This window comes from Pseudomonas sp. LBUM1652, assembly GCF_059716105.1.
Genome location: NZ_CP166804.1, coordinates 4,858,860 through 4,974,202, shown reverse-complemented (window position 1 = coordinate 4,974,202; position 115,343 = coordinate 4,858,860). Strand labels below are relative to the sequence as shown.

The following is a 115,343-nucleotide window of genomic DNA, read 5'->3' as shown; positions in this document are numbered from 1 at the left end:
AGCGCAGCGGTACGTTCCGTGTCGGCAAGGATCATTTGCTGGTGAGTGGAGAAGGGCGCAGCTGGATCACTTTTGCCGATTACGCGATTGCGTTGATCGACGAAGTGGAAGCGCCGAAACATTCGCGGCAGCGGTTTACGGTCGGGTACTGACAGCCCCCCTCACCCCAGCCCTCTCCCGGAGGGAGAGGGAGCCGACCGAGGTGTCTTGCGGGATACATCGACCTGAAAGATCGAGCTGATTATGGATTCGTCAGAGCGGAGCCGACCGAAGTGTCATGCGGGATACATCGAACTGAAAGATCGAGTCGATTATGGATTCGGCAGAGCGGAGCCGACCGAGGTGTCTTGCGGGATACATCGACCTGAGGGATCGAGCCGATTATGGATTCGGCAGAGCACGTTCAGGTCGGCGTACTTCTTGAGCATCCCCCGATCGGTCCCCTCTCCTTCGGGAGAGGGCTAGGGTGAGGGGAAAGGCCTCAACGCAAATGCGCCTGCTCCACCAGCCAGATCATCAACTCCTCCAGCAGCGGCGAGGGTTCTCCGCCCTGCGGCACCACCACGTAATACGCCAATCCCGTCTTCACCTTCAGCTCGAACGGCATCACCAGTCTTTCGGCGCGCAGGTCGTCGCCGATCAGCGACCAGTCCCCGATCGCCACCCCCGTCCCGTGCGACGCCATCGACATTGCCTGATCCAGCGTCTCGAAATGCTGGCCCGTGTTGACGTTGTTCAATTGCTGCTCGGCGGCGGTCAGCCACGCCGTCCAGTCCTGGGTATCGCGGGTTGGATGCAGCAGCAGATGGTGTTGCAGATCCGCCGGTGTGGCTAACGCCGGTGGGCCTTGCAATAGCGCGGGCGAACAGACCGGTGTCAGTTGCTCATCGAACAGATGCAGGGCGGTCGATGAGTTGTCCGGTGGCGTGCCATAAATGACGGCGGCATCGAATGGCTCGCGCGCAAAATCCACGCCGTGGGCCAGGGTGGTGGTCAGTTTGACCGGTACATCCGGGCGCTCTTTCTGCCATTGCAACAGGCGCGGCACCAGCCAGCGCATCACACAGCTTGGGGCCTTGATTTGCAGGGTTTCACGCTTGAGACCGATCTGCTCGGTGGCTTCGCTGATCAAGCCGAACACCTTTTCCACGCGCGGCAGCCATTCGCGACCCTCGGCCGTCAGTTCCAGACCACGGGCCTGGCGGATAAACAATTCATAACCCAGATGATCCTCAAGCCCGGCGATCTGCCGGCTCACCGCACCCTGGGTGATGTGCAACTGCTCGGCCGCCCGGGTGAAGTTGCAGCACTGCGCGGTAATCAGAAAGGTATGCAGCGCGGGCAAGGGTGGCATTCGTTTCATGGCGATCCGAGGTATGACGTGAGGACATGGCTAGTATGATTTTTTATCCATTGTTGCGGCTAGGTGTCGCCCGTTCCAATGAGGCCATCCCTGGGCTTGCCCGCGCATCATAAACACAGCGCAGGCCCGGCGTCTCAAACGAACAAGAAGGGCAATGACATGGCGACGTGTGGCGAAGTACTGGTCAAGTTACTCGAAGGTTACGGGGTCGAGCAGGTGTTCGGCATTCCCGGGGTGCATACCGTGGAGCTGTATCGCGGGCTGGCCCGTTCGAGCATCAACCATGTCACGCCACGGCATGAGCAGGGCGCCGGGTTTATGGCCGACGGCTACGCGCGCACCAGTGGCAAGCCGGGCGTGTGCTTCATCATCACCGGCCCGGGCATGACCAACATCACCACGGCGATGGGCCAGGCTTACGCCGACTCGATCCCGATGCTGGTGATCTCCAGTGTGCAGTCGCGCAGTCAGTTGGGCGGCGGTCGCGGCAAGCTCCACGAATTGCCGAACCAGAGCGCGCTGGTCGCTGGCGTCGCGGCGTTCTCCCATACCTTGATGTCGGCGGCGGAATTGCCGGTTGTGTTGGCTCGCGCCTTCGCCCTGTTCCAGGCCGGTCGTCCGCGTCCGGTGCACATTGAAATTCCGCTGGACGTGCTGGTGGAAAACGCCGATGAGCTGCTCGCCAGCATCCCGGTCAATATCGATCGCGCCGGTGCCGCTCCAGCCGCTGTGAGCCGCATGACCGAGCTGCTCGCCGGCGCACAGCGTCCGCTGATCCTCGCCGGTGGCGGTGCTATCGATGCCGCCGCCGAGCTGACTGAACTGGCCGAACTGCTCGACGCCCCGGTCGCGCTGACCATCAACGCCAAAGGCATGTTGCCGTCCAGCCATCCGCTGTTGATCGGCTCGACGCAGAGTCTGGTTGCGACCCGCGCACTGGTCGCCGATGCCGACGTGGTGTTGGCGATCGGCACCGAACTGGCCGAGACCGATTACGACGTCACTTTCGCCGGCGGTTTCGAGATTCCCGGCAAGCTGCTGCGCATCGACATCGACGCCGATCAGACCGTGCGCAACTATCCGCCGCATGTGGCGCTGGTCGCCGATTCGCGCAACGCCGCACAAGCGCTGCTCAGCGCGTTGTCGCACAAGTCCTTGGCCGAGCGGCGCAACGATTGGGGGCAGGTGCGTGCTGCACGTCTGCGCGATGAGCTGGCCGCCACTTGGGATGCACCGACGCTGGCCCAGACCCGGCTCCTCGAAACCGTTCTGCACGAATTGCCGGACGCCGTGTTCGTCGGCGATTCCACGCAACCGGTGTACACCGGCAACCTCACCTTCAACCCGGAGCGCCCGCGCCGCTGGTTCAACTCATCCACCGGTTACGGCACCCTCGGCTACGCCTTGCCGGCGGCCATCGGTGCATGGCTCGGCGGCCAATCCGACAAAGGTGCGCGCCCGCCAGTGGTGTGCCTGATCGGCGACGGTGGTTTGCAATTCACCCTGCCGGAACTGGCCAGCGCCGTCGAAGCGCGCACGCCGGTGATCGTCCTGCTGTGGAATAACCAGGGTTACGAAGAGATCAAGAAGTACATGGTCAACCGCGCCATTGAACCGGTCGGTGTCGACATCTACACACCGGACTTCATCGGTGTGGCCAAGGCCCTGGGTTGCGCGGCTGAAGCGATCAGCTCGGTAGAACAACTGCGCGCTGCGCTGCGTGCCGCAACCGACCGCCAAGGCCCGACCGTGATTGAAATCGATCAGAACCACTGGATGCAGGCGGTGGCCAAATGATCAGTTTCCCTACCACACTCGACGGCCTCTACATCAACGGCCAATGGTCCGCCGGCCGCGAGCATTTGCGGGTGATCAACCCGGCCACTGAAGCGCTGCTGACCACGGTCAATGGCGGTGATGAGCTGGCGGTCGAACACGCGGTGACCGCCGCCGTCGAAGCGTTCAAGGATTGGTCGAAAACCAGCGGCGCGGAGCGTGGCGCGATCCTGCGCAACATCGCCAATGGCGTGCGCAACGGTCGTGACCAACTGATGAAGTTGCAGTCGAGCAACAACGGCAAACCGCAATTCGAAGCGGCCATCGACGTCGACGATGTGATCGCCACGTTCGAGTATTACGCCGAGTTGGCCGAAGGACTCGATGGCAAACAGGACAGCAATGTGCCGCTGCCCAGCGATGATTTCAGCGCACGTCTGCGCCGCGAACCCTGCGGCGTGGTCGGGCTGATCGTGCCGTGGAATTTCCCGATGGTCACCACTGCCTGGAAGCTCGCGCCAGCCCTGGCTGCCGGTTGCTGCGTGGTGCTCAAGCCGTCGGAAGTCACGCCGCTGCCGGAGCTGGAACTGGCGGCGATCATTGCCGAGTCCGGCCTGCCCAAAGGCGTGTTCAACGTGGTTTGCGGCACCGGGCTGGCGGTCGGTGCGCCGCTGTCGGCGGATCCGCGTATCGCCAAGATTTCCTTCACCGGCAGCAACGCCGTCGGTGTGCAGGTGATGCAACGGGCCGCCGAAACCGTGAAAGGCGTGAGCCTGGAGCTGGGCGGTAAATCCTCGCTGTTGGTGCTCGAAGATGCCGATCTCGATCTGGCGGTGGAGCTGGCGTGCGGTGGCGGGTTCTTCAACGCCGGGCAGATGTGTTCAGCCACCAGCCGCGTATTGGTCGCCGATGAACTGGCGGATGAGTTCCTCCTGCGTCTGAAGGCCCGTGCGGAAAAAATCCGTGTGGCCGAACCGTTTGATCCGGACGTGGAAATGGGCGCTTTGGTCAATCAGGCGCAGTACCAGCGCGTGCTGGGCCACATCGACCGTGGGTTGAGTGCCGGGGCAAAGCTGATTTGCGGCGGCAATCGTCCCGCCGATCTACCGCGCGGATATTTTTTGCAGCCGACGATCTTCACCGACGTGCCCCTCGACAGTGCGTTGTGGTGTGAAGAGATTTTCGGCCCGGTGTTGTGCGTGCGCAGTTTCAGCAGTGAAGCCGAGGCAATCGCGCTGGCCAACGACAGTCAGTTCGGTCTGGTCGCCAGTGTGGTAACGCGTAACACCGAGACCGCTGACCGGGTCGCCAACGCCCTGCAGGCGGGGCTGGTGTGGCTCAACGCGCCGCAAGTGATCTTCCCGCAAACGGCGTGGGGCGGTTACAAGCAGAGCAGCATCGGCCGCGAATTGGGCCCATGGGGGCTGGCGGCGTTTCAGGAAATCAAACACGTGATCCGGGCGCTCTGAACGCCCGAAAAAGGTGAGCGCATGCCTCGCAACGAGGCATGCGTCGGCGTCATGGCTTCAATGAGTTTTTATCGATAGTCAGGTGTTTTGCACGACCTCAGGATGAACCCGTCGGCAGCGCTCAAGCCCTTTGAAAACGGGGCTTTGAGCCGGACCGGCCGCGCGGATGCAACGGTTGCGACCAACCTCATACTTAAAAGAACAAAGGGAGTCCTTCATGGGCGAGCACGATCTGAACAGGCGTCAATTCATTAAAACCGTCGGCGTGGCGTCCGTGGCCGCAGCGGCCATGAGCATGCCCTTCATCCGGGCCAGCGCCAGCGACACGCGTTTTGCCGGCAAGACCCTGCGTTTGCTGACCTGGTCGGATGACACCGGCCTCGCCGCACTGCGCAATATTGCCGCGACCTTCGAGGCCAAGACCGGCGCCAAGGTGATCGCCGACCGCACCGGCAGCACCTCGGAAATGGTCGCCAAACTCAAGGCCGGTGGTGACCGTCCGCAATACGACATCATCACCTTGGCCGGCGTCGGCGCCGAAGGCCTGGCCGCCGCCGGGCTGCTGGAAAAACCCGACCTCAATCGCATTCCCAATCTGGTCGACGTACCGGAAAAATACCGCACCGGGGCCAACGGTCACGGCATCGGTTATCTGTTGTGGTGCAACAGTCTGGTCTATAGCACCCGCACGTTGAAAGAAGCGCCGGACAGTTACGCTGCGTTGTGGGACGCCGATCTGGCGCCTAACATTTTCCTCCCGCCACCGAACTGGACCGAGGCGATGGACCTGATCATCATCGCCGCCAAACTGGCCGGTGGTGACGAGCACAACATCGAGCCGGGCTTCAAGAAACTCGCCGAACTCAAGGACCGCGTGATCACCCTGGGCGAGAACCCCAACCAGATTGCCGAGCTGTTCCGTACCGGTTCGCTGGACATGGGCGGCCTCTACGCCCCGGCGTTTTTCCCCAAGCAGATCCGCGATCCGAACTATGGTCTGGGCGCCACGTTCGGCATGAAGGAAGGTTTCTACACCGACCTGATGCTCTCGGTGATGCCGAAGAATCGTCCGGGTGATACCGATCTGGCCTACGCCTTTATCAACCACTCTCTCGACCCGCTGGTGCAGGGCAAGATGGCCGAAGACATCTTCAACGGCCCGGTCAACGCCAAGGCGATCATCTCTGCCGAAGCGCGCAAGAGCCCGTACATCCTGACGCCGGAGCAGATTGCCGAGAAGGCGATCATGCACGACAACGCCTTCCTGGCCACCGTGCATGACCAATGGATTCGTCGCTATACGGAAATCTTTTCTTCCTGACGCCGTCCTCCCAAACACCGCAATCTCTGTGGGAGCGGGCCCTGTGGCGAGGGGATTTATCCCCGATGGGTAGCTCAGCTGCCCCAAGATCAGCAAATACGGTGCATCAAATGTCCGCATACGGTGGTTTTGCGACTGCTTCGCAGCCGGTCGGGGATAAATCCCCTCACCACAGAAGCTCGCTCCCACAGGGAAATGGTGGAGCTTGGGATATTCGCTTTCCATTGACGAGATCATTGCTATGGAACATCAATCCCTGACCCAACCGGTTGGCGCCGGCGACGTGCGTCCGGCGCGCGGTATTTCGCCGACTGCCCGGGCGTGGTTTTTCCTCACCCCGTCGATGCTGTTTCTTGGTGTGCTGATTGCCGCGAGCCTGCTGGTGCTGCGCATGAGCGTTGGCACCAAAGGCGCGGAGTGGTCGGGTTTCAGCCTGGCCAGTTACGCGCAATTGCTCGAACCCTATTACCTCAAATCCTTGCTGCTGACCCTGCGGCTGGCGCTGATCAGCGCGGTGATCGCCGTGGTGTTGGCGATCCCGGTGGCGTACACCATGTCGCGGCTGACTTCGCCCTTTCTGCGGCGGATTTTTCTCGCGGCGGTGCTGCTGCCATTGCTGGTCAATCTGTTGCTGCAAAGCTACGGCTGGCTGGTGATTCTCGGCCCCGGCGGCATGTTGAACCAGGCGCTGATGGGCCTGGGTCTGATCAAACGGCCGATCATGCTGCTGTACAACCAGAACGGTGTGTTGATGGGCCTGGTGCAGACGGCGTTTCCCCTCGCGGTGTTGCCGATTGCCAGCGCCATGCGCGGCGTCGCCCGCAGCTACGAAGAGGCCGCCGCCACCCTCGGTGCCAGCCGCTTCCAGGTGTTCCGCCAAGTGGTGTTACCGATGAGCCTGCCGGGCATCATCACCGGCGCGACACTGGTGTTCGCCTACAACGCCAGCAGCTTTGTCGTGCCGTTACTGCTCGGTGGTCGGCGCGTGCCGATGCTCGCGGTGATGGTGCATGACCAGATCGCCCCGCTGATGAACTGGCCTGCCGCCTCCGCCGCCGGGGTGGTGCTGATCATCACCACACTGGCGATCATGACCTTGTCCGAATACATCACCGGCCGTCGTCGGCGTTTGCTGGAGGCTTCGCAATGAGTGTCCTGTTCAAGAAGCGTCAGTCGCTGTTGCCCGGCGACACGGGCAAGTTCGCCGGCATCCTTTCCGGGTTCATTCTGCTGCTGGCGGTGTTGCCGATCCTGACCATGATCGTGATGTCGTTCAGCGGTGCGTCGAACCTCGACTTCCCGCCGAGCAGCTACAGCCTGCAATGGTACAAAGCGGCCTGGCACACCTTTGTCTCGCCGGACGCCAGCGATGTGCTGAGCCTCGGCCAGGCCATGGGCACCAGCCTGCTGGTGGCGTGCCTGACCATGATCTTCGCCACGCTGATCGCGGTGCCGGCCGCTTATGCACTGACCCGTTGCGAATTCCGCGGCAAAGCCGTGGCGCTGCAACTGATGTCGCTACCGCTGGTGTTTCCGATGGTGGTGTTGGGGCTGGCGTTGCTGTTGGTGTTCGACAGCCTGCCGTTCCACATGACCACCTCGCGTCTGGTGATTGCCCACGTGATTTTGGCGTTGCCGTTCGTGGTGAAAAACTGCACCGCCGCGATGCTTTCCATCGGCAGCGAAGTCGAAGAAGCGGCGCAGATGCTCGGCGCCTCACCGTTGCGGGCGATTGTCGATGTGGTGGTGCCGTTGATGAAGTCGGGGATTCTGGCGGGCATGCTGCTGGCGTTCATCGTTTCGTTCAACGAATTCACCGTGACCTATTTCCTCTACACCATCGACGTCATGACCGTGCCGATCTGGATGTACAGCCGCACCGTGTCATCGCTCGACCCTACCGTGTTCTCGTTTGCCGTGCTGATCGTGCTGATCGACTTCGTCCTGATCTGGGCGTTGGAGAAGCTGGTGGGCGAGGGCGGCGTTTCCTTTTGATTTGAGGTGCAACATGACTGGTCTGATTCTGGAAAACGTCGAGAAATTCTACGGCTCGGCTTGCGCGGTCAAAGACGTCAATCTGCATTTGCCGGAAGGCAAACTGGTGTGTTTTCTCGGCCCTTCGGGCTGCGGCAAAACCACTTTGCTGCGGATGATCGCCGGGCTGGAAACCCTCACCAGCGGCGAGATTCGCCTGGACGGCGAAAACATCGCCCACACCCCGGCGCACCTGCGCAACTTCGGCATGGTGTTCCAGTCGCTGGCGCTGTTCCCGCACATGACTGTCGGCGAAAACATCGCTTACCCGCTGAAACTGCGCGGCGTCAGCAAGGCCGATCAGCAGGCACGGGTGGTTGAACTGCTTGAGCTGATCCAGTTGCAGGCGATGATCGACCGTCCGGTGGCCAAACTCTCCGGCGGCCAACGCCAACGCGTGGCGATTGCCCGGGCGATTGCCTCGCACCCGAAAATCCTCTTGCTCGACGAACCGCTGTCGGCGCTCGACGCCAAGCTGCGCGAATCGATGCAGGTGGAAATTCGCCAACTGCAACAACGCCTGAACATCACCACGATCATGGTCACCCACGATCAGCGCGAAGCGATGACCATGGCCGACATCGTCGTGGTGCTGGGCGAGCACAAGGTGCAGCAGGTCGGTACGCCGATTGAAATCTACCGGCATCCGGCCAACGAATTCGTTGCCGACTTCATCGGTTCGGGCAACATTTTCCCGGCCACCGCGCTGGGCGACGGCATGGTCAGTTTGCCGGGTGGTGACGCATTGCAAGTGCCGATCTGCAGCAGCATCGTGGTCGGGCAGAAGTTGAAAATGCTGATTCGTCCGGAAGACCTGCAACTGTCGCCAGCGCAGGCAACGGCGGGCAACCGGTTGCTGGGCAAAGTGACGTTTGTGCGCGATATCGGCGCGACCATCGAAACCACGGTGGAGTGTTCGGGGGTGACGTTTACGGCGTTGAGTACACCGTGTCAGGGGATCGGGTTGGGGATCGGGCATCCGGTGTCGGTGACGTTGCCGGTGGAGGCGTGTCGGGTGTTGCGGGCTTGATCCAGTTTTTTTACTGTTTATACCGGCCTCTTCGCGAGCAGGCTCGCTCCCACAGGGGATTTGTGTCGATCACAGATTCAATGTGGGAGCGAGCCTGCTCGCGAAAGCGTCGGTCGATACAGCGCAATGTCTGGATCAGACTGACTGCCGCAACCGCGCCAGATCCCGCAATGGCGGCGCACCAAACAACCGGCTGTACTCACGGCTGAACTGCGACGGACTCTCATACCCCACCCGATACCCCGCCGCCGAAGCCTCCAGCCCTTCTGCCAGCATCAAGCGCCGCGCCTCTTGCAGGCGCAGTTGCTTCTGATACTGCAGCGGACTCATCGCCGTCATCGCCTTGAAGCGGTGATGCAATGTCGACACGCTGAGGTTCACTTCTTTGGCCAGATCATCAATGCGTAGCGGTTGTTCGAAGTTGCCGTTGAGCCATTTGATCGCTTGGCTGATGCGATGGCTCTGGCTGTTGGCAATCGCGATTTCATACAAACGATGGCCCTGCGGACTGCGCAGCAGGCGATAGAGGATCTCCCGGCGAATCAGCGGCGCGAGCATGGCGATGTCTTTTGGCGCATCGAGCAAACGCGCCAGGCGCAGCACAGCGTCGAGCATGGCGCTGTCGATTTTTTCGACGTACAAACCGCGTCCGGTCGGCCGGGTCGGCACGCCCAGGGGACCAGCGTCGGCGATGAGCGCGGTGATTTCCGCCGGGTCGATATCCAGGCGCACGGCGAGGATCGGGTCCTCTGGCGAGACATTGACCACGCGCCCGCTCAACGGCATCGATACCGAGACCACCAGGTAATTCAGTGGGTCGTAATTGAAGAACTCATCCGCCAGCCGCACCTCTTTACGCCCCTGGGCCATGATGCACAGCGCCGGTTGCGCCAGTACCGGGGCGAAGTCGTGGGATCGGGTGTGGCGCGACATGAACAGCGAACCGACAGCGGTGGCGTAACTACCATCGTCCGTGGTGTTACGGCGGATGATCGCCGCGAGTTCCGCGCGCTGCTTTTCCATGTCTGCGGTGGGTTCGGCTTGAAAACGATCGAATGACGTCATGCACGGCATCCTCGGCAAGGGAGGTGGAATGGAGCAGAGCATATGTTTGTGCAATCGAGAGCGGTAGACGCATTCTGCGAAATGCTTGCCTGATTCTGCACGGGGTCGCTGATGTGCCCAGGCATAGCAGGACACAGGCCGCCTAACTTGCTTGAACCTCGTATGACAGCCGTGTGACCGCAATTTACAGGTTGTTACAGGTCTTGCGTGCAGTCTCGCAGGATTGTGCAACGCGACGGCAGGAATCGACTAACGGCGTCTGGCGCGCGGCCCTTAACCTTTGATCCTGTCGCAGCCCGTCCGCTGGCTGCCACGCGACTCCCTGGGAGGGTTGAACAATGTCCAAGCAGATTCCCGTCAGTCATATGGCCTTCGTCCGAGCGCGTGCCGGGCGCTCGGCGGAACTCGGTGTACGCCTGAGCGCGCTGATCGAACCGTCTCGCGCCGCCCCCGGTTGCCTGAGCTTTGCCTTGCAGCATTCGCAGTGTGATCCCGAGTTGTGGCTGGTCTCCGGTTTCTGGAGCAATCAACAGATGATGACCGCGTACTTCAATAGTCCGTCGATGGAAATCTTCGCCGAGCTGGTGCAGGAGCTGGTGGTCAACAGTCTGGATTTCCACACTTTCAAAGAAGTCTCTGCGGCGCAGGCTCTCGGCCAGTGTTCGGCACCGGTACACAAACTCGCCGGTTGAGGGTTTAATATCCGGCTTATTTGTCTGAGCCGGGATGTATGACATGGCACGTAAAGAGTTCGAACACTTCGAAGCAGTCTCCGCAGTCGTCCCCGTCGAGTTGGGTGGCAACAAGGGCTATCACGCGGCAATCGCGGTCAAGGCCCTGGTCGATGGCGGTGCGCCACGCTTTCACAAACTGCTGGGTGACCAAGTGTTTCCCGGCGCCATCGCTGCCGATGAGGCCGCCATCAATGAGCTGGACCGCCTCAAGGGCGTCACTGAAGACGCCGAGCTGATCTGGTAATCAGTTATTTGACGGCACCCGGTCGCCACATTTTGAACAGGGCTTCAGGCCCCAACTGAAAATAGTCCGCCGGCCCACCGCCGCGCAGAATCGGTTCTGCCGCGGCGGTGTCGTAAATCCCATCCTTCAACAGCCACTTGGCGATATGCACGGCGACCACTTCGCCGAGGATCAGCCAGCTCGGCACCGTCTCGCCATCGGCGCGCTGCAACTGAATGATCTGGGTGACCTTGCACTCGAAGGACACCGGGCTTTCGGCGACCCGTGGCACTGAAATCACCTTTGACGCCACCGTCGTCAGTCCTGCCAATTCAAACTCGTTGACCTCAGGCGCGACCATCGCACAGCTCTGATTCATCTGCTCGGCCAGCGGGCGGGTGGCGAGGTTCCAGACGAATTCGCCAGTCTGTTCGATGTTGTTCAGGCTGTCTTTGCGCCCGACGCTGGAAAAACCAATGATCGGTGGAATGTAGTTGAAGGCGTTGAAGAAACTGTACGGCGCCAGGTTCAACTGGCCGTTGGCATCCTGTGAAGAGATCCAGCCGATAGGACGGGGGCCGACGATGGCGTTGAACGGATCGTGGGGCAGGCCGTGGCCGTTGGCGGGTTCGTAGAAGTGGATGTCATCGGGCATGGCTTGGAATCCAGGAAGGGCATTGGTCAGAGAGCAATAGTGCAAGTCCGGCCGTTGAAGATCAATTGTGGGAGCGAGCCTGCTCGCGAAGACAGCTCTTCAGTCGACATCAATGTTGAATGGGCTACCGCCTTCGCGAGCAGGCTCGCTCCCACAGGGGATCGTGTGCATTCCAGACCTTTTCCATTCCCCAGAAATGACTAAGCCCGGCCGAAGCCGGGCTGTGCGCTTTACAACAGCAATCAGCTGATCGAAGCGGATTGGGTGCGGTCGTAGCCGTCAGCGGCGAAAGTGGCGGAACCGGTGCGGTCGTAACCATCTTCAGCGAAGGTAGCGGAGCCGGTGCGATCAAAGCCGTCTTCAGCGACAGTGGCCGAGCCGGTGCGGTCGTAGCCATCAGCGGCGACAGTGGCGGAACCGGTGCGGTCATAACCATCGGCAGCAACGGCCGAGCCAGTGCGATCAAAACCATCGGCGGCAAAAGTGTTGGCAGCCAGTACGGACAGGGTCAGGGCGAGGATCAGTTTGGTTTTCATGTTCGTTACTCCAGATTCGTTGGCGGGTGTGTCTTGCATGGGTTTAATGCTACGCCAACTAAATTGATTAAAAAGCGCAAATTAATGCTAAAAACTATCGATTAACTAGATGTTAAGGGCGACGCATTAATTGGCTTCCATCATCAGGAGCGAACGTCGCGCAGGTAATCGATCAGGTGAGCACAGGATGCAGAGGCAGCATTAACCGGTGATTAATCGGCCATAAAACAAAAATCGCAGCCCCGACAGCCTCCTGTAGGAGCTGCCGAAGGCTGCGATCTTTTGATCTTGCGTAACTGTCAGTCAGTCACGATCCGCGAATGTTTCTGGGTGTCTTTCATGGTGATGTACACCAGCAACGACACTGCGATGCATGCGGTCACGTACCAGTAGTAACCGGTTTCCATGCCAATGCTCTTGAACCACAGCGCGATGTATTCGGCGGTGCCACCGAAGATCGACACGGTCAGTGCGTACGGCAGGCCGACGCCCAGGGCGCGGATTTCGGTCGGGAACAGTTCGGCTTTCACCACTGCGTTGATCGAGGTGTAGCCACTGACAATGATCAGCGCCGCCATGATCAGGAAAAACGCACCCCACCAGGTCTGGATGGTGTGCAGGGTCATCAGGATCGGTACGGTGAAGATCGTCCCCAGCACGCCGAAGGCGATCAGGATCGGACGACGGCCGATTTTATCGGACAGGCCACCGATGATCGGTTGCAGGCACATGAACAGGAACAGCGTGGCCGCAGAAATGGTGGTCGAGTCGGAGATGCTCATGCCGACGGTGTTCACCAGGTATTTCTGCATGTAGGTGGTGTAGGTGTAGAACGCCAGCGTACCGCCCATAGTCAAGCCGACCACGGTCAACAGTTCTTTGGGGTGACGCATCAAGGTGCGCATGGCGCTTTCCTTGGCTTTCTCTTTTTTGGTGAACGATTCGGTCTCTTCCATACCGCGACGCAGGTACAGCGCAACGACTGCGCATAGTGCGCCGATGGCGAACGGGATACGCCAGCCCCACGCATACAGCTCTTCGGTGGTGAGGAAGTTCTGCAGCACGATCAGTACGCCGAGGGCGATGAGCTGGCCGGAGATCAGCGTCACGTACTGGAAGCTGGAGAAAAAGCCGCGACGTTCCTTGGTCGCCATCTCGGACAGGTAAGTCGCCGAGGTGCCGTACTCGCCTCCGACCGACAGGCCTTGCAGCAAGCGAGCGAACACCAGGAGGATCGGCGCGCCGACACCGATGGTTTCATAACCTGGGCTCAGGGCGATGATCAACGAGCCGAAGCACATCAGGTAAACCGAGGCCATCAGCGCTTTCTTGCGTCCGACCTTATCGGCATAAAGCCCCATCAGCCAGCCGCCGATCGGGCGCATCAAAAAGCCCACGGCGAAGATCGCGGCGGTGTTCAGCAGTTGGGCGGTGGTGTCGCCTTTGGGGAAGAAGGCTTTGGCGAAGTACAGCGAGAAGGCGGCATACACGTACCAGTCGTACCACTCGACCATGTTGCCGACGGAACCGCTGAAGATCGATTTGATCCGGCTGGCGGTGGTTCTTTCTTTGGCCGGCACGGCAGCCGACCCAAGTGGCAGGGCGTTGGAGTTATCCATTGAAGGATCCTTCGTATAATTGTTTTTGTGGAGCGCGTCGAAACGCAGCCTGCGAGGGCTATAGCAGGAGCTGTGCCAACGGGGGGAGGCCCGGTTTAGAGGGGCCGGGGATATCGAGTGAGCGGAAATCCGCTTATGGCTGGATTGTGGTGAGCGGAAAATTGCTCATTCAGGCAGATGGATAATGGTTGGCTGTAACGGACCCTTCGCGAGCCTGCCATCAGCGACAACGAAAAACTCAGCTGTCCGGAACAAACATCTCCCGACTCAACCCATGCCGCTGCATCTTTTCATTGAAGGTGCGACGCGGCAGTTGCAGCTCTTCAAGCACCGCTTTCACATCGCCTTTGTGCCGGGTCAGCGCTGCACGCAAGCATTGCGCTTCAAACGCCTCTTGCTGCGCCGCCAGCGACTGGCCCGGATCAATCCCCGGCGCCGGTTCATCCAGCCCCAGCACCTGGCGTTCGGCGACGTTCGCCAGTTCGCGCACATTGCCCGGCCAGTCATGGCTGAGCAGGTGACTCAACTGCGCACCCGTCAACGGTGGGAAGGTGCGGCCAAGACGCTGAGCCGCGCTCTGGGCAAAGTTTTCGAACAGTAACGGAATGTCTTCGCGACGATCACGCAGCGGCGGCAAACGCAGCTCGGCAACGTTCAAGCGATACGCCAGGTCTTCACGAAAACGTCCGGCCCGCGCTTCGTCGAGCAGGTCGGGTTTGGTCGCCGCGACGATGCGCAAATCCACCCGAATACTCTGGTTCGAACCCAGGCGTTCAAGCTTCTGCTCCTGCAACACCCGCAGCAGTTTGACCTGCTGGGCCAGCGGCATGCTTTCGATTTCATCGAGAAACAGCGTGCCGCCATCGGCATATTCCAGCTTGCCGATGCGCTTGCCAGAGGCACCGGTAAACGCGCCGCTTTCATGGCCGAACAGTTCCGCTTCGAACAGCTGCTCAGGGATCGCCGCGCAGTTCAAGGCCACGAACGGCTTGTCCGCACGCGGGCCGAAATCATGCAGGCAACGGGCAACCAGTTCCTTGCCGCTGCCGGTTTCGCCACGGATCAACACGTTGACCGGTAACGTCGCCAGATCCAGCACCTGCCGGCGCAAGGTCTGCAAACCACGGGACACGCCCAGCAGCGTCGCGTCGAGTCTGGCGCGGTGGTCGGCCTGCTCGTGCAGGGCACGGTTTTCCAGAATCAGGCGGCGCTTTTCCAGTGCCCGGCGCAGGCTGCCGAGCAGGGTTTCCGGGCTGAAGGGTTTTTCCAGAAAGTCGTAGGCGCCGTCGCGCATCGCTTCGACCGCCATCGGCACATCGCCGTGACCGGTGAGCAGGATCACCGGCAGATCGGCGTCGCGGCGCTGCACTTCGGCCAGCAGCTCCAGACCACTGAGGCCGGGCATGCGCACGTCGCTGACAATCACCCCGGGAAAGTGTGCGGGCAGGGCGGCGAGGCATTCTTCGGCGCGGCTGAACAGCTGCACTTCGAAGCCCGACAGGCTTAGCCATTGCTCGACTGCATTGCGAATGCTGCTTTCGTCATCGACCACCATCACCGAATTGAGCATCAGATGTGTGCCTCCAGATCGATTGGCAAGGTCAGGGTGAACACCGCGCCGTTCTCGCCATTTTCCACACTCAGGCGTCCACCGGATTCATGGACGATGGCGAACGACACCGCCAGCCCCAGGCCCAGCCCGTCACCCACAGGTTTAGTGGTGAAGAACGGATCGAACACCTGACCCAGATGTTCTTCGGCGATGCCGCCGCCATTGTCGCTGATGCTCAGCCGCCATAGTTGTTCATCGGCTTGCAGACGGATTTCCAGACGTTTGCACGGTTTGCCCTGCATCGCATCAAGGGCATTGCGCAGCAGGTTGATCAGCACTTGTTCCAGGCGGATCGCGTCCCCGCGTACCCACGCCGGACGCGTCAGGTGCAGCACCAGACTGACCTGTTCGTCACGCAGTCGCGCATCAAGCAGTTGCAAGGATTGATCAACCACGGTCGCCAGATCCAGACGCTCGCGCAAACCGCTGGGGCTCTTTCGCGCAAAGGTTTTCAGGTGACCGGTGAGGGCGGCCATGCGCGTGAGCATTTCGTCCACCGGTTTGAGTGCCTTGTAGGCATCATCGACGCGGCCATGGTCGAGCAGCAGGCGCAGGGTCGCCAGTTGCATGCGCTGGGCGGTCAGCGGTTGATTGATCTCGTGGGCGAGCGCGGCGGACATCTGGCCGAGTGCGGCGAGCTTGGCCGACTGCACCAGACCGTCCTGGGCGGTGCGCAGGTCGCGGGTGCGCTCCTCGACCAGTTGCTCCAGTTCTTCGCGGTTGCGTTGGCGGATTTTCGACAGCCGCCAGCGCTGATTGAGGAACAGCAGCAGAAACACCAGCGCCAGCCACACCCCGGCGGCTGCGAGGCCGGCGTTACGCAAGTCTTCGAAGGCCACTTGCGGACGGCGCAACAGGTGCAGCGTCCAGCCTTCGGCCGTCAATGGCAGCGACTCCCAGAGATAGTCCGCCGTGCCTTGCGGGCCTTCGACCCGGCGCAGATCGCTGTTGTCATCGAAGCGGCGCAGTGACAGGTGGGTCAGTGGCTGCAGAGATTGCTTGTCGTACTGGCGCGTGGTTTTGATCTCTGCCAGATCGCTGGCACTCAACGGCCGCAACGCGCGATAGCGCCAGCCAGGCTGGTTGGCGATAAAGATGATGCCGCGCGCGTCGCTGACCAGCAGCGTGTCGCTGCCCTGGCTCCATTCGCGTTCCAGTTCGGGGAATTCCAGCTTGACCACCATCGCCCCGAGGAACTGCTCGTTATCACCGAGCACCGCACTGGACAGGAAATAACCGGGAATCCCGCTGGTCACACCGACCGCGTAGAAACGTCCGGTGCCCTGGGTGCGGGTCTGGCTGAAATAAGGACGAAAACCGTAATTGTGGCCGACATAGCTGCTCGGCAGGCGCCAGTTGCTGGCGGCCACGGCAAGGCCGGTGTGATCGAGCAGTTCAAGGGTCGAGGATTGCGCCGCACCGTTGATCTTTTCCAGCTTCAGATTCAGTGCCCGTTGCTGCTCGGCATCGACAGGGCCGGCCAGCGCCGAGCGTAACTGCGGGTCCAGTGCCAGCACGGCGGGGAGGGCGCGGTAGCGGTCGATCAGGGTGTGCAACGAATTGGCGTAGAGCGCCAATTGCTGGTTGGCGCGAGCGGCGTCCTCTTCCAGCGCCTGACGTTCGGCGTGGCGGATGGCGAGCGTTGCGGCAACAGCTGCGCCGGCGATGATCAGCAGGGTATACAACGACAGACGCAAGGTACGGGAAGTCGGCAGCATGCTGGGCAAACGGATGGCAGTCGGGCGGGCACGATAGCATGGGCGAGCGTGGCCCGGCGCGCTGTTCGGTCAGGCCATGGCGATCACACGTATGTTTCGCCGACCGACACGCGACGAATGAATTTCGTCCGGGGTTTGGGCACGGGCCTTGGCCTCGGTTCTTCAATGATCGAGCGCTCCAGTTGTTGCAACCGGTCGTTGGCCTGTACGGCCTCGCTGACAATGCCTGGCACGTTCTCAATGACACTCTTTGCCTTTTCCATCGCCTGGAACGGCGAGACATTGTCTTCCAGCAGGCTATAGAATTTGAGTTTCTGCTCGTTCGTAAGGGCCTTCAATCCTTCGTTGAAGGTATCTCGAGCGTCCTGAGAGTATTCCTTTAGGGTGTCGGGAAGGTTCTTGAGACCATTAAACACTTGTGCCCCTCCTCGAAGCAGATCTCTTCCTGCCTCCATCGCGCTGGAAACGGCATTGCCCGCCGCGCTCACGCCGTCCTTGAGCTCCTGGGTGTGCAGCGTTTGTGCAAGCTTCAAACCTTTCTTGAAAAAGTAATAACGCAGCAACGGGAAAACGATCGCACCGACGATCGCACCCACGCCTGTACCAATGGCATTGCCAATCCCCGGCACCGCCGTGCCAAGAACGCTGCCGATCGCGGCCCCTTTCCCCGCGCCATAAAACGCGGATTTGATCCCGTGCCTGGACTTGAGAAACTTGCCGAGCGTCATGTTCTTGCGCAGCTCTTCGATATCCGCGCCTTCGGGAATCAGTCCGTCGAATTCGGAAGTCAGATTGTGCAACTGATCTGTCGCGGTTTTGGCTTTGTCGAAGATGCCGACAGCTCTTTTCGCCAGATCGAAAAGGATCCTGGAAGTACCTCTCTGGTCGACATAAACCATCGGGTTGTTGCCGACAAATCCATACAGATTCAACCCGTCTGCATCTCCCGCCGGGTCAGGGCTGACCCAACGCTGCAACCACGGCGCGTAATAGCGTGCGCCGTAGTAATACAGACCGCTGATATCCAACTCCTTGCCCGAATAGTGGATGAACCGGTAATCGACCTCGATTACTGATCTTGCGGCCATCCACGCGGTGGCGCCGAACGGATAATAGCCTTCGCTGCTGATGACCCGGGCGTCTTGATCCAGCTCCATGATGCAGGAACCCAAGTGGTCATCGAGGCTGTAGCGCAGTTGATCGTTTTCGATGTCCTGGGGCGGATTCTTTGCCCAGTGCAGGCAGCGCGCACCGCCAACACTGATCACGTGCAGTTCTTCGCCGTTGTCCTTGTCGCGAATTTCCAGCCCCGGCAGGTAGCGCACCTGATGGAAATGTTCGGCGCTGTCGGTGAAGGTTTCATGGCGTTTGAACACCCGCACGCCCTGGCTGTAGTGGTAATACTCGGCGTCATCGCGACCATCTTCTCGGGCAATCAGCGTTACGCTTTGCAGTTCGTCGCGGGCGCTCCATCGCATGGCCTGTCCCGGTTGCGTCACCTGCTGATTACCGTGACGGTCGAACAGTTTCTCGAACTCCGGTGGCGGATCGCCCGGTTTCCAGCGCACGCCGCGGTTGCTGGTCGAGTCAATGCACATCTGGACAGTTTGACTGGCGCCATCGCGCACGTGGACAAGTTTTTCCAGATTGCCGCCAGCGTCGTAGGTGTAAGTCTGGGTGTAGTTGAGGCGGTTGTTCGGATCGGTCGGTTGAGGCAGGCCCGGAATGTCCGAGAGCGGGCCGTCGTCGTAACCGGTGGCGCTGGCCAGTCGATACAGTGAGTCATAGGTGAAATCACGGTGGCCATCGACGAGCTGATTGGCGAACCAGGCCGGTTGAAAAACGTGGTCTTCAATGCGGATGATGTTGCCGACCGAGTCGTGGAAATATTCCAGACTTTGCAGCAGCGGGCCGGCGTCTTTCTGGTTGGACTGGGTGCGCAGCCGGCCATCGGCCTGATCGTAAGTCCAATGGCTGCGCACTCCATTGCCAGCCTGCTGTTCGATGATCTGGTCGGCAGCGTTGTATTGTGCGTCGAGTAAAACTGCCTGCCAGTCGGACTGTCCACTGACTAGCAGTCGTACATGCTTGAGCTGACCGGCGAGGCCGTAGCGCGATTGCTGCCGATGCCCACCGGCATCGGTCTGTTCCAGCGTCGCGCCGAGGGGGCTTAACATTCGATGACTGGTGAACGCTTCAGCATCACGAAAGGTGCGGGTTTCTGTCAGCGGTTGGCCAGGCAGGGCGAAGCTGTCTGTACGCAGGGTGCCTGAACGGTCTTTCAACTCCCGCAACTGCCCACGCAGATTGTGTCCGGGGTCGGCCAAGCCATCGGCGTAGGTAAACACATCGACGTCGGCCTCGTCGTTTTCCTCAACCGCCACCACGCGCAACTGATTGTCGAAGGTCGTGCGCCAGTGGTTGTCACGTTCATCCCAGCGCTCCAGTGTCTCACCGCCCAGGCCCGGCAAACTCAGGCGCCAGCCGGCATCGACGCTGTCGGACTTCAGCACGGCGCCACCCAAACCGTAAACCGTGGTCAAGCAGGGAACCGGCAAGCGTGGGTCCCACTGGGCGATCAAATGACCGATGGGATCGTGGCGCTGGCGGGTGATCTGGCACTCGACATCGGCGCCGGCGACTTTGCGTAAGTAGGCGACCTGGCTGACCGGCAGATCTCTGGCGTCATGCACTCGCAGGGTCGGCGTGCGCCAGTGGACTGTCTGAGTCATGACCGGATACTTGCGCACGTGATCATTTCAGCCGGCCTTTTTCTTCGCCGCACGCGCCTGCTTGAGCAAAAACTGATTGTCCGTGGTGCCCATTTCTTTGTATTGGGCAACCATGGCCTGGGTGCGTGCAATGTTGCTCAGTGTGGCGCTGTGCAAATCGCGCATGCCTGAGCGAGTGATGGGGGTAAGGGTTTCTCTGGATGTCAGGTTGTTGACGTTGGGCAGTAATCTGGCTGGATTGACGGTGTCTGTACCGTGCGCATCAAAGGCATTTTCGGCCCAGGCGAAACGTTGCTCGACCGCCGCTTTCCAGTCGCTCAGCATTTTTTCGATTTTTTCGATCTTCACCGGATCCAGTCGATTCTTGATGTCCTCAGCCTCAATGGCTCTCGAAAACAGATTCAGGAAGTGGGGGATGATCGATATCCATGAGGCCATGACACGGTTCATGACGAATTCAGGATTGAGTACGGAATTGAGCGCCGGGTGAATCAGTTGCTCTTTCATGTCTGTCCACGAATTGATCTCGTTGACGGCATCACCGATGCCCAATCGCTCGTCAATTGCGCTCACTGACATTTTTGAGGTTTGCGGTATGAGCGGACCGAGCCCCAGTCCGACACCTTCCATCACCGGAGCGATCATGCCGCCGCCGATTTCGCCGCCCAGGTTGCCCCCGATTATCCCTCCACCCGTCAGATAAGGCGTTGGTTGAGGCAAGCCGGGTACTGCGAGGTCGAACGCTTCGGCACCGGCATTGCCTGCCTTGTAGGTCGCGCCAAACCAGTTAATACCTTCGACAACGGTGTTCAGCACCATTGTTTTGAAGTAGCTCTGGGGGGGATGAAGGATGTTATGGAATTGATCCATGGTCTGCTGGGAGTGCCCATTGACGGCTTCCAAGAACTGCGACGTCAACATGATCACGGCTTCCGCTCGGGTATTTCCGTCAGGATCGATAAATCGCATCGGGTTGTTCCCCACAAACCCATAAAGGTTCAAGCCATCGGCCTGCGATGGGTCGGCGCTGATCCAGCGCTGCAGCCAGGGCGCGTAAAAGCGTGCGCCGTAGTAATACAAACCGCTGACATCCATTTCCTTGCCCGAATAGCGGACGAATTTGTAACTCACCTCAATGGCCGATGCTGTGGCCATCCACGCCGTGGCGCCGAATGGGTAATAGCCTTCGTGGCTGATCACCTGTGCGCTCTGATCCAGTTCCATGACGCAGGAACCCAGGTGATCGTCGAGGCTGTAGCGCAGCTGATTGTCGTCGATGCCGCGCGGCGGATTTTTTGCCCAATGCAGGCAGCGTGCGTTGCCGACGCTGATGACGTGCAGTTCTTCGCCGTTGTCTTTGTTGCGAATCTCCAGGCCCGGCAAGTAGCGCACCTGATGAAAGTGTTCGGCGCTATCGGTAAAGAATTCATGCCGTTTGAACACCCGTGCGCCCTGGCTGTAGCGGTAATGTTCGGCATCATCGCGACCGCCTTCGCGGTGTATCAGGGTCACGCCTTGCAGTTCGTCGCGGGCGTTCCATTGCAGGGGCTGGCCGGGTTGTACGGCTAGCCAGTTGCCGTGGCGGTCAAACAAGGTGTCGAACACGGGATCGGGGTCGCCCGGTTTCCAGCGCACCCCGCGATTGCTTTGCGGATCAATGCGCATCTCCCGTGTCTGGTTGGCGCCAGCACGTACGTGGCTCAACTCGATCAGGTTGCCACCGGAGTCGTAGTGGTAAGTCTGGGTGTAGTTGAGGCGGTTGTTCGGGTCGCTCGGCGGCGGCAGTCCCGGAATGTCCGAGAGCGGGCCATCGTCATAACCGCTGGCGCTGGTCAGTCGGTACAGCGAGTCGTAGGTGAAGTCGCGGTGACCATCGACCACCTGGTTGGCGAAGTAAACCGGCTTGAAGGCGTGATCCTCAATACGCAGAAGGTTGCCGACGCGGTCGTAAAAATATTCGAAGTCTTGCAGCACCGGCCCGGCGTCTTGGCGGCTGGACTGCGTGCGCAAGCGGCCATCGGCGGGGTCGTACGCCCAGTAGCTGCGCACATGGTTACCGGCCAGTTGCTCGATGATCTGTCCGCTGGCGTTGTACTGCGCATCGAGCAACGGCGTTTGCCAGTCTGGCTCGCCATTGACCAGCAGCTTCACCTGCTGAAGCTGCCCGGAGCGACCGTGGAACGATTGCTGGCGATGCCCGCCGGCGTCGATCTGTTCCAGCGTTGCGCCGAGGGCATTGAAAGACCGGCGACTGGTGAACGCTGCGCCATCGTGAAAAGTGCGGGTGTCTGCCAGTGGCTGGCCGCCCAGGGCGAAGCTGTCCGTGCGCAGCGTACCGGAGCGATCTTGCTGCTTTAGCAACTGCCCGCGCAGATTGTATTGCTTGTCGGCGGTGGCATCGGCATAGGTAAAAAGATCGACGCCTGCTTCGCCGTTTTCCTCGAGCGCCACCACCCGCAACTGAGCGTCGAAAGTCGTGTGCCAATGGTTGCCGCGCGCGTCCCAGCGCTCCAGCGGTTCACCCGCCAGCCCCGGCAGATTCAGGCGCCAGCCGGCGTCGACACTGTCGACTTTCAGCACCTGGCCAGCCAACCCGTAAACCGTTGATAGGTTCGGCTCGGACAAGCGCGGATCCCATTGCGCCACGCTGCGTCCATTCACGTCGTGACGCTGACGGGTTATCAGCGCAGTCACGGGTTCACCGGCAACGCTGCGCAAATATTCGATCTGACGAACTGCCAGACCCCGTCCCTCACTCACCGTGAGTGAGGGCGTGCGCCAATGCACGGAGGCGTTCAACGCCGTGATGTCCGCTTCGGCGGCACCGGTTCAGCGGTGTCGTTGAAGTCTTCGCTGGCGTGGTACCACGGATGATAGGTCTCACGGGAGAAGTCGCCCTTGGCGTTGAGCAATTTGACCGCACGTCCCAACGGGTCATAGAACAGCTGATCGAAGTACCCCAGATCGTGCAGCGACTGGTCGTTGATGTAACCGTGGGCATTGGCAAAAAACGGCCGGAACTGTCGCACCGCCAAGCCTTTGTTGTTGTATTCGACACGCTCGCTGACGCGCCACCGTGGATTGGCTTGTACTTCAACGAACTTGCCGTCTTCAACGATCAGCGAGCCGTCGGTGTCCACCGCATAGGCCAGGCCGGGTTCAACCAACTGCTGGGATTGCAGCGCTCGACCAAAGCCGTCGACGCAGGCCTTGGTGATGTGGATCTGTGCCGGCACGGCGTCATCGGGGTAGCGGTCGGCGCTGAGGACGACGCTGTGTACCGGCTCGCGTCGGGTTGTTGCGATCGCCTCGCGCAAGTGCTGTTCTGTCGCCGTCAGATTGCCGATTCGCGCGAGTCGCCGGCGGGCGCTGGCACGAATATGGCCGCTGGGCAGGAGGTAACCGTTGGCGATCCATTCGCCACTGGCGCGGTTGTCGGGCGGGATCTGCCCCATCCAGCTGAACAAGTCCTTGCGCAAGGTGCTGGCGGCTTTTTGCAGCGCCTCTTGCGGATCGTCAATCGCGGTATCCGGGCGATGGTCCTCGGGTCGGCGGTATTCGCTCAACGGTTTGAAACCGGCAGGCATCCCGTTTTCCGTACCGTGGAAACTGGTGGCCAGTGGTTGGCCGGAGGGTTCGTAAATCGCCTCCTCGACATTCTCGTTGGCATCGATGATGCGCAGCGGTTGCAGCGCGTGGTAGTCGTATTCGACCTGGGTGGTGCAACCATCCGGCAACTCGACGCGGGTGATCGCCAGCCGATAGTCGTCGTATTCGGCGCGGGTTACGCCATGGCTCGGGGTTTCGTGGTAGCCGTGTACCTGGTGAAACCCTTTGAGGTCGGCGTACTCGGCGTAGCCGAATGTCGATGACCATAGATTTTCTTCGGCATCGTCCGGCTCTACCTCAAACAGCAACGGCATGGCGGTGTAACCGATTTTTTTCAGTTCGACACGGATATCGAACGGCGGCGGCAGCACGTTGTAGGCGTCCAGTGCGGTCTTGTCCAACTGCGCCAATTCCAGTGGCCCGGCCAGTGCTTCGAACTCGGCGACACCGTCGTCCAGCGGCGAGCCGTCCGCCTGCACATAACGCTGCACCGACTGTGTCGTCAGGACTCGTTGAGTGTTCCAGTGCGGCGAATCCTGATGCAAAGCCAGTTGCTCGAAACACACCTCACTCGCGGACAGTCCCTCAGGCAGTGGGCCTTTTGGCAAGACCAGCGCGTTGCCACGCTGTTGCCACGGCAGGCCCAGTCGCCACTGTTGGGGATTACTGTCGAGGTTGATGTATCGCGCGCGGGTTTCGCTGATGTAGAAGGATTGCTGCGCCTCGTCATGAGCGTCGCGCCACCACTGTTGTTCATCGGGATCGCTGAACGGCGGGGTATCCGAGTCGACAAGCCTGCGGGCGTAGCTCACGGCCAACGCATGGGTCGACAGACCGAAGTCGTTCCAGCGCAGATTAATCTCATGACGGCACAGCGGATCGTCGATAAACCGGTCGTACTGGTAGCTGATTTTTTCCAGTACCAGCGGCAGCAACACAGCTGCCGCATATGGCCCTTTGGGCCGGACTTCGCGCACCAGATAACGTAGTTCTTGCACCGCATAAGGCGTGGCAATGCCCGGCTGATCCATATCCGCATCGGCATAGGTTTCGATGCGGGTGATCGAGCCGACCAGCGCTCGGGCTATCTGGTATTCACTGTCGGCGTCATGCGGCGCGATGGGCTCATCGATTTCGTCGCCGGCGTGGTAACGGCTGAACAGTGTGGTGCCCAGTGCGACGGCTTGCGCATCCTCATTGAAATAGCTATCACGCGCCCGATCCATTGACTGCCCGGTGTGGAACCAGGTGCAGACCCGAACCGGTTCGCTGAAGCCGACGTCATCATCGCCCGTGGCGCTTTCACTATCGGTTTGCTGCAACAGTCCGAAACCGCGGAACTCGCGTTCCTGGCCGTCGTAAACCCCTTCGCACCAAGTGAAAGACTGGGTCAGGCAGTTGCCGGTGACTTCATCCAGTTGCAGTTGTTTTTTGACCACCGCCACCGGGAACGGCAAGTGCGAAACCGGCAGACGCTTGAGCTTGAGCATCCGCTGTTTTTCATCCAGCCATTCCTGGGCGGAACTGCGATAGACCACACTGGCGCTGCAACCCATGTTGTTGTTGCTGGCCGTCAGCAAATAGGGTTTGGCCGCGACGAAATCGTAGCGCCAGTGCTGCGGTGCGAGGTGCGGCACCGTCAGTATCAGGCTGGCACAGCCCAAACCTTGCAGGTCGGCGAAGCTCACCTGGCACAGGCGGTCATAACGCACACCTTGCGGCCAGGGCACGATCACCGGGATCTGTTCCAGCCCGTTGCCGCCGCGGTTCAGATAGATCTCGAACACATCGGACTTCAGATAGATCAGCGCCGGTGCCCCACAGCCATCGAGGTCGGCGAGGCGTACCCGCGATGAATCGAATTGCTCGTATGTGAAGGGCAGGTCACTGATCTTGCGACCTTCACCAAACCGGCCGTGGCCCAGGTTCGGCCAGCAGCGGATTTCGTCATGACGAATGCGGCACAGCTCGGGCATGTCGCTGCCCAGCAGATTGCCGAGCAGCACCAGTTCAGTGGGCGAGTCGCTGAATAATGGCAAGCGGTCATCGGGTGGTGAATGCGGCACCTCTTCTGCCCGGGCGAACCCTTGCTCTCGCTGGTTGGCGTACAGGCGCACCGAGTTTGGGCCGATCAGGGCAATCGAGCTGAGGCCGTCACCGCTGAGATCCGCCAGTTGCACCAGCGTGTGGAAAAACTCCAGCGGAAACGCGTTGAACGGCACGAAATCGGCGAAGTTGCGTTGCGCATTCAGCGTGCGAAACCCGCTGGCGCCCGGTTGTGCGGTGATCCAGTCGAGACGTCCGTCACCGGTGAGATCGGTCAGCCATTGCATTACCGGCCGATTGCGATCAGCCAGCGGAATCCTGGCCAGCGCAGTCCATGGTCCATAGCTGATTTCATCACCACCTACTTTTGCGCGTAGCGGTTCGCGGTAGTACCAGCCTTGGTCATAGCGGCAGAGAAACCCCGGCACACCTTCGCCGTAGAGGTCAACGCACTGGTAGAACCCGCCGTCTTCGACGCCCGGTTGCGTGTCTGTTGCCAGCAGGCGTGTCGGGGTTTTATTGATTTCGAAGGCTGAGTAGTCGAACTCCACCGGCGGCGTGTTTTCCACGTAACCGCTGGCATCGAAGGCTTGATAGTGGGCGGCGCTGATCTGACTGAACGCCCACTGCGTCATTCTTTGAAGGTCGTGATATTCCAGCAGCAGACGCCGAACCAGCAGAGGTTTGTCGCCCGAGGCTGTGGGGAAGTGATGAAACATCAGTACTTGCCGACAGAGCCGACGGGTGCCCACTTCAAAGCCCTGGCCATAGGTTGAAAAGGGATCCGGGCGCAGAGGCCATGGCAACAGTGTGGCGCCGTCGTAAACCGGGACTTCAGTCAGCGACGTAGTGCGCTCGCCGTAGTCGAAGATCAGCTGAAAATGCCAATCCGGTTGGGCCGCGTCCTCCGCCTCCCAGGCATACAATTTCTTGCTCGCCGTGAAGTTGCCGTAGCACACCCGCTCCAGATAGCGCTGGGCGCTGTAGTCATGGATCGGGTCGGGATCCTGATCATCGGCCTTGTACCGATAACAGATGTGTTCGCCGCGCGTGTTCATGCTTTCGCAGAGCAGCCAGGCGCCGACACGGCCCTGAGCCTGTGGGTCTTCACGGCGTGAGGCGGCTGTTTTGCCGTAGACGTGCAACGAACCATCGGCACCGTGTATCAGCCAGAAACCAGGCGTTGCGGCCTCCTTCGAAGCAGGCTCTCGTTGCCAGTATTCACGCAGGGAAAAGTCCCCCTCAACCCGTGGCCAGTAGCGCACCACACGGTGTAGGCCGATGTTCTCGCTGTCATAAGTGGATTCATGGCGGGACTTGATTGTGCCGTCGGCTTCCAGCTCCGGCATCCACACTTCGCCGTCATGGCCGATGATCTCGTCGTGTTCGGTATAGCGCGGTACGCCCTTGTTGGTGCGCCGGCTGATCTGACTGAGGGCAAGTCCCCAGCCAATCCCGAACGAGCCATTACCGGTCTGGCTGCTGTAAGTCAGCGACAGTTGCGGATCCCAGCCACGCCCGGCGGACAGTGGCATCGGCAGCTCGAACGACGCTGCGCCGGTCGGCCCGACGGCCCCCCAACTTTTACCGATGGTGGCAATCGACGAACTCTTGGCAATGGAAGGTGTGGTGATGTTCAGTTCCTGATCGGCCATGGTCTTGTCCGTTGCGCACGCGGAGGGCGAGGGTGGATAGACGCTAGCAACAATCAGGCGCGAGGTAACCTGTCAGACCTGACAGGTGCGCAAGACCGATTTGTATGCATGGGCGATGTTTTTATCGCCAAATCATTGAATAAACAAAAAGGCCGGCCCGTCGTATGACGGGCCGGCCTTTTTTTACAGCGTTAAAGCGCTTACTGCACTTCGACCGCCAGGCTTTCGCTGATCTTCTTTTGCCAGATCGCAGGACCGGTGATGTGTACCGACTCACCGTTGCTGTCCACCGCGACGGTGACCGGCATGTCCTTGACCTCAAACTCGTAGATCGCTTCCATGCCCAGTTCGGCGAATGCCAGCACCTTGGACTTCTTGATGGCCTGGGCCACCAGATAAGCGGCGCCGCCAACGGCCATCAGGTACACAGCCTTGTTGTCCTTGATCGCTTCGATTGCGGTCGGGCCGCGCTCGGACTTGCCGATCATGCCCAGCAGGCCGGTTTGTTCAAGGATCTGACGGGTGAACTTGTCCATCCGCGTGGCGGTGGTCGGGCCAGCCGGGCCAACCACTTCGTCACCGACCGGATCAACCGGGCCGACGTAATAGATGAAGCGACCTTTCAGATCGACCGGCAGGGTTTCACCTTTGTTGAGCATCTCGACCATGCGCTTGTGCGCCGCGTCGCGACCGGTGAGCATCTTGCCGTTGAGCAGCACGGTTTCGCCCGGCTTCCAGCTCTGCACGTCTTCCGGGGTCAGCGTGTCGAGGTTGACGCGACGGGCCGACGGGCCGGCTTCCCAGACGATTTCCGGGTAGGCGTCCAGCGGTGGCGCTTCCAGCGAGGCCGGGCCGGAACCGTCGAGCACGAAGTGCGCGTGACGGGTGGCAGCGCAGTTCGGGATCATGCACACCGGCAGCGAAGCGGCGTGGGTCGGGTAATCCATGATCTTCACGTCGAGCACGGTGGTCAGGCCACCGAGGCCCTGGGCGCCGATGCCCAACTGGTTGACCTTCTCGAACAGTTCCAGGCGCATCTCTTCAATGCGGTTCTGTGGGCCACGGGCTTTCAGCTCGTGAATGTCGATGGATTCCATCAACACTTCTTTAGCCATGACAGCGGCTTTCTCGGCGGTGCCGCCGATGCCGATGCCCAGCATGCCCGGTGGGCACCAGCCGGCGCCCATGGTCGGAACGGTCTTGAGCACCCAGTCAACGATCGAGTCGGACGGGTTGAGCATGGCCATTTTCGACTTGTTCTCGGAACCGCCGCCCTTGGCCGCCACGTCCACTTCCACGGTGTTGCCCGGGACGATGGAGTAGTGGATGACCGCCGGAGTGTTGTCCTTGGTGTTTTTACGAGCGCCCGCCGGGTCGGCGAGGATCGAAGCACGCAGGACGTTTTCCGGCAGGTTGTAGGCGCGACGCACGCCTTCGTTGATCATGTCGTCCAGGCCCATGGTGGCGCCATCCCAACGCACGTCCATACCTACGCGGACAAACACGGTAACGATACCGGTGTCCTGGCAGATCGGCCGGTGGCCGGTGGCGCACATGCGCGAGTTGATCAGGATCTGCGCCATCGAGTCACGGGCCGCTGGCGATTCTTCGCGCAGGTAGGCTTCGTGCATCGCCTGGATGAAATCCACGGGGTGGTAATAGGAAATGAACTGTAGGGCGTCGGCAACGCTCTGAATCAGGTCGTCTTGCTTGATCACGGTCATGAGTCGCGCTCCTCTAAAAGACGGGAACATTCAATAAGGTGCCTGCGGCTTGGGTGTATCGGTCGGTCGCAAGCACCTTTCAAGGCACGCCGGGGCTGCTGGCGCGACGCTAAAAAGGCGCGGCAGTATAACGCGCATCAAAGGGGCGTACACGCGCAGGTAGTCATTCGTTGGTCGCATGGTTGGGCGAATATCGGACATCGGGTTTCACGTCTACATCACCCGCTCAGCCCAGCCCTCTCCCTTGGGAGGGGGAGCCGATCCTCATGCTGTTCAAAATCTGAGTCGGGCTCAGACAACTTGGGGGGAAGGGGAGCCGATTTGTGTCGTTGTCAAAACCTCAGTTCGGCTCGGTATTTCAGGTGGATGTAGCTTGTGAGTGAAACGCGGTCAGTCCCCTCTCCCACCGGGAGAGGGCTAGGGTGAGGGGCTTTTGAGGCCACACTTTTGACGTCAAATTTCGAGCCCGAAAATCGGTGGTCATTTATCGACTACGCCACTAAAGTGGCAGCCGGTCTGTAGAGTAGGACACTCGGTCAGCCTCCAATCGCACGGTGAGTCAACGATTGACCCATAACGCCATTCAACGTCTTTTGCTCAAACGCTTTGCCCTCGCTGCAGCCACCTATGGATTGGCTTTGGTGCTGTTGTGGCTGGCGTTTTTCACCGGGCATTACGACCAATCCTTGAGCTCAGTGACCATCGGCAGCGCGCTGGTGGTGATCACTCAGGCCATCCTGTTCGGCCTGTTCTGGTCCGGCCGTAACCTACGTTTTGCCGATCCCAGCCTGACCGAAGCGCAAGTGCTGCTCGGACTCGGCTGGCAGACCTGGCTGATCGCCCATCTGGATGAAGCACGCAGCGCGTTTCTGGTGTTCTACGTGCTGATCCTGTTGTTCGGTCTGTTTCATCTGAGTCGGCGGGCGTTTATTCGCTGTGCGCTGCTGGTGTTCTTCAGTTTCTGCGCAATTACCCTGTGGGACGGCTATCACATGCGCTTGCCGGAACCGGCGCTCGCAGCCTTGCAAGTGTGCGTCCTGGCGATGGTGCTGGCGTGGCTGGTGATTTACGCACGTTTCGTCCAGGTCTCGCGCCAACGCATGCGCCAGCGTCGCTTTGCCTTGCAGGCGCATCAGGACACCCTGCGCGGGATGATGCGCCAGCTTGAAGACCTGGTCGCCACCGACGAACTGACCGGCCTGTTCAATCGCCGGCATTTTCTGCGCCTGGCCTCGCGTGAACTGAATGCGATGGACAGCGACGTGTTGCACGGGCTGGCGCTGATCGACCTCGACCATTTCAAACGCATCAACGACCTGCACGGCCATGCCGCCGGCGATCAGGTGTTGCAAGCCTTTGCCGGCGTTGCTCAAGCATGCCTGCGCGACGGCGACGTGCTGGCGCGTTATGGTGGTGAGGAATTCGTGGTGTTGCTGCCCGACTGCGACGCCGAACGCCTTACGGCTTGTTGTGAACGGCTGCGCATCGCCTTTACCGACGTCGAACTGATCGGTCTGAACGTGCGAGATCTCAGCCTCTCGGCCGGCATGACCTTATTGGCGCTGGACGATGATCTGGACGACGCCTTGCAGCGCGCCGATCAGGCGCTCTATCGAGCCAAGCGTGACGGGCGCAACCGCTGTGCGGCCGCGTGGGAGAACGTCGATGCCTGAACTTCGCGTCGGTGAACGGCACTGGTCGGTGGCGGCGGGCAGCAATCTGCTCGATGCACTCAACCAGAACGGCGTGGCTGTGCCCTACAGTTGTCGCGCCGGCAGTTGCCATGCCTGCCTGGTGCAGTGCGTACAAGGCCTGCCGGCAGATAACCGCCCGGATGCCTTGAGCGCCGAACAGCGTGAGCAGGGTTGGCGGCTGGCCTGCCAGTGTCAGGTGATCGAAGATTTGCAGGTGCACACCTTCGACCCGATCAAGGACGGTCGCCCGGCCGTCGTCGAAGCGCTGGACTGGCTCGGTGACAACGTCCTGCGTCTGCGCCTGACCCCGCAACGGCCCTTGCGCTACAGCGCCGGCCAACATCTGGTGCTGTGGATCGATCACATCGCGCGGCCGTATTCGCTGGCCAGCCTGCCGGAAGAAGACCGCTTTCTTGAGTTTCACCTCGACTGCCGCCAGCCCGGCGAATTCAGCGAAGCGGCGCGGCGCTTGCAGATCGGTGACCCGATCCGCCTCGGCGAACTGCGCGGCGGCGCATTGCATTACGACCCCGACTGGCACGACCGGCCACTGTTATTACTCGCCGCCAGCACCGGCCTTGGCCCGCTGTTCGGCGTACTGCGTGAAGCCTTGCGCCAGGATCACCAAGGCGCAATCCGCGTCATTCACCTAGCCCATGACGCCAGCGAGCACTATCTGGCCAAACCCCTTGCGGCACTGGCCGCGCAGCGGGAAAACCTGACCGTCGAACTCTGGACGGCGGCCGAGTCGCCCGCCGCTTTGGCGCAACTGCGCCTTGTTTCCCGGCAAACCCTGGCCTTAGTCTGCGGCTCACCGACCAGCGTAGACGCCTTTGCCCGGCGGCTGTACCTCGCTGGACTGCCGCGCAATCAACTGCTGGCCGACGTCTTCCTCAGCCGTGGTTGAGCGCTGATCCATCAGACGCGAGACACGCCATGCCCGAAGCCATCCTGCTGGAACGCGAACGCGGTTTACTGACCCTGCGCCTCAACCGCCCTGACAAGAAAAATGCCCTGACCCGGGCGATGTACAGTCGTCTCGCCGAGGCGCTGAAACAGGCTGACAGCGATCCCGAAATCAACGCCGTGCTGATCACCGGCAGCGCCGAGTGCTTCACCGCCGGCAACGACATCGCCGACTTCATCCAGCAACCGCCGAGCGATCTCGACAGCCCGGTGTTCCACTTCATGCTCAACCTGCTCGAGTTCCGCAAACCGGTGATCGCTGCCGTGGCCGGGGCGGCGGTGGGGATTGGCACCACGCTGTTGCTGCACTGTGATCTGGTCTACGTCAGCCGTGATGCGCGCCTGCGCATGCCGTTCGTCAACCTTGGTTTGTGCCCGGAGTTCGGCTCCAGCCTGATCCTGCCGCGCTTGCTCGGCCAGGCCAAAGCAGCGGAGTTGCTGTTGCTCGGTGAAGGCTTCAGCGGTGAACAAGCCGCCGAGTGGGGCATTGCCAGCGAAGCGTTGGGCAGCGGCGAAGCGGCACTGGCCAAGGCGCGGGAAATGGCCCTGCGCTTCGATGAGTTGCCGCCCGAAGCCGTGCGCATCAGCAAGCAACTGATGAAAGCGCCGGATCGCGAGTTGATCCGCAAAGTGATCGAAGCGGAGGGCGCGTTGTTCACCCAAAGGCTGCGATCGCCCGAAGCGCTGGCGGCGTTGACCGGGTTTATCAAACGGCACTGAATCTTCGCGGCCTTGCCAGCGATGAGGGCCGAACAGGCGCCGCACCTGTTGGATCAGAATGCAAAAAGCCCCGCCATTCACATGGCGGGGCTTTCGCTTTTCAGCAACCGGTCACTCAGACCTGCGGGTCGCCCACGTGCAGGATCTTCATGCCGTTGGTGCCGCCGGTGGTGTGGTAGCTGTCGCCCTTGGTCAGGATGACCCAGTCGCCTTTTTCCACAACACCGCGCTTGACCAGTTCGTCGATCGCCTTCTGGCTCACTTCGTGCGGCGGTAGCGATGCCGGGTCGAACGGCACGGTGTACACGCCACGGAACATGGCCGCACGGGCCTGAGTTTCACGGTGCGGAGAGAACGCGTAGATCGGCACCGAAGAACGGATGCGCGACATGATCAGCGGGGTGTAGCCACTTTCAGTCAGGGCGATGATCGCTTTGACGCCCGGGAAGTGGTTGGCGGTGTACATGGCTGCCAGCGCGATGCTCTGGTCGCAGCTTTCGAACACTTTGCCGATGCGGTGGCTGGAGGTTTTACCGGTCGGATGCTTTTCAGCGCCGACGCAGATGCGCGCCATCGCTTGCACGGCTTCCAGCGGGTACAGGCCTGCGGCGGATTCGGCCGAGAGCATCACGGCGTCGGTGTAGTCGAGCACGGCGTTGGCCACGTCGGATACTTCGGCGCGGGTCGGCATCGGGTTCTGGATCATCGACTCCATCATCTGGGTCGCAACGATCACAGCCTTGTTGTGGCGGCGTGCGTGCAGAATGATTTTCTTCTGAATGCCCACCAGTTCGGCGTCGCCGATTTCCACACCGAGGTCACCACGGGCAACCATCACTGCGTCGGACGCCTTGATCAGGCCGTCGAGGGTTTCGTCGTCGGCCACGGCTTCGGCGCGTTCGATCTTCGCCACCAGCCAGGCAGTACCGCCGGCCTCGTCGCGCAGTTGACGGGCGTATTCCATGTCGGCGGCGTCACGCGGGAAGGACACCGCGAGGTAGTCGACTTCCATTTCGGCGGCGAGCTTGATGTCGGCCTTGTCTTTTTCAGTCAGGGCCGGCGCGGTCAGGCCGCCACCGCGACGGTTGATGCCTTTGTGGTCGGACAGCGGGCCGCCGATGGTCACAGTGCAATGCAGTTCAGTGGCAGTGGCGGTATCAACGCGCATCACTACGCGACCGTCGTCGAGCAGCAGCTCGTCGCCCACGCCGCAGTCTTTCACCAGATCCGGGTAGTCGATGCCGACCACTTGCTGGTTGCCTTCGGTCAACGGATGGCTGGTGGAGAAGGTGAACTGGTCACCGATTTTCAGCTCGATCTTTTTGTTGGCGAATTTGGCGATACGGATTTTCGGGCCTTGCAGGTCACCGAGCAGGGCGACGAAGCGGCCGTGCTTGGCAGCGAGGTCACGCACCAGTTTCGCGCGAGCCTTGTGCTCGTCGGGGGTGCCGTGGGAGAAGTTCAGACGGGCAACGTCCAGACCAGCCAGAATCAGCTGTTCGAGAACTTCCGGCGAGTTACTGGCCGGGCCAAGGGTAGCGACGATTTTGGTACGACGGACGGACATGCAAAGACTCCTGAGTTCAAGCGCAAGCGAAGGCTACTATGCTCGAGGGGTGTAGTCATTGTTCGTTTGCACTACTTTCTATTTTCTTTATTGAACGCGGTAACTTTGGGACAAACGCGCCTGAAGATTTCCGACCAGGGGTCGATACAGAGCACAAGACAGGAGAACCCCCATGCGATTGTTGCCCATTGCCGCCCTTGCCCTCAGCGTCCTCGCCGTCACGGGCTGCACCCGTTGGTCGATGAACCATCATTTGAACAACGCCTACAGCGCCTATGATCGCGGCAATTGCGAGCAGGTGATGCTCGAACTGTCCAAGGTCGAACGCGCCAGCCGTGCCCGCCCGTATGTGTGGCCGGAAGTGTCGATGATGCGCGGCCAGTGCCTTGAACGGCAGAAGCTGTTTGTCGATGCCGCGCAGACCTACCAGTTCATCATCGCCTCGTACCCCAACAGCGAATACGCCTACCGCGCCCGCGCGCGCCTGGAAACCTTGCAGAGCCTGGGCCATTACCCGACCCGCAGTGCTGCGGCCGTGGTGCGGCCAACGCGCTTTTGATGGCAGTTGTCATACAAATTCTGGCCGGTTGTACAGCCTGAGCTATAGTCGAATGATCCGGGTTAGAGTCGAGTCTCTAAACTTGGGCAACACCTGCGACTGGCAGTTTTAAGGTGATGGCGTTGTAGCGACCATTACACCGGAAGCGGGGAGAGCGTGCCTGCCATACAGGTGCGTTCCGAAGCAAAGGTGCGGCTCTGTGATGGAGCCTTGCATGGCGAACTGCGCATGTTTACCGACCGCCGGATCGAACGGCATCAACTGCCGTACTTCCTCAGAGTGTTCAACAGCGTCACCGACAAACCCATCGGCTTTCTCGGCAATGTGTCCGAAGACGGGCTGATGCTCATCAGCCAGTTGCCGATGATGATCGGTGCGGATTTCCATTTGCGTCTGAAGATCCCCTGCGGCGATGGCTGCCAGCAGGTGATCGATCTGGCAGCCTGCTGCCTCTGGTGCCACGAAGACGCGACGCCGCTGCACTACGACGCCGGCTTCAGCCTGCAACGACCGCCGGTGGAATACGGGCAACTGGTCGAGGCGCTACGGCAATACTTCAGTTTTCAGCCGTTGCCGGCTTCGGCCTGAGTTCTGCGGCGCCTTCACCATTGCAATCGCTGGCAAGCCAGCTCCCAAAGGGTTTGCGTCGTTCACTGATGTTGTGTCCGCTCGCTGAACCTGTGGGAGCGGGCTTGCCCGCGATGGCGTCAGTTCAGGCGCCGCATGGTTAACGATCAGGTAACGGCAATCGCCCGCTCGTTATCCAGCGCCTGCTCCGCCAGCAACAACCCCATTTCGCTCAATTGATAAATCGCCATCGCCAGATGCCGCGGCTTGTCGTCCAGGCTGTCCGCCAGATCCAGCAGCAGAATGCTCACCGACGAAAACGTCTCGTACGTCTGAATGGCCACGGCTTCGGGGTTGAGGTCGGGGGCGACCCTGAACATCTGCATGCCGCGATCCACGGAGTTGCGCGGGTCGGGTTTCGGTTTGAGGTAGTGGTCGAGGGCTTTTTCGGCGGCCTCGTGGAGTTTTTTTGATTCGGCGGATTTGTAGGGGGAAACCGAGTCGGTTTCGGGGGGATTCGGTGTGTCTTTGAACATGATCGTATTTCCTTTTAATGGAGCTGCCACCGTCTCGCGACTAAACGAGGGGGGTGGCGGCTGGACGCAGGTTAGTCGACCGGGAGGAATACGAAAAAACCGGCGCGCCCGAGGGCGCCCTGCGCACAGCCACCATCGAGTGCGGGGATAGGGATTACCCGACTTGATGACGCTTATGCACCTTCATATACCTACCGGGCGACTAAACCCGACCACTGATTGGCAGCGGCACGGATCAAGTTACGGGGCATCAGCAAGGCGCACAAGCCGGCGGATTCTGAGGGATGTGTAGGCAATGGCGCAACCCGGCGTAGCCGGATGTTGGCGGCTGTAGGACGTCACTGAACGGCAGTGCGGGAAAAATTACCGTCCGTCGGTACTGTCAGATTTTACAGGTGCGAAAGGCAAGGGCGGAGGCGTATTAAAAGGTTTCCTGCAAGCCATCCCGCCCCAGTAACAAGAAGGAACTGATCATGGCGACCTTTGAAGAAGAGGGTACAACGGGTCCATCAGGTGATGCGCAAACCCTTGATTCTCCGCCCTACATTCTGACCCCTTTCGACGGTGGAAAAGTTGGAGCCCTGGTGACGGTCACGGGGGGCGGGCACGCCAGGCGCCATGTGCGAATTGTCACGCCTGGAAAAGAGGACTATTTGAGTTACGAAGAGCAAATGGGAGGTGACGGGAGTTTTTCGTTGCCGCTTATAAATGGTCTGAAACCAGGAAAAAGTGAATTTCAGGTACTGCAATGGGAGTCAAGGCCGGAGTCTCATATGCGCAGTAAGGTGTGGACGGTTTATAACATTACGGCGCCGCTCATCTCTTCGAAACATAACAATCAGTTGGTGGGGAATTCATTCCTGCTGACGGGGACCGGTTGTCCGCCCTATGCGAAGGTGGTGAGCGAACACAGCTCGACTCATGAGGTTATTGGTGAGGGAAATGCCGATGGAAACGGCAATTTTTCGATCATGGTCGCGACCCCACGACAATCGCCAAGCTTGAGTTTGTTTGTTTTTTGGTCTGACAGCGTCAACAGTCGGGCGTCAGACATCATAACGGTGCGGGTTTTGGCCCCGTTGCTTCTTGGTCCTGCAAATGAACTTCTTGTGGGTAAAAAAACAACGTTTTGGGGCGATGGTTTGAGCGGTTCAACCGTCGACCTTTACCGATATAACGGCGCAATTGAGCACTACGGCAGCGCTCCCGTTCTCAATGGCAAATGGACCATAACGTCAAACGATCTGCCTGAAGGCAGGATTCAGATGCATGTCAGGGGGATGTTAGAAAACCTGGCGGCTTGGTCCAGTGTGGTAGTGCTTAATGTCATTCATGCGCCCGTCATTTCTTCCCCAGGTTCGGGTTCATTGGTGGACTCAACCTTTACGATTGAAGGTTCAAAGGGCATGCCTGGGGCTACTGTCGAGATTCTGCGCGATACGGGTGAGCACAATCCGATTGCCACCGGTCCGGTTCCAGAGGGCACGGAGTCATGGCGCGTGACTGTCAGCAACATGCCGCCGGGCCCCCTGAGTCTGGTGGCAGAACAGTTTGTCAGCGGCTTGGCGGAACATTCCAGGCGCAGTCTCCCGCGAGGATTCAAGGTTCGGCCTGCAAAATTTACCGGTGTCACCGTCGAGCTCACCGACACATCAATAAAATTTTCGGGTAGCGCACACCTTGGAGCAACGGTCGTGATCACCGTTCCCGGTTCGACTGTCACGCCACCAGCGCCCGTTGTGGCGAACGGAGGCAATTGGACAACCACGGCTACAGGCTGGCCGTACGGCATTTACACTGCGCACATCATACAAAAGGTCGGCGACGGTGCCAGTGGCTGGATCGAGTCGTTACCGTTTGAGTTTACGGTCGAAAATAGATTGCCTGATGTGAGTGAGTTGGCCTTCACCCCGGAATATCAACCGACCTTCAGCGGCAAGGGCAATGCTCGTGCGACCGTGTGGCTGTGGAAAATCGACAAGGACGAGGCGGTGGCGCCTCATGTGCCGCTGACGGTCAGTGGCAAATGGTCGAGCAAGGCCTCGGAAATCTGGGGGCCAACGTACAATCGACGAGTTCGTATCAAACAGGCGGGAGACGGGCAGGAAACAGAGTGGGTCTATCTGGATGTGACCATCCCGCCCTTGGCCCCCGGCCTGAACGACCCGGTGGAAGATGGTCTTTCCCCAAAGCTCAGCGGTACTTGCTGGCCAGGTGCAGCGGTCAAAATTCGGTACAGCGACGAAGACCAGGTCGAGCATGACGGGATTGTCAGTGGTGGTACCTGGCAGTTCCGGCGGGACAAGGAATTTGCGCCGGATGTGTCACATACCGTCACCGTCACCCAATTCGCCGCCGAGCAAACCTCGCCACCGGTGTCAAAGACCTTCACTGTCAAAATACTCATGCTCCAACCGCTGATTACCCAGCCCGGGGACGGGGCGAAAGTCGGTCGCGTTGTCACGATCCAGGGTAAAAACGGTATGGAGGGCGCCACGATGCAGTTGCGTGACGTGCGTTTCGACCGCCCGCTCGGCAGTCCCAAGGTACTGGATAAGGACGGTGACTGGTCGATTGACCTCAGCGCTCTGGAGTTCAGGCTCTATACCTTCGACGCGCAGCAGACCCTGCTGGGCAGGCCTTCGGCTCGCAGTGACGCGCGCACTTTTGAAGTGGTGTTGCTGCCCCCGGAATTTCTCCAGCCGACGCAAAACGGCAAGCTGCCCCGCATGGCGAAGCTGGAGGGGCGCGGCATGGCGAATGGGTATGTCGAGATTTTTCTCGAAGGCCTCACCGAGCCTCTGCTCACGGATGTTCCGGTGAACCGGGAGGGCCATTGGGAAGCTGAAGTGACGTTGCCGGTAGGACATAAAACCATCTGGGCGCGGCAAACGTTCATGGATGAAACCGGCAAATTGCAGGAATCAGAAGACACGCCACTGCTGCAATTTGACCTCGTGCCGGCGGCGCCGTTTGTAGAGTCCCCAGTTGAAAATGACCAGGTCGGCCAGCAGGTCGTGGTGTCCGGCTTCGGTGTGCCGGGCGATACCGTCACTGTGCAGTTGAACCTTGGCACACAAAGCACCGTCGTGCTGGAGGATCGCACCTGGTCGGTGAAGGTGACCTCGGGTGTGAGGAGCGGCTTTCACGTTTTGCACGCGACGGCAATGTACAACAACTTCGAGTCGGATCCCGCGCAGCGAACGCTCGAACAGAGCACTTATCGACCCGTCATCGACGAGCCGGCAGCCGGGCGCTGGCTCAGTGATCCGGTGACGCTCGCCGGCAAGGGGCGCGCGGGCAGCGTGCATGTGGTGAGCTGGTTCAACCCGGACGTGAAATGGTCGCCGCCACTGGCTGTGTCCGGCGACGCATGGCGCGGCGAATCCGAAGTGCCACTGCCACCCGGAGGCAACTGGTGCCGCGTCGGGCAAACGCTTGTCGACGATCCTACCGGGGTAGAGGCTTCGGACTGGGCGTTGAGCGCGCGCTTTGAGATCAAAAACTCAAAACCGACCTGAGCCAGACCATCCGACGAACGGTCGACAGACCTGTCAGATCTGACAGTAGACGTTGATCTTTTCAAAGCGCCAAATCGTACTCACTCAATACGCAGTCTGCCGGAAACGGCAGGCTGTTCGGGCCAGTTGTCGCCTCAAGGAACCTGATCATGGTCGATTCGCGCCGCCCAGTCCTGCAACTGTTCGATCAGTTGTTTGCTGAGGAGCAACAAGTACAAAACATCGGGCTGGGAAACCTGAAAACCTACCTTGAGGAGGGCGGATCGATTTTTCCTTTGGTGGAGAAGGGCGTTCAAGGCTTGGTCAGGGAACAGCGGGTAACCCCCGATGACGCGCGGCGGTTTCTGCGCTCGGCCAACAGCATGGCCACGTTTTTGCGTCGCCAGTTTATCGAGCAAACCCTGACCGGCGAAAAGACGACTGCAACACGTAGTTCAAGCGGTTTGTTATCAATGGTTGACGGCCCCAGTTATGAATATCTGATCGGTACACGTTTTGCCGCACTGTGTCCGCCGAATGCACTGGAGTCACTGTTGTCGCCAGTGGCTTATCTGATTGAACTGTTGCGCTGGATTCGAGACCGTATCGAGTCTGTAGACAATCCGCCGGCGGAATTTCGACTGCATAACCGCCGTACTGATTTGCTGCCGTTGTCTGTCGACTTCAATGCGGTTTATCAGTCGATATCTTCGGTCGACATCATTGTCTCGGTGCTGGAAGCTTTCATTGTTGCGAACACGGAAAGCGAGAACAGTGCGTCGATTGAAGACGCGTTGATCGAAGCCCGCTATCCCAATGGCCTGCCGTACTACCAGCATTGGGTCACGCTTGATGGCATTGCCCAGTCTCATGGCCTGTCGGTGGGCGATTTCGAGCACAGGGTTGATCTAGCGTACCCGTATTTTCTGCAAGCCAGTGCCCGTGGCCCCAATACCGGTCCCGGTTTTGCTCATGCGTCGCGGCTAGGCCCTTATCAGCGGCAAATATTGACAGAGCCGCGTGCGGGGCTCGATGAGGCCGAGGCTTTCTACGCGCACAATTTCGGTACTGATAATCTCGATAAGTATCAAAACCTTAATCAGTTTGCGTTTTTAGGCCAGCGGACAAAGTTGACCAGTACGCAGATCGAAGCCTTGCTGTCGATTCGCGATTTTGCACCGGTACGTTCAGCCAATGTGACCTACCCGGATGAGGCGCCCGAGATACCGCAAAGCGAGCGTTCAGGATCGGTCTACATCAACAACAACACCTTTCCGCCGGTGCGTATCGACGACGAGTCATTGTTACTCCCTCGCCTGACAGCAAATCCCGACGACGAAACTGGCTTCAACCGCTATGACCGGATGAATCAGATGGTGCGTCTGGCCAATTGGGTCGGATTGCCTTTTGACGAGGTGGATGCAGTGTTGGTGGCAGCCATCAGGGCGGTGCCGCGCGGCAGTGGACCGAAAATCGATTTGCAACAAATGAACATGTCGAGCGGCGTCGTGCATGCACTTGGCCTGTTTCAGACCTTGCGCGAGCGCTACGAATGCACAGCCGCCGACTTTGCTGTGTTTATGGGCGAACTGGCGGTTTATGGCCGTGGCGACGCGCTCTCGCAGTTCGACCGGATTTTCAATAATCAGGTGGGCTATCGCGAACCCTTGAGACTTGACAGCGGTGAGTTTGCACTGGCGCCGGTGCCGGGCGAGGTTGATTTGACGATCAGCCAGTTGTGCAGCGGTCTGGCGATCGACCTGCAGACTTATTACTACCTGGCAATGACGGTGGCCAACGCGCACGGCCTGACGGAAAAACTGACGCGCAGTCCGGCGATTATCAGCGCCTTTTACCGCCTGGTGAGACTGCCCCGACTGTTGAACATTACTCCCGTCGAAGGTGTGCTGATGCTGTCGTTGATGGGTGGGGATTCGTGGGTCAAAGGCGTGGCGGGTGTTCCTTATATCCACACCGTGCCGGCTGGTTCACCGGATGTGCTGGAACTGATCGAAGCCATGCAAAGCTGCGTTCAATGGTGCGCGCAAAGCAATCTGCCGGTGCTGTGGGTGTTGCAACACGCCGTCGCTGCGCAACCGGCGCTGGAACCGACTGAGCAGGATCTGCAGTTTTTCGAGCAGTTGCGCAATTTGCTGCCGACGGCACTGTTGTCCAATAGCGCTTTTCTGATGGCGGGTGTGCCGCCTGCCGGGGCCGCCAACTGGCTGGAATTCCTCGCAATACATGCCAATAACCTGAGTCCGATTGTCGATGCCTATGGTCTGGTATTGCCATATGTCGGAACTGCCGAGCAGTACCTGGTCTTTGTCCACGCAAAAATCGAGTGGGCGGTCGACAGTGCCTTGGGCGTGATCGAACCACTGTTGCGCCAGAACATCATCGACATCATGACCCGAGTGCTATTGCAGGTCCGGGATGCTCAGACGTCGCTGGTGAAAGAGACGCTGGCCGTGTATGCCGGCGTGGGTGTGGAACAGGCAATACCGATCCTTAACTGGGCAAATGCCACGGTTCATCAGTTACTGCAACAAGTGCTTGAGCTAACAGACGCGAGTTCGGAGCAACCCGAACGAACGCGCATCCGCAATGCCAACCCGATGCTCGATCTGTTGGCGGAGGTACGACGCCGCAGCGAGGTAGTGACGACGCTGGGACTGAGTGCCGCGCTGTTGCTCGATTATCTGGATTACGGCTACAGGGATTGGCTCGCTCAGACCAACAAGCATGAGTTGTCGCTGCGCACGCTGTATTACCTGACGACGCTTACCCGGGCCTTCGGCTTGAGCGAACAGCCGGCGCAGAAGCTCTTGGACTACCTGCGCCAGGTGAATGCACTGCCCACCGTCACGGGGGATGCGATGAAGCTTGCCCAACAGGCTGCCGCCATCAAACTGGCCGACTTTTTTGGCTGGAGCGTGCAGGAAGTACGTGAGTGCGTCAGTCGCATTGATCCCACGGACCTCAAGGTGCTGAAAAACCTCAGTCAACTTGATCTGTTGATGCGGATTCGGGTGCTGTCCGCGGAAACCGGAATGGATGCGTTGACGATCTTCCTGATCGGCAGCTTGCCCGAGACCGTCGACAAACAAGCTTATGAAATCGCTGCCGAACTTGCCCTGTTGGGCGAGTCTCATACGCGCGCGCCAACGGTGCATGTGCCGGGCGACCTCAAGGCGCTGGTCACGACCACGTGCGAAGTGCAGGGTGACAACAACGTGGTGGCCAACAAGCCTGGCGAACACGTCATCTATAAGGTGACCCTGTGCGATGCCAAAGGGGCTGCGCTCAGTGGTGTCAACGTTTACTGGCAGACCACCTTGGGCCGCATGGAAACAGGCGCGACCCAGATAGACGGAACGCTGTTGGCCGAGTTCATCCCAGGCAAGGTCATGGGCACCGAAACGCCAATCTTCTGGCTGGACTTGTTTGACCCGGAGTACGCCCCTCCTTTGGTGATCGGGTTCGAAGTCCAATCACTGTCTTTTCCGCTTGCGGAACTGTCGCCAACCCCCTTGGGGGATGTGCCGCAAGGCCAGGAAGTCGAACTCTATGCCCTGCTTGAGGACAGGTACGCAAACCGTGGAAAAAACTCGCTGGTCGAATGGTTTGCAGAGAGCGTCGGCCCCGAAAAAAATGCACTGGCGACGATACGGCCATCGCAGGGGTTCACCGACCAGCAGGGGCTCACACGGGCCTTTGTTTCCAGTTCGACGGGCGGCACCTTCATCTTCTCGGTTCGCACTCAAGGTGGAGATGCCGAAAGAACATTCGTCGACTCCATCACCTTTGCGAGTGGTTCGACACCGGGGTAAGCGATGTTGCTTGGCGAACGTTTGTCCCCGGGTTCTACCCCAAGGAGCTGAATCATGGCACTGAGTAATATTGGCGGGCTGCTGGAAAAGCGCCGTTCGGCGCTGCTCGAATACTGCATCGGCCAGGTTGGCAATGCGAAATACCCTTTTGTGAAAACGCCGACCGATTTGTTCGAACTGCTGCGCATGGATCCGCTGGACACCTATCAGGTGCAGAGCTCCTGGGTGGCCGAAGCAACAAGTTGTGCGCAGCAGTACATTCATGCGGTGTATCGCAAGCTTGAGCCAGGCTTTGAAACACAGCGGTTCGACAAGCGGCATCTGGAGGAGTGGGAGCTTTGCAACAACTACCCAGACTGGGCGGCGGTGCAGATGATTTCGTGCTACCCGGAAAACTTCATCAATCCCTTTGTGCGTCTGCGCAAGACCAGTCTGTTCAAAAACCTGGAAAACAACCTCAACCAGGCGCGTTTGAACAACGATTCCGTTCAGGCTGCCCTGCAGGACTATTTGCAGGACTTCGAAAAGACCTGCGATCTGGACGTGATCAGTTGCTACATGGAGGGCACAACGCCTGCCCGCGCCGATTATTACTTTGTCGGGCGTCAACGTGTGCAGCCGTTCCAGTATTTCTGGCGCAAGGCCGAAATTGAACTAGGCGCCTCCACCGTTGCAGTCAATCCGGCCGCCTGGAGTGAGTGGCAAGCCGTGGAGATTCCGTCCGGCAACCGCGTGCTGGATATTCGCCCGGTGGTGTGGAATGGCCGGTTGTGTCTGGTCTGGGCCGAATGGCGTGACAAGGTCGCCAGCAAAGAAGCGGGCGAATACACCCCGAACAAACTTGAAATCAATCTGGCGTTCATGGCGCAGAACGGCCAATGGTCGGCACCGTTGAACCTGCACAGTTCGGAGTATGACCGTGCGCTTTTGCCGGACACGCGGTTGATTGCGAGCGTGCGCACCGACTATCTGGATCCCAAGGGCAAGCTGGGTGTTTTGATGTCGGGCAAGTTCGTACCGGCAGGGTCTGAACCTGATGATCTGAGGGTTTACGCCGTATATGACGTACTGATGCGCCCCATCAGCGGCGACGGCGGGGGCTGGCTGGATTTGGCGCTGCAACACCGATTCGTCAGCAACGAAACGGTTCAGCACCCGCTGAGCAGTCAGGTGACGGTTGTTCCACGGGTGCAGGTACCGGGCGTCATGACGCCGTATCTGGATGTGCAGGTCATGGCTCTGCGGGTGGATGAAAGCGATCTACTGATGGTGCAGGGTTTTTGCCGGCCCACGGGACGTGACAGTGCCTTGCAAAAAATGACGTTGGGGATAAACCAGGCAGGCGGGGACCCAAGCCCGATAGTCCAGGATGTTGATGAGGCGGGCGGCTGGGTCACGGCGCCGTGGATAAGCAGTCGAGCCAAAGGATCATGGCCGAACCCGACCACGTTCTCATTAGGTTTTCCCAATTGGGCGGGGGGAGAAGTGTTGTTCGACCTGACGATTGTCGACCTCATGGACTTCACCCCGCCGACCCTGCACAAAAATACCGTTGATGCCGCGCAGTTTCTTTCCTTCAACCAGACCGGACTTGCATTGAAGTTCACCCGGCTCAACTCATTGTTTGGGCCGGAACTGGTGCAGCGCTCGAATATTTCCGTGGATGCCGTACTGGACTGGGAAACCCAGTTCTTGCCGGAGCCACCGCCCACCGGTGTGGTGTTTGATGAACCCAACGGTGCGTTCAACGGGGCCAACGGCCTGTTTTTCTGGGAACTGTTTTTTCATCTGCCGCATTTGATGGCCACGCGCTTGCGCGATGAAGAGCGCTTCCGTGAAGCACAAAACTGGCTGCATTACCTGTTCGATCCTCAGGCACCTGCCGATCCTGTCACAGATCCACCCACTGCCAATCCGAAACCGAGGTATTGGCGCTGCCGCCCTTTGGACACCGTTCAAGGCGAGCCGGGTTGCGAAACGCAAGACCCCACAGACCCGGATGCCATTGGCTACGCCGCCCCCGCGCACTTCCAGATTCTGGTGTTCACCGATTATGTGAAAAACCTGATGGCCTGGGGTGACTGGTATTACCGGCAACTGACCCGTGACAGTCTGGTGGCGGCCAAGTTGTGCTACGTCCAGGCCGGGTTTCTGATGGGCGAGGCGCCCTCCGCCAGCACGGCAACCCGTTGGCAAACCAATACAGTCGAAAGCCTCTTGAATCAGAGCGCTTCGCGGCCCAGGCTCGAAGCTTTTGAGCAGACGCTGAATTTCAGCCTGGCGGATTTTCCGCTCGCCTCGGATACCCCGCCCATGCTCGGCCTGTTGGCGTGCGGGCCTTTTGAAATTCCGATCAATCAGTCGTTGCTCGACCTGTTCGAAGCCCCCCATCGACGGATGTATGGCCTGCGCAACAACCAGACCATTGATGGCAAACCGCTGGATATCCCCCTGTTCAGCCCCGCCACTGATCCTAATCAATTGTTGCGTGACCTGGCGTCCGGTGGCGTGGCCGGGCCTAGACCGATGGGCGGGCGGCTGGTGGTCAATGCGTTCCGCTGGCGCGTGACGTTCGAAGTCGCGCTGCGCGCGGTGCAGGCGTTGCAGGATTACGGCAGTCAGGTGCTGAATTTGCTTGAAAGACGCGATCGCGCCGAGCAGGAAGAGTTGCAGCAAAACCATCTGGTGGAGTTGGGCAGCTACGCCGAGACGGTGCAGGAACAGTCCATCGCTCAGTTGGAGGCCAGCGTGACGGCGCTGCAGCATAGCCGGGCAGTGGCGCAGGAACGGGCCGATGCTTACGCAGCGCGCTACAACGACAACGTCTCGGCGATTGAGTATCAGGTCATGGCAAGCCTGAAACAGTCGAAAACATTCACCTTGCAGGCCAAAGTCGTCAAAACCGCAGGCGGGGTCATTGCGGCATTGCCAAAAATCTATGGTATGTCCAATGGTGGTTTCAAGCCCGAAAATGCATTCGATGCAGTCGCTTTCGGCCTGGAGGTTGCCTCTTCGCTATTGCAGATCGACGCCGATAGTCAGGCCACTACCGAAGGTTACCGTCGCCGCCGTGGCGAATGGGGCCTGCAACGCGACCAGGCACTGGCGGAGGTGCGGGCCATCGATGCGCAGATCGTAGCGCAAACCCATTCAGTCACCGCTGCCCGATCCAACCTTGAGCAAACCCTCAGGGGCAACGCTCAGGCATTGACGGTTTACAACTACCTGAAAAAACGCGCCAGCAACGCCGAGTTGTTCGGCTGGATGCTCGGTCAGCTCAAGGCGCTGCATTATCAGGCCTACGATGCGGTGATCAGCCTGTGCCTCAGCGCCCAGGCTTCACTGGCTGCCGAAACCGGCGATTACGATGCGCAGATCCCCTTGCCCCAGGTCTGGCTGGACCACCGCCATGGTCTGACCGCCGGTGAGCAGTTGCGTGGGCATCTGCTGCGTCTGGAACGTGAACACCTGCAACGTCAGGAGCGACGGCTGGAACTGGTCAAAACCATCTCCTTGCGGCACTTGTTCAGTGACGAAGTTGAGCGCCAGGTGGGGGTTGCCGACTGGGCGGATGCCTTGGAGCAATTGAAAGATACTGGCGTGCTGGAGTTCAAGCTGACCCAGTTGCTGTTTGATCGTGATCATCCGGGCCACTTCTGCCGGCAGATCAGTTCGGTGGAAGTCGATCTGCCGGTACTGACCGGACCCTTCGAAGATGTCCGCGCGACCTTGCTCCAGATCAGCAGTATGACGGCAACCCGATCGACCACGCAGTCGGTGCAGTACTTGCACAATCCGATCGGGGTCGCGCCATCGGATGTGGTGATCAATCTGCGTAGCGCTCAGCAAATAGCGTTGTCGCTCGGGGTTGCCGACAACGGCCTGAGCGCCATGAAGCCCGATGAGGGGATGCTTAATCCGTTTGAGAACACCGGTGCGATCTCCAGTTGGCAACTGAAGTGCCCGTGGCCGGAAAAACAGCCGCAGGCAGCAATGCTCGCCTCGTTGACCGACATCATTGTGCGCATCCGCTACACCGCCAAGGCTGGTGAGCAGACCTTCATCCAAAAAGTCATGGATCTGGTCACCGAGGCTGAAAACGCCAGGCTGGACAAACCGTTCAAAGGGGCACGCAGTCATGAATGATCCAGTCATCCAAGCGAATGAAAGTCTGGTGCGTAATGGCGATTTCAATGACCGGCTGAACGAGTGGACTCGAAAAGGCCAAGTAGGTTTGGCAGCGGAAATGTATGAGGGCTGGCTCACCAATTTTATGGATGTCGGGGTTGGAAGCTTGGCCACACAGGCCTTTGCGATCCCTAAAAAACCCGACGCCAATGCCCGGTACGAATTGTCGTTCCTCTGCGAACTGCGGCCCGGAGTGTCTTGGTCAGGCGATTCCGGCTGGTTGCGCATCCTTAAGGGCGACGACGTGCTATTGAGCATCGAGCTCAGGAAAGGGGATTCACGCAACCTTGAACAGGATCAAGCCCGGCTGGCGGCAGGGCAGCCGTTGGAGTTCCTGCCGATTGCCTATAGAGCGTCACTGGATGAGTTGGCGTTTGATAGTGGGGAGGAGCTGAGTGTTCAGGTCAGTGGTGTCGCGGCCAACCCTTTAGATACCCGTTCGTCTGTCTGTATCACCCGCATTGACCTCCAATTGCATCTGGAACCATTGAGGCTGCAAGAGATGCGCCTCGATGATCAGACTCTGGCGCCAGGCGCTGCGTTACACCTGTGCCTGGGAACGACGATCCTTGGCACTCCACATCGGTTGACGTTCTTGCCTGAGCCGGGAAATGCCTGGGAAAACACCGAGGCTTCGTTGAGCAGCGTCGGCAACCCTCGGGAAGCAATCATCGCGACACCTGATTGGGGTGTCGATCAATCGCTGGAATCCGAATGGCTGCTCGATTGCCCGTGGGTGGGGGATGAGGAGCGCTATGAGTTTGCGTTGACCTTGCGCAACCGGTACGCCGCCGAACCTTTCACTATCCCGATTTCACTGGGACATCACCGTCTGGCATTTCGTGATGAGCAGCAAGCCAGTCATTATCCGGTGCTTGAGTATGAAGACCAGGGCGTATGGCTGGGTGTGCGTGTGGTGTCGTATTACACCAGCCAGGCGATTGCAGACCAAACGGTGAACTGGTCGGTTGCAGGGCAAGGCGTCAAAGCCGCTTCGGTTACCAATGAGCAAGGCTGGGCCGAGTTCTATTACCAGCCGGAGGCGGCGGGTGATGTTGTTGTCACCGCAACGGTTGCCAGTCCTTACTACACCGAAGGCGAAGTCAGCATGCCGTTTGAGGTGAAGGTCCTGGCCACGGATCCGTGGAGCGACCTGAAGGAAATCATTGGCGGAGCACCGACAGACTGGGACACCCCCGGGTACCCGAACCGGGGCTCGACTCATGAATTGCAGGTACGCCTGCCCGCCGACAGTCCTTTGCTGAACACCACGATGGCGTTGCGCTGGAGCGGCGATGGGCATGAGCAACTCGGTGTGGTTGTCGAACCGCCCGTCGGGTCCCCGGTGCTTGTTGAAACACCCGACATGGGCTGGACGCTGACCTGCGAGGATCGGCTGGACGGCCGGTTCAAACTGTCACTGGTTTGCTCAATGCTCAAATTGCCGGCTCCCGAAAAAATCATGTCGCTGGCGCGCAACATCGTGCGGATTGCCGACGTGCGCGAGGCCAACAAGTATCCGGTGGTGGCGGATAGGGAAATTGTGGTGTTGCGCCTGCAAGTGGTGCATGTCACAGCAAGCGGCGACGGCGAGGGTGTCATCGACGCTCGGGTCGACTGGGACACCCTCGATGGCCCGTTTTCGACCCGCACCGGCACCGGTGGCTGGGCGAGTCTGTCTTTCGTGCCAAGACAGGTCGGCGAGCAGGTCGTCACCGCCAGCGTCAAGGCCTACGAAGGTGCGGTGGGCATTGAGCGCAAATTCGATGTGAAAGCGATTGCGACCAGTTCCTGGAAAGACAAGGTGGAGATCAAGGTGGATAACCTATCCATCCCCCATATCAAGGGAGTCGTGTGTTACCGAGGGGAGACACACACCTTGCAAGTCGAGGCGTTACCCGGCAGCTCATTGATTGGCCAAAACATTACGCTCGAGTGGCGGGGTAGCGAGCCGGGTATCGGCCTGGTGGCGAGTGACATCGGAACACCCAAGACTTTGCCCGCCGAGGGCGGCCTGAGCTGGACACTGGAGTCTGATCTTACGGGCAGCATCAGCAGCATGTTTGAGATGAGATTGACTTGTGCAGGGCTTGAAGATCGAGAATTTTTCGGGCGCCTGATGAAGCGTGATTTTCAGGATGAATTGTCCGTGGTACTGGATCAGATGACCACGACGAGGGGGCAGCAACTCTACCCATGTCTAGGGGCCAGGCACCGCTACACCCTGAGGCCTCACGCGTTGAGTCCTTTGGTGGGGTTGAATATCGCTCCGTTGTGGGTGAGTGGCGACACACCGGACAAGCTGGGTATCACGATCGAGCCTGCTTTGATAACTGAGCAGTGGCTGGAGGATGGTGGCGCAACCTGGACACTCGATTGTTCAAGCGCTCCGGCACCGGCTGATTTTTCCCTCCTTTTCCAGACGCCTTTGGGTCGAGTCGATGCCAACCAGATGAAGATGGGTCACAACAAATTCAGGATCGAGGCGTCGCACGAGTCAGCGGTGGATCCGGTTGTCGGGCAGGATCCCGCGTGGATGTGGGTGCAGCTGGTGTCTCATTTCACAGACCTTGCCGTGGATCAGGTACCGGTGAACTGGACCGTGGATGAAAAAAACCAAGAGCACAAAACCGCTGCTGACGGTTGGAGTGGCTTCCCCTTTGTGCCCGCCACGGGAGGGGGCAAAACTGTCGAGGCCCGGGTGATCAGTCCGTATGACGGCTTCGAAGAATCCCGTTCGATGACGGTCAATGCGCTGGCGAGTGATCCGTGGGAAGAGGTGACACTCAATTTTGATGGGCAAGTGGAACAGTCATTGGGAACACAGACGTTCTTCCCGCGACGCAATGGGGAACACAGGCTTGACGTGAAAGCCCCGCAGGGCAGTGCCTTGTTTGGCAAGTATCTGACGCTGGGCATGATGGACACCGGGCCAACGGAACTGGGCATACGCTTTGAAGAACCCAGGCTTGGCGAACCCAGGTATTTCAGCGAAGCAGGATTGACCTACCAATTCAGGGTAGGCGATCTCAAGGATGGAAGCTTTGGCCTGGGCCTCTCGTCCTCTCGGCTGGCGCGCCTGTCACCGGTCAACGCATTTTCGGTAGGTCAAGGCTCGCAGGTGGTGAAAATCGCCGAGCGCCAGCGGATCAACAAGACGCTGCTGTGGAGGGAGGTTGTGTCGGAACAGATCACCGTCATCTCGGTGGTCAGCGGCAAGCCGATGGTCGGGGTGACGGTGACGTGGCGCAGTCCTGATCTGGGTGTCGTGACGTCGACCACCAATTTTTACGGCGTGGCGAAAATAGCCTTTGTACCGACCACACCCGGGGCGTTTGCACTGACGGCAACGGTGGGGGATGAGCTGTATTCGGATTCGGTTTCGATGGCGTATTTTCTGAGCGAGCCTCGGCAGATCAGCGCGTTGGTCATTGATGAGCCCGGCGGCTATCCCGGCCAGCAAATGACCGCACAGGCATGGGTTGTTTCGGCAAATACCGGGGAGCCTATGGCAGATGTCGAGGTGATGTGGGAGCACGACAACACATCGATACCGGCAACACTGACGGATGCCGATGGCAAGGCAACGTGTAGTTTTACCTTCGGGTCATCGGGTGAGGCTGCTTTGTGGGCGTCGGTAAAGGGCGGTTTGGCTGGCTGGGATGTGAAAACGCTGTGGTTGACCGTCATTGAACGTCCAGCGGCAGTGGCCTCCGTTGTCGCTTCGCCCAATCCGGTTCCCTTGCAGACCTATGTAACCATGACTGCATTGATCGTGGGTAAGGAGTCTCGAGAGCCGATGCCTGACAGAAAGATCCAGGTCTCAAATAATGGAGCACCATTCTTCGAAACCACTACCGATCACAAGGGGCGATATCAGAGCCATTGGAGACCGATGGCTATAACGGATAACGTTTCCCTCGCCGTCAAGCTCGACAACCCAGATGGCACCTCGGACAGTGGTGCCGTGTATGTCACGGTCGTGAGCTGATCGACAGTTTAAAGCGCGGCACTTCGTTTCCAACTGAGATACCGCGTCACCAGTTCGGCCCCCAACTCCGCAGGCCGAACATCCACCACCGGAACTCCGTGAGCACTCAACCGCTCATGGAGTTCTGCCCGTTCATTCAGATAGCTCACCGCCCCGCAGTAGGCCAGTGCCTCAGGCAATGTTTGCACCGGCGTATTACGCAGCGTATCGAGTGTTTCCTCACGCAAACTCGCCACCAGTACTCGGTGTTGCGTGCTCAAGCGTTTGACGGCGCCGAGCAGTTCTTCATCGTCCTCATCGCGCAGGTTGCTGACCAGCACCACCAGCGCCCGGCGCTTTTGCCGGGCCAACAGCTGATTGGCGGCTGCCTGGTAATCGGCGGGGCGCTGGCTGCTGTCGAGGTCGTAGACACTGTTGAGCAGCGCGTTCAGTTGGCCGGTGCCTTTGACCGGCGCGAGATAGCGAGGTTGATCGCAGGCAAAAGTCATCAAGCCAACGGCATCACCCTGGCGCAAGGCGATGTAACTGAGCAGCAGACAGGCGTTGAGTGCGTGATCGAAGTGCGACAGTTCATCGTCCTGGCTGCGCATGCGCCGGCCGCAGTCGAGCAGGAAGATAATCTGCTGATCGCGTTCGTCCTGATACTCACGGGCAATCGGCGTGCGCTGGCGTGCCGTGGCTTTCCAGTCGATCTGGCGCAGGCTGTCGCCTTCACGGAATTCGCGCAGTTGATGGAACTCCAGACCCTGGCCGCGACGTTGTCTCTGGCGCACGCCGAGTTGGCTGAGCCAGTTGTCCACCGCCAGCAACTGACCGCCGTATAGCCGGGCAAAGTCGGGGTAAACGCGGGTGCTATCGCTAACCTGCAACAGGCGTTTGCCTGACCATAGACCCAGCGGACTTGGCAGGTTGACTTCGCACACATCGACGCTGAAATGACCGCGTTTGAGTGGCCGCAGGCGATAACCGATCTGGCTGGTTTGACCGGGCCGCAACGCGACGCTGAGTGGCAGGTTTTCAAAGCTCAGCCCATCGGGGACATGGTCGAAGATCTGAATGTTCAGGGGTTCGGCAAAGTCATGCTCAACCTCAAGCTGCACGTCTCCCCAACGCCCGAGCGCAAGGCTGCCGGGCATCTGCCGTTTGATCCGCAGTGCCGGCAGGCGCTTGAGGCGCAGCGCGTCGAGCATTGCCAGCGCCAACAATGCCAGCAGCAATCCCCAGTTGATCGATAGCACGCTGGCCGGGATGTCGACCTCCAGTGCCCGCAAAGTGCCCAGCACCATGCCGATGACCAGCAGCATGGCCAGCCAGATCAGCAGCAGGCGTGCGGGTTTCACAGGCGCGGCGCCGGGATCTGGTCGAGGAGTTGCTGCAGCACCTGATCGACTTGCAGGCCTTCGATGTCCAGCTCCGGGGCAATGCGTACGCGATGGCGCAGCACGGCCAGTGCGCAGCCCTTGATGTCATCCGGGATCACGAACTCGCCGCCGCGCAACAACGCCCTTGCGCGGGCACAACGCACCAGTGCGATCGAGGCGCGCGGCCCGGCACCGAGGATCAGGCCTGGCCAGGTGCGCGTGCTGCGCGCCAGACGCACGGCGTAGTCGAGCACCTGATCGTCCAGCGGCAAATCACTGGCAATGCGCTGCAAGGCTTGCACATCCTTGGCTTGCAGCACGGTGCGCAGTGGTTGCACATCGAGCATGTCGGCGCGGGTCGAACGGCTGACCTGTCGCACCATGTTCAATTCCTGATCCGCGTCCGGGTAGTCCATGCGCACCTTGAGCATGAAGCGGTCTAGTTCAGCTTCCGGCAATGGATAAGTGCCTTCCTGTTCGATCGGGTTCTGCGTGGCCAACACCATGAACGGCTGAGCGATTGGCAGTGCGCGGCCTTCAAGGGTGACCTGGCGTTCCTGCATGGCTTCGAGCAGCGCGGCCTGAGTTTTCGCCGGGGCGCGGTTGATCTCGTCGGCCAGCAACAGATGGGTGAACAACGGGCCTTTGCGCAGCTTGAACTGCTCTGTCTGAAGGTCGTAGACCGCGTGGCCGGTGACGTCGCTGGGCATCAGGTCCGGGGTGAACTGAATGCGTGCGAACTCGCCGCCGAAGCACCGCGCCAATGCGCGTACCAACAGGGTTTTACCAAGTCCGGGAACGCCTTCAAGCAACACGTGGCCGCCGGCGATGAGTGCAGTGAGCACGTCGTCGATCACCGCGTTCTGGCCGATCACGGCTTTCTGCAATTCGCCACGCACCGCTTGCGCCAGTTGACTGGCACGCTGGCGTTGCTGGGCGGCGTGGCTGGCGCTGCCGGGCTCGATCTGTTCAGTCATAGCGTGTTCCTCAAGGTTTGCAGGTGGGCGACCTGGCGGCAGAAGTCGGCGCTGGACATCCGCCGGTTCGGCACCGGGCTCAAGGCCTGGCTGATGGCACGGGTGGGTTGCCGTGTCAGGCGCGACAGCGCCAGCCATTGTTCGGCGACGTTCAATTGATCAAAACCGGGATGCCGTCGCCGGGCACGACGCAATACGTCCTGTTGCAACGCCTGCAATAGCGACTGCTGTCCGTTGTGCCGGAGCATGAAATCGGCACTGGCACGCAGGTGTTCCTGCAACTGCCGACGGCCAGTCGAGGCGGGCGCCTGAAGCGGGCCGTGGCGTACGCCGGCTTGCCACAACCACAGGCCAATCAGTGCAAGCAGGGCGACGAAGGCTTGTGGGAAATAGCGCCAGAGTAGCGTCAACAGGCCATCGTGCTCGGTGTTGTAGATCAGCGTGACGTCGGTGTCGGCGCTCAGATACCAGAGCAGCCAGGCGTTGTCGTACTGGGCGATGGCCGGGGTTTTCCACAACTCGGCATCGGTAACCACGGTGATCGAACCGAGGCTGTAGGGCAGTTGCATCATGTGCGTGGCCTTGGCGCTGTTGGCCCAGGCCTGGGCAAGATTTTTCGGATCATCGAGGTGAAAGTCGGTGTCGAACCCCGCATAGGCCGGCGCGTCTTCATCTTCCATATACAGCTTGGTCAATTTCGGAAAAGGGTCTTGTTCCTGATCGGTGGGTGGATCCTTCAGATCCTTGCTCAGGGATTGGTGCAGTTGCACATGATCAAGCAACAGGTCGTTGCTTTGTTTCGCCTGCTCATCCCAGAGCGATTCGGCGACAAACACCAGCCGCCCACCGGCCCGCGTCCAGTTCAACACTTGATCGACCTGACGCGGCGTCATTCGCGAACGGTCGTTGAACAGCAGCAATGTGTGGCCCCGTGGATCGGTGTCCGGCAGCACCGCCAGACTTTCGGCATGGGCGACTTTGATGCCGCGCTCGCGCAAAAACATTTCTGCCGCCAGATAGGGATTGGCCTGCGCGGCTGGTGAGGGGCCGTGATCGATCTGCTCCTGATACGGCTTGGCGTTGAGGTACAGGAATATGCTCAGCGCAGCCAGCAGCGCGACGATCAATGCGCCAATCCACCACAGCGTGCGCCGGTTCAACGGCTGACTCCATGGCCGAACAGGGCGCGCCAGCCATCACACAACTCCTGTTGCAGATGCGCCGCCGGTATCCGATGCCCGTAGGCCATGCTCTGCCAGTGCGTGGTCAGCGTGCGGCTGAAGGCGAGCAATTCCGGACGCTGCAACTGTTCGACACGCGCCAGCACCTGGTTTTCGGTGTCGGCGTCTTTCAGGGTCAGAGCAAAGTCGTGCAGCAAATGGCTGAGCAGGCCCCGATAGAGCAAACTCAAGGCTGCGCGGGGCTGGCTCTGCCAGAGTTGTTCGGCGTGGGCGGCGATATCGTCTGGCAGGGTGTCGCGGTTCAGATCCAGGCCGAAGGCTTGCTGCGGGGTTGGTCGCTTGGCGCGGGCGGGCAGTTTCGGCCGGCTGACGAAGGTTTGCAGAAACTCCCGATAGCGCCAGACCAGCCAGCCGAGTCCCGCAATCAATGTGCCCCACAACACCACTTCGATCAGCGTGGCCAAGGTATTGAAGTGGCGGCCGTCGAGCCAGCCGATCAGGGTCTTCAGCCACTGCGGAGCTTCACCGTCCTTCTCGGATTTGGCCGGGGCCGCCGGGTCGTCGCCAAAGCGGTAGCGGGTGACGGACTCCTTGTTCTTGAATGGCGCTTGTTCAAGCAGGGCCTTGACGCTGTCACGTGAGGCCTGACTGGTCAGCGGCTGATTCAACAAGCGCGGCGCATCCGGGCTGCTGACGGATTCGGCCGCCCAGACCTGGGGCACATTTGGCAGCAGCAGACACACCGCCAGCAGCACGCCGACCACGCTGCTGTTCAGGCGTTGGCGCAAGCGGCGGAACACCAGTTCAATGTCCCATGCCTCCAGTTGTGTGCGCCGATTCAGATAGAGACTAAAACCGCAGGCCACGTAGATCGGCTCCCACACCACCAGCACCAGTGCATAAAAGGCGTTGGTCAGGTGCTCCAGCCAGCGCCAGTCCTGATCCGCCGCGAGGATCAACGACTGCCAGTCCCAGTCGGTTTCGATCTGTTGCGGTAACAGCAGGTAGAACAGTACCATCAGGCCAATCCACAGCGCCGTTTCCAGATGCACGCCGATGATCGTCAGCCACTGCGCGGCGCCGGCGTTGCGTTGCAGCAACACCTGCAAACGCTGCTGACGGGCGTCGCCATCCAGACTTTCGAGTTGCACCACGGGCATGAGGAAACTGCGGCTCAAACTCAGGCGTCGCCAGGTCAGGCTGGCCAGCAGTTGCGGTTTGAGCAGGCGCGGCCACTCACGCAGGGCTTGTCTGAGCGTCGGCGTTTCGCCGAACAGCGCTTTGGACAGGATGTACAGTGGCAGGCGTTCATAGGCCGGTTTCAGCCACCAGAAAATAAACACCGCCAGTGACGGCGAATCCCACAGCAATATGCTGAGCAAGGCGAACAGCGGCAGGGTGACGATGGCCCAACTGGTCATCAACAAGCGTCGATGCTGCTGACTCATGAGCACACCAAGATCCATGGCTTCCCAGGTGGTACGCGGACGGATGACCACGGTCGCGTCACTCAGGCGCATGGCGTGTCCTTCCGGCGAACAGCAAATAGCTCGCCACTAACATCCACAGAGCGGCACCGACCAGATATTTGGTGAGCGGAGCGACGCTGGTTTTCGACGACCAATAGGCTTCTATAAACGCGGCGATCAGCAGGAACAACATGACCCCACAGATCAGCAGCACGCTTTTGCGCGCGGCGCGTTTCAACGCTTCGGCACGGGTCAGGCGCCCCGGTGCGATCAACGCCCAGCCCAGTTGCAGACCTGCCGCGCCGGCCAGGGCAATGGCTGTCAGTTCAAAGGCACCATGGGCGACCACGAATGACCAGAAGGTCTGGCCGTAGCCGATTTCACTCAGATGCCCGGCCACGGCGCCGATGACCAGGCCGTTGTAGAACAGGAAAAACGCACTGCCCACCCCCATCAGCAAACCGCTGGCGAAGGTCTGAAAGGCGATGCCGATGTTGTGCATCACGTAGTAGCCGAACATCACCCAGTCTTCGCTGGCCGCGCGTTCGGCCGGGCGCCCGAGGTGACCGGCCACCGGGTCATACATGCCTTGCATCTCGCGCACCTGATCGGCGGGGAGCAGGTTGTAGACCAGTTCGGGAAACACATAGACCAGCACACCGACGCCGATCAGGCTGCCGAAAAACAACAGGCCGGCGGCCAGCACGAAACGCCATTCGGCACGCACCAGACGCGGGAAGTCGGCGAGGATGAAGCTCAACAGGTTGGCGCCCAAACGACTGCGATGCCGGTAAAGCTGTTGATGACCGCGCAATACCTGTTGTTGCAGCGAGTCGATGAGAAAACTGCTGTAACCGCGTTCCTGCGCCAGTGCCAGATGTTGGCAGAGGTGCCGATACGCTTTGGGGAAGCCTGCCACTTGTGAGGTTTCCTTACCCCGTTCGAGACGTTCAAGGGCCAGCGCAAAACGCTCCCATTCGGCCTTGTGTCGATTTTCGAAAAGGCTTTGCTTCATGTCGGACCCAACAAGCCGCGGGCGATGCCGTTGAGTTCGGTGACTGCCCTGGGCGCAGAAATATGCAGCGGCTGGGCCAGCAACGCCGCCAGTTCATTGACCCGCGCCGGTGTCAGTTCGGCCTGCCGCTCGGCGAATCCGAGCAGCGCGCGCTGTTCGCTGAGGCTGAGGGCAATCGGCGCGCGGCGCGGTTCGGCGGCGGGCAGTTGCGGGCGGGTTAGTGGGCGTTCGCTGTAGACCACCAGCGTGCCGGCGGCGATGTCGCCCAGACGCTTGAAGGTCGGGTGATTAAGGCAACTGAGGGTGCCGAGGAAATAACCGAATGGCAGCAGATCGACAAAGCGCAACAGGTTGCGCAGCAAGGACGCCGACCAGCCAATCGGCGTGCCGTCATCGTGTACCACGCGCAGGCCCATCCATTGCTTACCCGGCGAGCGTCCCTGGCGCAGCACTTCGAACAGCACCATATACCACCAGCTGACCGCAAACAGCAGCAGCGAACCGAGGCCCATGCCGAGCTTGCCGAAAAACGCCAGGACGATGAACAGCACGCCCATGACCGCGCCGCGAATGCTCAGGTCAATCGCGAAGGCGATGGCCCGCACCATCAACCCGGCGGGTCGCAGCGGCAAGTCGATGCCTTCCGGCGTTTCGACCTGATGCCGCGTATCCAGCGGTGCTTTCCTTGGCGGTGCTGTGGGCTCGAGCATGGGCTTCCTGATGTTCGCCTGTTCGGGATGCAAGTGGGGCCGATGCTAGCAGCCTCTCGGGGGGAAACGACATAACTATGTATTGCACATCGTGTGACGCCAGGTGTTTGAATGACGCGAGGCTGGCCGCGACCGCGGTTGAACGCCTAGACTTCGCCGATCTTCAGTTCAGGAACCGCCCGTGACTTCCATCTTTTGGTACGACTACGAAACCACTGGCATCAATCCCCGCAACGACCGCCCGCTGCAGGTTGCCGGGATTCGCACCGATCATGACCTCAACGAAATTGATGAACCGGTCAATCTCTACTGCCAACCCAGCGAAGACATCCTGCCGCATCCGGCGGCATGCGTAATCACTGGCATTACTCCGAGCCAGCTCGCCGACAAGGGCTTGAGCGAGGCCGATTTCATGACCCGGGTGCATGCACAACTGGCGGCTCCCGGTACGTGCGGCGCCGGTTACAACACGTTGCGGTTCGACGACGAGATGACGCGCTACAGTTTGTACCGCAATTTCTTCGACCCATACGCGCGTGAATGGCAGGGTGGCAACAGTCGCTGGGATCTGATCGATGTGGTCCGCGCCGCGTATGCACTGCGTCCGGACGGGCTGGTCTGGCCGACCGATGACCAGGGTCGGGTAACGCTCAAGCTCGAGCGCCTGACGGCCGTGAACAATATTGATCATGGCCACGCCCACGAGGCCTTGTCGGACGTGCGCGCGACCATCGCGCTGGCGCGGCTGATCCGCGAGAAGCAGCCAAAACTGTATGACTGGTTGTTCCAGTTGCGCAGCAAGCAAAAGGTCATGGATCAGATTCGTCTGTTGCAGCCGCTGGTGCACATTTCAGGGCGCTTCTCGGCGGCGCGCAGTTATGTCGGCGTGGTGCTGCCGTTGGCCTGGCATCCGAAGAACCGCAACGCCTTGATCGTCTGCGATCTGCATCTGGATCCTCAGGGCTTGCTCGATCTCGATGCGCAGACCCTGCGCCAGCGCCTGTACACCCGCCGTGACGATTTGCTGGAAGGTGAGTTGCCGGTGCCGCTCAAACTGATTCATATCAATCGTTGCCCGGTGGTGGCGCCACTGTCGGTATTGCGTGCGCAAGATCAGCAGAGACTGGGGCTGGACATGGCGCTTTATCAGGACCGAGCGCTGCGACTAACTGACGCACAAGAAGTTTGGAAAGATAAAGTTGCGGCGATTTATGCCAGCGAAGACTTCACCCCGAGCGAGGATCCGGAACAACAGTTGTACGACGGATTTATCGGTGACCGCGACCGACGTCTATGTGAGCAAGTGAGAACGGCCGATCCTGCGCAATTAGCGCAAGAGCAATGGCCTTTCGATGATGAACGTTTGCCTGAATTACTCTTTCGATATCGAGCGCGTAACTTTCCCGACACCTTGAATTTTGAAGAGCAGGAACGTTGGCGAATATTTTGTCAGCAGCGTTTGTCCGCGCCTGAATGGGGGGCTCCAAATACCCTGACATCTTTTACAGAGGCCGCAGAGAAATGGGCGATTAGTGCGACGCCGGTGCAGAGTGCGGTGCTCAATGAATGGCAGAATTATGTCCAGGCATTACGCAAACGTTTGAATCTTTGAAATCGAACATGACCGGGTTAATTCCGGACATAAAAAAACGCCAGCATTCGCTGGCGTTTCATTTTCACCGCAGATCAGTCTGCGGCAGGCGTTGCGGCTTAGCCCAGCAGGGTAGCCCAGCCTTCAACCACGTCACCGCCCCACTTGGCTTTCCACTCTTTCAGAGTTTTATGGTTGCCACCTTTGGTTTCGATGACTTCGCCGTTGTGCGGGTTTTTGTATTGTTTAACTTTGCGAGCACGCTTGGTGCCGGTAGTTTTTACTGCGCCGCCGCGTGGAGCCTTGGTTTTGGATTCTGGATCCAGCAGGGCGATGATGTCACGCAGGGATTTGGAGTATTCGCCCATCAGGGTGCGCAGTTTGCCTTCGAATTCCAGCTCGGTTTGCAGTTTGTCGTCTTGCGACAGGTTCTTCAAACGGGCTTGCAGCTCTTTGATAGCTTCTTCGGTGGCGCGATATTCGTTGATCAAGGACATGATTACTACCTTAGTAGAGTGCTGAGTGGCAGGGGACAGTGCCGCAATAATAGTCAGGCTGTTTCATCAAGTAAACATTTAACCGGGGTTTTTATTTAAATTAGTTACAAGAATTAGCGGCAAATTGAATGTTCGGTTAAATAGTGTGATGCAGTCATCACAGATACTCACAGTTATCTGATCTAGCAGTACCTCCGAATCGCCGTCCCGTTGACGGTTGTCCCCGTCAAAAAGCTGTACGCCGGGGTGGGGCGAACGCCCCCGAGCTCATCAATACTGCAGTTTTGCTGCGCAGTCGCTAGAATGGCGGCCTTTGCGAAGTTCTGGAGTTTCCCCCTCATGCGCACTTTTCGGCTGGTGATTTCTTGCCCGGACCGCGTTGGCATTGTTGCCAAAGTCAGTAATTTTCTGGCATCCCATAATGGCTGGATCACCGAAGCGAGCCACCACTCGGATAATCAGATCGGTTGGTTCTTCATGCGTCACGAAATTCGTGCCGATTCGCTGCCGTTCGGTATTGAAGTCTTGCGCGAGAAGTTTGCACCGATCGCCGAAGAGTTCTCGATGGACTGGCGCATCACCGACACCGAGCAGAAAAAACGCGTGGTGCTGATGGCCAGCCGCGAATCCCATTGCCTGGCCGATCTGCTGCACCGCTGGCACAGCGATGAACTGGATTGCGAAATCTCCTGCGTGATTTCCAACCACGACGATCTGCGTAGCATGGTCGAGTGGCACGGCATTCCTTATTACCACGTCCCGGTCAATCCGCAGGACAAGGAACCGGCCTTCGCCGAAGTGTCGCGTCTGGTCAAACAACACGATGCCGAAGTGGTGGTGCTGGCGCGCTACATGCAAATCCTGCCGCCGGCGCTGTGCCGCGAATACGCGCACCAGGTCATCAACATTCACCACAGCTTCCTGCCGTCGTTCGTCGGTGCCAAGCCTTACCACCAGGCCTCCCTGCGTGGCGTGAAACTGATCGGTGCGACCTGCCACTACGTGACCGAAGAGCTGGACGCCGGTCCGATCATCGAGCAGGACGTTGTCCGCGTCAGCCACAGCGACAGCATCGAAGACATGGTGCGTTTCGGTCGTGACGTCGAGAAGATGGTGTTGGCGCGTGGCCTTCGCTATCACCTCGAAGATCGTGTGCTGGTACATGGCAACAAGACTGTAGTGTTCTGATCGAACGACTTCATGCTTGAAAAACGAAGGGCTTGGGCGTTGAATCGCCCAAGCCCTTCGCCGTTTCAGAATCAGAGGACATGCAGATGAGCGATCCACTGGACAAAGCCACTTCCAAAGCACCCGCGACATTGGGCGAGGGCTGTTTGAGTCGGTATGACCCGGATGACCTGAGTCCAGACGACGGGACGGAGTTTCCCGGCGCTGCCGAGTTGTGGGAGCAACTCAAGGATGAACAGAGCGAGCCTAAGAAGCCTGCCTGACCTTCAGCAGCTTTCTGAGTAGCGGCCGTCCGAGCATCAGCAGAAACACCGGCCCGCCCACCACCAGATAAAAGTAGAACGTCACCACCCGCCAGATCAGAATCGCCGCCGCGGCAGTGGATTTGCCGACCATCGGTGCCAGTAGCGCCGCCGAGGTCAATTCTGCGGCACCTGCGCCGCCCGGCAGCAGGCTGAACTGGCCGGCGCCCAGCGAGAGCATCTGCACCAGAAAACTCCACGCCCACTGCAAATCCGCCCCCAGCCCACGCAGCGCCAGATACAGCACGCTATAGCGCAGTAGCCAGTGCACGCAGGTCAGGGCGAAGACTTTGCTCAAGGTCTGCCAAGGCAACTTCAGCGTATCGATGAACGCGGCAAGAAAATGCAGCAGCTTGCGTGCCCAGCGGCGACGGGTGCTGGCGCGCACGTTCATTCGAGCCAGCAGCCGTCCGCTCAGGCGAATCAGTTGGCGGTGGTAGCGCGCCAGCAGTACACAACTGCACAAACCGCCGAACAGCGACACCGCGCTGACGATCAGCAGCCATTCCATGCGATCGCTGAGGTGTTGGAACAGTGCGTAAATCAGAATCCCGCTCAGGGCGCAGAGAAAAAACAGCAAATCGCTCAACTGATCCATGGCAAATACTGCGCTGCCCCGGGCCGGGCGCACGCCGCTGCGGGCCAGCAACGCCATGATCGTCAGCGGCCCGCCGCTACCGCCGGGTGTCGCGCAGTAGGCGAATTCGGCGGCCATGACCACGCCGAGGCTTTTCATCGGCGTGACGCGATCCCGTTGATCACCGAGCAACAAACGCAGGCGCAAGGTGTTGATGCCCCAGCACAGCAGGATCATGCCGAACATGATCAGCAGCCATTGCAACGGAAAGCTCTGCAGGCGCGCCCAGATTTCGCTGCCGCCGAGCAGCAGCGGGATCGACACCGCCGCGAGCAGGCCGATCAACAAGACAATGCCGCGACTCATGCGGCGTGTTCCTGTTGACCGCGCTGTTGGGCGAGCCAGTTCACTTTGGTCATCGGTACTCGTCCTTCATTCAGCAATCGTTCGAGAGTGTTCAGCCAGTAATGGCGGGAGAATTCGTGGCGCATGTCCACCGGGTGCAAGCCTAGCCGAATCACCGGCGCCTGGCGCCAGTGCTGTTCACGCTGGTCGCTGATGATCTTCGACAGGCCGCGACGCCATGCACTGCGGGCGCTCCAGACCAGCCCCGGCGCATCGATGGAGGTGAAGTCCGGTAAACGATAAAGATGCTGCGGGTCGCTGGTGTAGCTTAGCGGCAGTTCGCGCAGGGCCTGCCGTGTGCCGTCGCTCATCAGCCAGGCGGGGGCGACGAAACCCTGCAGCGGCCAGTCGTAACGCCGGAACAGGTCAATGCCGGCGCGCAGTCTGGCGAGAGCGGCTTCGCGAGACAAGTGATAAAACTCGCCTTCATGGGTATAAATGCGCCGCATGAACCAATCGCGCGGCGTGGTCGGGCCTGGCTCCTGGTCGTCGTGAAAGTAACCGTGCAGAGCCAACTCATCGCCGCGGGCGACGCGTGCGCTCAGCAGCCGGCGAAAGTCCTTATGAGCATCGAGGTTGTTGTGGCGATGAAAATTCGGCACCACCAGCCAGGTCATTGGCACGTCACCCAAAGCATCGACGGCTTCAACAAAGGGTCGGTAATCCGTCCAGGTCGAGGGGGCCACGTCGTGCAGCACCAGCAACACGGCGGGCCGATTGAGCGAGTCAGCCATTAGCCACCCGTGGAATCCCATGGCCGAGGACAGCGTGATAGTGACTGAGCAGACTGTCGACCACCGTGTCCCAGGCGTAATGCCGTTCGACATGCTGGCGCGCTTGCTGGCCGAGTTTCACGCTGCCGCGACTGAACAATTCCCGCACGGCATTGGCCATGGCCTGGGGATTGTTCGGCGCACACAGCAGACCGCACGACTCAGTGACGATTTCTTCGAACGCACCTGCCGCCACAGCGACCACTGGAATACCGCTGGCCATCGCTTCGAGGATCACCAGACCGAAGGTTTCCTGATCGCCGGCATGCAACAACGCATCGGCACTGGCCATCAGGCGTGCCACGGTCGGTGCCGGGCAGAACTCATCAATGACGCTGACGTTGTCCGGCACTGCGGCGGGCATCGCCGAGCCGACCAGCAACAAGTGATAGCGCGAGCCAAGGCGCTGCATGCACTTGAGCAAGACCGGCAGGTTTTTCTCTTTCGAACCGCGCCCGGCGAAGATCAGCAGGCGGGCGTCTTCGGCAATGCCCAGTTCGGCCCGCAAGTCCGGGTCGCGGGCGCCGGGGTGAAAGGTTTGCAGATCAACGCCCAACGGCTGTACGAAGACGTTGCGCACGCCCAGGCCTGTGAGCTTGTCAGCCATCACCTGACTGGGCGCGAGAACCCGGTCGAAGTTGCCATACAACTTGGTGACATAGGCCTCGACGTTGGGCGTGACCCAATGCCCCATGCGGTTGCTGACCAACAGCGGCAAGTCCGAGTGATAGAAACCGATCACCGGCACGTCCAGCTGCCGCCGGGCATCCAGAGCTGCCCACGCGGTGAGGTACGGATCGCCGACCTCGATCAGATCGGGCTGCAAATCCTGCAAGACATTTCTCCAAGGAGCCAGGCGTACCGGAAAGCGGTAGCCCTTGCCGAAGGGCAGGGCGGGGGCGGGAACCGTGTAAACGCCATCGTGTTCACCGACATGCGCGCCGGGGATCAGCAAACTGTGGCGAATCCCGGGTTTGACGCTCAACCGACGGTGTTTTGCATCCAGATAAGTACGTACGCCACCGCTGGCCGGGGCGTAGAACATGGTGATGTCGGCGATATGCACGGTGATCGTCCCTCCGCAGCGTTGCTCTCCTTTGGTTGACCTTTATCCAGAATAGATGTTCGGTCGGGATTGCGCGGGGTAGGGCCGATGCGAAAAGATCGCAGCGTGCGGCTGCTCCTGCAGGGAAAACACATTCCCACTGCAGGAGCTGCCAAAGGCTGCGATCTTTTGATTTTCAGATGCGGAAACTACCCACCAATTGCTTCAACCGCGAAGCCTGCTGCTCCAGATCCGAACAGGCACGCAATGTCGCGTGCAGGTTCTCCACCCCTTCCTGGTTCAGCGTATTGATCTCGGTGATATCGACGTTGATCGACTCGACCACGGCGGTTTGTTCCTCGGTCGCCGTAGCCACCGACTGGTTCATCCCATCGATCTCGCCAATGCGTTGGGTCACGCTGTTCAAGCGCTCGCCCGCCAGGTTGGCGATTTCCACGCTGTCCTGGCTGTGACGCTGGCTGTCGCTCATGGTGCTCACCGATTCCCGGGCGCCGACTTGCAGCTCCTCGATCATGGTTTGTACCTGCTGCGCCGATTCCTGGGTGCGGTGGGCGAGGTTACGCACTTCGTCCGCCACCACGGCAAATCCGCGCCCGGCCTCACCGGCACGCGCGGCTTCAATCGCCGCGTTGAGCGCCAGCAGGTTGGTTTGCTGGGAAATACTGGTGATCACTTCGAGAATCTGCCCGATGTTCACGGTTTTGCTGTTCAGCGACTCGATATTGCTGCTCGACGCGCTGAGCATGCTCGACAGTTGATTCATCGCCTTGATGCTGCGATCCACCACTTGCTGGCCGTCTTCGGCGAGGCCGCGGGCGTCGCTGGCCTGGTTCGAGGCTTGCGCGGCGTTGCGGGCGATTTCCTGGGCGGCGGCGCCAAGTTGGTTGATCGCGGCGGCGACACTGCTGGTGCGCGACGCCTGCTGATCGGAGTTGTACATCGACGAGTTCGACGCCGCGACCACACGCAGGGCGACTTCGTTAACCTGCCCGGTGGCCGACGACACTTCGCGGATCGAGCCATGAATACGCTCGACGAAACGGTTGAACGCGGTACCGAGTACACCGAATTCATCGTTATTGACGATGGTCAGGCGCTTGGTCAGGTCGCCTTCGCCATCGGCGATGTCCTCCATGGCGCGGGTCATGACGTGCAGCGGCTGGATCAGGATGCGGATCAGCATGCCGAGCAGGGCAATGATGATCGCCACGGCAATCACCGTTGCGATTACTGCCGAGGTGCGGAACTCGCTGAGCATCGCGAACGCCTTGTCTTTGTCCACTGACAGGCCGATGTACCAGTTCACCGACGGCAGACCCTTGATCGGGGCGAAAGTGACGATGCGGGTCTTGCCATCGACAGTGACTTCACTGAAGTCGCTGCTGATGCGCGGGGTGTCCTGCGGATAGGCCTCCTTCAGTGATTTCATCACCAGGGCTTTGTCCGGGTGCACGAGGATCTTGCCGTCGGCGCTGACCAGGAACACATAACCCATGCCGTCGAAATCCCGGGCGGCCAGGGTGTCGACCAGTGATTGCAGGCTCAAGTCACCGCCGACCACGCCAACGCTCTGACCGGCCTTTTTCGAGGCGGTGGCGATGGAGATGATCAACTGGCCGGTCGCGGCGTCGATGTACGGTTCGGTCAGGGTCGGTGTGCTGCTGCTCTCGGCACCTTTGTACCAAGGACGAACGCGTGGATCGAAACCGTCCGGCATCTTCACGTCCGGGCGGATGGTGAAGTGGCCGGTGGCATCGCCCAGATAGGTCGCCATGAATGTCGAGGTCAGGGACTTCTGTTCCAGCAGGCTGGCGACATTGGTCGCTTCCGGGTTGATGGCGATGTTCTGGGCAGCGTTCTCGACCAGCAGAATGCGGCCATTGAGCCAGGTCTGGATATTGTCGGCGGTGACCTCGCCCATCTCGTTGAGATAGTTGTTCAGGTCATCGCGGATTGCGTTGCGCTGTAGCCAGTCGTTGTACAGCGTGAACGAGGCGAAAGCGGCGATGACGATGAGGGCGGCGGCAAGCAAAATTTTATGGCTGAAGCGCAGGTTTTTGTTCATGGCTTGGGGTTCCGCTAAGGTCTTAATGTCCTGGGCGTGCTTTTATAAAGACGCTCAATATGGGCAAGGGTGAAAAAAGCTGATATTTCCGTCTCTCCTTAGGGAAATGTCCGACCCGACTTTTCAGTCAGGTTCACGCCTTTATTTATCGGCCATCGCGAATTAAAGATTAACCATTGGGTGACAAAATGCCTGACTCATCGCAACTCGTAATCGGCGCCGATCTCGCGGGGCAACCGATAGCCCAGGCCATGCGCCTGGCCAACCGACATGGACTGGTTGCCGGCGCGACCGGCACCGGTAAAACCGTGACTTTGCAACGTCTGGCCGAAGCCTTCAGCGACGCGGGCGTCGCGGTGTTTGCCGCTGATATCAAGGGAGATCTGTGCGGCCTCGGTGCTGCCGGCAACCCGCAGGGTAAGGTCGCCGAGCGCATCGCCGGCATGCCATGGCTCAATTACAAACCGCAGGCTTATCCCGTGACCTTGTGGGACATTCACGGTCAGTCCGGTCATCCACTGCGCACCACGTTGAGTGAAATGGGGCCGCTGCTGATTGGCAGCCTGCTCGAGCTGACCGACAGTCAGCAATCGGCGCTCTATGCGGCGTTCAAGGTCGCCGATCGCGAAGGCCTGTTGTTGCTGGATCTGAAGGATCTGAAAGCGCTGCTCAATCACCTCAAGGACAATCCACAGCTGTTGGGCGAAGACGCCGCGCTGATGACCACCGGTTCCAGTCAGGCACTGTTACGCCGCTTGGCAACGCTGGAGCAGCAGGGTGCCGAAGCCTTGTTTGGCGAGCCGGCGCTGCAACTGGAAGACATCCTGCAACCCGCTGCCGATGGCCGTGGGCGCATTCATCTGCTCGATGCCAGCCGTCTGGTACACGAGGCGCCGAAGGTTTATGCGACGTTTCTGTTATGGCTGCTGGCCGAACTGTTCGAGCAGTTGCCGGAGCGCGGCGATGCCGATAAACCGCTGCTGGCGCTGTTTTTCGATGAGGCGCACTTGTTGTTTGGCGATACGCCAAAGGCGTTGCAGGAGCGGCTGGAGCAGGTGGTGCGGTTGATCCGTTCCAAGGGCGTGGGTGTGTATTTCGTCACCCAGTCGCCGACTGACCTGCCGGACGACGTGTTGGCACAGTTGGGGCTGCGCATCCAGCACGGCCTGCGTGCATTCACTGCAAAAGAGCAGAAATCCCTGCGTGCCGTAGCCGATGGGTTTCGGCCTAATCCGGCGTTCGACAGTCTGTCGGTGCTGACCGAGCTTGGGATCGGTGAGGCGTTGGTCGGTACGCTTGCCGAGAAAGGCACGCCGGAAATGGTTCAGCGCGTGTTGGTCGCACCGCCGCAATCGCGGATCGGGCCGTTAACCGAAACCGAGCGAACAATGCTGATTGCCGGATCGCCGTTCAAGGGGCGCTATGACAAACCGATCGATCGGGAGTCGGCTTATGAAATCCTGATGGGGCGTAAAGGGTTGGCCCCGGAGGCTGAAGCGCCGGCAGCTACTCAAGAACCGAGTCTGGCGGACAGGGCTGGCGAGTTCCTGGGGACCGCGGCAGGGCAGGCGCTGAAGTCGGCGATGCGCCAAGCGGCCAACAACCTGGGCAAGCAACTGGTGCGTGGCCTGATGGGTTCGCTGCTCGGAGGCAGCAAACGCCGCTAAAAGCAAAGATCGTCCGATCGCGGCCCGAGCCTGCGGCACCTCCTAGAGGGGATGCATTCCAGCTGTAGAAGCTGCCGCAGGCTGCGATTTTTTCAGGGCTTGGCTTTGGCGTGCGCCGCAAGGCGCTCCAGCGCCGCCCGCAGATTCGGATCACTGATCCCGTCCGCCGTGGCCTGAATGGTCGCCGCTGCATCCGTTGAAAGATCCATCGTATGCCCGGTTGCTCCACGCTGAACCGTCGGTGGTTGAACCTTGAACAGAATCCGCGTCAGGCTGGCGAACTCGTCGAACATCTGCAATTGCCGTTGCAAGCGCTTTTGCTGATAGCGCAGGCGAGTGGCCCAATGACCATCGGTGACAATTAACAGGAGACTGCCCTCACGCCACGACGCCACATGGCAATGTTCGCGGGCGGCGGGTTGCAGTTGGCTTTCGAGCAGGCGTTGCAGATGGCCCAGTCGCTGGGCATGGCCGAGGATGGCTTTGAGCGGCTTGGCTTCGCGTAGCAAAACGGCGGGTGCTTTGGCCGTAAGAGGGCGAAACGCCATGATCGAACACCTGAAAGTACAGAGGCGCCATGGTAGCAGAAAGCACCGAATTCACTCGCCCATTGCTTTTGCCCCTGCTTTGCCCATTAAATCAACGACTAACTTCTTTTGCGTACGACTTGAAGTTGAGCAAAACGCCCCTATTTTAAGTGAGCCCCGTCAAAGCGCAGTGCCAGCATCGTGGAATATCGCCACTTTCCTCACCACCGTTTCCGGGTAGAATGCTCGTTCGCATGCGGCCATGAGGGCTGCACGGGCGACTCACGGGGCCGCCCTCCATCCCTTTAGTGTGGAAGATCCTGCCGATATGTTTGCGCCTTTGTTAAAGAAACTTTTTGGAAGCAAGAACGAGCGTGAAGTCAAACGCATGCTCAAGACGGTGCAGCTCGTCAATGCCTTCGAAGAGCAAATGGTGGCCCTTTCGGACGATCAATTGCGCGCCAAGACCGATGAGTTCAAGGCCCGCATCGCCAAAGGGGAAACCCTCGACAAGCTGTTGCCAGAAGCCTTTGCGGTCGCCCGCGAAGCCGGCAAGCGCATCATGGGTATGCGCCACTTCGACGTGCAACTCGTCGGCGGCATGACCTTGCATGAAGGCAAAATCGCCGAAATGCGCACCGGTGAGGGTAAAACCCTCGTGGCTACGCTGGGTGTTTACCTCAACGCACTGTCCGGCAAGGGCGTGCACGTTGTGACGGTGAACGACTACCTGGCCCGTCGTGACGCCAACTGGATGCGCCCGCTGTATGAGTTCCTCGGCCTGACCGTCGGCGTCGTGACGCCGTTCCAGCCGCCGGAAGAGAAGCGTCTCGCTTACGCTGCCGACATCACCTACGGCACCAACAACGAATTCGGTTTCGACTACCTGCGCGACAACATGGCGTTCAGCATGGAAGAAAAATTCCAGCGCGAACTCAATTTTGCCGTGATCGACGAAGTCGACTCCATCCTCATCGACGAAGCACGTACCCCACTGATCATTTCCGGTCAGGCCGAGGACAGCTCCAAGCTGTACACCGAGATCAACAAACTGATCCCGCAGCTGGAACTGCACGTTGAAGAAGTCGAAGGGGAAGTCACCAAGGCTGGCCACTACACCGTTGACGAGAAGACCCGTCAGGTCGAACTCAACGAAGCCGGTCATCAGTTCATCGAAGACATGCTCTCCCGTGTCGGCCTGCTGGCTGAGGGCGAGAGCCTGTACTCGGCGCATAACCTGGGTCTGCTGACCCACGTTTATGCCGGTCTGCGTGCGCACAAGCTGTTCAATCGCAACATTGAATACATCGTGCAGGACGGTCAGGTCGTACTGGTCGACGAGCACACCGGCCGTACCATGCCGGGCCGTCGTTTGTCCGAAGGTCTGCACCAGGCCATCGAAGCCAAAGAAGGCTTGAACATTCAGGCCGAGAGCCAGACCCTGGCATCGACCACGTTCCAGAACTACTTCCGTCTGTACACCAAGCTGTCCGGCATGACCGGTACCGCTGACACCGAAGCGTTTGAATTCCACCAGATCTATGGTCTGGAAGTGATGGTCATTCCGCCGAACAAGCCGTTGGCGCGTAAAGACTTCAACGACCTGGTGTTCCTGACAGCCGAAGAGAAGTACGCGGCGATCGTGACGGACATCAAGGAAAGCATGGCCGCTGGCCGTCCGGTGCTGGTGGGTACTGCGACCATCGAAACCTCCGAGCACATGTCCGCACTGCTCGTGAAGGAAGGCATCGAACACAAGGTTCTGAACGCCAAGTTCCACGAAAAAGAAGCCGAGATCATCGCGCAAGCCGGTCGTCCGGGCGCACTGACCATCGCCACCAACATGGCCGGTCGTGGTACCGACATCCTGTTGGGCGGTAACTGGGAAGTTGAAGTCGCATCGCTGGAAGACCCGACCCCTGAGCAGATCGCCCAAATCAAGGCCGACTGGCAGAAGCGTCACCAGCAAGTGCTGGAGTCCGGCGGTTTGCAGGTGATTGCATCCGAGCGTCACGAATCCCGTCGTATCGACAACCAGCTGCGTGGCCGTGCCGGCCGTCAGGGTGACGCCGGTTCCAGCCGCTTCTACCTCTCGCTGGAAGACAGCCTGATGCGTATCTTCGCCTCTGACCGGGTGAAGAACTTCATGAAAGCCCTGGGCATGCAGCCGGGCGAAGCGATTGAGCACCGCATGGTGACCAACGCGATCGAGAAGGCGCAGCGCAAGGTTGAAGGCCGCAACTTCGACATTCGTAAGCAACTGCTTGAGTTCGACGACGTTAACAACGAACAGCGTAAAGTGATTTATCACATGCGTAACACGTTGCTGGCCGCCGACAACATCGGTGAAACCATCGCCGACTTCCGTCAGGACGTACTCAACGCGACTGTCAGCGCTCACATTCCGCCGCAATCGCTGCCAGAACAGTGGGACGTCGCCGGTCTGGAAGCCTCGCTGCAGAGCGACTTCGGTGTGGCGTTGCCGATCCAGCAATGGCTCGACGAAGACGATCACCTGTACGAAGAAACCCTGCGCGAGAAGCTCATGACCGAGCTGATGGCCGCGTACAACGAGAAAGAAGATCAGGCCGGTGCCGAAGCACTGCGCTCCTTCGAGAAGCAAATCGTTCTGCGCGTGCTGGACGACCTGTGGAAAGACCACCTGTCGACCATGGATCACCTGCGTCACGGCATCCACCTGCGTGGCTACGCTCAGAAGAACCCGAAGCAGGAATACAAGCGCGAGTCGTTCACGCTGTTCTCCGAGCTGCTGGATTCGATCAAGCGCGACTCCATCCGTGTGCTGTCGCACGTTCAGGTTCGCCGTGAAGATCCGGAAGCCGAAGAGCAACGTCTGCGTCAGGAAGCCGAAGCACTGGCCGCCCGCATGCAGTTCGAACACGCCGAAGCCCCTGGTCTTGATCAGCCGGAAATCCTGGGTGAAGAGGTCGATGTGGCCCTCGCCACCGCCCCGGTTCGCAATGACCAGAAGCTAGGCCGCAACGAACTGTGCTACTGCGGTTCGGGCAAGAAATTCAAGCATTGCCACGGGCAGATTCAGTAACACCCGTTTCAATCGCTGATGTACCCGCGCCGCGACCGGCATAAGCCGTCGCGGCGTTTTGCCATTTAAACCACCGCTTTCAAATGGCGGTGCTGACTTCATTGAGTAAGGAGCGCATTCATGGCTGTTGGTCTTGGTCCTTTGCCAACGTTGCACCCGGTTGCCGGTTTTGAACTCGGTATCGCCTCGGCCGGCATCAAGCGCCCCGGGCGCAAAGATGTCGTGGTGATGCGCTGCGCCGAAGGTTCGACCGTGGCGGGCGTATTCACGTTGAACGCCTTTTGTGCAGCGCCGGTGATCCTCGCGAAAAAACGCGTGCAGAACGCTGTGCGCTACCTGCTGACCAACACCGGTAACGCCAACGCCGGTACCGGCGAACCAGGCCTGGCCGCTGCCGAGCGCACCTGCGCCAAACTGGCCGAGCTGACCGGCGTTGCTGCTGAGCAGATCCTGCCGTACTCAACGGGTGTCATCGGCGAGCCATTGCCGGTCGAGAAAATTGAAGGTGCCTTGCAAGCCGCACTGGACGATCTGTCGGAAAACAACTGGGAAGCGGCCGCCACCGGCATCATGACCACCGACACCCTGCCCAAAGGGGCCAGCCGCCAGTTCCAGCATGACGGCGTGACCATCACCGTTACCGGCATCAGCAAAGGCGCGGGCATGATTCGTCCGAACATGGCGACCATGCTCGGCTACATCGCCACCGACGCCAAAGTCTCCCGCGATGTCCTGCAAAACCTGATGCTCGACGGCGCCAACAAGTCGTTCAACCGCATCACTATCGACGGCGACACTTCGACTAACGACTGCTGCATGCTGATCGCCACCGGCAAGGCTGCACTGCCGGAAATCACCCGCGCGGAAGGCGAACTGTTCGCCAAACTCAAGCAAGCGGTGTTCGAAGTGTGCATGGACGTGGCCCAGGCCATCGTGCGAGACGGCGAAGGCGCAACCAAGTTCGTCACCGTTGAAGTCAACGGTGGCGGCAATCACCAGGAATGCCTGGACGTCGGCTACACCGTGGCGCACTCGCCGCTGATCAAGACCGCGCTGTTCGCCTCCGACCCGAACTGGGGACGCATCCTGGCCGCTGTCGGCCGTGCCGGCGTGCCGGATCTGGACGTGAGCAAGATCGACGTGTTCCTCGGCGATGTGTGTATCGCCAGCCGTGGCGCCCGCGCTGAGACCTACACTGAGGCGCAGGGCTCGGCGGTGATGCAGCAGGAAGAGATCACCATCCGTATCGAGCTGGGTCGCGGCGATTGCAGCGAAACCATCTGGACCACTGACCTGTCGCATGAATACGTGAAGATCAACGCCGAATACCGGACCTGATCCGAGACCGAGTCGCTGCCATCGCCAGCAGTCTGGCTCCCACAGGGTTTGTGTTCACTGAACATCTACCGTGGGAGCTAGCTTGCTAGCGATGGCGTCGGTTCAGGCATCGCAAGTCCCAAAGCTTTTCCACTGACGAAAAGGCGCCAAACCATGTCTCTGCACCTGATCATCGGCGACAAACTGCTTTCCTCCTGGTCCCTGCGCGCCGCCCTGGCGCTCGAATTGACCGGCGCTCCCTACACCGAAGAGTTGATCAAACTCGGCAAGCCCGACACCCGCGAGCGTCTGCTCAAGCATTCGCCGACTGCCAAAGTGCCCCTGCTGAAAACCGCACGCGGCACCGTGGCTGATTCCTTGGCTATCGCTGAGTACCTCGCCGAGCAGTTTGCGTCCGAGCAGCTTTGGCCAACCGACCTCTTCGCCCGCGCCCAGGCGCGATCCGCCTGTGCGCAAATGCACAGTGGCTTCTTCGCCATGCGCAACCACATGCCGTTCAACCTGAGCCACAACGCGCCGCTGAACCCGGTGCCGCCGGAAGTGAAGGTCGATATCGAACGCATGCTCGCCTTGTGGGCTGAATGCCGTGCTGTCGCCACCGAGAGCGGGCCGTACCTGTTTGGTCGTTTGAGCCTGGCCGATGCGTTCTTCGCACCGATTGCCGTGCGTTTGCGCACCTATCAGGTGAAGCTGCCGGCCGCCGACGAAGCCTATGTTGAAACCGTCTACCAATGGCCGGCCTTCAAGGCATGGCAGAAGGCTGGACTGGAGGAGATGAACCCGTGAAACGTGTACACGTCGCGGCTGCCGTCATACGTGACGACAGTGGCAAAATTCTCATCGCCCGCCGTGCCGACACCCAGCATCAGGGTGGTTTGTGGGAGTTTCCCGGCGGCAAGGTCGAGGCTGACGAGTCGGTCGAAACCGCGCTGGCCCGTGAGCTGCACGAAGAGTTGGGCATTGTCGTAGGCAGCGCCCGGCCATTGATCAAGGTGCGTCACGATTACCCGGACAAACAGGTGTTGCTGGATGTCTGGGAAGTCTCGGACTTCAGCGGCGAACCCCACGGTGCCGAAGGTCAGCCATTGGCCTGGGTAACCGCGAAGGAGCTGGCGAACTACGAGTTTCCGGCGGCCAACCAGCCAATCGTCGCAGCGGCACGTTTGCCAGCCGAATACCTGATTACTCCGGAAGATCTGGAAACCCCGGCGTTGTTACGGGGCATCCAGAAGGCGATTGCCGGCGGGATCAAATTGATCCAGCTGCGTGCGCCCAATGGCTACGACCCGAAGTACCGTGATCTGGCGGTGGATGCAGCGGGTCTGTGTGCCGGCAAGGCGCAGTTGATGATCAAGGGGCCGTTCGAATGGCTCGGTGATTTCCCGTCCGCCGGGTGGCACATCACCTCCGCGCAACTGCGCAAGTATGCGGCGGCGGGGCGACCGTTGCCTGCGGAGCGTTGGTTGGCGGCGTCTTGCCATAACGCCGAAGAACTGGCGCTGGCCGAACAGATGGGCGTGGATTTCGTGACCCTGTCGCCGGTGCAGCCGACGTTGACTCATCCGGATGCGCAGCCGTTGGGCTGGGAGCAGGCTTCGACGTTGATCGAGGGCTTCAGCAAACCGGTGTTCGTGTTGGGCGGGGTTGGCCCGGCTGAGCGTGAGAAGGCCTGGAGCTTTGGGGCTCAGGGTGTGGCAGGGATTCGGGCGTTCTGGCCAGAAGCCTGATTCTTTATTTAGGCTAAAGGCCCCATCGCGAGCAGGCTCACTCCTACAGTTGACCGCGTTTTGTCAGTAGACATGCGGTCAACTGTAGGAGTGAGCCTGCTCGCGATAGCGTCATATCTGGCGCTATTGATCTGAAGGCTTCGCCGCCGGCAGCCACAAAATCTCCGCAACCCCCTGCCGCCGCGCAATCACTCGCGCCGCCACAAACAACAGATCCGACAACCGATTGATGTACGCCAAACCAACCCCGGCCAACGGCTCGATCGCATTCAAATGCTGACAGCGCCGCTCGGCACTTCTCGCCAGACTCCGGCACACATGGGCCTGAGCAATCAGCATCGAGCCCCCCGGCAGAATGAAATTCTCCAGCGGCCCCAGCTCCTCATTCCACACATCGATCGCCGCTTCCAATCGTTCGATTTCTGCCTCGTTCAGTGCCTGATATTCCGGCATTGCCAACTCGCCACCCAGATCGAACAGCCGATGCTGACACGGCGCCAACACCTCAATCAGCTCATTCAAGCCAGGCGTAGCTTCACGTTCGGCAAGCAGCCCGGCCAACAACACGCCGACCTGACTGTTTAGCGTATCGACTTCACCAATCGCCTCGATACGCGGGTGATCCTTGGGCACACGGCGGCCATCGCCCAGGCCGGTTTCGCCTTTGTCGCCGGTGCGTGTGTAGATTTTCGACAGGCGAAAGCCCATGGGTTACCTCGATAATTGATTGGTTTCTGGAGCGATGGCAGTGGGTTGGGCCAGCGGCAGGCGCAAGGTGAAACATGTGCCTTGCCCGGGCGCTGACTGCACTTCCATCTGCCCTTTGTGGTTGTTGGTGATAATGAAGTACGACACTGACAAGCCAAGTCCTGTGCCCTGACCGATTTCCTTGGTGGTGAAGAACGGTTCGAAGGTGCGTTTGCGCACGTTCTCGCTCATGCCGATGCCATTGTCCTCGACCTGAATCTCGGCCCACGGCGGATTGAGTCGGGTACGCAGGATGATCCGCCCCGGTTCGCTGTCGTCTTCGCGCTGATGAATGGCCTGTGCGGCGTTTTTCAATAGATTGAGCAGCACTTGTTCCAGCTCGTTGGCGGTGCCCGGCACCGGACCCAGCGCCGGGTCGAATTGGCGGATGATCGCCTGACCCTTGAAATCAAAACCGATGGCCAGATCGAAGTCGTTGCCGGCGATTTCAACCGCTTGATCAATCAGTGCCGGCAAATCGCACGGGGCCATTTGCCGGGTGCTGCGGCGGCTGAAACTGAGCATGTGAGTGACGATTTTTGCTGCCCGCGCTCCGGCCTGTTGAATGCCATCGAGCAGTTTCGGGACTTCCCGGCCTTGCAGATAACGGTTGACCGTGTCCAGTTCGATGCCCAGTTGCTCGGCGGTTTCGAGGTTCTTCGGCAGATCCGCTGACAGGCGCCGGCGGATGTTCTGCACGTTATGCAGGATCGCGCCCAGCGGGTTGTTGATTTCGTGGGCCATGCCCGCTGCGAGGCCGCCGACCGAGAGCATTTTTTCCGACTGCACCATCATTTCTTCCAGCGACAGGCGCTGGGTAATGTCGTCGATACGGATCACCACACCACGCCCGGCGCCGCCCATCAGCGGGTAGAACGTGAGTGCGTAATGCTTGGGCTCGTCGTCCTTGAACCAGGTCACGCGTTCGATTTTCGCCACGGTGTGTTGCTCGACGGTCTGCTTGAGTTGCGGCAGAAACGGTTTGAGCGGCTCGAAGGCGAGAAATATCGGCTGGTTCAGCGCTTCGTCGAGCCGGGTGCCGGAGAGGGCGCTGGCTTCCTGGTTCCATTGGGTGACGTAGAGCTGTTCATCAAGGGCGATCAGCGCCGACGGCATCGAGTCGATGATGCTGTTGAGGTAGTTCTGGAAACCGGTGAGTTTCTTCTCGATCTTGCTGCGTACCTGGACTTCCAGCTCCAGCTTGCGGTTGGTGTGGCGGGTTTCCTCGGCCAGGCCCTGGGCCTGATCGTAAGCCGCTTGTGAGTCGTCGCGGGCACGTTTGAGTTGCTGCTCGCGGGCTTCGATGCGCGACAGCATGGTGTTGAACGCCTCGGCGAGGCTGCCGATTTCGTCGTGGTTGCCGCGTGAAGCGCGCAGTGCGTAGTTCTCTTCACGGGTCACCTGACGCGACAACTCTTCAAGTTGATGAATCGGTCGGGTGATCAGCCGCTTGATCTGCCGGGCAATCACCAGCCACAGCAGCACGCTGAAAATCAGGATGCCAAGACTGGCCGTCAGCGTGCCGGTGTAGAACGCCATGGGCAATTCGCTACTGGCGACCAGTAATAGATGACCCGGCGCGGTGCCGGGGCGGGGCAAGGTGATCAACTGGTTGCTGCGAAACTCGGTGAGTTGCCAAGCCTCAATGTGCCGGTAACGTTCCGGCAGGTCGAGTTTGTCGCCGTGCTGCACTTGCGCGAGCCTTTCGCCCTTGCCGTCATACAGGGCGGCAGCGCGCAGTGGAGAATAGCTGTCGAGCTCCTTGAGCAGACGTTCTGCACTCTGCGGTGATTGCAGGGCTTCGCTGACAAGACTTGGGTTGGAGATCAGTCGGCCGATGGTCTGCAAGGCCTGAGGGGCCATGCTTTCCTGGGAGATGTAATAGGCGGCGCTGATAAAGGTCAGGTTGGCGACCAGCAAGACAGTGGTCAACAGCACCAGCAGGGCGGCCAGCAGTTTCTGGCCGACCGGCAGGTTTTCGAGGCGCTGGCGCAATGGCATCAGGTTTATCGCAGCAAAGGAACAAGTGGCCAGCGTAGCCGCTGCTCAGTCGCTGGGCAATCCGAGGCTGTGCAGATGAGCGACCAGTCGTTGCTGCAATTGACTGAGGTGCGGCAGGTTCAACTGGTGGCGCGCAGCGACTTTGCAGGCGTGGCCCAATAAATAGCTGATCTCGGTGCGGCGCTGGTTGGCCACATCCTGATACATCGATGAGTAATTGGCTGCGGTGGCCTGGATCACTCGCTCGACTTCCTGTTGCAGATTGTCGGCGGCTGACGGTTGGCCGCAGCGCTGCAGCAGTTCGGTCAGTTCGACGCACAGCGTGGCGATTTCGCAATGATGCGCCTGCAATCCGCCGTTGCGGCAGTTATGCAGCACGGTCAGCGGATTGATCGCGCAGTTGAGCGCCAGTTTGCGCCACAGCCGGGTGAGGATGTCGGTGCTCCATTCGTGGGGGATTTTTGCGGCTTGCAGATCATCCAGCCAGATTGGCGCGACCGGATGCGCGACATCGCCGAGCCAGGTGTAACCGTGACCGGCAAACACCACGCGCCAGTCACCGTCGCGGAAGGCGCCTTCGGTACTGGAGGCGCTGATGCAGCGCGCCTGGGGCACTTGCGCGGCGACAGCGTCCTGACTGCCGAGGCCGTTTTGCAGCAGGATCAGTTCGGCATCGGGCGCCAGGCGTGGGGCGAGGCGGGCGACCGCGCTTTCGGCGTCGTAGGCTTTGCAGGCCACCAGCAGGCGTCGGATCGGTTCGGGGTTGTCCGGGGTTTCGCCGGGAACTGCATAGGTGCGGGCTTGTCCCTGTTCCACAAGGGTCAGTCCACCTGCCGCTTCATAGCTGTGCAAGCGCTCGGTATCGCGCACGATCAGCCTGACCGGTAATCCGGCCCGGGCCAGCCGCGTAGCCCAGAGTGTGCCGAGACTGCCGGCGCCGAGAACATGCCAAAGGGTGGACATCAGTTTTTTGCTCGAATGGGTGCAGGCATGTGCGGCTCGCCGTGTCGTCAGGAAAAGACCCGTTATAATGAGCCCGATTTTAACCGCAAGCCAAGCGCGCTCCATCCTCATCGAGCGCGCCTTTTTTATTGGAGAGATTACATGCCGTCGTTCGACGTGGTATCCGAACTGGACAAACACGAACTCACCAACGCGGTCGAGAACGCCGTGAAGGAACTCGATCGTCGTTATGACCTGAAAGGTAAAGGCAGCTTCGAGTTCAAGGAAAAAGACCTGACCGTCAACCTGACCGCTGAAGCCGATTTCCAGCTGGAAGCGATGATCGAGATCCTCAAGCTTGCCCTGGTCAAGCGCAAGATCGACGTGCAGTGCCTTGAAGTCAAAGACGCTTACGCATCGGGCAAGCTGATGAAGCAGGACGCCGTGCTCAAGGAAGGGATCGACAAGGAGCTGGCGAAGAAGATTGTCGGCCATATCAAGGATGCCAAGCTCAAGGTGCAGGCCGCCATTCAGGGCGAGCAGGTACGTGTCACCGGCAAGAAGCGTGACGACCTGCAAGAAGCCATCGCGGCCCTGCGTGCCAAGGAATTCGGCATGCCACTGCAGTTCAACAACTTCCGCGACTAAGCTTTCTCATGCGGAACCTGTGGGAGCGGGCTTGCTCGCGAAAGCGGTGTGTCAGTCAACTTCATTATTGAATGGCACACCATTTTCGCGAGCAAGCTCGCTCCCACTTTTTATTTGTTTATAGCCCGGGTAGCCGGAAATCAGGAGATAGAACATGGATTTGAATGCTGAGGTGGACCACCTGGTCAAGGCATCCCAGGCGTGGATACCGATGATCATGGAATACGGCAGCCGTGTGCTGCTGGCAGTGATTACCCTGGCCATCGGCTGGTGGCTGATCAACAAGGTCACGCAAAAACTCGGCGGTCTGCTGGCCCTGCGTAACGCTGACCTGGCGCTGCAAGGCTTCATCAGCAGTCTCGCCAACATCATTCTCAAGGTGCTGCTGATTGTCAGCGTCGCTTCGATGATCGGTGTTGAAACCACTTCGTTCGTTGCGGCGATCGGTGCTGCCGGCCTGGCCATCGGTCTGGCCTTGCAGGGTAGCCTGGCGAACTTCGCCGGCGGCGTGCTTATTCTGCTGTTCCGTCCGTTCCGCATCGGCGACTGGATCGAAGCCCAAGGTGTGTCAGGTACCGTCGATAGTATCCAGATTTTCCACACCGTGCTGCGTACCGGCGATAACAAGACCATCATCGTGCCGAACGGTAATCTGTCGAACGGCATCATCACCAACACCAACCGTCAGCCAACCCGTAAGGTTGTCTTCGATGTGGGCGTGGATTACGAAGCGGATCTGCAAAAGGCCCGTCAGGTGCTGCTGGATCTGGCCAAGGATGAGCGTGTTCTGCAGGACCCGGCACCGCAAGCCGTAATCTCGACACTGGGCGACAGTTCGATCACGGTTTCCCTGCGTGTTTGGGTTAAAACTGCAGACTATTGGGATGTGATGTTCATGTTTAACGAGCAGTCCCGCGATCGTTTAAAGACCGCAGGCATTGATATTCCGTTTCCGCAGCGGGTTATTCGTGTAGTTCAGGAAACAGCTGCACAGTAACAACATTGATACCTGGCCTCGCGGTCAGTTAATTAATGTCATACCCAAGAGATGTTCACACTCTTGGGTTTTTTTATGTCTGTTGTGAAAGTTTGCTGGCTAATAGATAGCTGGCTAATGTTTTATGTCTGCAAACAAGTTAATGAGTGCATAAAAAAACCGCTCACCTGAATCCAGGTGAGCGGTTCTTGTTAGAGCAGGGCTCTAGTACGTCATCCTTACATCCCTATTAGAGGATGTTCAGAGGGTACTCAACGATCAGACGGGTGTCGTTATTGTCAGACGAGTAGCCGCTGTATGCGCCGTTGGAGCGGTACATGGCATAACGCAGACGGAACGACAGGTCTTTGGCTGGACCTTCCTGGATCACGTATTTGGACTCGGCGTTCCACTCGTTTTCCTTGCCTTCGCCCAAGCCGTTGGTGGTGATGTGGTCACCCATCACGTAACGGGTCATGAAGCTCAGGCCAGGTACGCCGTAAGTCTTCATGTTCAGGTCGTAGCGAGCTTGCCAGGAGCGCTCGTCGCGGCCCACGAAGTCGGAGATCTGAATGGAGTTGGCAACGAAGATGGTGCTGTTACCGTCAACGCCGTAGTAGTAAGCGTTGTCGCCGCTGGAGCGCTGGTGAGCGAGGGTAAACTTGTGAGCACCGATGCTGTACGCAGCAGCCAGGGACCACAGGTTGTTGTCCACACCAGTGGTGCCGTCGCCGATCGCGTCAACCAGGTCACCGCGGCTATCGCCTTTGGTGTGGTAGCCGTTGAAGTCGAAGTTCAGCGACTGCTCGTCGTTGATTGGCAAGGTGTAGTTCAGGTTGACGTAGTACTTCTTGAAGTAGTCGTCAGCGTCGGAAGCAGCCAGGGCACCGGTGAAGTTATCGGTGAAGGAGTAGCTGGCACCGAAGATGTTGATGTTGGTCAGGCCTTTGCCGCCATTGCCATCTTCATCTGGCAGGCCGCCGATGCTGTCACGGCCCATGCCTGTTTGCTTGCTCAGCGCTGTGAAGCGACCTGCGCTCAGTTCCAGACCTTTGATCTCTTTGGAAGTGATCAGGGTACCGGTGGCGACTTCTGGAATCAGACGGCTGTCGTCAGTGGCGAACACTGGGCTTGCAACAAATTGTTGGCCGTATTTCAGCACGGTGTCGGATACGCGGAATTTGACTGCGCCGCCGATTTTACCTTGGGATTTTTCAGGGTTGCCATCGCTGTCGTTGGCGAACAGGCCATTACCACGACGGCCCGAACCGCCGTCCAGTTTGACCGAACCCATGGCCATGGCATCGAGACCGAAACCTACGGTGCCTTGAGTGAAGCCCGACTCGTAAGTCAGCAGTTGGCTTACACCGGTGTCCTGGCGATAGCCACTTTTGAAAGTGCCGTCACCGTTGGAAACGTTACCCGCGCCGTTTTTGTAGTCGCGGTTCATGTATTCCATACGAGTCTTCAGTTTCAGACTCTGGTCTTCCAGGAAGCCTTTGGACTCGTCTTGGGAAGACGCCATTGCGAACTGCGAGGTGCCTGCTGCAACAGCCAGGGCGATCATGCTCCACTTCATCACGCGCATCGTGATTTGCTCCTTTGGTTTTTAGAAGAGTACTGCCGTCCCACCTGTTTTATTATCTGGGCGGCTCTTTCTTTTTGTGTCGGCGCAAACTTATATCACGCCGACATTGTTGGCGATACTTGCGAATCTAACCTTTCACCTTCTTTACGACGCTGTCGCAGATGGCTTGGTAGATGTCGCAAATTCACAGTACCGATGCAATCGGACCGGCAACTTTCTCGCTGTTTTTGTAGCCTTTTGCATCGCTAAAAAAGAGTCCCTGGCAAAACACTTGAATCTCCATCGGGCAACCCTGCCACTGTTTTTGTTGGGCTTAAGGCTCCCACTTCCCGTGGTGCGCTTATAGTCCATATGAGTACGAATGCAACAAACGTGCACAAACCGCGATATCGCTGCGGTTATTTTTCTGTGCACCTGTCTCTACCTGTAAAAACCTCATAAATACGGGGTGCCAAGCCGCTTTCTATCGGGGCTTGACGCGACTGTTCGTATGGTGTTGTCACACCGTGGCTGGCGCGCGACAACCAAAAACGTTACCGGTTCACCCCGCCAGTGAGTATTCGGCGGATGCCTGCCGCACTGAGCGTAGACGCACTGTGCGGTTTTGGTGCAAAAAAATTTACAGGCTGTACCGGATTCATACAGTTGAAGCATTGGGTGATTGTGAGCGGGTCAGGGTTTTTCGGTCATTTGAGCTTGCTGCTCGCTCGTTCTGGTTCTGTGCTGGTGCAGGTTGTCGATAAATGTCACATGTCGGGGCGTTCGCCGGGTGACAAATGGGCGCTGTCGTCGTGAAGGTCGGCGCATTCGCAGGTATGCTGCCGGTCTGTCGCTTGGTTCGCCGCTCGGTATGAGGGCCGCCAAGCTAATTATTCAGATCAGCCGGGAGTGCGCGCGGTGTTTGCTTTAGATTCACGACTTCAACAGGACACGCTGACCATTGGTGACTTCCCGCTCTGCCGTCTGCTGCTGTCCAACGACGCCAACTACCCGTGGTTCATCCTGGTGCCACGTCGGGACGATATCAGCGAGTTGTTTCAGTTGGATGTCGCCGATCAGCAGCAGCTCTGGCTGGAAACCACCGCGCTGGCGGAGTTGCTCAAGGACTTGTTCGATGCTGACAAGATGAACGTTGCGACCTTGGGTAATGTTGTCAGCCAGATGCACATGCATGTGATTGTGCGTAAACGCGATGATGCAGCGTGGCCGGCGCCGGTATGGGGCAAGCACGCGGCCAAACCTTATAGCGACGAACAGGTGGCCGCCATTCGCGAGCAATTGCGCGTGGTGCTGACCGAAGATTTCACATTTGTGGAGGGCTGAATCATGAGCCTTGAAGATCGCGTTACCGATCTGGAGAGCCGTCTGGCGTTTCAGGATGACACCATTCAGGCGTTGAACGACGTTCTGGTGGCGCAGCAGCGCGTGGTTGAGCGCCTGCAATTACAGATGGCTGCGCTGCTCAAGCGTCAGGAAGAGATGGTCGGCCAGTTCGAGTCCTTCGAAGAAGACGCGCCGCCACCGCACTATTGAGGCGAGCGCTTTTCATCGGGCATAAAAAAACCGCGAACAGCACGCTGCTCGCGGTTTTTTTTGGCCTTGGATCAGCGACGCGGCAGAGCGGCGATCACGTCCTCGGCTTGCAAACCCTTGTCCCGGTTCATCACCGAGAACTCGACGCGCTGGCCTTCGACCAGAACACGGTGGCCTTCGCCACGGATCGCACGAAAGTGCACGAAAATATCATCGCCGGAATCCCGGGAGATAAAGCCGAAGCCTTTGGAAGTGTTGAACCACTTGACGGTGCCGGTATCGCGGTTGGTCATGTCGTAGTTGGTCGGCGCGGCAGCCGGTGAAGATCGATAGAAGCTGACGGCCAGGTGCAGGATCACCGCAACCAGGGCAATCACCAGACTGAACAACACGGCGGGCTGGCCGGCGATGACAGGCATCGGTGCGATCAGGGTCAAGGTTTGCAGGACTACAGTCAGCACCAGAAGAGCGCTGACAAGGTTTTGCAGATGCTGGCGCGGGCCTTTGTTCCAGTAAGGAATCACTGGAGCGATCACCAGGTTCAGCAGGCCGAAAAAGGCCAGGTAAAGTGCATCGGGTTGTTGCAGGTAGGGAACGGCTTCGGATTTCAAACTAGGTATGAACGACAGCAGCAAGGCCGCTGCGCCCATTAGCAGGTGGACGATTTTCAACATTTTGATTGGCTCACGTTATGACGGCTCACAAGGAAGAGCTGAAGGCGCACGGTTCGCTTCGGAACAAAATAAGAGGCGGTGGACACGTACACGGCATCAGCCTATGCGCAACACCCCGGAAAATGGGGCATGGCGACACACTGCCTATTTAACAGCAAAGCCTGCAGCTACTCAAATCAGCCCGGCCAGCGGCAGAGAGTCGGTCTTTTTGTCGCAGTCTGTTCAGGCTTTCGGGGCTGCGGGCTGGCGATAGCCTTGCTAGAGTGGGGTTACACCTGTTGGATGAATTCAATCGCCGTTAGGGGGTAAACATGGCAATCGATATCGGTATCAGTGAAGAAGATCGCAAGTCCATCGTCGAAGGGCTGTCGCGGCTGCTGTCGGACACCTACGTGCTGTATCTGAAAACCCATAACTTCCACTGGAACGTCACAGGCCCGATGTTTCGTACGTTGCACTTGATGTTCGAAGAGCAATACAACGAACTGGCGCTGGCCGTGGACTCGATTGCCGAGCGCATTCGCGCGCTGGGCTTTCCGGCGCCGGGCGCTTATGCGACTTACGCACGTCTGTCTTCTATTAAAGAGGAGGTGGGCGTACCAAGCGCCGAGGACATGATCAAGCAATTGGTCGACGGTCAGGAAGCTGTGACCCGCACCGCGCGCGGTATTTTCCCGCTGCTCGACAAGGTCAGTGATGAGCCGACGGCCGACCTGCTGACCCAGCGTATGCAGGTTCATGAGAAAACCGCGTGGATGTTGCGCGCTTTGCTGGAAGCGTAACCCGTAAGCGCGGGCTTGCCTGAGGCCGGCTCGCGCGCTGTCCGCAATCTTACCGCTATCGTTGGCTTATCCTACGGTGATGGTCAAAAAGTCATCTGGATATAACTTTGCGTCTGCGCTTTTATGAAGTCACAGCTTGTGGCTTCCAAAACAGGCAGAGATGACAAAGGAGTGTCACCGATATGGTAGAGGGAGACAGGCGAGGCGACAGGATTGTCGGTTTGCAGCATGAATTGAAATTCGATCCGTTCGTCAACGATTTCGACATGTCACTGGTCCAGCCGCTGTCGCGATCCGTGCGTTTGAACGGATTCGCGACCTGCCTGCGACTGGAACAGGTTTATTGGAACATCCTTGGCAACATGGCAGCAGACAATTGTTGTTCGGTCAGTTCGTTATTGTCCCACGTCGACCGTGAAGTGCATCTGCGTCACGGCGGGGTGAAGAATTTCAGCGCGCTGGTGCGGGTAGTGTGCGTCATGAACAGCACCAAGGAAGCACTCCCATTGAAACAGCGGTTGTAAACGAGGTCGCGGCCTGTGCAGTCTTACGGCTGCACAGGCCGCATTTAATGGATATAATCCCGCTCTTTCGCCGCAAAGCCCTGCGCGCGGTGGCAATCTGATCGCCGAGACACCCCAATGCCGATGTACGATTACCAATGTGCTTCCTGTGGTCATCAGTTGGAAGCCATTCAAAAGATCAGCGAAGCACCGTTGGTCGACTGCCCTGCCTGCCAGGCGCCAGAGCTCAAGAAACAGCTGTCCATGCCGGGCTTTCGCCTCAGCGGCAGCGGTTGGTACGAAACCGATTTCAAGACCGGAACCAAGAAGAATCTGGCCGGTGGCGACAAATCTGACTAGGGTTCAAACCCAGGTCGAACGACACGCGTGAGTTTTCCGCACTGCTTCAGTGCGCCGGGATCTCCACCGAATTTCGAATTACGAGAAGCGAACCACTACCATGATGCGCAGCCACTATTGCGGCCAACTGAACGAAAGCCTGGAAGGCCAGGAAATTACCCTTTGCGGATGGGTTCACCGTCGCCGCGACCACGGCGGGGTGATTTTCCTCGATATCCGTGATCGTGATGGTCTGGCTCAGGTAGTGTTCGATCCGGATCGCGCCGAGAGCTTCGCCGCCGCGGATCGCGTGCGCAGCGAATACGTCGTGAAGATCACCGGCAAGGTTCGCCTGCGTCCGGCCGGTGCCACCAACGCCAACATGGCGTCGGGCATGATCGAAGTGCTGGGCTACGAACTGGAAGTGCTGAACGAGTCGGAAACCCCGCCGTTCCCGCTGAACGAGTTCTCCGACGTCGGCGAAGAAACCCGCCTGCGTTATCGCTTCCTCGACCTGCGTCGTCCGGAAATGGCCGAGAAGCTGCGTCTGCGTTCGCGCATGACCACCAGCATCCGTCGCTTCCTCGACGAGAACGGCTTCCTCGACGTCGAAACGCCGATCCTGACCCGCGCGACCCCGGAAGGTGCCCGTGACTACCTGGTGCCAAGTCGTACCCACGCCGGTTCGTTCTTTGCCTTGCCGCAATCGCCGCAGTTGTTCAAGCAACTGCTGATGGTCGCTGGCTTCGACCGTTACTACCAGATCGCCAAGTGCTTCCGTGACGAAGACCTGCGTGCCGACCGTCAGCCGGAATTCACCCAGATCGACATCGAGACCAGCTTCCTCGATGAAAAAGAGATCATGGGCCTGACCGAGCAAATGATCCGCAACCTGTTCAAGGAAGTGCTGGGTCTGGAATTCGGTGATTTCCCGCACATGACTTTCGAAGAAGCCATGCGCCGCTACGGTTCCGACAAGCCAGACCTGCGTAACCCGCTGGAACTGGTAGACGTTGCCGATCAACTGAAAGAAGTCGACTTCAAGGTGTTCAGCGGCCCGGCCAACGACCCGAAATGCCGCATCGCCGCACTGCGTGTTCCAGGCGGGGCGAGCATGCCGCGCAAGCAGATCGACGACTACACCAAGTTCGTCGGCATCTACGGTGCCAAGGGCCTGGCGTACATCAAGGTCAACGAGCGTGCTGCCGGTGTTGAAGGTCTGCAATCGCCGATCGTGAAAAACATCCCGGAAGCCAACCTGAACGTGATCCTTGATCGCGTCGGCGCGGTTGATGGCGACATCGTGTTCTTCGGCGCCGACAAGGCCAAGATCGTCAGCGAAGCTTTGGGCGCACTGCGCATCAAGCTCGGTCATGACCTTAGCCTGCTGACTTGCGAATGGGCACCGATGTGGGTTGTCGACTTCCCGATGTTCGAAGAGAACGATGACGGCAGCTTCTCTGCGCTGCACCACCCGTTCACCGCGCCGAAGTGCACGCCGCAAGAGCTCGAAGCCAACCCGGCTGGCGCCCTGTCTCGCGCGTACGACATGGTGCTGAACGGTACCGAGCTGGGTGGCGGTTCGATCCGTATCCATCGCAAGGAAATGCAGCAGTCGGTGTTCCGTCTGCTGGGTATCAACGAAGCGGAACAGGAAGAGAAATTCGGCTTCCTGCTCGACGCGCTGAAGTACGGTGCTCCGCCGCACGGTGGTCTGGCCTTCGGTCTGGATCGTCTGGTGATGCTGATGACCGGCGCCCAGTCGATCCGTGAAGTGATCGCCTTCCCGAAAACCCAGAGTGCTGCCGACGTGATGACGCAAGCACCGGGTGTGGTGGACGCCAAGGCACTGCGCGAGCTGCACATTCGTTTGCGCGAAACGCCAAAGGCTGAGTAAGACGGGCCTGAAGGCGCATCTTCGGATGCGCCTTTTTTCTTTCTATAGAGAAGAGAGCAGGTCGAGATTTTTTGGTTGCTGGCCGATGCATGAGCAGGCGGGCAACGTTTCAAAGAGAATTCGGAGCGAGTTATGGCAGGTCATTCCAAGTGGGCGAACATCAAGCACCGCAAAGAACGTCAGGATGCCAAGAGAGGCAAGATCTTCACCAAGTGGATCCGTGAACTGACCGTTGCGGCCCGTCAGGGCGGCGGTGATCCGGGCTCCAATCCGCGTCTGCGTCTGGCCCTGGACAAGGCGCTGAGCGCGAACATGAGTCGCGACATCATCGACCGTGCAGTGGCGCGCGGCGCCGGTGCGACAGAAGCGGACAACGTCGAAGAACTGACCTACGAAGGTTACGGCCCGGGCGGCGTGGCGGTAATGGTCGAGTGCATGACCGACAACCGCAACCGTACCGCAGCCGCTGTGCGCCATGCGTTCAGCAAGTGTGGTGGCAACCTTGGCACCGACGGTTCGGTCGCGTACCTGTTCGAGCGCAAGGGCCAGATCAGCTTCGCCCCGGGCATCAACGAAGACGCTCTGACCGAGGCGGCGCTGGAAGCCGATGCCGATGACGTGGTTACCCACGAAGACGGTTCGATCGATGTGTTCACCTCGTTCACCAGTTTCTACGCCGTGCGTAACGCCCTCGAAGCCGCTGGTTTCAAGGGTGATGATGCTGAGATCGTGATGCAGCCGACCACCAGCGCCGAGCTGGACCTGGAAGGCGCGGAGAAAGTCCTGAAGCTGATCGACATGCTTGAAGACCTGGATGACGTGCAGAACGTCTATTCCAACGCAGACATTCCGGAAGACGTGGCCGCTCAGCTCGGTTAAGAGCGACTACGATTCAATGTGGGAGCTGGCTTGCCAGCGATGGCGTCGGCACATCTGTTGAAGATGTTGCCTGACACACCGTCATCGCTGGCAAGCCAGCTCCCACATTTGTTATTCGTTGTATTGAATTTCGTGCTTTTTCCGAATCCGCAGGCGTTATGACTTTAATTCTTGGTATCGACCCCGGTTCGCGTATCACCGGTTACGGCATTGTTCGCGATACCGGCCGCGGTGGCTGTATCTACGTGGCCTCCGGTTGTATTCGCACTGGCGCGGGCGAGCTTCATGAGCGTCTGCAAATCGTCTATCGCGGCGTACGCGAAATCATTCAGACCTACGGCCCGGTCACCATGGGCATCGAAAAGGTGTTCATGGCGAAAAACGCCGATTCTGCGCTGAAACTGGGGCAGGCCCGCGGAGCCGCCATCGTCGCTGGCGCCGAAGAGAGTCTTGAAATCGCCGAATACACCGCGACCCAGGTCAAGCAGGCCGTGGTCGGTACCGGCGCAGCGAATAAGGAGCAAGTGCAGATGATGGTCATGCACATGCTCAAGCTGACCAGCAAACCGCAAATCGATGCTTCGGACGCTCTGGCGATTGCCATTTGTCACGCGCACACCCGTTCCAGCCTACTGCCGCATGGCTTGGGAACGGCACGCAGTCGTGGCGGGCGCCTGCGTCTCTGATAGCATCAGCAATCAAATTTCCCGGAAGGTGGGTTTTGCGCCTGTGTCGTCGGCCTGAAGCTCGCCTTCCGTCAGTCGCCAGCCCACGGCTGGCCAACGCTCAAGGATCTGAAACGTGATTGGACGCTTGCGCGGCACCCTGGCTGAGAAACAGCCGCCGCACCTGATTCTGGATGTAAACGGCCTCGGATATGAGCTGGAAGTGCCCATGACCACTCTCTATCGGTTGCCGTCGGTCGGTGAGCCGCTGACCCTGCACACCCATTTGGTCGTACGCGAAGACGCGCAATTGCTCTATGGTTTTGCCGGCAAGCGTGAGCGAGACTTTTTTCGCGAGTTGATTCGTCTCAATGGTGTGGGGCCGAAACTGGCTCTGGCATTGATGTCGAGTCTGGAAGTCGACGAGTTGATCCGCTGCGTGCAATCCCAGGACACCTCGGCCCTGACCAAGGTGCCGGGCGTTGGCAAGAAAACCGCCGAGCGTTTACTGGTCGAACTGAAAGATCGCTTCAAGGCCTGGGAAACCTCGCCGGCCATGTTTGCCCTGGTGCCGAACCAGCCGGACGGCCCGGCGCCGGTCAACACCGCCGAGAACGATGCGGTCAGCGCGCTGATTTCCCTGGGTTACAAGCCGCAGGAAGCGAGCAAGGCGATTTCCGCGATCAAGGACAAGAATTTGAGCAGTGAAGACATGATCCGCCGCGCCCTGAAGGGAATGATTTAAGTGATTGAAGCTGATCGTCTGATCGCCGCTGCGCACAGCCCGCGCGAGCGCGAAGAAGTCCAGGACCGGGCCATTCGCCCGGTCAGTCTGGCCGACTATATCGGCCAGCCGACCGTGCGCGAGCAGATGGAACTGTTCATCCAGGCCGCCCGTGGCCGTAGTGAATCCCTCGACCACACGCTGATCTTCGGCCCGCCTGGGCTGGGTAAAACCACGTTGGCCAATATCATCGCTCAGGAAATGGGTGTATCGATCAAGAGCACCTCGGGGCCGGTCCTCGAGCGTCCGGGTGATCTGGCGGCGTTGCTGACCAATCTTGAGCCGCACGATGTGTTGTTCATCGACGAAATCCATCGTCTGTCGCCGATCGTTGAAGAAGTGCTGTACCCGGCGATGGAAGATTTCCAACTCGACATCATGATCGGCGAAGGGCCGGCAGCGCGTTCGATCAAGCTCGATCTGCCGCCGTTCACGCTGGTCGGCGCGACCACTCGCGCCGGCATGCTGACCAACCCGTTGCGTGACCGCTTCGGTATCGTCCAGCGTCTTGAGTTCTACAGCACGGCTGACCTGTCGACGATTGTCAGTCGTTCGGCGAATATCCTCGGTCTGCCGCTGGATCCGGAAGGTGCCTTTGAAATCGCTCGCCGCGCCCGTGGTACGCCGCGGATCGCCAACCGTCTGCTGCGCCGGGTGCGCGATTTCGCCGAAGTTCGCGCCAAGGGGCACATTACCAAGTCGGTTGCCGATCTAGCGTTGAACCTGCTGGACGTCGACGAACACGGCTTCGATCATCAAGATCGGCGTTTGCTGCTGACCATGATCGAGAAGTTCGATGGCGGCCCGGTGGGGATCGACAGCCTCGCCGCTGCGATCAGCGAAGAGCGCCACACCATTGAAGATGTGCTTGAGCCATACCTGATTCAACAGGGCTACATCATGCGCACACCACGGGGCAGGGTGGTGACGCGGCATGCGTATCTGCATTTCGGTTTAAACATTCCGTCACGAATGGGTGAAATGCCCGTGGCAGACGAGTTTCTCGATGCTGTGGACGATTAATACACATTTGTTGTCGATTTATTCAGGGTTTGTACTGTCTGAGGACGGTACTTTTGCGGTAAAGCCTTTGAACAATGAAAAACAGTTGCCTGGCCGGATTGGCAACCTGAGGAGTAAGCACTAGAGTATGCGCGCGCAAAACGGGCTTGAGCCGTTCGCACATCGTTGTCGCGTTTATTACGAGGACACCGATGCGGGCGGCATCGTGTATTACGTTAATTACCTCAAGTTTATGGAACGGGCTCGAACCGAGCGGCTCCGCGAGCTGGGCTTTGCCCAATCGCAGCTGGCAGGGGAGGATCTGTTGTTTGTCGTGCATTCCAGCGAAGCGCGCTATCACGCGCCGGCGCGACTGGACGACGAGCTGCTGGTAAGCGCTGAAGTAATCGAATTGAACCGTGCCAGCCTGCGCTTTAAACAGCAGGTCAGGCGGGCTACGGATAATGTGCTGCTCTGCGAAGGGCAGTTTTTGGTGGCCTGTGTGCGCACTAACAGTTTGAAACCCCGGGCCCTTCCCGAAGACCTGCGTGCGGCCTTCGCCGACGCGGGCGGCCCGGGTACACACTCAAAGCAGGAGATAAAGCGTGGAAGCTAACGTCGTCGACCATTCCTCCATGTGGAGCCTGGTCAGCAATGCCAGCATCGTGGTGCAGTTGGTAATGTTGACTCTGGTGGCCGCATCGGTGACCTCATGGATCATGATCTTTCAGCGCAGCAACCTGCTGCGTGCCGGTCGACGCGCCCTGGAGAGCTTCGAGGAGCGCTTCTGGTCGGGTATCGATCTGTCCAAGCTGTACCGTCAGGCGGGTAGTAACCCGGATCCGGATTCGGGCGTCGAGCAAATCTTCCGCGCCGGTTTCAAAGAGTTCTCCCGTCTGCGTCAGCAGCCAGGCGTCGATCCTGAGGCGGTGATGGAAGGCGTGGCCCGTGCCATGCGTGTGGCCATCTCCCGCGAAGAAGAGAAGCTGGAGCAGAGCCTGCCGTTCCTCGCCACCGTTGGTTCGGTCAGCCCGTACATCGGCCTGTTCGGTACCGTGTGGGGCATCATGAACTCCTTCCGCGGTCTGGCCAGCGCCCAGCAAGCCACCCTGGCCACCGTGGCCCCGGGTATTGCCGAAGCACTGATCGCCACGGCGATCGGCCTGTTCGCGGCAATTCCTGCAGTAATCGCTTACAACCGTTTTGCAGCTCGCAGCGAAACCCTGCTGGGCCGTTACTACACCTTCGCCGATGAATTCCAGGCGATCCTGCACCGCAAAGTGCACACCAGCGAAGAATAAGCAGGTAATTTCCAATGGCTTTAATCGCTCGAGCTCGCAAAAAGCGCAAGCCGGTCGCCGAGATGAACGTGGTGCCTTACATCGACGTGATGTTGGTGCTGCTGGTCATCTTCATGGTAACCGCGCCGATGCTCAATCAGGGCGTGAAAGTTGATCTGCCCAAGGTTTCCAGCGAAGCCTTGCCGCAGGACAACAACACCCAGGTCCTGACCATTTCGATCAAGGCTGACAAGACCTATTACTGGAACCTTGGCAGCGAAGTCGACACCGAAAAGCAACAGGACAGGGCCATGACCCTGCCGCAGATGACCAGCGCGGTGACAAAAATCATCGCTGCCGGCAACGGTAACGGCAAGCGTACCCAGGTCTTCATTCGTGGCGACAAGACTGTCGATTACGGTTCCGTCATGGGCGCCATGGGCGGGTTGCAGAAAGCCGGGGTCGGGAATGTTGGCTTGATTACCGAGGCCCCCTGATGCAGCCACTGCGAGAGCCGTCTGCCTCGGAAAGCTTCTTCTGGCCTAGTGTCTGGGCGATTGTCTTGCACGTGCTGGTGTTCGGCATGCTGTTCGTCAGTTTCGCTTTTACACCTGAGCTGCCGCCGGCCAAGCCGATTGTCCAGGCGACCTTGTATCAACTGAAATCGAAAAGTCAGGCGACCACCCAGACCAATCAGAAGATTGCGGGTGAGGCGAAGAAATCCGCCGCGCGTCAGACCGAAGTCGAGCAGATGGAACAGAAAAAGGTCGAGCAGGAAGAGATCAAGGCCGCTGCGGAACAAAAGAAAGAAGAAGCGGCTCAAAAAGCCGAGGAAGCCAAGAAGGCCGACGAGTCTAAAAAAGCGGACGAGGCGAAAAAGGCTGATGAAGCCAAAAAAGCCGATGAAGCGAAGAAGACCGCCGAAGCCAAGAAGGCAGAAGAGAAACAATTGGCTGATATAGCCAAGAAGAAATCTGAAGAAGAAGCCAAAAAGGCTGCTGAAGAAGAGGCCAAGAAAGCGGCCGCTGAAGAAGCCAAGAAGAAGATTGTCGAAGACGCGAAGAAGAAAGCCGCCGAAGACGCCAAGAAGAAAGCTGAAGCTGAAGAGGCGAAGAAGAAAATCGCCGACGAAGCGAAGAAGAAAGCTGCTGCCGATGCTGCGAAGAAGAAAGCGCAGGATGCGGCACGTAAATCTACCGAAGACAAAAAGGCTCAGGCCCTGGCAGATTTGCTTTCCGACACGCCACAGCGTCAGCAGGCCTTGGCCGATGAGCAGGGTGACGAAGTCGCGGGCAGTTTCGATGACCTGATTCGTGCGCGAGCAGCAGAAGGCTGGGCTCGCCCACCTTCAGCACGCAAAGGCATGACGGTGGTGCTGCAAATCGGCATGTTGCCGGACGGTACGGTGACTTCGGTCAGCGTGGCCAAATCCAGTGGCGACGGTCCGTTCGATGCTTCGGCAGTCGCAGCGGTCAAGAATATTGGACGTTTGACAGAAATGCAGGGAATGAAGCCGAGCGATTTCGCTCCGTATCGTTCATTCAAGATGACATTCACACCTGAGGATCTAGCCTTGTGAGAAACCTTCTTCGAGGAATGCTGGTCGTGATCTGCTGCATGGCAGGGATCGCGATGGCTGATGAAAAGAACATTCTGGTCACCAGCGGCAGCGATCGGGCTACTCCGATCGCCGTTGTACCTTTCGGCATGCAGGGCGGTGCCGTGCTGCCGGACGACATGGCTGAAATCATTGGTAACGATTTACGCAACTCGGGCTATTACTCGCCGATTCCAAAGCAAAACATGATCAGCCAGCCAAGCCAGCCGAGCGAAATCATCTTCCGTGACTGGAAGGCGGTGGGTGCTCAATACATGATGGTCGGCAGCATCGTTCCAGCGGGCGGTCGCCTGCAGGTGCAGTGGGCGCTGTTCAACGTTGCCACCGAACAGAAAGTGGCTGACGGCAGTGTTTCCGGCACTACCGAGCAATTGCGCGATATGGCGCACTTCATCTCGGACCAGTCGTTCGAAAAACTCACCGGTATTCAAGGTGCGTTTTCGACCCGTCTGTTGTACGTAACGGCTGAACGCTTCTCCGAGAAGAACACCCGTTACACCCTGCAGCGTTCGGACTATGACGGTGCGCGCGCCGTGACTCTGTTGCAATCGCGTGAGCCGATCCTGTCGCCGCGTTTCGCGCCTGATGGCAAGCGCATCGCCTACGTGTCGTTTGAACAGAAGCGTCCGCGGATCTTCATGCAGAACATCGACACCGGTCGCCGTGAGCAAATCACCAACTTCGAAGGCCTGAATGGCGCACCCGCCTGGTCCCCGAATGGCGATCGTCTGGCGTTCGTGCTGTCGAAAGACGGTAACCCGGACATCTACGTGATGAACCTGGCTTCGCGTCAGATCAATCGTGTCACTGCGGGCCCGGGCATCAACACCGAACCTTACTGGGGCAAGGATGGTTCGACCATCTACTTCACCTCGGACCGTGGCGGCAAACCACAGATCTACAAAACCAGCGCCAGTGGCGGCGGTGCGGAGCGAGTGACCTTCATCGGTAACTACAACGCGAACCCGAAACTGTCGGCTGATGAAAAGACTTTGGTGATGATCCATCGTCAGGATGGTTTCACCAATTTCAAGGTGGCGGCCCAGGATTTGCAGCGAGGTAGTGTAAAGATCCTCACTGATAGCACTCTGGACGAGTCACCCACTGTTGCGCCCAACGGCACCATGGTAATCTACGCCACCCGCCAACAGGGCCGGGGAGTCTTGATGCTCGTGTCCATTAATGGACGCGTTAGGCTCCCGCTTCCTACCGCTCAAGGCGAAGTCAGAGAACCGTCCTGGTCCCCTTACCTGAAGTGAGCGGGCGCTACACGTTTTACTTAACACACTGGGGTTCATTAGGAGTTTCACGATGGAAATGCTGAAGTTTGGTAAATTTGCTGCGCTGGCTCTGGCCATGGCTGTAGCTGTAGGTTGCTCGTCCAAAGGCGGCGACAACGCCGGTGAAGGCGCTGTTGATCCAAACGCTGGTTACGGCGCAAACACTGGTGCCGTTGACGGTTCCCTGAGCGAAGAAGCTGCTCTGCGCGCAATCACCACCTTCTACTTCGAATACGACAGCTCGGACCTGAAGCCAGAAGCCATGCGCGCTCTGGACGTTCACGCCAAAGACCTGAAAGCAAACGGCGCTCGCGTTGTTCTGGAAGGCAACACCGACGAACGTGGTACTCGTGAGTACAACATGGCACTGGGCGAGCGTCGTGCGAAAGCCGTTCAACGCTACCTGGTACTGCAAGGTGTTTCCCCAGCTCAGCTGGAACTGGTTTCCTACGGCGAAGAGCGTCCAGTTGCTACCGGCAACGACGAGCAGTCCTGGGCTCAAAACCGTCGCGTCGAACTGCGTAAGTAATTCGATATGCGAACGTGCCGTCGTGCTGTAACTGTTCTGGCTCTCAGCCTCGCGCCGCTTGCGGCGTGGGCTGCGGTTCCTGTGGTCGATGACAACTCCGGTTATAACAATAGCGGGAGTAGTTATCCGCCTGCGGGTTACGGTACGAACGGCGCCTATGCCGGGGGAGCGGCTTCGGCCCCTGCCTCGGCACAAGGCATGCTGTTCAACCAACTGCAACAAATGCAGGATCAGATTTCGCGCCAGCAAGGTGTGATTGAAGAACTGCAGAATCAGGTTGCGCGCATGAAGCAAGAATCCCTGGAGCGATACCAGGATCTTGATCGGCGCATAGGATCCGGTGTTGCACCTGCCGCGACTCCTGAGAATTCTTCTACCGGTGGCGATGCAAGTGCTGCTGCCGGTGCTGCCGCTGGCGCCGGGGCTGCTGCCCAGGCACCTGCTGCGAGTAGCGAACCGGGTGATCCGGCCAAGGAAAAGCTGTATTACGATGCCGCTTTCGACCTGATCAAAGCCAAGGATTTCGACAAGGCCAGCCAGGCTTTCGCCGCTTTCCTGCGCAAATACCCGAACAGCCAATATGCGGGCAACGCCCAGTATTGGTTGGGTGAAGTGAACCTGGCCAAAGGTGATCTGCAAGGTGCAGGTCAAGCTTTTGCTAAGGTTTCGCAGCTGTATCCCAAGCACGCCAAAGTGCCGGACTCGCTGTACAAGCTGGCTGATGTAGAGCGCCGCCTCGGTCATAACGACAAGGTAAAAGGCATTCTGCAGCAGGTTGTTGCCCAATATCCGGGCACTTCTGCCGCTCAGTTGGCCCAACGCGATCTGCAACGCATGTAAGTTGCTTGACCCTTTGGAAGAAACCCGCGCCTGTCGCGGGTTTTTTCGTTAGAATTCACGCCCTTTTTCTGAAACACGCTTCTTGTGGTCTGCGCGTTGGCGGGATTGCCTGAAGTGCCTGACGGAGGCGGACAGCCTGTTTAGCTGTTACGCCCGTGGCGACTATGCAAGACACATTGAGAATCACCGAAGTTTTCTACTCTTTGCAGGGGGAAACGCGGACTGCCGGGCTGCCCACTGTTTTTGTGCGTCTGACCGGTTGCCCTTTGCGTTGCCAATACTGCGACAGTGCCTATGCGTTCAGTGGCGGCACCGTCCGCACCCTCGACGATATCCTCGAGCAAGTAGCGGGATTCCGTCCGCGCTATGTATGCGTCACCGGCGGTGAGCCGCTGGCACAGCCTAATGCCATTCCTTTACTCAAGCAGTTGTGTGATGCCGGTTACGAGGTCTCTCTGGAAACCAGCGGTGCTCTTGACGTTTCCGCTGTCGATCCGCGCGTCAGTCGCGTAGTCGACCTGAAAACACCGGGCTCGAAAGAAGCGCATCGCAACCGTTACGAGAATATCGAACTGCTGACTCCCAACGATCAGGTGAAGTTTGTCATCTGCTCGCGGGAAGACTACGACTGGGCCGTTTCCAAGTTGATCCAGTACGGACTCGACCGACGTGCCGGTGAAGTCCTGTTCTCGCCAAGTCACCACGACTTGAATGCGCGGGATCTGGCAGATTGGGTCGTAGCGGATAACCTGCCGGTACGCCTGCAATTGCAGCTGCATAAATATCTTTGGAATGACGAGCCGGGGCGCTGATATGACTGAGCAACTGAACACCACCGACAAACGCGCAGTCATTTTGCTGTCTGGCGGCCTCGACTCTGCGACTGTCGTAGCCATGGCTCGCGCCGAGGGCTATAGCTGCTACACGATGAGCTTCGATTACGGTCAGCGTTCGCACGCCGAATTGCACGCTGCTGCACGTGTTGCCCGCGACCTAGGTGTGATCGAGCACAAGGTGATCGGTCTGAATCTGAACGGCATGGGCGGTTCGGCCCTGACGGACACCAGCATCGAGATTCCTGAAGAGCTGGGCGAGGGCATCCCGGTGACTTACGTGCCGGCGCGCAATACCGTTTTCCTGTCGCTGGCACTGGGTTGGGCTGAAGTGCTTGGCGCCCGTGACATCTTTATTGGTGTGAATGCGGTGGATTATTCCGGTTATCCGGATTGCCGTCCCGAGTTTATCGAATCCTTCGAGCGCATGGCCAATCTGGCGACCAAGGCGGGGGTTGAAGGCAATGGCTTTCGCATTCAGGCGCCATTGCAGAACCTGAGCAAGGCGCAGATCGTCCAGGCGGGCGTGAAGCTCGGCGTCGATTATGGTCTCACCGTTTCCTGCTATCAGGCCGATGATAATGGCCGTGCATGCGGTAAATGCGACAGCTGCCGCCTGCGTGCGGAAGGCTTTGCGGCGGCCGGCGTGAGCGATCCAACACCTTATTTTTGATTATTTTCAAAAAGGTGTTGAATAGTCCTTAAAAATCAGTATTATACGCGCCACCACACAGCGGGTCGTTAGCTCAGTTGGTAGAGCAGTTGGCTTTTAACCAATTGGTCGTAGGTTCGAATCCCACACGACCCACCATATTTGGCGGTTTAGAAAATCCGGAAGGCCCACGAAAGTGAGGATTTCCGGGTTTTTTTTTGCCTGCGATTCGGGTGCGCGTTCGATCGGTGCTGCCGGCGCTGACACAGGTCAGAATCATCTTTTGTATCAACCGGATATTCTGTAGCCTTGCGCAGCTTCAACGCTGTCCGTGCCTGATAAAACTCACTCTCCCGGCGGTACCCACAAGGGGTCCGGAGCCGGGTGTATACTCGACTTTCGCGCGAAAGCGCCTGCAGGTCTTGCGAACATGACGCAGATTTCCGAACGCCTTCTGGTTCAAGCTCACCTCGACGCGAAACAGCCCAAACCGCTGACCGCCGAGGAAGAGGCTTATTACCGTTCTGCCATCGCCGCCGAGCTCAAGGCTCAGGACGCGGTGCTGGTGGCCCACTTTTATTGCGATCCGGTGATTCAGGCTTTGGCCGAAGAAACCGGCGGCTGTGTCTCCGACTCCCTGGAAATGGCCCGCTTTGGCAACGCTCATCCGGCCAAGACCGTGGTGGTCGCCGGCGTGAAGTTCATGGGTGAGACCGCGAAGATTCTCAATCCGGAAAAACGTGTGCTGATGCCGACCCTGGAAGCGACGTGCTCCTTGGATCTGGGTTGTCCGGTAGACGAGTTCTCGGCGTTCTGCGATCAGCATCCGGAACGCACGGTGGTGGTTTACGCCAACACCTCTGCCGCCGTGAAAGCCCGGGCCGACTGGGTGGTGACGTCGAGTTGCGCGCTGGAGATCGTCGAAAGCCTGATGGACAACGGCGAAACCATCATCTGGGGGCCGGACAAACACCTGGGCACCTACATTCAGCGCAAGACCGGTGCCGACATGCTGCTCTGGGACGGTGCCTGCATCGTCCACGAAGAGTTCAAATCCAAACAGCTCGAGGACATGAAGGCGTTGTACCCGGATGCAGCGATTCTAGTGCACCCGGAGTCGCCGACATCGGTAATCGAACTGGCGGACGCCGTTGGTTCCACCAGCCAATTGATCGCCGCTGCGCAGTCTTTGCCGAACAAGACTCTGATCGTCGCCACGGACCGCGGCATTTTCTACAAGATGCAGCAGCTATGCCCGGACAAGGTCTTCATCGAGGCGCCAACCGCCGGTAACGGCGCTGCGTGCCGCAGTTGCGCACATTGCCCGTGGATGGCCATGAACACCCTTGAGCGCACGCTCAAGAGCTTGAAGGAAGGGACGAACGAGATCTTTGTTGACCCGGCGTTGATTCCGCAGGCGATTCGGCCGTTGAAGCGCATGCTGGATTTCACTCAGGCTGCGCGAATGAAGCTGGCCGGTAACGCTTAAGCGCAAAAGCAAAAGATCGCAGCCTGCGGCAGGTCCTACAGAAATCGTTGTAGGCGCTGCTGCAGGCTGCGATCTTTTTTATGGGCGCTACTTTTGTTTCTTCGGAATCCGCACCACGCGAGTATCGGAATAGATGTCATGCCACGTGCGCTTCTGCTTGTCATAGAGCGACCAGAAGAATCCCAGGCCGACGCACAGCCATGAAGCAATCGATACCATAAACCGCAACAGCGCCTGCCACAGGCTGATCGCCGTGCCGTTGGCGTTCTGCACACGAATGCCCCACACCTGCATGCCCAGCGTCTGACCGCCATGGGTCCAGAATTTGGCGAAGAAGGCAAACAGCACCAGGAGCAATACGGTGGAATACAGCGGATCGCCGTCCAGTTGCCCGGCATCTGTCATCACGCGCAGACGTTCTTCGCCGATGATCGCCGCCTGGATGAGCTTGTAGATGAAGCCGGTCACGATCAGCAGGGCGGTGCACAACAGAAAGTCATAGAACATCGCGGCCAGACGACGGCCAAGGCCAGCGGGAGGAAAGTCGCCTTGGGGCGTGAGCAGGTGTTTCGACATGGCGGCCTCTGGACGCGAAATGAAGCGCCATTTTACGGATTCGCGCGCACAAAAAAGCCCCTGATATCAATATCAGGGGCTTTTTCGTTACAGAAGGATCAAGCTTCTGCTTGTACTTCGTCAGCCTGCATGCCTTTCTGGCCTTGCACAGCAACGAAAGTCACTTTCTGGCCTTCTTTCAGGCTTTTGAAGCCGTTGCCCTGAATGGCGCGGAAATGCACGAACAGATCCGGACCGCTTTCTGGAGTGATAAAACCAAAACCTTTCTCGTCGTTAAACCACTTGACGGTACCGCTCTGACGTGTGGACATTTCTTATTTCCTTTGACGCATAAATTGATGACAGTCTCTTTCTCATGAAAGAGTACTGGGGCTGGTTGCAGGAGAGTAAGAAGACGTCGAACGGGATGTAGCTAACTTGTAGGCTACTGCCCAGGTCACGATTCCAAGCTGACCCATGCAAACACAGTGGATAAACTCTACGCCAACTACGGGAGAAAAAACAAGCCCCGTGAGGGCCCCGGTTTTGTTGCGCTTGCTGGCAGTTAGTCAGTTCACTAGTGCGGCTTGGACGATTAGCTTTTTCAAAAGTTTTCGAACGTTATAAGCAAAGTTCATATTCGAATCAGTTGTTAGAAAATGCACTTTTTTGTGGCGATTGCGTTACACATTAGTGCACGCATAACGCAATCGCGTTACTTATAGAAACAGCCAATCAACCACGATAGTAGCGTTGTGGAACAAATGGCATTTTGCTTACAAGCATTTGCACCTTTTTCCCACGAACGATGGCCCAGACTGGCGTGTCGAGAGTGACATAAGCGCTGTCGAGGTAACCCATCGCCAATGGGCCGCCCAGTGTCGGGCCGAAGCCGCCGCTGCACACGCTGCCGATGATCTCGTCGGCTTCGTTGACGATTTCTGCGCCTTCACGCACCGGCGTGCGTTCCTGCGGCAGCAGGCCGACACGTTTGCGCGCGACGCCGTTCTGTTGTTGAGCGAAAACCTGCTCCGCCCCAGGGAAACCGCCGGCCCGCGCGCCGTCTGCACGGCGCGGCTTGGAAATCGCCCACAGCAGGCTGGCTTCGATTGGCGTGGTCTCGGTGTTCATGTCGTGGCCGTAGAGGCACAGACCGGCTTCCAGACGCAGCGAGTCGCGCGCGCCGAGGCCGATGGCCTGGACTTCCGGTTCGGCCAACAGGGCGCGAGCGAGTTTTTCCGCATCGGCGGCCGGCACCGAGATTTCGAAACCGTCTTCACCGGTGTAGCCAGAACGGCTGACAAAGCAGTCCACGCCCAACAGGTTCACGCGGTTGAACTGCATGAAGGTCATCTTCGCCACGTCAGGAGCAAGGCGCGCCAGCACGGTCACTGCGGCCGGACCTTGCAGGGCGAGCAGGGCGCGCTCTTCGAACAGCGCCGTAATGGTGCACTGATCGCCGATGTGTTTTCGCAAGTGAGCCAGATCCTGATCCTTGCACGCAGCGTTCACTACGAGGAACAGCTCATCGTTACCGAGGTTGGCGACCATCAGGTCATCGAGAATGCCACCGCTCTCGTTGGTGAACATCGCGTAACGCTGCATGCCCACTGGCAGGTCGATGATGTCCACCGGCACCAGGGTTTCCAGGGCTTTGGCGGCGTTGGCGCCGGTCAGACGGATCTGGCCCATGTGCGAAACATCAAACAGTCCGGCTTGCTCACGGGTGTGCTGGTGCTCCTTCATCACGCCGAGTGGGTATTGCACCGGCATGTCGTAGCCGGCGAACGGCACCATGCGGGCGCCGAGTTCGATGTGCAGAGCGTGCAGCGGGGTTTTCGACAGTTGTTCGGTGGACATGCGGAACTCCTTGATTCACACCAACCCTCTCCCGGAGGGAGAAGGGGCTAATTAGCATTCGATAATGTTGACCGCCAGACCGCCGCGGGCGGTCTCTTTGTATTTGCTTTTCATGTCGGCGCCGGTCTGGCGCATGGTGCGGATAACTTTGTCGAGGGAGACGAAATGTTGACCGTCGCCACGCATGGCCATGCGCACCGCGTTTATCGCTTTCACCGAGCCCATGGCATTGCGCTCGATGCACGGCACTTGCACCAACCCGCCAATCGGGTCGCAGGTCAGGCCGAGGTTGTGTTCCATGCCGATTTCCGCCGCGTTCTCGACTTGCTGCACGCTGCCGCCGAGCACTTCGCACAACGCCCCGGCGGCCATTGAACACGCCACACCGACCTCGCCCTGACAGCCGACTTCAGCACCGGAAATCGAAGCGTTTTCCTTGTACAGAATGCCTATGGCGGCGGCGGTCAGCAGAAATCGCACGACGCCGTCATCGGTGGAACCGGGGATAAAACGCATGTAGTAATGCAGCACGGCCGGAATGATCCCGGCCGCGCCGTTGGTTGGCGCGGTGACCACGCGTCCGCCATTGGCGTTTTCTTCGTTGACCGCCAGCGCGTAGAGATTGACCCAGTCGAGCACCGACAGCGGATCACGCAACGCCGACTCCGGGTTCTTGCACAGTTGCCGATGCAGCGCTGCCGCGCGACGTTTGACTTTCAAACCGCCCGGCAAGATGCCTTCGTTACGACAACCAGCAGCCACGCAGTCCTGCATCACTTGCCAGATCTTCAGCAGACCGGCACGGGTTTCCGCTTCCGGGCGCCAGGCGCTTTCGTTGGTCAGCATCACCTGGCTGATCGACAGACCGTAAGTGCTGCAATGCGTGAGCAAGTCCTTGGCGCTTTTGAACGGGAGGGTCAGCGCGGTGGCGTCTTCGACGATGCGGTCGGCACCGGCCGCGTCCTCATCGACAACAAAACCACCGCCGACCGAGTAGTACTCGCGGCTGCGGATCTGAATGCCCGCCGCGTCGAACGCGCGGAAAATCATGCCGTTGGGGTGATAGGCCAGCGGCTTGCGGATCATCGCCAGATGTTCTTTTTCGTTGAACGCGATGCTGTGTTCACCGAGCAGATTCAAGCGGCCGCTGCCGCGAATGTCTTGCAGACGGGCAGCGACGGTTTCGGTGTCGACGGTGTCCGGGTGTTCGCCTTCAAGGCCGAGCAATACGGCTTTGTCGCTGCCGTGCCCCTTGCCGGTGGCCCCCAGCGAGCCGTACAGCTCGACTCGAACGCTGGCGGTGGTGGTCAGCAGGTTTTCACGACGCAAGCCTTCGGCGAAGCGCGCGGCTGCGCGCATCGGGCCGACGGTGTGGGAACTGGAGGGGCCGATGCCAATCTTGAACAGGTCGAACACGCTTAACGACATGAGTGGTTCTCCGGTTTCTTGTTATAGGAATTGGCGCAATATCAGGCTGGTTACATCCCCCTGTAGGAGCTGCCGAAGGCTGCGATCTTTTGATCCTGATCTTTCAACAGCAAGATCAAAAGATCGCAGCCTTCGGCAGCTCCTACAGGTGAAGCGGTAGGGGCGAGTGGTTCGCCCCTTTCCGGTTTAAGCGTAGCTTTCGATCGACGGGCAGGCGCAAACCAGGTTGCGGTCGCCGAACACGTTGTCGACGCGACCGACCGGCGGCCAGTATTTGCCTTCGATCAACGAGGCCACCGGATAAACGGCTTGCTCGCGGCTGTACGGGTGAGTCCACTCGCCAACCAGTTCGGCTGCGGTGTGCGGCGCGTTTTTCAACGGGTTGTCGTCCTTGTCCAAGGTGCCGTTTTCCACTGCGCGGATTTCTTCGCGGATGCGGATCATGGCGTCGCAGAAGCGGTCCAGTTCTTCCCTGGATTCGCTTTCGGTCGGCTCGATCATCAGCGTGCCGGCGACCGGGAACGACATGGTCGGGGCGTGGAAGCCAAAGTCGATCAGGCGCTTGGCGACGTCATCAACGCTGATGCCGCTGCTGTCTTTCAGTGGACGCAGATCGAGGATGCACTCGTGTGCCACCAGACCGTTGCTGCCGGTGTACAGCACTGGGTAGCGTTCTTCCAGGCGACGGGAAATGTAGTTGGCGTTGAGGATCGCCAGTTGCGAAGCGCGCTTCAGACCGGCGCCGCCCATCATCCGAATGTACATCCAGGTGATCGGCAGAATGCTCGCGCTGCCGAACGGTGCCGCGCAGACCGCGCCTTCTTTACGCTCCATGGTGCCGTGACCCGGCAGGAACGGCGTCAGGTGCGACTTGACGCCGATCGGGCCGACGCCCGGGCCGCCACCGCCGTGGGGGATGCAGAAAGTTTTGTGCAGGTTCAGGTGCGAGACGTCGCCACCGAACTTGCCCGGGGCGCAGAGACCGACCATCGCGTTCATGTTGGCGCCATCGATGTAAACCTGGCCGCCGTTGTCATGGATGATCCCGCAGATTTCGCGGATGCCTTCTTCGAACACGCCGTGAGTCGACGGGTAGGTGATCATCAGCGCAGCGAGGTGTTCGCGGTGCTCGATGGCTTTGGCGCGCAGGTCTTCGATGTCGACGTTGCCGCGAGCGTCGCACGCGGTCACGACCACACGCATGCCAGCCATGTTGGCGGTGGCCGGGTTGGTGCCGTGGGCGGACGACGGGATCAGGCAGATGTCGCGACGGTCATCGCCACGGCTCTGGTGATAGGCGCGGATGGCCAGCAGGCCCGCGTATTCACCTTGCGAACCGGCGTTCGGTTGCAGCGAGATCGAGTCGTAACCGGTGGCGGCGCAGAGCATCGCTTCCAGTTCATCGGTCAGTTGCTGATAGCCGGCGCTTTGCGCGGCCGGAGCGAACGGGTGCAGGGCACCGAATTCAGCCCAGGTCACCGGGATCATTTCGCTGGCGGCGTTGAGTTTCATGGTGCACGAACCCAGCGGGATCATGGTGCGATCCAGTGCCAGATCCTTGTCCGCCAGTTTGCGCAGGTAGCGCATCAGCTCGGTTTCCGAGTGATAACGGTTGAACACCGGGTGGCTGAGGATCGGCGACTGACGAACCAGCGCAGCTGGGATGGTGCTCTGCACCGAAGCGGCGAGGGCGGCGAAGTCCGGCAGGGTCTTGCCGTCGGCAAACACGCTCCACAGAGTTTCGATGTCAGCCTGCGTGGTGGTTTCGTCGACCGACAGACCGACACGCTGAGCATCGACGACGCGCAGGTTGATCTGCTGGGCGTGAGCCTTGTCGTGCAGCGCAGCGGTTTGCGCGCCGGTGGCCAGCGTCAGGGTGTCGAAGAAGCTTTCCTGCTCGACGTTCAAGCCCAGCGCGGTCAGGCCCTTGGCCAGAATCGCGGTCAGGTGATGCACGCGGTTGGCGATTTGGGTCAGGCCTTTCGGGCCGTGGTAGACGGCGTACATGCTGGCGATGTTGGCCAGCAGCACTTGCGCGGTGCAGATGTTCGACGTGGCCTTCTCGCGACGGATGTGTTGCTCGCGGGTCTGCATCGCCAGACGCAGGGCCGGCTTGCCGAAACGGTCAACCGACACACCGACCAGACGGCCCGGCATGTCGCGCTTGAACGCATCTTTAGTCGAGAAGTAAGCCGCGTGCGGGCCACCGAAGCCCAGCGGCACACCGAAGCGTTGTGCGCTGCCGATGGCGACGTCCGCGCCGAACTCGCCCGGAGCGGTCAGCAGGGTCAGGGCCAGGAGGTCGGCAGCCACGGCGACCAGAGCGTTGGCCGCGTGGAAGCGTTCGGTCAGTTCGCGGTAGTCGAACACATCGCCGTTGCTCGCCGGGTATTGCAGCAGGGCGCCGAAGAACGGGGTGACGTCGGTCAGTTCACGCTCATCGCCCACAACCACGTCGATGCCCAGCGGCTCGGCACGGGTGCGCAGCACGTCGAGGGTTTGCGGGTGGCTGTGGATCGAGGCGAAGAACTGGTGGCTGCCCTTGTTCTTGCTCAGGCGTTTGCAGAAGGTCATGGCTTCGGCAGCGGCGGTGGCTTCGTCGAGCAAGGATGCGTTGGCGATCGGCAGGCCGGTGAGGTCGCTGATCAGGGTCTGGAAGTTCAGCAGCGCTTCGAGACGGCCCTGGGAGATTTCTGGCTGGTACGGCGTGTAAGCGGTGTACCAGGCCGGGTTTTCCAGGAGGTTGCGCAGGATCGGCGACGGCGTATGGCAGTTGTAATAGCCCTGGCCGATGTAGGTCTTGAACAGTTGGTTCTTGCCAGCGATGGATTTGATCATCGCCAGTGCGTCGGCTTCGCTCAGGCCGTCGTCCATGCCGAGTACGCTGGTGCCCTTGATGCTTTCCGGGATGACGCTGGCGCTCAGGGCTTCGAGTGAGTCGAAGCCGAGGCTGTTGAGCATGGCTTGCTCGTCACCGGCGCGCGGGCCGATGTGACGGGCGATGAATTCGTTGGCGGTGCCGAGATTTACTTGGGTCATGTCGCTACTCCTCAGGCTTCGGCTTGGGCTTTGATCAGACGGTCGTAAGCGTCTTGATCCAGCAGTTTGCCGACAGCGGCGGCGTCGGATGGCTGGAAGCGGAAGAACCAGCCTTCGCCCAGCGGATCTTCGTTGACCAGTTCAGGGCTGTCTTCAAGCGCCGGGTTCACTTCCAGCACTTCTCCGTCGAGGGGCATGTACACGCCGCTGGCGGCTTTTACCGATTCCACGGTGGCGGCTTCGGCGCCTTTGTCGTAGGACTGCAGCTCAGGCAGTTGCACGAATACCACGTCGCCCAGGGCGTTCTGCGCAAAAGCGGTGATGCCGACAGTAACGCTGCCGTCAGCTTCAGTGCGCAGCCATTCGTGATCTTCAGTAAAACGCAACTCGCTCATGGAAACTCCTCAGGGGCCGGACTCGTCCGGTGGACGCGGTGGAAGGCTTGGGCAATAAAGCCCTTATTTATGAGTGGTTGATTAGCAAGAACGCGGCCAAGGTTTATTTATCGTTATAAATCAATGGTTTGAGTGTTTATTTAGAAAGGGTGATTGATGCGTGCGTAGCGAAATCGCTACAGCATAGGGCGAGGAAAAAAGCTGAAGCGGATCAAAGCCTTGCACAGCGGTGGCTGGAGGAGAGTGTACCGATATCGTTCCGCTGTAGCGCTTTCAGTACAGATGGAGGTCGCTTTTGAACGGATTTCGAATCCGTTACATACCTTGTGGGAGCGAGCCTGCTCGCGAAAGCGGCGCATCAGGCACATTAATGTCAATTGACACACCGCATTCGCGAGCAGGCTCGCTCCCACAAAGGGACAGTGATGGCTCAGGGTTTGTTGGGAATGCCGTATTTGCGCAATCGGTGGGCGATGGCTGTATGCGACGTTTGCAGGCGGCTGGCCAGTTGGCGGGTCGAGGGGTAGCTGACGTAGAGTTTTTCCAGCAGCGATCTTTCGAAGGACTCGACGGCTTGTTCGAGGCTGTCGACATCGCTGTCGGTCTGTCGGGCCACCGAGGTGCCGGCGATGTCGAGGTCGCCGATGTCGACGAGGCTGCTTTCGCAGATCGCAGCGGCGCGGAAGATCACGTTCTGCAATTGCCGTACGTTGCCCGGCCAGCGGTTGCCGAGCAGCGCCGGATAGGTGCCGGGGGCGAGGCGGCAGACCGGGCGCTGGATCTGCGCGCAGGCCTGCTGCATGAAATAACGCGCCAACAACAGAATGTCCTGACCCCGTTCACGCAGCGGCGGCACTTCGACGTTAAGCACGTTGAGGCGGTAGAACAGGTCTTCGCGGAACAGGCCTTCGCTGACCATTTTCTCCAGATCGCGGTGGGTTGCACTGAGGATTCGTACGTTGACCTTCACTTCTCGATCACCGCCGACCCGGCGGAAGCTGCCGTCATTCAAAAAACGCAGCAGTTTGGCCTGCAAGTACGGCGACATCTCGCCGATCTCGTCGAGAAACACCGTGCCCTGGTTCGCCAGCTCCATCAGCCCCGGTTTGCCACCGCGTGCGGCACCTGTGAAGGCGCCGGGGGCGTAGCCGAACAGTTCGCTCTCGGCGAGGTTCTCCGGCAGGGCCGCGCAGTTCAGGGCCAGAAACGGCGCACTGTGACGCGTACTGATAGCGTGGCAGGCGCGGGCGACCAGTTCTTTACCGGTGCCGGTTTCGCCTTGAATCAGCAGCGGTGCATCGAGTGCGGCAACGCGTTGCGCGCGGGCCTTGAGGGTGCGGATCGCCGGGGATTCGCCGAGCAACGCATCGAAACCTTCGGCGTGGTCATGGTGCAGCGCCGAGAGTTGTTCGCCGATGCGGTTCGGTTGATACAGGGTGAGCAGGGCGCCGGCGTCGGTAATCGGCGTGGCATCGAGCAGCAGGGTCTGGCCGTTGACGGTGATCTCGCGCAGCGGCAGGCGGAAACCTTGCTCAAGCAGGGTGTCGAGCAGGCCGGAGTCATTGAACAGTTCCGCGACACTTTCGCCCGCCGGTTCGCGACCGTACAGCGCGATCAATGCCGGGTTGGCCAATAGCACCTTGCCGGCGCTGTCGAGAGCGAGCACCGGGTCAGTCATCGCCGCGAGCAAGGCGTCGAGCTGCAAGTGCCGACGCTGGCCGGGGAGAATGTCGACCACCGTCACCGCTTCCACGCCGAGCACGCGAAACAGCGCATCCTTGAGTTCTTCGAGCACTTGCGGGCTGAGCGTTGGCGCGTCGATGTAGACGTTCGGCGGGATCATTTCCACCGCATCCAGATTGAGGTTGCGCCCACCGAGGATAGCCAGGACTTCCTGGGTGATGCCGACGCGGTCGATGAAGCTGACGTGGATACGCATGGGGCGGTTCAGTGTTCTGCAGTGCGGAGGGTGGCAAGTATGCCTTAAATCAAAAGCACCCTCACCCCAGCCCTCTCCCAAGGGGAGAGGGAGCTGACCGAGGTGTCTCGGGTTTGACATCGACCTGGAAGAGACAGTCGATTATGGATTCGGTAAAGCAGGATCAGGTCGGCGTAACTCTGCAGCATCCCCCAATCAATCCCCTCTCCCTTTGGGAGAGGGCTAGGGTGAGGGGCTTTTGAGGGTTATTCGAAGTGCTCAAGATTGACCGGGTCGCCGGATTTCATGTCCAGCTGCTTACGGATGTCTTCAAACATCATGTCGTAATGCTTGTGCACCGAACCGATCTGACTGTGAGTCTTGGGAATGCCGTACTGCTCGGCGATTTTCGTCACGTTGTTGGCAAAGTTGTAGGCCTCCTCCTTGGGCAGGAAGAAGGTCTCTTTCATGTCCTTTCCCTGAAGGTTGCCATGCATCGTGAACTGGATGCCTTTGCCTTTTTGCGGATCGGTGAACACTTCATAGTCGAGGTGCACGTTGTAACTGACATCGTCCGGGGTCAACGCATGTCGCTCGATGTGCAAATGACCGGGTTCAAACTGGGCCATGGGTTTCTCCTTTCAAGGCATGGGAGAAGGGCAGACCCTACATCTGCCCTCGGAGTTTCTAATTATCGATAGGTGATACCAGGCTTGGCAGTACTGACCCGTGTGCCGGCAGTACCCTGGACGATCGCTTCGATGTCCGCCAGCGAACCGATCACCGCGACCTTGCCAGTATGGCGCGCGAATTCACAAGCTGCCTGAACCTTCGGCCCCATGGAGCCGGCGGCGAAGCCGAGGCGTTCGAGTTCGTCCGGGTGCGCCTGGGCGATGGCCTTCTGGGTCGGTTTGCCGAAGTCGATGAAGGCGGCGTTGACGTCGGTGGCGATCACCAGCAACTCCGCTTCCAGTTGTTCAGCCAGCAGCGAGGAGCACAGATCCTTGTCGATCACCGCCTCGATGCCCTTGAGGTGGCGGTTCTCGTCGTACATGGTCGGAATGCCGCCGCCACCGGCGCAGATGACGATGCTGCCCTTGTCCAGCAGCCACTTGATCGGGCGGATCTCGAAGATGCGCTTCGGCCTCGGGCTGGCTACTACACGGCGGTACTTGTCGCCGTCAGGAGCGATGGCCCAGCCTTTTTCAGCGGCGAGTTTTTCCGCTTCAGCCTTGTCGTAGACCGGGCCGATGGGTTTGGTCGGGTTCTTGAACGCCGGGTCGTTGGCGTCGACTTCGACCTGGGTGAGCAGGGTGGCGAACGGCACTTCGAAGTCCAGCAGGTTGCCCAGTTCCTGTTCGATGATGTAGCCGATCATGCCTTCGGTTTCGGCGCCGAGCACGTCCAGCGGGTAAGGGGTGACGGAGGTGTAGGCTGCCGCTTGCAGCGACAGCAGGCCGACTTGCGGGCCATTGCCGTGGGCGATGACCAGTTGATTGCCGGGATGGATCTTGGCGATTTGCTCGGTGGCGATGCGGATGTTGGCGCGCTGATTGTCAGCGGTCATCGGTTCACCACGGCGGAGCAGGGCGTTACCGCCCAACGCTACGACGATACGCATGGTGCTTGTCCTTCTGGAAAACAGTGATTTGTTGATCGTTCCCGCGCTCTGCGTGGGAATGCCGCCACTGACGCTCCGCGTCCGCTTTGACGCAGAGCGTCACGGGATGCATTCCCACGCGGGAGCGTGGGAACGATCACAGGTCAGCAGTGGTTAAAGATCAGCCAGCGCCGACACCAGAATTGCCTTGATGGTGTGCATGCGGTTTTCCGCTTGCTCGAAGGCAATGTTGGCCGGGGATTCGAACACGTCTTCTGTCACTTCGACGCCATTGGCCAAGTGTGGATAGCGTGCGGCAATGTCTTTGCCGACCTTGGTTTCGCTGTTATGGAACGCCGGCAGGCAGTGCATGAATTTCACGCGTGGGTTGCCGGAGGCTTTCATCATTTTGCTGTTGACCTGGTACGGCAGCAGTTGCTCGATACGCTCGTCCCACGCTTCGACCGGCTCGCCCATCGATACCCAGATGTCGGTGTGAATGAAGTCGACGCCTTTGACCGCTTCTTTCGGATCTTCGGTAATGGTGATGCGCGCGCCGCTTTCTTCGGCGAATTCTTTGCATTGCGCGATGAAGTCAGCGTGCGGCCACAGGGCTTTCGGTGCAGCGATGCGCACGTCCATACCGAGTTTGGCGCCGATCATCAGCAGCGAGTTACCCATGTTGTAACGGGCGTCGCCGAGGTAGGCGTAGCTGATGTCGTGCATCGGTTTGTCGCTGTGTTCGCGCATGGTCAGCACGTCGGCGATCATTTGTGTCGGATGGAATTCGGCGGTCAGACCGTTGAACACCGGCACTCCGGCGAACTTGGCCAGCTCTTCGACGATTTCCTGTTCGAAGCCACGGTACTCGATGGCATCAAACATCCGGCCGAGTACGCGGGCGGTGTCTTTCATGCTTTCTTTGTGGCCGATCTGCGACGACACCGGGTCAATGTAGGTGACGTGAGCGCCTTGGTCGTGCGCCGCGACTTCGAAGGCGCAACGGGTGCGGGTCGAGGTTTTTTCGAAGATCAGCGCGATGTTCTTGCCTTGCAGGTGTGGACGCTCGGTGCCGGTGTATTTGGCGCGTTTGAGGTCGCGGGACAGATCGATCAGGTAGTTGATCTCGCGAGTGGTGTGGTGCATCAAACTCAGCAAGCTGCGGTTGCGCATATTAAAAGCCATGATGGATCTCCTTGCCCGACACTGTGAAAGCTACTGCAGGCTGTGCGCCTTCGGCGCTACGCTTTCACAGCGTCGGGTCGTCATTAGTCAAAAAATCAGTAATCGATCGGGTCGCGGATGATCGGGCAGGTCATGCAGTGGCCGCCGCCACGGCCACGGCCCAATTCCCCGGCGCTGATGGTGATGACCTCCACGCCAGCCTTGCGCAGCAGGGTGTTGGTGTAGGTGTTGCGGTCGTAGCCGATGACCACGCCCGGCTCCACGGCGACGACGTTGTTACCGTCGTCCCATTGCTCGCGTTCGGCGGCGAAGCTGTTGCCGCCGGTTTCCACCACGCGCAGCTTCGGCAGGTTGAGGGCGGCAGCCACGGTGTCGAGGAAGCTTGATTCTTCGCGGCGGATGTCGATGCCGCCCTGTTTGCTGTCGTCAGGTCGCAGGGTGAAGGCGACGATCTGGTTGACCACTTCCGGGAAAATCGTCACAAGGTCGCGGTCGCAAAAACTGAACACGGTGTCCAGGTGCATCGCTGCGCGGGACTTTGGCAGGCCGGCGACGATGACTTTTTCCACGGCTTTGTTCTTGAACAGGTTCAGCGCCAGTTGGCCGATGGCCTGACGGGATGAGCGCTCGCCCATGCCGATCAACACCACACCGTTGCCGATCGGCATCACGTCGCCGCCTTCAAGGGTGGCGCTGCCGTGATCCTTGTCCGGATCGCCGTACCAGATCTCGAAATCGGCGTTGGTGAACTGCGGGTGGAATTTGTAGATGGCCGTGGCCAACAGGGTTTCCTGACGGCGCGCCGGCCAGTACATCGGGTTCAGCGTCACGCCGCCGTAGATCCAGCATGTGGTGTCGCGGGTGAACTGAGTGTTCGGCAGCGGCGGCAGGATGAAGCTGGAGTGGCCGAGGAAGTCGCGGAACATCTGGATGGTCTTGCCGCCGAAGCTGTCCGGCAGGTCATCGGCGGAGACGCCGCCAATCAGAAACTCGGCGATGTGCCGTGGTTCAAGGCTTTTCAGCCAGGATTTCACCTCGCTGATCAGGCCCAGGCCCACCGAATCGGCGGTGACCTTGCGATCGAGAATCCAGTCCAGTGCTTCGGGGATGGCGACGATGTCGGTCAGCAGGTTGTGCATTTCCAGCACATCGATCCCGCGTTCACGCATCTTGGTGACGAAGTCGAAGTGGTCGCGCTTGGCCTGGGCGACCCACAGCACATCGTCGAACAGCAGTTCATCGCAGTTGTTCGGGGTCAGGCGCTGATGGGCCAGACCAGGGGAGCAGACCATGACTTTGCGCAGTTTGCCGGCTTCGGAATGTACGCCGTACTTAACTTTTTCCGTGGTCATTGCAGTGATCCTCCAGATAACTAATCAATCAGGTGTTACAGAGTCAGGAAGCCGTCATACAGTCCGTAGGCCGCGACCAGCGCGCCCACAACCACTGCGGCGAAAATCAGCTTCTCGACGTTGGTGAAAACCGCTTGCTTGAGTTCGAGCTTGGCCTTGGCGAACAGGAACGCGCCGGGGGCATAGAGCAGGGCCGAGAGCAGCAGGTATTTGATGCCGCCGGCGTACAGCAGCCAGATCGCGTAGATCAGGGCGATCCCGCCGATGATCAGATCCTTGCGCCGCTCGGCCGCGAAGCCTTCGTAGGTTTCGCCGCGCACCGCCAGCAGTACGGCATAGGCCGCCGACCACAGGTACGGCACCAGAATCATCGAGGTGGCGAGGTAGATCAGCGACAGGTAAGTGCTGGCCGAGAACAGGGTGATGATCAGGAAAATCTGCACCATCGCGTTGGTCAGCCAGAGGGCGTTGACCGGTACATGGTTGGCGTTCTCCTTGCGCAGGAACTCCGGCATGGTGTGGTCTTTGGCGGCGGCAAACATGATCTCCGCACACAACAACACCCACGACAACAACGCCCCCAGCAGCGAGATGATCAGACCGACGCTGATCAGCACAGCGCCCCAGTGACCGACCACATGCTCAAGCACGGCGGCCATCGACGGGTTCTGCAGTTTGGCCAACTCTGGCTGAGTCATGATGCCCAGCGACAGCACGTTCACCAGCACCAGAAACAGCAGCACGGTGATGAAGCCGATCACGGTGGCCTTGCCCACGTCGGAGCGTTTTTCCGCCCGGGCCGAGAAGATGCTTGCGCCTTCGATGCCGATGAACACCCACACGGTGACCAGCATCATGTTGCGCACCTGATTCATCACACTGCCCAGATCAGGGTTTTTCACGCCCCAGATGTCAGCGGTGAAGATATCCAGTTTGAACGCGAAGAACGCGATCATCACGAACAGCAGCAGTGGCACCACCTTGGCGACCGTGGTCACCAGGTTGATGAATGCCGCTTCCTTGATTCCGCGCAGCACCAGGAAATGCACGGCCCACAGCAGCACGGAGGCGCCAATCACCGCAGCGACGGTGTTGCCTTCGCCGAAAACCGGAAAGAAATAACCGAGGGTGCTGAACAACAGGACGAAGTAACCGACGTTGCCCAGCCAGGCACTGATCCAGTAACCCCAGGCCGAAGAGAAACCCATGTAATCGCCGAACCCGGCCTTGGCGTAGGCATACACGCCGCCGTCCAGGTCAGGCTTGCGATTGGCGAGGGTTTGAAAGACAAAAGCGAGGGTGAGCATGCCGACAGCGGTGATGGCCCAACCGATCAGTACCGCGCCGACGTCGGCGCTGGCGGCCATGTTTTGTGGCAAAGAGAATATCCCGCCACCGATCATTGATCCGACGACCAAGGCAACCAGTGCACCTAATCGTAGTTTTCCGGGAGCTTCAGACATTGCATGACTCCATTGCAGGAGAGAAGAGTTCACAGCGTAGTTCTGTTGACTGATCAAACTACTGACTTAGATCAGTGCATAGGCACATTCCATTGTTAATGAATGACTTATGAAGCGCCTGATGGCATAAAGCGACTGCCTGAAAGGCCCATTCCAGAGGCTTTCGGCGATGGATTTGGGAATTGCTCCTATTACTTTCGAACTATCACCCTAGTTCTTTTTCAGGTTTTGGCAAATTTCCTCATTTGTTTTCAGTACAGAATCGAATAATCAGGATCAGCAAATAAAGCGACTATCCGTGTAAGGCATTAGCGTCATTGGCTATATATAACGGGCATTAATTGGCGTTATTCAATAAACGTACTTACGCTTTATCCGTTTAGTTAAAAGCAACATCTTTTTGATAATTGCCAGAGCAGGAGAAGGGAGACTGGAATGTCGCAACCGACGCAAAAGCTGCGACTGGGTGCGTTGATCGCCCTGGTGGTGGGGTCGATGATTGGCGGGGGGATTTTCTCCCTGCCGCAAAACATGGCGGCACGGGCCGATGCCGGGGCGATTTTGATCGGTTGGGGCATCACCGCGATCGGCATGTTGACCCTTGCTTTCGTGTTCCAGACCCTGGCCAATCGCAAGCCCGAACTGGACTCGGGGGTCTATGCCTACGCCAAGGCCGGGTTTGGCGACTACATGGGGTTCTCGTCGGCGTGGGGTTACTGGATCAGCGCCTGGCTGGGTAACGTCGGCTATTTCGTCCTGCTCTTCAGCACCCTCGGCTACTTCTTTCCGGTGTTCGGCCAGGGCAACACACCGGTTGCCATCGGCTGCGCCTCGGTGTTGCTGTGGGCCGTGCATTTTCTGGTGATGCGCGGGATCAAGGAGGCGACGTTCATCAACCAGGTGACCACCGTGGCCAAGATCGTGCCGCTGATCATGTTCATCGTCATCGCTGCCGTGGCGTTCAAGGCTGACGTTTTTACCCGCGATATCTGGGGCCGCAGCAACCCGAGTTTCGGCGGGGTGATGGATCAGGTGCGCAACATGATGCTGGTGACAGTGTTTGTGTTCATCGGCATCGAAGGCGCCAGCGTGTACTCGGCACGGGCGCAGAAGCGCAGTGACGTCGGCCGTGCCACGGTGATCGGATTTATCGGCGTGCTGGCGTTGCTGGTGCTGGTCAACGTGCTGTCGCTGGGGATCATGAGCCAGCCGGAACTGGCCAACCTGCAGAACCCGTCGCTGGCGGCGGTGCTGGAACATATCGTCGGGCCGTGGGGCGCGCTGCTGATCAGCCTAGGGCTGGCGGTTTCACTGCTCGGGGCGTTGTTGTCGTGGGCGTTGTTGTGCGCCGAAATCCTTTTCGCCACGGCCCGGGACAACACCATGCCGGCGTTCCTGAAAAAGGAAAACGCCAATCATGTGCCGGTCAATGCGTTGTGGCTGACCAACGTGATGATCCAGATTTTTCTGCTGATCACGCTGTTCTCGGCAGGCACTTACACCAGCCTGATCTACCTCGCCTCGT

92 protein-coding genes, 1 tRNA gene and 1 pseudogene (2 of these 94 cut by a window edge) are annotated in these 115,343 nt (G+C 59.3%); 51 read left to right on the top strand and 43 right to left on the bottom strand.

All coding sequences use genetic code 11. The features are described from left to right. On the top strand, window positions 1-152 hold the end of the coding sequence (locus ACA069_RS22405) for an NAD(P)-dependent oxidoreductase (RefSeq protein WP_497615235.1). The gene continues 463 nt to the left of window position 1, outside the view; 152 of the gene's 615 nt are visible here — the last part of the coding sequence; the start codon falls outside the window, past its left edge; the stop codon is at window positions 150-152. Window positions 153-481: 329 nt separating this feature from the next. Here ACA069_RS22405 and ACA069_RS22400 read toward each other — a convergent pair whose 3' ends face one another. After that, on the bottom strand, window positions 482-1,363 hold the full coding sequence (locus tag ACA069_RS22400) for a LysR substrate-binding domain-containing protein (protein WP_187678132.1): 882 nt from the start codon (window positions 1,361-1,363) through the stop codon (window positions 482-484). A gap of 159 nt (window positions 1,364-1,522) precedes the next feature. Here ACA069_RS22400 and ACA069_RS22395 point away from each other — a divergent pair, with 159 nt between their 5' ends. The 6 genes from ACA069_RS22395 (at window position 1,523) to ACA069_RS22370 (ending at window position 8,993) form a co-directional block, all read left to right on the top strand. Beyond that, complete coding sequence (locus ACA069_RS22395; RefSeq protein WP_497615234.1) at window positions 1,523-3,160, top strand: 5-guanidino-2-oxopentanoate decarboxylase; 1,638 nt, start codon at window positions 1,523-1,525, stop codon at window positions 3,158-3,160. Next, window positions 3,160-4,608, top strand: coding sequence for an aldehyde dehydrogenase family protein (locus ACA069_RS22390; RefSeq protein ID WP_497618286.1), 1,449 nt, complete (start codon window positions 3,160-3,162; stop codon window positions 4,606-4,608). Before ACA069_RS22395 ends, ACA069_RS22390 begins: the two co-directional genes overlap by 1 nt. A gap of 217 nt (window positions 4,609-4,825) precedes the next feature. Next, window positions 4,826-5,929: an ABC transporter substrate-binding protein gene (locus ACA069_RS22385; RefSeq protein ID WP_187678129.1), complete on the top strand. Its 1,104-nt coding sequence runs from the start codon at window positions 4,826-4,828 to the stop codon at window positions 5,927-5,929. Window positions 5,930-6,170: 241 nt separating this feature from the next. Continuing rightward, complete coding sequence (locus tag ACA069_RS22380; RefSeq protein WP_187678128.1) at window positions 6,171-7,079, top strand: ABC transporter permease; 909 nt, start codon at window positions 6,171-6,173, stop codon at window positions 7,077-7,079. Beyond that, complete coding sequence (locus tag ACA069_RS22375) at window positions 7,076-7,924, top strand: ABC transporter permease (RefSeq protein WP_187678127.1); 849 nt, start codon at window positions 7,076-7,078, stop codon at window positions 7,922-7,924. The genes ACA069_RS22380 and ACA069_RS22375 overlap by 4 nt, the downstream gene beginning before the upstream one ends. Before the next feature lie 13 nt (window positions 7,925-7,937). Next, window positions 7,938-8,993, top strand: a complete 1,056-nt coding sequence (locus tag ACA069_RS22370; RefSeq protein WP_497615233.1) for an ABC transporter ATP-binding protein — start codon at window positions 7,938-7,940, stop codon at window positions 8,991-8,993. 135 nt (window positions 8,994-9,128) lie between these two features. On the opposite strand, the gene ACA069_RS22365 is transcribed toward ACA069_RS22370, so the two are convergent. Then, window positions 9,129-10,058 carry an AraC family transcriptional regulator gene (locus ACA069_RS22365; RefSeq protein WP_497615232.1) on the bottom strand — a complete coding sequence of 310 codons (930 nt, stop codon included), beginning with the start codon at window positions 10,056-10,058 and terminating at the stop codon, window positions 9,129-9,131. A gap of 338 nt (window positions 10,059-10,396) precedes the next feature. Between ACA069_RS22365 and ACA069_RS22360 the strand changes: the two genes are divergently transcribed. Next, a complete protein-coding gene (locus tag ACA069_RS22360) occupies window positions 10,397-10,750 on the top strand; it encodes a putative quinol monooxygenase (protein WP_187678124.1) in 354 nt (117 codons plus the stop codon). A 43-nt stretch (window positions 10,751-10,793) separates the two neighbouring features. Next, window positions 10,794-11,036: a hypothetical protein gene (locus ACA069_RS22355; RefSeq protein ID WP_100845234.1), complete on the top strand. Its 243-nt coding sequence runs from the start codon at window positions 10,794-10,796 to the stop codon at window positions 11,034-11,036. A gap of 4 nt (window positions 11,037-11,040) precedes the next feature. Here the strand turns inward: ACA069_RS22355 and ACA069_RS22350 are convergent, their stop codons facing one another. From ACA069_RS22350 to ACA069_RS22310, 9 genes are all read right to left on the bottom strand, one after another. Beyond that, window positions 11,041-11,670, bottom strand: coding sequence for a flavin reductase family protein (locus ACA069_RS22350; protein ID WP_187678122.1), 630 nt, complete (start codon window positions 11,668-11,670; stop codon window positions 11,041-11,043). A 242-nt stretch (window positions 11,671-11,912) separates the two neighbouring features. Further along, window positions 11,913-12,206: a hypothetical protein gene (locus tag ACA069_RS22345; protein WP_489878851.1), complete on the bottom strand. Its 294-nt coding sequence runs from the start codon at window positions 12,204-12,206 to the stop codon at window positions 11,913-11,915. A gap of 299 nt (window positions 12,207-12,505) precedes the next feature. Next, window positions 12,506-13,825: an MFS transporter gene (locus ACA069_RS22340; RefSeq protein WP_401271649.1), complete on the bottom strand. Its 1,320-nt coding sequence runs from the start codon at window positions 13,823-13,825 to the stop codon at window positions 12,506-12,508. A gap of 238 nt (window positions 13,826-14,063) precedes the next feature. After that, on the bottom strand, window positions 14,064-15,395 hold the full coding sequence (locus tag ACA069_RS22335) for a sigma-54-dependent transcriptional regulator (protein ID WP_489878852.1): 1,332 nt from the start codon (window positions 15,393-15,395) through the stop codon (window positions 14,064-14,066). After that, complete coding sequence (locus ACA069_RS22330) at window positions 15,395-17,155, bottom strand: sensor histidine kinase (RefSeq protein ID WP_497615231.1); 1,761 nt, start codon at window positions 17,153-17,155, stop codon at window positions 15,395-15,397. The genes ACA069_RS22335 and ACA069_RS22330 overlap by 1 nt, the downstream gene beginning before the upstream one ends. 83 nt (window positions 17,156-17,238) lie before the next feature. Continuing rightward, the gene (locus ACA069_RS22325) at window positions 17,239-19,887 is read right to left on the bottom strand and encodes an RHS repeat-associated core domain-containing protein (protein WP_497615230.1); all 2,649 of its coding nucleotides are present in this window, start codon (window positions 19,885-19,887) and stop codon (window positions 17,239-17,241) included. Window positions 19,888-19,914: 27 nt separating this feature from the next. After that, a complete protein-coding gene (locus ACA069_RS22320; RefSeq protein ID WP_497615229.1) occupies window positions 19,915-22,581 on the bottom strand; it encodes an RHS repeat domain-containing protein in 2,667 nt (888 codons plus the stop codon). Window positions 22,582-22,682: 101 nt separating this feature from the next. After that, window positions 22,683-27,197 (bottom strand): SpvB/TcaC N-terminal domain-containing protein, encoded by a 4,515-nt coding sequence (locus ACA069_RS22315; RefSeq protein WP_497615228.1) that lies wholly within the window; start codon window positions 27,195-27,197, stop codon window positions 22,683-22,685. A gap of 200 nt (window positions 27,198-27,397) precedes the next feature. Continuing rightward, a complete protein-coding gene (locus ACA069_RS22310) occupies window positions 27,398-28,921 on the bottom strand; it encodes a fumarate hydratase (protein ID WP_187678113.1) in 1,524 nt (507 codons plus the stop codon). Window positions 28,922-29,487: 566 nt separating this feature from the next. On the opposite strand from ACA069_RS22310, the gene ACA069_RS22305 reads away from it, so the two are divergent. Genes ACA069_RS22305 through ACA069_RS22295 form a run of 3 tightly spaced genes read left to right on the top strand, consistent with a single transcriptional unit; the run spans window position 29,488 to window position 32,301 of the window. Continuing rightward, entirely contained in the window at window positions 29,488-30,594 is a 1,107-nt protein-coding gene (locus ACA069_RS22305) for a GGDEF domain-containing protein (protein WP_497615227.1), read from the top strand. Further along, complete coding sequence (locus ACA069_RS22300) at window positions 30,587-31,522, top strand: iron-sulfur-binding ferredoxin reductase (protein WP_497615226.1); 936 nt, start codon at window positions 30,587-30,589, stop codon at window positions 31,520-31,522. Before ACA069_RS22305 ends, ACA069_RS22300 begins: the two co-directional genes overlap by 8 nt. A 29-nt stretch (window positions 31,523-31,551) precedes the next feature. Beyond that, window positions 31,552-32,301, top strand: a complete 750-nt coding sequence (locus ACA069_RS22295) for an enoyl-CoA hydratase-related protein (RefSeq protein WP_497615225.1) — start codon at window positions 31,552-31,554, stop codon at window positions 32,299-32,301. A gap of 115 nt (window positions 32,302-32,416) precedes the next feature. Here ACA069_RS22295 and pyk read toward each other — a convergent pair whose 3' ends face one another. Continuing rightward, window positions 32,417-33,868, bottom strand: a complete 1,452-nt coding sequence (pyk, locus tag ACA069_RS22290) for a pyruvate kinase (protein WP_187678108.1) — start codon at window positions 33,866-33,868, stop codon at window positions 32,417-32,419. A gap of 172 nt (window positions 33,869-34,040) precedes the next feature. Between pyk and ACA069_RS22285 the strand changes: the two genes are divergently transcribed. Both ACA069_RS22285 and ACA069_RS22280 read left to right on the top strand, forming a co-directional pair. Next, complete coding sequence (locus tag ACA069_RS22285) at window positions 34,041-34,427, top strand: tetratricopeptide repeat protein (RefSeq protein ID WP_401268686.1); 387 nt, start codon at window positions 34,041-34,043, stop codon at window positions 34,425-34,427. A gap of 228 nt (window positions 34,428-34,655) precedes the next feature. Beyond that, on the top strand, window positions 34,656-35,015 hold the full coding sequence (locus tag ACA069_RS22280; RefSeq protein WP_187678107.1) for a PilZ domain-containing protein: 360 nt from the start codon (window positions 34,656-34,658) through the stop codon (window positions 35,013-35,015). Between the two features lie 146 nt (window positions 35,016-35,161). Here ACA069_RS22280 and ACA069_RS22275 read toward each other — a convergent pair whose 3' ends face one another. Beyond that, the gene (locus tag ACA069_RS22275) at window positions 35,162-35,530 is read right to left on the bottom strand and encodes a DUF6124 family protein (RefSeq protein WP_401268683.1); all 369 of its coding nucleotides are present in this window, start codon (window positions 35,528-35,530) and stop codon (window positions 35,162-35,164) included. A gap of 473 nt (window positions 35,531-36,003) precedes the next feature. On the opposite strand from ACA069_RS22275, the gene ACA069_RS22270 reads away from it, so the two are divergent. The 4 genes from ACA069_RS22270 to ACA069_RS22255 all read left to right on the top strand — a co-directional run bounded on the left by ACA069_RS22270 (window position 36,004) and on the right by ACA069_RS22255 (window position 51,042). Next, window positions 36,004-39,051, top strand: a complete 3,048-nt coding sequence (locus tag ACA069_RS22270; protein WP_497615224.1) for a hypothetical protein — start codon at window positions 36,004-36,006, stop codon at window positions 39,049-39,051. 149 nt (window positions 39,052-39,200) lie between these two features. Further along, window positions 39,201-42,863 carry a Tc toxin subunit A gene (locus ACA069_RS22265; RefSeq protein WP_497615223.1) on the top strand — a complete coding sequence of 1,221 codons (3,663 nt, stop codon included), beginning with the start codon at window positions 39,201-39,203 and terminating at the stop codon, window positions 42,861-42,863. 54 nt (window positions 42,864-42,917) lie between these two features. Next, the gene (locus ACA069_RS22260; RefSeq protein WP_497615222.1) at window positions 42,918-47,009 is read left to right on the top strand and encodes a Tc toxin subunit A-related protein; all 4,092 of its coding nucleotides are present in this window, start codon (window positions 42,918-42,920) and stop codon (window positions 47,007-47,009) included. Continuing rightward, window positions 47,002-51,042: an Ig-like domain-containing protein gene (locus tag ACA069_RS22255; RefSeq protein ID WP_497615221.1), complete on the top strand. Its 4,041-nt coding sequence runs from the start codon at window positions 47,002-47,004 to the stop codon at window positions 51,040-51,042. The genes ACA069_RS22260 and ACA069_RS22255 overlap by 8 nt, the downstream gene beginning before the upstream one ends. A gap of 8 nt (window positions 51,043-51,050) precedes the next feature. On the opposite strand, the gene ACA069_RS22250 is transcribed toward ACA069_RS22255, so the two are convergent. Genes ACA069_RS22250 through ACA069_RS22225 form a run of 6 tightly spaced genes read right to left on the bottom strand, consistent with a single transcriptional unit; the run spans window position 51,051 to window position 57,755 of the window. Beyond that, a complete protein-coding gene (locus tag ACA069_RS22250; RefSeq protein ID WP_401268673.1) occupies window positions 51,051-52,382 on the bottom strand; it encodes a DUF58 domain-containing protein in 1,332 nt (443 codons plus the stop codon). Further along, window positions 52,379-53,380 carry an AAA family ATPase gene (locus tag ACA069_RS22245; RefSeq protein WP_497615220.1) on the bottom strand — a complete coding sequence of 334 codons (1,002 nt, stop codon included), beginning with the start codon at window positions 53,378-53,380 and terminating at the stop codon, window positions 52,379-52,381. The genes ACA069_RS22250 and ACA069_RS22245 overlap by 4 nt, the downstream gene beginning before the upstream one ends. Then, complete coding sequence (locus tag ACA069_RS22240; RefSeq protein ID WP_497615219.1) at window positions 53,377-54,540, bottom strand: DUF4350 domain-containing protein; 1,164 nt, start codon at window positions 54,538-54,540, stop codon at window positions 53,377-53,379. The genes ACA069_RS22245 and ACA069_RS22240 overlap by 4 nt, the downstream gene beginning before the upstream one ends. Beyond that, a complete protein-coding gene (locus ACA069_RS22235) occupies window positions 54,537-56,081 on the bottom strand; it encodes a DUF4129 domain-containing protein (RefSeq protein ID WP_497615218.1) in 1,545 nt (514 codons plus the stop codon). The genes ACA069_RS22240 and ACA069_RS22235 overlap by 4 nt, the downstream gene beginning before the upstream one ends. Beyond that, window positions 56,068-57,045: a stage II sporulation protein M gene (locus tag ACA069_RS22230; RefSeq protein ID WP_187678098.1), complete on the bottom strand. Its 978-nt coding sequence runs from the start codon at window positions 57,043-57,045 to the stop codon at window positions 56,068-56,070. Before ACA069_RS22230 ends, ACA069_RS22235 begins: the two co-directional genes overlap by 14 nt. Further along, window positions 57,042-57,755 carry an RDD family protein gene (locus tag ACA069_RS22225; protein WP_497615217.1) on the bottom strand — a complete coding sequence of 238 codons (714 nt, stop codon included), beginning with the start codon at window positions 57,753-57,755 and terminating at the stop codon, window positions 57,042-57,044. Before ACA069_RS22225 ends, ACA069_RS22230 begins: the two co-directional genes overlap by 4 nt. 181 nt (window positions 57,756-57,936) lie before the next feature. Here ACA069_RS22225 and sbcB point away from each other — a divergent pair, with 181 nt between their 5' ends. Beyond that, a complete protein-coding gene (gene sbcB, locus ACA069_RS22220; protein ID WP_497615216.1) occupies window positions 57,937-59,367 on the top strand; it encodes an exodeoxyribonuclease I in 1,431 nt (476 codons plus the stop codon). 98 nt (window positions 59,368-59,465) lie between these two features. On the opposite strand, the gene mvaT is transcribed toward sbcB, so the two are convergent. After that, window positions 59,466-59,843 (bottom strand): histone-like nucleoid-structuring protein MvaT, encoded by a 378-nt coding sequence (gene mvaT / locus ACA069_RS22215; RefSeq protein WP_007933316.1) that lies wholly within the window; start codon window positions 59,841-59,843, stop codon window positions 59,466-59,468. A gap of 339 nt (window positions 59,844-60,182) precedes the next feature. On the opposite strand from mvaT, the gene purU reads away from it, so the two are divergent. Further along, complete coding sequence (gene purU, locus ACA069_RS22210; protein ID WP_187678095.1) at window positions 60,183-61,031, top strand: formyltetrahydrofolate deformylase; 849 nt, start codon at window positions 60,183-60,185, stop codon at window positions 61,029-61,031. A gap of 86 nt (window positions 61,032-61,117) precedes the next feature. Next, window positions 61,118-61,294, top strand: coding sequence for a hypothetical protein (locus ACA069_RS22205; RefSeq protein WP_401268656.1), 177 nt, complete (start codon window positions 61,118-61,120; stop codon window positions 61,292-61,294). On the opposite strand, the gene gpgF is transcribed toward ACA069_RS22205, so the two are convergent. From gpgF to ACA069_RS22180, 5 genes and pseudogenes are all read right to left on the bottom strand, one after another. Next, window positions 61,278-62,276 carry a glucosaminyl phosphatidylglycerol flippase gene (gene gpgF, locus ACA069_RS22200; protein ID WP_497615215.1) on the bottom strand — a complete coding sequence of 333 codons (999 nt, stop codon included), beginning with the start codon at window positions 62,274-62,276 and terminating at the stop codon, window positions 61,278-61,280. The genes ACA069_RS22205 and gpgF overlap by 17 nt on opposite strands. Beyond that, complete coding sequence (gene gpgD, locus ACA069_RS22195; RefSeq protein ID WP_497615214.1) at window positions 62,273-63,049, bottom strand: N-acetylglucosaminyl phosphatidylglycerol deacetylase; 777 nt, start codon at window positions 63,047-63,049, stop codon at window positions 62,273-62,275. The genes gpgF and gpgD overlap by 4 nt, the downstream gene beginning before the upstream one ends. Continuing rightward, entirely contained in the window at window positions 63,042-64,154 is a 1,113-nt protein-coding gene (gene gpgS, locus ACA069_RS22190) for an N-acetylglucosaminyl phosphatidylglycerol synthase (RefSeq protein WP_497615213.1), read from the bottom strand. Before gpgS ends, gpgD begins: the two co-directional genes overlap by 8 nt. A gap of 175 nt (window positions 64,155-64,329) precedes the next feature. Beyond that, window positions 64,330-65,094 carry a methyl-accepting chemotaxis protein gene (locus ACA069_RS22185; protein ID WP_370872677.1) on the bottom strand — a complete coding sequence of 255 codons (765 nt, stop codon included), beginning with the start codon at window positions 65,092-65,094 and terminating at the stop codon, window positions 64,330-64,332. A gap of 93 nt (window positions 65,095-65,187) precedes the next feature. Next, window positions 65,188-66,219: pseudogene (locus ACA069_RS22180) on the bottom strand (HAMP domain-containing protein); the annotation flags it as partial. A 188-nt stretch (window positions 66,220-66,407) separates the two neighbouring features. Between ACA069_RS22180 and ACA069_RS22175 the strand changes: the two are divergent. Next, window positions 66,408-67,886: a helicase HerA-like domain-containing protein gene (locus tag ACA069_RS22175; RefSeq protein ID WP_401268647.1), complete on the top strand. Its 1,479-nt coding sequence runs from the start codon at window positions 66,408-66,410 to the stop codon at window positions 67,884-67,886. A 92-nt stretch (window positions 67,887-67,978) separates the two neighbouring features. Here ACA069_RS22175 and ACA069_RS22170 read toward each other — a convergent pair whose 3' ends face one another. Continuing rightward, entirely contained in the window at window positions 67,979-68,434 is a 456-nt protein-coding gene (locus ACA069_RS22170; protein ID WP_187678089.1) for a DUF721 domain-containing protein, read from the bottom strand. Window positions 68,435-68,741: 307 nt separating this feature from the next. Between ACA069_RS22170 and secA the strand changes: the two genes are divergently transcribed. From secA to ACA069_RS22150, 4 genes are all read left to right on the top strand, one after another. Then, a complete protein-coding gene (secA, locus tag ACA069_RS22165) occupies window positions 68,742-71,477 on the top strand; it encodes a preprotein translocase subunit SecA (RefSeq protein ID WP_497615212.1) in 2,736 nt (911 codons plus the stop codon). Window positions 71,478-71,597: 120 nt separating this feature from the next. Continuing rightward, window positions 71,598-72,815 (top strand): bifunctional glutamate N-acetyltransferase/amino-acid acetyltransferase ArgJ, encoded by a 1,218-nt coding sequence (gene argJ / locus ACA069_RS22160; RefSeq protein WP_187678087.1) that lies wholly within the window; start codon window positions 71,598-71,600, stop codon window positions 72,813-72,815. A 153-nt stretch (window positions 72,816-72,968) separates the two neighbouring features. Continuing rightward, window positions 72,969-73,601, top strand: coding sequence for a glutathione S-transferase family protein (locus ACA069_RS22155; RefSeq protein WP_489878874.1), 633 nt, complete (start codon window positions 72,969-72,971; stop codon window positions 73,599-73,601). After that, the gene (locus tag ACA069_RS22150) at window positions 73,598-74,542 is read left to right on the top strand and encodes a Nudix family hydrolase (RefSeq protein WP_489878875.1); all 945 of its coding nucleotides are present in this window, start codon (window positions 73,598-73,600) and stop codon (window positions 74,540-74,542) included. Before ACA069_RS22155 ends, ACA069_RS22150 begins: the two co-directional genes overlap by 4 nt. A 123-nt stretch (window positions 74,543-74,665) precedes the next feature. On the opposite strand, the gene ACA069_RS22145 is transcribed toward ACA069_RS22150, so the two are convergent. Genes ACA069_RS22145 through ACA069_RS22135 form a run of 3 tightly spaced genes read right to left on the bottom strand, consistent with a single transcriptional unit; the run spans window position 74,666 to window position 78,253 of the window. After that, a complete protein-coding gene (locus ACA069_RS22145) occupies window positions 74,666-75,250 on the bottom strand; it encodes a cob(I)yrinic acid a,c-diamide adenosyltransferase (protein WP_497615211.1) in 585 nt (194 codons plus the stop codon). Window positions 75,251-75,253: 3 nt separating this feature from the next. Beyond that, window positions 75,254-77,290 (bottom strand): sensor histidine kinase, encoded by a 2,037-nt coding sequence (locus ACA069_RS22140; RefSeq protein WP_187679776.1) that lies wholly within the window; start codon window positions 77,288-77,290, stop codon window positions 75,254-75,256. A gap of 45 nt (window positions 77,291-77,335) precedes the next feature. Continuing rightward, the gene (locus tag ACA069_RS22135) at window positions 77,336-78,253 is read right to left on the bottom strand and encodes a putative 2-dehydropantoate 2-reductase (protein ID WP_497615210.1); all 918 of its coding nucleotides are present in this window, start codon (window positions 78,251-78,253) and stop codon (window positions 77,336-77,338) included. A gap of 141 nt (window positions 78,254-78,394) precedes the next feature. Here ACA069_RS22135 and ACA069_RS22130 point away from each other — a divergent pair, with 141 nt between their 5' ends. Then, complete coding sequence (locus ACA069_RS22130; RefSeq protein ID WP_027619814.1) at window positions 78,395-78,880, top strand: YajQ family cyclic di-GMP-binding protein; 486 nt, start codon at window positions 78,395-78,397, stop codon at window positions 78,878-78,880. Between the two features lie 154 nt (window positions 78,881-79,034). After that, complete coding sequence (locus tag ACA069_RS22125; protein WP_489878879.1) at window positions 79,035-79,877, top strand: mechanosensitive ion channel family protein; 843 nt, start codon at window positions 79,035-79,037, stop codon at window positions 79,875-79,877. A 229-nt stretch (window positions 79,878-80,106) separates the two neighbouring features. Here the strand turns inward: ACA069_RS22125 and ACA069_RS22120 are convergent, their stop codons facing one another. After that, window positions 80,107-81,444 (bottom strand): OprD family porin, encoded by a 1,338-nt coding sequence (locus tag ACA069_RS22120; protein WP_305439443.1) that lies wholly within the window; start codon window positions 81,442-81,444, stop codon window positions 80,107-80,109. A gap of 567 nt (window positions 81,445-82,011) precedes the next feature. Between ACA069_RS22120 and ACA069_RS22115 the strand changes: the two genes are divergently transcribed. From ACA069_RS22115 to ACA069_RS22105, 3 genes are all read left to right on the top strand, one after another. Continuing rightward, window positions 82,012-82,239, top strand: coding sequence for a hypothetical protein (locus ACA069_RS22115; protein WP_497615209.1), 228 nt, complete (start codon window positions 82,012-82,014; stop codon window positions 82,237-82,239). 102 nt (window positions 82,240-82,341) lie between these two features. Beyond that, window positions 82,342-82,767 carry an HIT domain-containing protein gene (locus ACA069_RS22110; RefSeq protein WP_401268630.1) on the top strand — a complete coding sequence of 142 codons (426 nt, stop codon included), beginning with the start codon at window positions 82,342-82,344 and terminating at the stop codon, window positions 82,765-82,767. 3 nt (window positions 82,768-82,770) lie between these two features. Next, window positions 82,771-82,977 (top strand): SlyX family protein, encoded by a 207-nt coding sequence (locus tag ACA069_RS22105; RefSeq protein WP_064119103.1) that lies wholly within the window; start codon window positions 82,771-82,773, stop codon window positions 82,975-82,977. 71 nt (window positions 82,978-83,048) lie between these two features. Here the strand turns inward: ACA069_RS22105 and ACA069_RS22100 are convergent, their stop codons facing one another. Next, entirely contained in the window at window positions 83,049-83,651 is a 603-nt protein-coding gene (locus ACA069_RS22100) for a cold shock domain-containing protein membrane protein (RefSeq protein ID WP_401268629.1), read from the bottom strand. Window positions 83,652-83,962: 311 nt separating this feature from the next. On the opposite strand from ACA069_RS22100, the gene ACA069_RS22095 reads away from it, so the two are divergent. The 19 genes from ACA069_RS22095 to nadA all read left to right on the top strand — a co-directional run bounded on the left by ACA069_RS22095 (window position 83,963) and on the right by nadA (window position 99,023). Further along, window positions 83,963-84,433, top strand: coding sequence for a Dps family protein (locus ACA069_RS22095; RefSeq protein ID WP_034153422.1), 471 nt, complete (start codon window positions 83,963-83,965; stop codon window positions 84,431-84,433). A 182-nt stretch (window positions 84,434-84,615) separates the two neighbouring features. Continuing rightward, window positions 84,616-84,957, top strand: a complete 342-nt coding sequence (locus ACA069_RS22090) for a ribbon-helix-helix domain-containing protein (protein ID WP_187679769.1) — start codon at window positions 84,616-84,618, stop codon at window positions 84,955-84,957. Window positions 84,958-85,074: 117 nt separating this feature from the next. After that, window positions 85,075-85,296, top strand: a complete 222-nt coding sequence (locus ACA069_RS22085; protein WP_064119106.1) for an FmdB family zinc ribbon protein — start codon at window positions 85,075-85,077, stop codon at window positions 85,294-85,296. Between the two features lie 100 nt (window positions 85,297-85,396). Further along, a complete protein-coding gene (aspS, locus tag ACA069_RS22080; RefSeq protein ID WP_187679768.1) occupies window positions 85,397-87,172 on the top strand; it encodes an aspartate--tRNA ligase in 1,776 nt (591 codons plus the stop codon). A 132-nt stretch (window positions 87,173-87,304) separates the two neighbouring features. After that, window positions 87,305-88,051 carry a YebC/PmpR family DNA-binding transcriptional regulator gene (locus tag ACA069_RS22075; RefSeq protein WP_401268621.1) on the top strand — a complete coding sequence of 249 codons (747 nt, stop codon included), beginning with the start codon at window positions 87,305-87,307 and terminating at the stop codon, window positions 88,049-88,051. Between the two features lie 158 nt (window positions 88,052-88,209). Continuing rightward, a complete protein-coding gene (gene ruvC / locus ACA069_RS22070; protein ID WP_007951206.1) occupies window positions 88,210-88,737 on the top strand; it encodes a crossover junction endodeoxyribonuclease RuvC in 528 nt (175 codons plus the stop codon). 115 nt (window positions 88,738-88,852) lie between these two features. Further along, entirely contained in the window at window positions 88,853-89,461 is a 609-nt protein-coding gene (gene ruvA, locus ACA069_RS22065) for a Holliday junction branch migration protein RuvA (protein ID WP_123467207.1), read from the top strand. Next, window positions 89,462-90,523 (top strand): Holliday junction branch migration DNA helicase RuvB, encoded by a 1,062-nt coding sequence (ruvB, locus tag ACA069_RS22060; protein WP_187679767.1) that lies wholly within the window; start codon window positions 89,462-89,464, stop codon window positions 90,521-90,523. Between the two features lie 127 nt (window positions 90,524-90,650). Next, complete coding sequence (ybgC, locus tag ACA069_RS22055; RefSeq protein ID WP_123530109.1) at window positions 90,651-91,118, top strand: tol-pal system-associated acyl-CoA thioesterase; 468 nt, start codon at window positions 90,651-90,653, stop codon at window positions 91,116-91,118. Then, window positions 91,108-91,803 carry a protein TolQ gene (gene tolQ / locus ACA069_RS22050; RefSeq protein ID WP_008080223.1) on the top strand — a complete coding sequence of 232 codons (696 nt, stop codon included), beginning with the start codon at window positions 91,108-91,110 and terminating at the stop codon, window positions 91,801-91,803. Before ybgC ends, tolQ begins: the two co-directional genes overlap by 11 nt. A 23-nt stretch (window positions 91,804-91,826) precedes the next feature. Continuing rightward, entirely contained in the window at window positions 91,827-92,279 is a 453-nt protein-coding gene (tolR, locus tag ACA069_RS22045) for a protein TolR (protein ID WP_401268701.1), read from the top strand. After that, on the top strand, window positions 92,279-93,361 hold the full coding sequence (gene tolA / locus ACA069_RS22040; RefSeq protein ID WP_187679766.1) for a cell envelope integrity protein TolA: 1,083 nt from the start codon (window positions 92,279-92,281) through the stop codon (window positions 93,359-93,361). Before tolR ends, tolA begins: the two co-directional genes overlap by 1 nt. A 17-nt stretch (window positions 93,362-93,378) precedes the next feature. Next, window positions 93,379-94,659 (top strand): Tol-Pal system beta propeller repeat protein TolB, encoded by a 1,281-nt coding sequence (tolB, locus tag ACA069_RS22035; RefSeq protein WP_187679778.1) that lies wholly within the window; start codon window positions 93,379-93,381, stop codon window positions 94,657-94,659. Between the two features lie 52 nt (window positions 94,660-94,711). Beyond that, window positions 94,712-95,209 (top strand): peptidoglycan-associated lipoprotein Pal, encoded by a 498-nt coding sequence (pal, locus tag ACA069_RS22030; RefSeq protein ID WP_003178634.1) that lies wholly within the window; start codon window positions 94,712-94,714, stop codon window positions 95,207-95,209. A 6-nt stretch (window positions 95,210-95,215) separates the two neighbouring features. Next, the gene (ybgF, locus tag ACA069_RS22025) at window positions 95,216-96,049 is read left to right on the top strand and encodes a tol-pal system protein YbgF (RefSeq protein ID WP_187679765.1); all 834 of its coding nucleotides are present in this window, start codon (window positions 95,216-95,218) and stop codon (window positions 96,047-96,049) included. 164 nt (window positions 96,050-96,213) lie between these two features. Then, window positions 96,214-96,861 carry a 7-carboxy-7-deazaguanine synthase QueE gene (queE, locus tag ACA069_RS22020; protein ID WP_008080230.1) on the top strand — a complete coding sequence of 216 codons (648 nt, stop codon included), beginning with the start codon at window positions 96,214-96,216 and terminating at the stop codon, window positions 96,859-96,861. A 1-nt stretch (window position 96,862) separates the two neighbouring features. After that, complete coding sequence (gene queC / locus ACA069_RS22015) at window positions 96,863-97,555, top strand: 7-cyano-7-deazaguanine synthase QueC (RefSeq protein WP_305439430.1); 693 nt, start codon at window positions 96,863-96,865, stop codon at window positions 97,553-97,555. A gap of 62 nt (window positions 97,556-97,617) precedes the next feature. Further along, window positions 97,618-97,693, top strand: a tRNA-Lys gene (locus tag ACA069_RS22010). 271 nt (window positions 97,694-97,964) lie between these two features. After that, window positions 97,965-99,023, top strand: a complete 1,059-nt coding sequence (gene nadA, locus ACA069_RS22005) for a quinolinate synthase NadA (RefSeq protein WP_016773509.1) — start codon at window positions 97,965-97,967, stop codon at window positions 99,021-99,023. A gap of 87 nt (window positions 99,024-99,110) precedes the next feature. Here the strand turns inward: nadA and ACA069_RS22000 are convergent, their stop codons facing one another. From ACA069_RS22000 to arcD (ACA069_RS21945), 12 genes are all read right to left on the bottom strand, one after another. Next, entirely contained in the window at window positions 99,111-99,599 is a 489-nt protein-coding gene (locus tag ACA069_RS22000; protein ID WP_497615208.1) for an RDD family protein, read from the bottom strand. Between the two features lie 98 nt (window positions 99,600-99,697). After that, the gene (locus ACA069_RS21995) at window positions 99,698-99,910 is read right to left on the bottom strand and encodes a cold-shock protein (protein WP_003227496.1); all 213 of its coding nucleotides are present in this window, start codon (window positions 99,908-99,910) and stop codon (window positions 99,698-99,700) included. Window positions 99,911-100,313: 403 nt separating this feature from the next. Further along, entirely contained in the window at window positions 100,314-101,438 is a 1,125-nt protein-coding gene (gcvT, locus tag ACA069_RS21990) for a glycine cleavage system aminomethyltransferase GcvT (RefSeq protein ID WP_497615207.1), read from the bottom strand. A gap of 51 nt (window positions 101,439-101,489) precedes the next feature. Then, entirely contained in the window at window positions 101,490-102,866 is a 1,377-nt protein-coding gene (locus ACA069_RS21985) for an L-serine ammonia-lyase (RefSeq protein ID WP_497615206.1), read from the bottom strand. Window positions 102,867-103,052: 186 nt separating this feature from the next. Next, window positions 103,053-105,905: an aminomethyl-transferring glycine dehydrogenase gene (gene gcvP, locus ACA069_RS21980; RefSeq protein WP_497615205.1), complete on the bottom strand. Its 2,853-nt coding sequence runs from the start codon at window positions 105,903-105,905 to the stop codon at window positions 103,053-103,055. A gap of 11 nt (window positions 105,906-105,916) precedes the next feature. Beyond that, window positions 105,917-106,300, bottom strand: a complete 384-nt coding sequence (gene gcvH, locus ACA069_RS21975; protein ID WP_187679759.1) for a glycine cleavage system protein GcvH — start codon at window positions 106,298-106,300, stop codon at window positions 105,917-105,919. Between the two features lie 430 nt (window positions 106,301-106,730). After that, on the bottom strand, window positions 106,731-108,239 hold the full coding sequence (gcsR, locus tag ACA069_RS21970) for a transcriptional regulator GcsR (RefSeq protein ID WP_401271174.1): 1,509 nt from the start codon (window positions 108,237-108,239) through the stop codon (window positions 106,731-106,733). Between the two features lie 245 nt (window positions 108,240-108,484). After that, window positions 108,485-108,847 (bottom strand): DUF5064 family protein, encoded by a 363-nt coding sequence (locus tag ACA069_RS21965; RefSeq protein ID WP_401271172.1) that lies wholly within the window; start codon window positions 108,845-108,847, stop codon window positions 108,485-108,487. A gap of 62 nt (window positions 108,848-108,909) precedes the next feature. Next, a complete protein-coding gene (gene arcC / locus ACA069_RS21960; RefSeq protein WP_401271169.1) occupies window positions 108,910-109,839 on the bottom strand; it encodes a carbamate kinase in 930 nt (309 codons plus the stop codon). A 153-nt stretch (window positions 109,840-109,992) separates the two neighbouring features. Continuing rightward, on the bottom strand, window positions 109,993-111,003 hold the full coding sequence (locus ACA069_RS21955; RefSeq protein WP_401271167.1) for an ornithine carbamoyltransferase: 1,011 nt from the start codon (window positions 111,001-111,003) through the stop codon (window positions 109,993-109,995). 95 nt (window positions 111,004-111,098) lie between these two features. Further along, window positions 111,099-112,355, bottom strand: coding sequence for an arginine deiminase (arcA, locus tag ACA069_RS21950; protein WP_401271165.1), 1,257 nt, complete (start codon window positions 112,353-112,355; stop codon window positions 111,099-111,101). A gap of 35 nt (window positions 112,356-112,390) precedes the next feature. Further along, complete coding sequence (arcD, locus tag ACA069_RS21945) at window positions 112,391-113,818, bottom strand: arginine-ornithine antiporter (RefSeq protein ID WP_401271162.1); 1,428 nt, start codon at window positions 113,816-113,818, stop codon at window positions 112,391-112,393. Between the two features lie 435 nt (window positions 113,819-114,253). On the opposite strand from arcD (ACA069_RS21945), the gene arcD (ACA069_RS21940) reads away from it, so the two are divergent. After that, window positions 114,254-115,343 carry the 5' portion of an arginine-ornithine antiporter gene (gene arcD / locus ACA069_RS21940; protein ID WP_497615204.1) on the top strand. The gene runs 338 nt beyond the window's last position, so the window shows 1,090 of its 1,428 coding nt (coding positions 1-1,090); its start codon is at window positions 114,254-114,256; the stop codon falls past the right edge of the window.

Bases quoted from the DNA above. Each gene is read 5' to 3' on its own strand.
- secA (WP_497615212.1), top strand. From the start codon at position 68,742: ATGTTTGCGCCTTTGTTAAAGAAACTTTTTGGAAGCAAGAACGAGCGT.
- ACA069_RS22385 (WP_187678129.1), top strand. From the start codon at position 4,826: ATGGGCGAGCACGATCTGAACAGGCGTCAATTCATTAAAACCGTCGGC.
- ACA069_RS22230 (WP_187678098.1), bottom strand. From the start codon at position 57,045: ATGAAGCAAAGCCTTTTCGAAAATCGACACAAGGCCGAATGGGAGCGT.
- ACA069_RS22280 (WP_187678107.1), top strand. From the start codon at position 34,656: ATGTTTACCGACCGCCGGATCGAACGGCATCAACTGCCGTACTTCCTC.
- ACA069_RS22125 (WP_489878879.1), top strand. From the start codon at position 79,035: ATGGATTTGAATGCTGAGGTGGACCACCTGGTCAAGGCATCCCAGGCG.
- ACA069_RS21985 (WP_497615206.1), bottom strand. From the start codon at position 102,866: ATGTCGTTAAGCGTGTTCGACCTGTTCAAGATTGGCATCGGCCCCTCC.
- ACA069_RS22155 (WP_489878874.1), top strand. From the start codon at position 72,969: ATGTCTCTGCACCTGATCATCGGCGACAAACTGCTTTCCTCCTGGTCC.
- ACA069_RS21965 (WP_401271172.1), bottom strand. From the start codon at position 108,847: ATGGCCCAGTTTGAACCCGGTCATTTGCACATCGAGCGACATGCGTTG.
- ACA069_RS22175 (WP_401268647.1), top strand. From the start codon at position 66,408: ATGCCTGACTCATCGCAACTCGTAATCGGCGCCGATCTCGCGGGGCAA.
- pal (WP_003178634.1), top strand. From the start codon at position 94,712: ATGGAAATGCTGAAGTTTGGTAAATTTGCTGCGCTGGCTCTGGCCATG.
- gcvT (WP_497615207.1), bottom strand. From the start codon at position 101,438: ATGTCCACCGAACAACTGTCGAAAACCCCGCTGCACGCTCTGCACATC.
- queE (WP_008080230.1), top strand. From the start codon at position 96,214: ATGCAAGACACATTGAGAATCACCGAAGTTTTCTACTCTTTGCAGGGG.
- ACA069_RS22335 (WP_489878852.1), bottom strand. From the start codon at position 15,395: ATGCTCAATTCGGTGATGGTGGTCGATGACGAAAGCAGCATTCGCAAT.
- ACA069_RS22120 (WP_305439443.1), bottom strand. From the start codon at position 81,444: ATGCGCGTGATGAAGTGGAGCATGATCGCCCTGGCTGTTGCAGCAGGC.
- tolB (WP_187679778.1), top strand. From the start codon at position 93,379: ATGCTGGTCGTGATCTGCTGCATGGCAGGGATCGCGATGGCTGATGAA.
- ACA069_RS22275 (WP_401268683.1), bottom strand. From the start codon at position 35,530: ATGTTCAAAGACACACCGAATCCCCCCGAAACCGACTCGGTTTCCCCC.
- ACA069_RS22345 (WP_489878851.1), bottom strand. From the start codon at position 12,206: ATGAAAACCAAACTGATCCTCGCCCTGACCCTGTCCGTACTGGCTGCC.
- ACA069_RS22130 (WP_027619814.1), top strand. From the start codon at position 78,395: ATGCCGTCGTTCGACGTGGTATCCGAACTGGACAAACACGAACTCACC.
- arcA (WP_401271165.1), bottom strand. From the start codon at position 112,355: ATGACCACGGAAAAAGTTAAGTACGGCGTACATTCCGAAGCCGGCAAA.
- ACA069_RS21955 (WP_401271167.1), bottom strand. From the start codon at position 111,003: ATGGCTTTTAATATGCGCAACCGCAGCTTGCTGAGTTTGATGCACCAC.
- ACA069_RS22265 (WP_497615223.1), top strand. From the start codon at position 39,201: ATGGTCGATTCGCGCCGCCCAGTCCTGCAACTGTTCGATCAGTTGTTT.
- ACA069_RS22350 (WP_187678122.1), bottom strand. From the start codon at position 11,670: ATGCCCGATGACATCCACTTCTACGAACCCGCCAACGGCCACGGCCTG.
- ACA069_RS22365 (WP_497615232.1), bottom strand. From the start codon at position 10,058: ATGACGTCATTCGATCGTTTTCAAGCCGAACCCACCGCAGACATGGAA.
- ACA069_RS22245 (WP_497615220.1), bottom strand. From the start codon at position 53,380: ATGACTGAACAGATCGAGCCCGGCAGCGCCAGCCACGCCGCCCAGCAA.
- ACA069_RS22085 (WP_064119106.1), top strand. From the start codon at position 85,075: ATGCCGATGTACGATTACCAATGTGCTTCCTGTGGTCATCAGTTGGAA.
- ACA069_RS22140 (WP_187679776.1), bottom strand. From the start codon at position 77,290: ATGCCATTGCGCCAGCGCCTCGAAAACCTGCCGGTCGGCCAGAAACTG.
- argJ (WP_187678087.1), top strand. From the start codon at position 71,598: ATGGCTGTTGGTCTTGGTCCTTTGCCAACGTTGCACCCGGTTGCCGGT.
- arcC (WP_401271169.1), bottom strand. From the start codon at position 109,839: ATGCGTATCGTCGTAGCGTTGGGCGGTAACGCCCTGCTCCGCCGTGGT.
- ACA069_RS22095 (WP_034153422.1), top strand. From the start codon at position 83,963: ATGGCAATCGATATCGGTATCAGTGAAGAAGATCGCAAGTCCATCGTC.
- gpgF (WP_497615215.1), bottom strand. From the start codon at position 62,276: ATGAGTCGCGGCATTGTCTTGTTGATCGGCCTGCTCGCGGCGGTGTCG.
- ACA069_RS22355 (WP_100845234.1), top strand. From the start codon at position 10,794: ATGGCACGTAAAGAGTTCGAACACTTCGAAGCAGTCTCCGCAGTCGTC.
- gcvP (WP_497615205.1), bottom strand. From the start codon at position 105,905: ATGACCCAAGTAAATCTCGGCACCGCCAACGAATTCATCGCCCGTCAC.
- ACA069_RS22330 (WP_497615231.1), bottom strand. From the start codon at position 17,155: ATGCTGCCGACTTCCCGTACCTTGCGTCTGTCGTTGTATACCCTGCTG.
- ACA069_RS22375 (WP_187678127.1), top strand. From the start codon at position 7,076: ATGAGTGTCCTGTTCAAGAAGCGTCAGTCGCTGTTGCCCGGCGACACG.
- ACA069_RS22270 (WP_497615224.1), top strand. From the start codon at position 36,004: ATGGCGACCTTTGAAGAAGAGGGTACAACGGGTCCATCAGGTGATGCG.
- ACA069_RS22100 (WP_401268629.1), bottom strand. From the start codon at position 83,651: ATGTTGAAAATCGTCCACCTGCTAATGGGCGCAGCGGCCTTGCTGCTG.
- arcD (WP_401271162.1), bottom strand. From the start codon at position 113,818: ATGTCTGAAGCTCCCGGAAAACTACGATTAGGTGCACTGGTTGCCTTG.
- ACA069_RS21995 (WP_003227496.1), bottom strand. From the start codon at position 99,910: ATGTCCACACGTCAGAGCGGTACCGTCAAGTGGTTTAACGACGAGAAA.
- ACA069_RS22360 (WP_187678124.1), top strand. From the start codon at position 10,397: ATGTCCAAGCAGATTCCCGTCAGTCATATGGCCTTCGTCCGAGCGCGT.
- nadA (WP_016773509.1), top strand. From the start codon at position 97,965: ATGACGCAGATTTCCGAACGCCTTCTGGTTCAAGCTCACCTCGACGCG.
- ACA069_RS22135 (WP_497615210.1), bottom strand. From the start codon at position 78,253: ATGTCCACCCTTTGGCATGTTCTCGGCGCCGGCAGTCTCGGCACACTC.
- ACA069_RS22340 (WP_401271649.1), bottom strand. From the start codon at position 13,825: ATGGATAACTCCAACGCCCTGCCACTTGGGTCGGCTGCCGTGCCGGCC.
- ACA069_RS22235 (WP_497615218.1), bottom strand. From the start codon at position 56,081: ATGCGCCTGAGTGACGCGACCGTGGTCATCCGTCCGCGTACCACCTGG.
- aspS (WP_187679768.1), top strand. From the start codon at position 85,397: ATGATGCGCAGCCACTATTGCGGCCAACTGAACGAAAGCCTGGAAGGC.
- ACA069_RS22380 (WP_187678128.1), top strand. From the start codon at position 6,171: ATGGAACATCAATCCCTGACCCAACCGGTTGGCGCCGGCGACGTGCGT.
- ACA069_RS22075 (WP_401268621.1), top strand. From the start codon at position 87,305: ATGGCAGGTCATTCCAAGTGGGCGAACATCAAGCACCGCAAAGAACGT.
- queC (WP_305439430.1), top strand. From the start codon at position 96,863: ATGACTGAGCAACTGAACACCACCGACAAACGCGCAGTCATTTTGCTG.
- ACA069_RS22185 (WP_370872677.1), bottom strand. From the start codon at position 65,094: ATGTACAACTCCGATCAGCAGGCGTCGCGCACCAGCAGTGTCGCCGCC.
- ACA069_RS22300 (WP_497615226.1), top strand. From the start codon at position 30,587: ATGCCTGAACTTCGCGTCGGTGAACGGCACTGGTCGGTGGCGGCGGGC.
- ybgC (WP_123530109.1), top strand. From the start codon at position 90,651: ATGCGCGCGCAAAACGGGCTTGAGCCGTTCGCACATCGTTGTCGCGTT.
- ybgF (WP_187679765.1), top strand. From the start codon at position 95,216: ATGCGAACGTGCCGTCGTGCTGTAACTGTTCTGGCTCTCAGCCTCGCG.
- ACA069_RS22370 (WP_497615233.1), top strand. From the start codon at position 7,938: ATGACTGGTCTGATTCTGGAAAACGTCGAGAAATTCTACGGCTCGGCT.
- ACA069_RS22315 (WP_497615228.1), bottom strand. From the start codon at position 27,197: ATGGCCGATCAGGAACTGAACATCACCACACCTTCCATTGCCAAGAGT.
- pyk (WP_187678108.1), bottom strand. From the start codon at position 33,868: ATGTCCGTCCGTCGTACCAAAATCGTCGCTACCCTTGGCCCGGCCAGT.
- ACA069_RS22255 (WP_497615221.1), top strand. From the start codon at position 47,002: ATGAATGATCCAGTCATCCAAGCGAATGAAAGTCTGGTGCGTAATGGC.
- purU (WP_187678095.1), top strand. From the start codon at position 60,183: ATGCGCACTTTTCGGCTGGTGATTTCTTGCCCGGACCGCGTTGGCATT.
- ACA069_RS22090 (WP_187679769.1), top strand. From the start codon at position 84,616: ATGGTAGAGGGAGACAGGCGAGGCGACAGGATTGTCGGTTTGCAGCAT.
- mvaT (WP_007933316.1), bottom strand. From the start codon at position 59,843: ATGTCCTTGATCAACGAATATCGCGCCACCGAAGAAGCTATCAAAGAG.
- ACA069_RS22310 (WP_187678113.1), bottom strand. From the start codon at position 28,921: ATGACCGTGATCAAGCAAGACGACCTGATTCAGAGCGTTGCCGACGCC.
- gcvH (WP_187679759.1), bottom strand. From the start codon at position 106,300: ATGAGCGAGTTGCGTTTTACTGAAGATCACGAATGGCTGCGCACTGAA.
- ACA069_RS22105 (WP_064119103.1), top strand. From the start codon at position 82,771: ATGAGCCTTGAAGATCGCGTTACCGATCTGGAGAGCCGTCTGGCGTTT.
- ACA069_RS22000 (WP_497615208.1), bottom strand. From the start codon at position 99,599: ATGTCGAAACACCTGCTCACGCCCCAAGGCGACTTTCCTCCCGCTGGC.
- ACA069_RS22295 (WP_497615225.1), top strand. From the start codon at position 31,552: ATGCCCGAAGCCATCCTGCTGGAACGCGAACGCGGTTTACTGACCCTG.
- ACA069_RS22285 (WP_401268686.1), top strand. From the start codon at position 34,041: ATGCGATTGTTGCCCATTGCCGCCCTTGCCCTCAGCGTCCTCGCCGTC.
- ACA069_RS22395 (WP_497615234.1), top strand. From the start codon at position 1,523: ATGGCGACGTGTGGCGAAGTACTGGTCAAGTTACTCGAAGGTTACGGG.
- gcsR (WP_401271174.1), bottom strand. From the start codon at position 108,239: ATGCGTATCCACGTCAGCTTCATCGACCGCGTCGGCATCACCCAGGAA.
- ruvC (WP_007951206.1), top strand. From the start codon at position 88,210: ATGACTTTAATTCTTGGTATCGACCCCGGTTCGCGTATCACCGGTTAC.
- ACA069_RS22115 (WP_497615209.1), top strand. From the start codon at position 82,012: ATGCCTGCCGCACTGAGCGTAGACGCACTGTGCGGTTTTGGTGCAAAA.
- gpgD (WP_497615214.1), bottom strand. From the start codon at position 63,049: ATGGCTGACTCGCTCAATCGGCCCGCCGTGTTGCTGGTGCTGCACGAC.
- ACA069_RS22205 (WP_401268656.1), top strand. From the start codon at position 61,118: ATGAGCGATCCACTGGACAAAGCCACTTCCAAAGCACCCGCGACATTG.
- tolA (WP_187679766.1), top strand. From the start codon at position 92,279: ATGCAGCCACTGCGAGAGCCGTCTGCCTCGGAAAGCTTCTTCTGGCCT.
- ACA069_RS22170 (WP_187678089.1), bottom strand. From the start codon at position 68,434: ATGGCGTTTCGCCCTCTTACGGCCAAAGCACCCGCCGTTTTGCTACGC.
- ACA069_RS22260 (WP_497615222.1), top strand. From the start codon at position 42,918: ATGGCACTGAGTAATATTGGCGGGCTGCTGGAAAAGCGCCGTTCGGCG.
- ACA069_RS22325 (WP_497615230.1), bottom strand. From the start codon at position 19,887: ATGACTCAGACAGTCCACTGGCGCACGCCGACCCTGCGAGTGCATGAC.
- ACA069_RS22145 (WP_497615211.1), bottom strand. From the start codon at position 75,250: ATGGGCTTTCGCCTGTCGAAAATCTACACACGCACCGGCGACAAAGGC.
- ACA069_RS22400 (WP_187678132.1), bottom strand. From the start codon at position 1,363: ATGAAACGAATGCCACCCTTGCCCGCGCTGCATACCTTTCTGATTACC.
- ACA069_RS22225 (WP_497615217.1), bottom strand. From the start codon at position 57,755: ATGCTCGAGCCCACAGCACCGCCAAGGAAAGCACCGCTGGATACGCGG.